This is a genomic window from Butyrivibrio sp. VCB2001 (assembly GCF_000423965.1).
In the GTDB taxonomy this organism is placed as follows: domain Bacteria; phylum Bacillota; class Clostridia; order Lachnospirales; family Lachnospiraceae; genus Butyrivibrio.
In genome coordinates, this window is sequence record NZ_AUIZ01000002.1 from 115,343 (window position 1) to 230,685 (window position 115,343).

The following is a 115,343-nucleotide window of genomic DNA, read 5'->3' on the forward strand; positions in this document are numbered from 1 at the left end:
GAGTCGCCGGAGTGGATTCCGCTTCGCTCTATATGCTCCATGATGCCCGGAATTACAATGTCTTCGCCGTCACATACGGCATCAACTTCTGTCTCGACACCCTGAAGGTACTTATCTACAAGTATAGGATGGTCCTGAGCATATCTGTTGATGATGCCCATGAACTCCTCGATCTCCTGATCTGAAAGAGCTATCTGCATGCCCTGTCCGCCAAGGACGTAGGAAGGACGCACCAGTACAGGATAACCCAGGCGGTTTGCAACCTCTTTGGCCTCTTCTGCTGTGTAAACGGTAGCTCCTGCAGCACGCTTGATCTGGGTCTCCTCAAGGATGCGGTCAAAGATCTCTCTGTCCTCAGCTGCATCAACATCTGCTGCATCGGTTCCGTAGATCTTAACACCCATCTTCATGAGGTCCTGAGTGAGCTTGATTGCAGTCTGACCACCAAACTGAACTACTGCTCCGTCGGGCTTTTCAAGTCTTACGATATTCTCAACATCCTCAGGTGTAAGAGGCTCAAAGTAGAGCTTGTCTGCTATATCAAAGTCGGTACTTACTGTCTCAGGGTTGTTGTTGATGATTATGGTCTCATATCCGGCCTTCTTAAACGCCCAGGTTGCATGTACTGAGCAGTAGTCGAACTCGATACCCTGACCGATTCTGATAGGGCCTGAACCCAGAACCAGAATTTTCTTTTTGTCAGAGGTCTTTAAAAGAGCTTCATCCTCTGAATCAGGGCCGTTGTAAACAGAGTAGTAGTAAGGCGTCTGAGCAGCAAACTCTGCAGCACAGGTATCAACAAGCTTGTAGGACGCCTTAATGTTATAGAAGTCCCTCAGCTCTTTTAACACTGAAACATCAAATCTTGTGAAGCGGGAAATTACGCTGTCAGGGTACTCAAGGCGCTTTGCCTCAAGGAGAAGATCATAGCTTATTGCCTTCTTGGCATCCTCGAGAGTGCCTGTCTTTCCTGCTGTGTTCCTCTCTCCTGCACGAAGGAGCCTGAGCTCCATCTTAACAAGGGTGTGGAGCTTATCAATAAACCAGAGGTCGATCATGGTTATCTCATGGATCACCTCATGACTGAATCCGCGGCGAAGAGCCTCTGCGATAACCCATATTCTCTGATCGTCAACTACAGTAAGGCGCTTCTTAAGATCATCATCATCAAGATCTGAGAAGTCGTAGCTTGTAAGGCAGTCAACATGCTGCTCAAGAGAGCGGATTGCCTTCATCATTGCACCCTCAAAGTTGGTGCAGATACTCATTACTTCGCCGGTGGCCTTCATCTGTGTTGTAAGGGTTCTCTTGGCGGTAATGAATTTATCAAAAGGAAGACGCGGGAACTTAACTACGCAGTAGTCAAGGGCAGGCTCAAAGCTTGCATAGGTCTTTCCTGTGATTGCGTTCTTGATCTCATCCAGGGTATATCCGAGAGCGATCTTGGCTGCAACCTTAGCGATAGGGTAACCTGTTGCCTTACTTGCAAGAGCAGATGAGCGGCTTACACGAGGGTTAACCTCGATTACGCAGTACTCAAAGCTTGTGGGATGAAGGGCGAACTGTACGTTACAGCCTCCTGTTATTCCCAGCTCATTGATGATATTAAGAGCAGAGCTTCTGAGCATCTGATATTCCTTGTCGGTAAGGGTCTGTGAAGGTGCAACAACTATTGAGTCACCGGTATGGACGCCGACAGGGTCGATGTTTTCCATGTTGCAGACGGTGATGCAGTTTCCTGCTCCGTCACGCATTACCTCGTACTCGATCTCTTTCCAGCCTGCGATGCATCTCTCAACAAGAACTTCATTAGCTCTTGAAAGTCTGAGTCCGTTCTTAAGGATCTCTTCACACTCTGCCTGGTTGTGAGCGATACCACCGCCTGATCCGCCAAGTGTGAAGGCGGGACGAAGAACTACCGGATAGCCAATCTCTCTTGCAAAAGCAACGCCGTCCTCAACGTTGTGAACAACGGTAGAAGCTGCACAGGGCTCTCCGATCTTCTCCATGGTATCCTTAAATTCCTGTCTGTCCTCAGCCTTTCTGATGGTCTCAGCTGTGGTTCCAAGGAGCTTTACATTATGACTCTTTAAAAATCCAGACTCATCCAGCTCCATACCAAGGTTAAGTCCTGCCTGGCCTCCGAGAGTTGGGAGAATTGAATCCGGCTTTTCCTTTTCAATGATCTGTTCAAGAACCTTGACGGTGAGAGGCTCAATGTAAACCTCATCGGCAATGTCCTTATCTGTCATGATGGTAGCGGGGTTTGAGTTTACAAGGACAACTTCAACCCCCTCTTCCTTTAAGGATCTGCAGGCCTGTGTTCCGGCGTAGTCAAACTCCGCAGCCTGTCCTATTACAATGGGTCCCGAACCGATTACAAGGACCTTTTTTACGTCTTTATTCTTTGGCATAACTAAATATCCTTCCTACTAAAGCTTAAGCGCGCATCATACTTATAAAACGGTCAAACAGATAACCTGTATCCTGAGGTCCGGGGCATGCTTCCGGATGGAACTGAACCGTGAAGATGTTCTTGCCCACATATTTAAGGCCCTCATTGGTGCCGTCGTTGACATTCATAAAGGCTGGCTCTGCCACTGTTTTATCCAGTTTGTCCATATCCACTACGTAGCCGTGGTTCTGTGATGAGATATAAACACGGCCTGTAGAGAGGTCTTTTACCGGATGGTTGCCGCCTCTGTGGCCATAATGCAGCTTGTAGGTATCGCTTCCTGTTGCCAGCGCCATGAGCTGATGTCCAAGGCAGATGGCAAAGATCGGAACATCTGAATTGTATAGCTTTTTGATCTCTTCGATGACTCCGGTGCACTCCTTGGGGTCTCCGGGGCCGTTTGAAAGCATGATTCCATCGGGCTTATCAGCAAGGATCTCCTCAGCTGTGGTGTTGTAAGGATAAATTGTAACCTCGCACCCTCTTGCCAGGAGCGCATCTGAAATATTCCTCTTGGCACCAACATCAAGAAGGGCAACCTTAAGTCCCTTGCCGTTCTCTTCCTTGGCAATCTTCGGAATCTTCTCGCCTCTTGGATTAGGTGCTGTGAGTCTTACCTTTTCCTTGCAGGAAACCTTGGATACCACGTCTCCTGTTGTATATGCATGGAGCTTGTCCTTGATGCTGTCGTAGGTCACATTCTCATTGGTTGTGATGTACCCGTTCATGGTACCCTTTTCCCTGAGGATCCTTACCAGCTTTCTGGTATCGATTCCCTCGATACCGGGAGTCTCATACTTCTCCAAAAACTCCTGCAGGCTCATATCACATCTGAAATTCGAAGGAACCCTTGCCATCTCCCTTACAATAACTGCATCCGGCCAAATCTTCTCGGACTCCATATCCTCCAGACATACACCATAATTACCAATCAATGGGTATGTCATACATACCGCCTGTCCGGCATATGACTGGTCAGTAAAAACCTCAGTATATCCGGTCATCGAAGTATTAAACACAATCTCACTGACAACATCCTTATCAGCTCCGATATGCTTTCCTTCAAAGACCGTACCGTCTTCTAAGATCAAAAAAGCTTTCATTAAAACAAAACCTCCAGTGAAACTAAAACTATCCGTAACTAACTGTTGCTATACGCATCAAAACGTAGATATATCCAATACGTAAGCAACGGCCGGGCCCACATAATTTATATGTGAGGCGATTTCATGCCACGGAGCTGAGACCAATCAATCGTAAGTGCCAAGCACGCAGCGATTGATGCCCTGGGCTCAGTGCAGTGCCCGGCATGCCGAGACTCACATATAAATTATGTGGGCCCGGCAGCTGCGTATTATTTGAAATACTTAACGCCTGATTCGAATATCTTCAGATCCTGCTCGCCGAAGATGTTAATAGCGACTCCATCGCCGCGACGCTCGGAGTGAGCCATCTTGCCGAAGCAGCGTCCGTCGGGTGAAAGGATACCTTCGACTGCCATATAGGAGCCGTTGATATTCCACTCGTCGTCCATTGTTACGTTGCCGTCGAGGTCGCAGTACTGTGTTGCAATCTGTCCCTTAGCAAAGAGATCCTTAAGTACATCATCAGGTGCAACAAATCTTCCTTCACCGTGAGAAGCAGGGTTTGTGTAAACTCCGCCGAGCTCTGCTCCAGAGAGCCATGGAGAATTGTTGGAAACAACCTTTATGTAAGCCATCTTGGAGATGTGTCTTCCGATGGTGTTGAATGTAAGTGTAGGTGAATTCTCAGTCTGTCCTGTTACATGACCGTAAGGTACAAGGCCGAGCTTGATCATAGCCTGGAATCCATTACAGATACCAAGTGCAAGTCCGTCTCTGTTATCAAGAAGGTCCTCAACTGCTGCCTTGATCTCCTCGTTCTGGAAGGCTGTAGCAAAGAACTTGGCACTTCCGTCAGGCTCATCACCTGCTGAGAATCCGCCGGGGAACATGATGATCTGTGCATTGTTTATTGCATTCTTAAACTCTGCAACTGACTCTCTGATGTCCTGTGCATCCCTGTTTCTGAAGATCTTAACATTTGTCTCAGCTCCTGCTCTTCTGAAGGCCTCTGCAGAATCGTACTCGCAGTTGCTTCCCGGGAATACAGGAATAAATACTGTAGGCTTAGCTACCTTGTTCTTGCAAACATAGATGTTATCTGCCTTAAAGAGGTCTGACTTAACCTCGCTCTTATCCTCTGAAACTGTTGAAGGGAATACCTTCTCAAGCTTCTCTTTCCAGTTTGAAAGAGCTTCTGAGAGCTCGATAACAGCTCCGCATGCCTCAAACTTAGCGTTATCTGTTACTTCACCAATCTCTCTTGCTCCGCTTACTGCAAGGGCATCAGCTGCAAACTCTGCAGGAACTTCGGCAATGATGTTACCCATATCGTTGGCAAAAAGCTCTTTTGCAGAAATATTATCTGAAATCTTAACTCCAAGACCGTTACCGAAGGCCATCTTACTTACTGCTGCTGCGATACCGTAAGCATCCTCTGCGTAAGCTGAAACAATCTTGCCGGCTGCCATAAGCTCTTTTACCTGACCAAAGAGTGCACAAACCTTGTCGTAATCAGGAAGGTCGAAGCTGTCCTTAGGAAGAACGAACTGAACAAGCTTATTGCCGCTCTTTTTAAGCTCAGGAGTGATGACATCCTTAAGGCTTGCAACGTCCACTGCAAAAGAAACTAAGGTAGGCGGAACGTTTATCTCGTTGAAGGAACCTGACATGGAGTCCTTACCACCGATGGATGCGATGCCGAACTTCAGCTGAGCCTCAAAAGCACCAAGAAGTGCTGTGAAAGGCTGGCTCCATCTTGTGGGATCCTCTGTCATTCTCTTGAAGTACTCCTGGAAGGTGAAATGGAGGTTCTTGTAGTCACCGCCGCTTGCAACGATCCTAGCCACAGACTCAGTTACAGCAAAAGCTGCGCCGTGGTATGGGCTCCAGCTTGAAAGATATGGATCAAAGCCGTAGCTCATCATGGTTACTGTATCTGTCTTACCTGCAAGAACAGGGAGCTTGGCGATCATGGTCTGGGTCTCTGTGAGCTGGTACTTACCACCGTAAGGCATAAGAACTGATCCGGCTCCGATGGAGGAGTCGAACATCTCAACAAGACCTTTCTGTGAACATACATTGAGGTCCTTCATCTCGGAGAGCCAGGCCTTCTTAACATCGCCCTCTGCAAGAGCAGCCTTGGCACCCTCACTTGCGATGGTCTCGAAGTAGTTATCTTCCTTGGAAGGAATCTCTACCTTAACCTTGGTCTCCTGGTGAGCTCCATTGGTATCAAGGAACTCTCTCTTTATATCTACGATCTTCTTGCCTCTCCAGTTAAGGACAAGTCTTGGCTCCTTGGTAACAACCGCAACTTCTACTGCCTCGAGGTTCTCCTCTGCAGCATAGGCAAGGAACTGCTCTGTATCTTTTTTGGCAACAACTACTGCCATTCTCTCCTGTGACTCTGAGATGGCAAGCTCTGTTCCGTCAAGGCCTGCATACTTCTTGGGTACAAGGTCGAGGTTAATATCAAGACCGGGAGCAAGTTCTCCGATGGCAACTGAAACTCCGCCGGCACCAAAGTCGTTACATTTCTTGATAAGTTCACTAACTTCAGGACGTCTGAAGAGCCTCTGAAGCTTTCTCTCTGTAGGAGCGTTACCTTTTTGAACCTCAGCTCCGCAACTTGTAAGTGATTTAGAATCATGAGCCTTGGAAGAACCTGTTGCTCCGCCGCAGCCGTCTCTTCCTGTGCGTCCGCCAAGGAGGATGATGATATCACCGGGGTCTGCGCTCTCTCTGATAACGTGCTCCTGAGGAGCAGCGCCCATTACAGCACCGATCTCCATACGCTTTGCAACATAGCCGGGATGGTAAACTTCCTTAACATAGCCGGTTGCAAGACCAATCTGGTTACCGTAGGATGAGTAGCCGGAAGCAGCTCCTCTTACGAGCTTCTTCTGTGAGAGCTTGCCCTTCATGGTCTCAGCAACGGGAACTGTAGGATCTGCAGCACCTGTTACACGCATAGCCTGATATACATAACCTCTTCCTGAGAGAGGATCTCTTATAGCACCGCCAAGACATGTGGCAGCACCACCGAAAGGCTCGATCTCTGTAGGATGATTGTGTGTCTCGTTCTTAAAGAATACCAGCCAGTTCTCTGTCTTTGGTCCCTGTCCGTAGTCAACTTCAACAGGTACAACTACTGTGCAGGCATTGTTCTCCTCAGATACTTCCATATCTGTGAGCTTTCCGTCTGCCTTTAATTTCTTCATTCCCATGAGCGCAATATCCATAAGGGAAATGAATTTCTCTTTCTTCTTGTCATCTGATTTATAGAGCTCATCTCTTGCTGCAAGGTAGTCTTTGTAAGCGCCTTCGATCGGCTCTTTGTAGAATCCATCGCCGAACTCCACATCAACAAGCTCTGTTCCAAAAGTGGTGTGACGGCAGTGGTCTGACCAGTATGTATCAAGAACCCTGATCTCTGTCATTGTAGGATCTCTGTGCTCGTCAGATACGAAATACTGCTGTATCCACTTAAAGTCGTTGAAGGTCATGGCAAGGCCAAGAGACTTATAGAGGTCCTCAAGCTCTTTTTCCGGCATATCCTTAAAGCCGTCAAGGATCTTTACATCCTCGGGCTCGTCGTAGTTCTCAACAAGTGTCTCGGGCTTAGTATCTGCTGCGATCCTTGAATCAACAGGGTTCATGGTGTAATCCTGGATCTTTTTAAGCTCCTCATCAGATACGTTGCCGATCAGCATGTAGGTTACAGCTGTCTTTATAACAGGCTTCTCGTCGCCCTTAATAAAGCGCACGCACTGCTCTGCGGAATCAGCTCTCTGGTCGAACTGACCGGGAAGTGCCTCAATGCTGAACACTTTGGCATTATCCGGGATCTCGATCTCCTCTCTGTAAAGAATGTCTACAGGGGGTTCTGAAAATACGGTTCTGCAGGCCTTTTCAAAGACTTCATCGGATATGTTCTCAACATCATATCTGATAAAGATCCTTACCTGTTCTACACTTCTTATTCCCAGGTAGCCTTTGATCTCAGACTTCAGTTCCCCAGCCTTTCCGGCGAAGGGGGCTTTCTTTTCCACATAAATTCGTCTTACTGCGCTCATAAAATCTCCTCTTTCCTGACTACTTATTTATTAAAAAAGTGCTTTAGAATCATCTAAGCACTTTTTAAACCAAATTAATTATTTAATTCATCGGGCACTAACCCCTCTAATACATACATCAGCTCTCTGTCAATGGCTTCTTCTGTAACGCCGATGGTCTTGGAAGCGATCTTGAGGCCTTCCACCACGTACATAAGATTGCGAGCACAGCCAACAGGGTTCTCGCAATAGAATTCGCCGCTATCAACGCCATTTTCTATGAGCTTTTCAACAATACGCACCGCTGTATCGAACTGGTTCTTCAGCGGATTATCTTTAGACTGTGCCTTATGAAGAGAGAAAAACTCATAAGTGGCAACAGTGAGATTATTCTTTTTTCTAAGGATTTCTTTTTTCTGTTCCTTGAGGAAAAGAGCAAGCATATCGCCGGCGGATGCATCACCGGAAAGTGCTGCAACCACTGCCTCTTCATCATCCTCTGAGGAATCGTCTGCAAGAACTGCAAGGAATATTTCTTCTGTGCTGGAGAAATAAAGATAAAGACCCCCACGACTGATTTCACAGGCGTCTACAATATCCTTCATAGTTACATTCTTGAAACCTTTTTCGGAAAAGACTGTTCTGGCCTTCTCAAGAATGTACTTTTTCTTCTGGACTGACTTCTCTCCCATCTCTCCTCCATAAACCTCAGTTAGCTTTCACAGACCAAAACTTTACAAGCTCATCCATCTTCTTGACCACGTTGTACAGAACACCGTTACGGACTCCCTCTGCCCAAACGGTACCCTTGGTCATACCGGTAAGGATGTACTTGGACAGGATACCTGCAAGATCATCGATATCAGTGATCTGCGCATCCTGAATGAATGAAAGCTCATCCTTAGCCGAATTTAAGCGATGTCTTGAATATACATAGACATAGTTGCGATCCATAAGGTTTGTATTCTGCGCTGCCTTTACAAATGAAAGCAGTGAAGAATCATAAATCGGAAATGGCATGGACTTGAGTTCAGAGTTATTATAGCTCTGAGCCACTTCATTGCTGGCATTGTCCTTAAGCCAATTCAGATACGGAACTATCTTATCAAGCTCCGGGCGATATCTTAAAACTATGTCCTCTACGCTGTTCTCATTGACACTTCCGTCATTTTCGAAACCCATTGAACACCGCTCCCCTTCTGGCTTTGCGCCGTTTCTCCAACTAAGTCCGTCAGAAATCATTATATCAATTACCACAAAAAAAGTACAGATGATTTTCCCTGAATATTATACGTACCCCGGATAGTCATCCTTTAGCATGAACATGAAAAATCCGGCGAGCTTACTTACAAAAATACAGGTAAAAATCTTAAATGCAAGTCCAAGAGGCTCTGCTCTGTCAAGCTTTTTCCATGCAACAACGGTCATGGGTACCATCCATAAAAGAGGTATCAGGTAAGCTGTTGCACCGGCTATACATGCAATTATAAGCATGACCTTGATAGCTGTGACATATCCTCTGTTCTGGTTTCTTGTCTTAATTGCCGCCTGGCGCTGCCACTCATCCATTGATTCCTGTGTAAGAACCGGCTGCGCTACAGGCTGGATCATAGGTTGCTGCGCTACAGGCTGCTGAACCATTGGCTGCTGCACTACAGGCTGCTGCACAGATTCAGGCCTGAAAAATACAGGTGCAGGCTCCATGTCCATCACAGTCTTGGGCGCCTGTATCCTGGGCTTACCCGTAGCTGCTCCGCAGTTAGGGCAAAAAGCGTCCTCATCTGAAAGAGGTACTCCGCATGAATTACAGTTAGTCATTCAAAAAACTCCTTAATCTAAATCAATATCTGACGCCAAGGCCGTGGAGCTCTTCCACCACCTGGTCATAAGTCTTATAGTCAATACCGTGCCATCCAAGTTCTCTTGCAGTCTTTATATTGGCTGGCGTATCATCGATAAACACTGTCTTCTCGGGAACAAGGTCATATCTCTCCATAAGGAGTTTATATATCGCCTGGTCAGGCTTAACCACATGATCTCTGTAGCTAAGGATCCCGCCATCAACATAGTCAAGGAAAGCCATGGCATCCTTGCAGCCCTCAAGAGCCTGTTTGCTGAAATTGGATAAAACCAGTACTCTGTAGCCTGCTGCCTTAAGCGCCTTTATCCATGGTATAGTCTCTTCTCTCTTTATTACGATATCTGTGATATCTGAAAAAGCACTCTTTAGCTCATCGCCTATCTCAGGATCATTGTCCGCAAATCTCTGGGCAATCTCCTGCGTAGTAAGGTTTCCTATATCAAACTGAACCCAGTCATCACTGTTTACAGATGCCCTGCCCATTCTCTCTACCATCTCTTTATCATATCCCTTGTTCTCAAGGAACTTGTCCCAGGCAAAGGTTGTGAGCACGTTTCCTATATCAAATACAACAGTATCGATCTCACCATCCGGCACTACATTTCCGTACTTGTCATGCTTTTTGTTGCTGGTCATGGCATCGAGAGAGGCCACGGTATGTCTTCCGGTAAATACTCCGATAGCCCAGATAAGGAGCCACAGAAGTATCGGCACAGCGATGGTGGCTGCAACGCACCCAATAAATACATTGTAGGTATCCGGTGAACCAGTGAGTGCTTCATATAAAAGAAGAAGGTACATGCCTACGAGCAGAACGATTCCAACCCAGGCAAGCACCCTCTTATATGTTTTTGTTTCCTTTTTCTCATTCATATAGTACATATTCCTCGCATAAATATAAATCCGTTAATGCCAGGGAATATAATACACTATAAATTATTTATTGCCAAGATATTTAAAACCAAGCATTGTGATGTCATCAAACTGCGGAGCATCGCCCACAAATTCATCGATTCCTTTGGCAACGATCTCGCACATACGCCTTGCATCCGCCTCGGGTTCACTGTTGAGAGCCCTAAGAAGCCCATCTGTTTTAAAGAGCTTATCCTCGGAATTGGTGGCTTCTGTGACACCATCTGTGTAAATAAAGAGGCTGTCTCCGGGCTCTAAGGTAAACTCGTTTTCTCTGAACTTAAGGCCCGGAAGCGTAGCAACCGCAGGTGAATGCTTGTATTTTACAAGTTCGAACTCTCCTCCGGCCTTTCTTACAGCCGGGTGCTCGTGGCCTGCATTTGCTTCCACAACTTTTCCTGTCGATATCTCCAGGATTCCCAGCCATACCGTTACAAACAGCTCTGCATCATTGCCCTCGCACAGCTGATTGTTGACATCATAGAGCACCTGTGAGGGAGAGAGCTTGCCTCCGTTAAGGCTCCTGTTCTTGATACTGGTCTTGGCATTTACCATGAAAAGAGCTGCCGGAATACCCTTACCGGATACATCGGCCATTACAATAACGAGATGGTCATCATCAAGGAAAAAGAAATCGTAGAAATCGCCTCCTACTATCTTGGCAGGATCCATGGTTGCATAGATATCAAACTCTTTCCTGTCGGGGAAAGGAGGGAAATCACTTGGCAGCATATCCGACTGTATCTTGGCTGCTACGTCCAGCTCTGCGCTGATTCTCTCCTTCTCAGCTGTGATGGTCTTGATACTGTCGATGTAATTCACAATATCTTTTTCCATGCTGCTGATCTCTTCGGCAAGATCCTGCATCTCATCTTTGGTCTTAATAGCTTCCAGAGTATTATCAGGCTGCGCATTGTTTTTGGCAAAGCTGCTGACGTTATTCTTTATGGTGAGCAGAGGCCCTATCAGATTCTGTTTCAGAGCAATATAGCTAAAGACAACATACAAAGCCAGAAGTATCAGAGCTATTACTATCATGTAAAAGATATAGCTGTATAGTGTTGAAAGAATAACTTCCATGTATGTGTCAACAAATAAAAGAGCCACCACATTTCCGCTGCTGTCCTTAACCGGCATACAGCTGGAAGTTAAATATCCGTATTTCTTGGACTTTCTGACAAGATAACTTTGGGGCCTTACTCCCTCTTTATAAGCCGTCCATATCTCATCAAAGGAAGCAGCTATGGGATCCGTATCCCCCATAAAGGTGTCAGGATCGTAGATATAGCGCATGGTGCCATCTTCATAGGGAACCATGATGTAAATATAAGCCGCGCCCGTATGCTGCTGCATACCTCTTAGGTAAGACGACATTTCTTTATAATAGTCATCACCTCTCCAGGTAGTGGTATATTCGGCTATCTTATCGTGATCTATCTCATCCAGAATTATATTCGCTATAACATATCCCTTGTCGTTATACTCTTTTTGTATTGCGCGATTAAATATATAAGATCCGCTGAGGCACATAAGAGCGCTGAGTATCAGCGCAAATATGCTTATGCTCAGGACACTCTTTTTAGTTACCGTCCACCTGGTCTTCATCGTTTATCCCCTCCCGGAGCTCTTTTCTGTGTCTTACTTCTCCGGCAAACTTTATTATCTTTTCCTTCCAGTCATCATCAGGGCCATCCAGCTGATAGGCTTCATACCCAAATGTTCTGCCCTGCGTGCAGATGATGGCTTCATCATCGACATGGAGCGATATTCTGTATCTGCTGGGAACCTTCTGAGGAAGGAGCTGAGAGCTGTTTTTCTGCACTTCCCTAAGATGCCTGTTCCCGTTGATTATACCATCAAATTTGACGCCATAGTGCTTAAACAGCCCCTTTATATATTTCTCACTTCGAAATGATGATGTGTATACCCACACTTCATACCCAAGCTCCTGCAGGGTATTGATCAGCTCCGGCGTTCCAAGGCGCAGTCTCTCTTTATAGTATTTATTGAACGGAAACTTAAGCTCCGGCTCTGTCTTATGGGTCTTTGGGTACACAAAAAGAACTTCATCAAGATCAAAGGATACCCTCATCTTTTCTTCATTATTCCTGCTTTTTTTCATCGAATTCTCCGACAATCTTCATAACCTGATCGGCCCAGTTCCCCTTTTCTTTGTCTATCTCAAAATCTTCGAATTCCTTTGTAACGGTATTGATCCTGACAACAGAATCATTGTCGATGTGCATGGTATATTTGTATTTCTCGGCAATCATCTTATCAAGATCGGTCTTACTCATCGAGCTGATGGATTTCTGCCTCTCAGTACCGGTCACAATACCGTTGACCTTCACATGGTAGCGCTTAAAGTAATTGCGGATGTAGTCCATGGAATAGTACTTGGCAGTAAATACCCAGATATCATAGCCATACTTGGACAGATAATGGAAAAGAGCCGGAATACCAAGCCTTATGTCTTCCTTAAAGAAACGATTAAAAGGAAACATCAGCTTTTTCTCAAGTTTGCCATCGTACCCTGTCGTAAATACAACTTCGTCCAGGTCAAAAGAAACTATCTTGTCATGGACTGCACCATTAAGCATTTCCTTGATATCGGCATCATGAGTAAGGTTTACCAGCTTAACCGGTGCTCTCCTCCTGCCCACGGTGTAGTATGCAGCCCATCTGTGATGGCCGTTTATTAGCATATATCCGTCGGGATGCATCTTCTCGATAATAAGAGGCTCTTCCTTATAAAAATCCACATTTCTTCTAAAGAACTGCTCATACTCCGAAATGATACGATCACTTGGTCCTACCTCAGGTTTTGTGAACTCATCATCGGGATTGGGATGAAGTTTCATCACGTCTGCCTTGGTTGTAAAAAAGCGCTCCAAAGGACTTGCCTTTATGGGAAATGCTATTCCCTGGTAGGTTTCAATCTGCTTTTTAAGATAGTCTTTAAATCTTTCTCTCATCAAGAATAATCTCCATCATTCTTTCTTTCGTGGTCATTCCCATCTTTTCATAGAAATGTTCTGCAGACTCATTGCCTTTCCATACATTTAGGGTGACTTCATAGCAGCCAAGCTTTTTAGCCTCATCTTTGACATATTCAAATATCTTTTCCCCAATACGCTGACCGCGGGCGTTTTCATCAACGCACAGATCATCTATGAAAAGAGATTTATGAGGAACCATGGTGCTGGTAAAAGCAGGGCTTTTCAGCTGACAGAACGCATAGCCCAAAACCGTATCGCTCTCGTCTGTTGCCACGAAAATAGGTTTCTCGTCATCAAGTATCATTTCTTTCAGATCATCTTCGCTATACTTGGTCGTACCAGAAACGAAGATGTCAGGTCTGATTTTTGCATGAATCTCAAGTACCTGCCCCAATAGCTCAAGGATTCTTTTTATATCTCTATTCTCTGCTCGTCTTATATTCATATCATTTTCTCCTCCAAAACTAATTATACACTCAGAGGCTTTCTATGATAAGACAAAACCCCTCGCGCAGGATCCGGGCCATACGCAAAGGGCTTTTTAGTGTCTTATAAAGGCTGACCTTGATCAGCCGTTTATTGTGAATTGTCCAATCAGGTTGTTCAGGGACTCTGACTGCTCCGAAAGCTCTAAGGATACGGCGCTGGATTCCTGTGCTGTGGCTGAATTGTTCTGCACAACATTGGATATCATCTCTATTCCCTTATCGATCTCATCCATGCTCTGAGCCTGCTGGCCTGCCAGATCTCCGGTCTCAACGATCATGGCTGTGATCTCTTCTACGCTGTCTCTCATGGCATCAAGAGCCTCTGTGGTCTCTGCCACAACCGAATTACCGTTATTGATCTCATCCATAGTGTCAGCAATGAGCTGATGTGTGTTCTTGGCAGCTTCACTACTCTGGTCTGCCAGCTTACCGATCTGATCCGCAACAACCGCAAAGCCTTTTCCTGTCTCGCCGGCTCTTGCAGCCTCAATAGAAGCATTGAGGGCAAGGAGTGATGTCTGCTTGGCGATGGCTTCGATGGAATTTGTTACCTGCTCGATCTCTGCGGAAGCCTCTGTTATTCTGGTCATGGCATCGGTAACCAGGTGCATCTTGCGGGCACTGAGCTCTGCGTTATCCATAACGGAGGTAGCCATGTTTTTACTCCTCTCGGCAACCTCAGCCAGCTGCTTGGTCTGCTCTGTAATGGAATTCACGGAAGCTGTAAGCTCCTCTACTGCAGCAGCCTGGTCCGTAGCACCCTCTGCAAGATCCGATGCGCCCTGAGACATATTGCTTGCTCCCTGGGAAACCTGGCTTGAAGAATTCTTAACCTCCGAAAGTGTACTGGAGAGATTCTCTGAAATATCGGAAAAAGCGTTTTTGATTGCCTCATAGTCTCCTATGTAGAGGTCTTCATTCCGTGAGCCTGTAGAGAAGTCTCCGCCTGACATTCTCCTTAATGTGTCCTCGATATCTGTCACGATATTGGCAATAATAGAAGTTGATTCCTGAAGATCATCTGCCATCTTTCCGAGCTCGTCCTTGGAATCAGTTTCAATATTTATCTCAAGCTTACCCTTTGCCATATCATCCGCAGCAGTAGAGATGGCTTCTATAGGTCCCAAAATGCTCTTTGTCAGAGCTGTTCTGGCATTTTTGGAGTAAATGATCGCATATACAACTATGAAAAGTGCGATAAGTGTCATAATACTTACCATTACTACCGATCCATAATAAGCAGTCCTGGCCTGAGCCTTGGCTGAAAGTCCTATCTCCTTAAAATCCTTTACAACTACCTTTATGGCTTCGTTTACCGTGCCGACATAGTATGAATATATTTCCTCCTGGGAGGCACCTGAGCTCATAAGGGTTTTAAGGGTCTCATCGGCATCGTCTATAGCTTTAACGTGCGCAAGAGCTGTGGAAAGATCACCCTTATATACCTTGCTGAGGGTTGTAAGGCCATCATTCATCTCATCAATCTTTTCCTGAGCACCGGCAAGCTGCTCCTGCCTGTCAGCCTCATCAATGGCGTTCATGGCCCACAGATAATACTTGGATAGAGCCTGGATCGTGATCCTTATTTCACCCTGCTGAGTGTTCTGCTCATAGTATACCGAATAAATATTTCTGAGGTTCATGACAGCTGTCAGATCGATTATAAGGACAACTGCAAAGATAATGACAAGGTTGTTCCTGAACTTGTTAAATACCTTCTTAAATTTGTCAGAAACAGGAAGCCTTTTAAACTCACTTCCGCCAAATTCCTTTGTTTTTGGATCAGTATTAGCCATAACACCCTCCTGGAAATTTAAGAATCGACATTGTAAACAATCTGTACCTTATATTTTAAACGATATTACGTCAAATGAATCTTAATATTGTATAAATATTTATAAAATAAAGAAAAAACATAAACATTTCAGTCACTTTTGCAACTTTCGTTTTACTTCTGCGCGTTAATAGGATATATTTATATGTGGTTTGAAACTTAGTTTCTATATAAGTAATGAGGAGGCTTTCTATTATGGTAAAAGCTGTTGTAGGTGCCAACTGGGGAGACGAGGGAAAAGGTAAGATCACAGATACCCTCGCGGACAAGGCGGACGTTGTTATCCGTTTCCAAGGTGGTGCCAATGCTGGACACACAATTGTAAACGACTATGGCAAATTTGCACTTCACACAATGCCCTCAGGCGTTTTCCACCAGCACATTATGAATATCATCGGTAACGGTGTTGCCTTTGATATCACAAAGTTCATGAAAGAGCTTAATGAGATCACATCAAAGGGCGTTCCGATGCCACAGATCATGATCTCTGACAGAGTACAGGTCATGATGCCCTATCACGTACTCTTCGATACACTTGAGGAGGCAAGACTTGCAGGTAAGAGCTTTGGCTCAACCAAGTCAGGTATCGCTCCCTTCTATTCAGATAAGTTTGCTAAGATCGGCTGGCAGATAAACGAGTTCTTCCAGGATGATGATGTAATCAAAGAGAAGATCGCAAGGATCGCTGAAATCAAGGATGTACTTCTTGTTAATCTCTACCACTCAGATCCTATCGATCAGGAAGCTCTTTTTAATCAGATCGTCGAGTGGAGAGATCAGGTTAAAGAGTATGTTGGAAACGTATCTCTTTATCTTGATGAGGCAATTAAGGAGGGAAAGACAATCCTCCTTGAGGGTCAGCTCGGAACCATGAAGGATCCCGACCACGGAATCTATCCTATGGTTACCAGTTCTTCACCTCTTGCAGCCTACGGTGCGATCGGCGCAGGTATTCCACCTTATGAGATCAAGCAGATCGTAACTGTATCCAAGGCTTATTCATCAGCTGTAGGAGCAGGTGCTTTCGTATCAGAGCTCTTTGGTGATGAAGCTGAAGAACTCAGAAGACGCGGTGGTGACGGCGGCGAGTATGGCGCAACAACCGGACGTCCCAGAAGAGTTGGCTGGTATGACTGCGTAGCAAGTAAGTACGGCTGCAGACTTCAGGGCACAACAGATGTTGCTTTCACAGTACTTGACGTTTTAGGATACCTTGATGAGATTCCTGTATGCGTTGGCTACGACATTGACGGCGAAGTTACAACAGAGTTCCCTGTAACTCATCTTCTTGACAAGGCCAAGCCCGTGTTTGAAACTCTTCCCGGATGGAAATGCGACATCAGAGGAATCAAGAACTATGAAGATCTCCCTGAGAACTGCAGAAAGTACATCGAGTTCATCGAAGAGCATATCGGCTATCCTATCACAATGGTAAGTAACGGCCCTGCAAGAACAGATATCATCTACAGAGAGAGCAAGCTTTCAAAATAAAATAGCAAAAATAAGGGAAGGTACCTTTTAAAGGTCCTTCCCGTTTTTATTCTGTATTCAGTTGTGCTCTTAAGGTTTATACTGCTCTTACCTTAACGTAAGCAACTGCTTTCTTTTCCTCAGCGTGTACAGTTTTGCGAACCAGTGTTGAGCTGTGTACTGCATACTCTGATGTCTCGTCTTCATCCACCATACTTCCGGCTCCAAGAAGGTCTAGCGCCTTGAACTTGCCGTATGAAAGGTTCTGCTCCTTTGCCTTGATTGCGTCTGCCATGATTGCGATGCTGCTCTGGCTAACTTTGTGTCTGCTCTTTGCGGAACGTCTCATATTCAATTCCTCCATCTCATAAGAAATATGATTTTAAATGAAATGACCGGTGAAATAAAAAGGCCCCTCAACCCTTTGCTTTTCACAATAAAATTTCATTTAATGGGTACATTATATCTCTTATACCCCTTAAAAGATAGAGAATAAGCCACACTTTTTTACGTTAAACCATTAAAAGTTTATAAAGTGGTTTAGACTTTTTTTATTATTTCTGCACCTTGATCCTGTCGTCTCCTGCCAGATACCGCAGCAGCGCTGCTCTGGCGTGTTCTTTATCGCTTGCTTCCACGCTAACGGTGAATCTGTAGGTGTGTTTCTTAACACCGTCTTCCTGCCTCTTTTGCTCCGCTTCGGCAAGGGACCTGTCCCTGGTATCCTCGCTTGTCATCTCCATGATATCTTCGATGGCAAACTTCCGAAATTCCTCCTTGTGCTTCTCATCATCAGCCAGATATTTGTCTATGAGAGAAAGAGTATTTCCAAGGTTCAGGTAATCCCCGTGGAGGAAGGACTCCATATCCAGGATTTCCTGCCTGTTATCATTTACATCCTCCTGCCAGTGAAGCTCTTTTTCAACAAGCTCTTTTGTATTGGATTTATATTCCAGCTGCCAATCCATGATGTACCATTTCCAGATCTGAAGCCTCTTTCTGTTTACATCATCATCAGAGAGTTCCGACATCTTCTGGCAGGCATGTCTTGTGCCTCTTGCCACAAGCTCTTTTGTCGTATCAGAGACTACATAGGTCCTGCTGGCAGTAACCTGGCTCTTCTTGGTATTCTCGGTCGTAAGTTCCAGTTCATCGTCGGATACTCTGCGAAGGAAGAGCGTATAGTCCCCGTTGCGCGCAATAACAACAGGCCTTTCAAGGAGCACGGAATTCTTGAACTCCTCAAAAGATTTAAGCACATCATCATCTTGTACGAAACGAAACAACTTGCTCATCTATTCCTCCGGGCTGAAGGACGCAGTTACTGTCCAAGCAGCTCAAGTTTCTTAAAATCTTCTATTCTGCAAGGTCTTCCATAGTAGTAGCCCATAAGCTCAGATACAGGGTACTGCCTTGCTATTGCATCCGTCGCCTGATCCTCTATGCCTGAAAAGCATGTTCTGATACCCAGTCTGTGGGTAAAAGAGGTGATGGCTTCGATCATGTATTTGACAGTAAGGTTGTCTGCAACCACTCCCGTCAGTGCCGGTGAGAGGTTCACGATATCAACAGGAAGGCTCTTTACCATATCAAGAGCAGCAAAGCTCGAACAATCAACTCCTATCTTGATACCACAGGACTTCATGAACTCAATCTGGCTCTTTAAGTGCTCCATGGAGAGCTGTCTGCTGCTGGACTGGCTCATCTCAAGGCAGATACCTGTAGCAGGGTAACCAGTCTTTCTTAAGATATCAAGGAGGGTTGTTCTGAACTCGGATCTCTCAAGCTGCATAAATGCAAGGTTTACACTGACATAGAAATCCTTGTTGTTCTTCCTGATCTCAAGGGCATCCGTGAGTGCCTTTTCTAAGATCCAGTTACCAAGAGAGTAAAATACCGGATCCTGCTCAAGCCAGGGCACAAATTCAGAAGGAAGCACCTCTCCGTAAGGTTCCTTGCTCCATCTTACAAAGACTTCCATTCCTACGAGTTTGCCGCCCACAGAGGACACTCTTGGCTGATACTCAAGATGGAACCCTTCAAAGTTATTTAAAACGCTGTTTCTGACTGCGTCTACAAGCTCAATGCTGCTCTTGTTGTTGTCCAGTGCATCGTTGTGGAAAATAATGAGATTTCCGTGCTTCTGCGTCTTGGAATAATCAAGAGCGTACTTGGCGCTGGTGTAGATGGAATGCTCATCTACGTTGTGATCTGTTGAGACGATAACGCCACCTGCAAGCTCTGCTCCCACTTTCTTTTCATCCACCATAAGAGATTCCCTGGCGTAGGTTCTCATGCGCCCGTAGAATTTCTTGATCTCATCTATATTCATGGAATCTGAAATGAAAGCAAGGGTAGTTCCATCGCCCCTGAAGGCTCTTCCGAGGTTCCCACCCTCATCAACAAGCCTCTGGGCTGTTGCTCTTAAAATGGTATTACCCATGGTATAGCCATATCTTCTGTTGATGCCACCAAAATCAATATAATTGATCATGAGGACCATATACTCTTTCATCTGAGCCTTAAGCTGCCTCATGTAGTTGAGCATCTCATACTGATTTGGCAAAAGAGTTATCGGATCGTTGTTATCAACGATACCTTTATTTATGATAGAGCATGCGTAAAAGACAGGTCTTCCGACATAGTCTTTTATCACAACGCCCCTTGCAGAGCAGATTACATATTCGCCGTTCTTGTTTCTGGCTCTGTACTCAAAGTTGGGATCAACTTTCTGGCCCGAAAAAGCGGCATTAATGTACTCCTTGTACTTGTCTATATCGTCGGGATGGATACGAATCTCCCATACCGAACTTGCATTGTATACATACTCCCCGGTTAAACCGAAATAATCAACAGCATTTGCAGACCACCTGGACACATTCTTTTCCATGTCATATACATAGACATAGCGGCTTCTTGAAGTTACCGCAAAGGTGTCAAAGATTCTGTTGATTGTGTCAAAATTTCCTCCCGCCATTTTACCTTTCTCCGCTTAATTATCTTCCTGATGGCGCATCCCCCGCTCTGCTGCCACCGTTTCTCTGAGCCTTGAAGGCTCTCTTGTTATGGTACATCGCGTCATCCGCCTTCTTTACAACGTCCTCGAACTTAGCTCCGTCCTCAGGACAACGTGCAAATCCGGCACTAATGGACACTTTAAGGATGATACCGTTGTTCAGGGTTACATCCCTTGCCACATTATGACGCATTCTTTCTATAACGCCCTCATAGAACTGCTTGTCATGAGTTCCGTGGATAACTACAACGAACTCATCACCGCCGATACGGAAAGCCTTATCCTTCTCTCTTATACTGTTCTGAAGTCTCTTGGCAACGATGTTAAGGAGCGTATCTCCGGCTTCATGGCCATAGGTATCATTGACCTGTTTAAAGTCATTGAGGTCCATAAATATAAGACCGTATGGAAGCTTCTTTTTGCTGAGCTCTTCCATGTGCTCCTGATAACTTCTGTTGTTGTTGATGTTAGTCAGAGCATCTCTGTAGGAGAGAACTTCAAGTTCCTTGGAATATGCCTTCATCGAAACGTAAGCTGCCGCTGCCAAAGCCGCAAGGACACTGATAACAACGGCTATTGCCAGAGCACCAATTATCTCGTAGAGATTCATCCAGCTGCTGGTCGGAGAAATAAGAAGTGTCCAGTAACTGCCACCCACCGTATTTATCATTGACGATACGGGAGATGCCAGCTCTTTTTCCGAATACTCCATTATCATACGATTCTCACCGGTGATAGGGTTATCACCGAGAAGCTTGTATTCATAGCCTCCGTCAACAAGGGCTCTTATATTTACATCGGACAAAAAGCTTGAGAGATTGAGTTTAACTGAAGCAAATCCCCAGAAGTTTTCTTCTGATACTTCGCCCAGATAAATAGGTCTTCTGAGTATGATGCCGTAGCTTCCGTCTGATAGTGTAACCGGCGCCATGATTATTCCAAGTCCGCTCATCTTGCTGTAGTCCGCATAGATACCGTCAACACCGTCGGAAAAGAGATCTTCCCTCTCCGCAATGCCGCCTTCCAGCGGATACTTGTAGCTGACTATACCACCCGGTGCCAAAGTGATGTCAACGATATCCATGTAGTCGTTGAACACTTCATCGGCAGTAATGGCAAACTTCTCAGGGGTGATTCCTTCCTTACTGCTGGAAACTTCAATCTCCAGCATTCGGGTTATGTAATCACGCCTCTGGATCTCAGCTTCTATTCTGTCTGCAACAGATTCCGCAATAAACTCAGCCCTTTCCCTTCTGTTGCCTGCTGCAGTTGTAATATATACAATTGCGATCACGGTTGTGATGGCCAGCGCTGCAATAAAGGTTATAAGACCTGCTGTGATGCTCTTTTTCATTTTCGCCCCTCAAAATAAGAAAAATACGCCCATACTCTATTAATTTTATCATATTTTTGTATTATTGTGGTATGACCCATCCAAATCTATGGTACAATTCATAAACAGAAAAGCAATTATGAGGTAAAAGAAAAATGGCAGATTCGAAGGTAGTTACAAGAGGCAAAGTCATCATCAGAACCAGCATCATCGGCATCGTGGTAAACATACTTCTGGCCGGTTTTAAAATGATAGTAGGCATGATATCCGGCTCCATCGCCATCGTTTTAGATGCAGTCAACAACTTAAGTGATGCCCTCTCATCGGTCATCACCATAATAGGAACCGCTCTTGCAGGCAAGGCTCCCGACAAAAAGCATCCTTATGGATATGGCAGGATCGAGTATTTAAGCGCCATGATCATATCCATCATCGTGCTCTATGCCGGTATCACATCACTGGTTGAGTCCTGCAAATCAATACTTCATCCCGAGCCTGCCCAGTACGGCACTGTTACTCTTATCATCGTAGCTGTGGCCGTTGTGGTCAAACTCCTTCTTGGTCAGTTCTTCATAAACACAGGCAAGAAGGTATCCTCAGAATCCCTGGTCGCATCAGGCACCGATGCAAGATTTGACTCCATCATTTCCGCAGCCACACTGCTGGCTGCTTTCATCTTTATATTCACACACCTCTCTGTTGAGGCATACCTCGGAGCCATCATCGCTATCATCATGATAAAGTCAGCTCTTGAAATGTTAAGAGACACCATAAGCGAAATCCTCGGAGAGCGTATTGATTCAGCGGTATCAACAGCAGTCAAGAAGACAATCGTCGATGTAGACGGTGTTCAGGGCGCCTACGATCTGATATTCTCCGACTATGGTCCCGACCGTGTAATGGCATCCGTTCACATCGAGATTCCCGACACCTTCACTGCTGACAAGATTGATGAGATAACAAGAGAAATCCAGGACAGAGTCTATGTGGAGCACAACGTATCCATTATTTCCATCGGTATCTACTCCGTAAATACCAAAGATGACAAGATCACCGAAGTAAGAAACAACGTAAGAAAGATCGTCTCCTCCTTTGACAACGTCCTTCAGATGCACGGATTCTTTGTTGATTTTGAAAAAAAGAACATCCGCTTTGATCTGGTAGTTGATTTCGTACCAAACAAAACGGATGTGTTTAAAAACGCTATAAATGCTGTAAAAGAAGCTTATCCCGATTTCGAAGTCATCGCAAACATGGACGTAAGCTACAGCGACTAAGCTTCTTCAAAGAGATAGAGTCTGGTATCGCCGGTCCTCATGATCCTGGTCTCAGGACTGTAGCCGGTTCCTGCAAAGGAGCCGTTAAGTGAGAGGCCACGGTTTTTAAGAGAAGCTCCTGTAGCTGTCTCCTTCTGCTCTTCTCCGGTGAAATTCGTAAACTTATCAATAAGGTGGTGAATGATACCATCCTGTTTAACATGTACGGGAGCCATGGTATTTACAAGGCTTCCGAAGTCCATTACGCTAAGAGGCACCACCCTGTTTGAAATATTGTAGATCTTTGAATCATCAAGGCCAAGAGTCCTTATGCACCTGTAATCACAGTTAGGAGTAGCTTTTTTCTCCACCGCAAAGGCAATGGCCTTTTTCTTATCCCTTGAAACGATCATGTATCCGTCGTCAGGGAGTCTGTAGTAATCGCCGAACTGGAAGAGTTTTCTCCACTTCTTGTAGAACTCCACCTGCTCTGAAATTATCTTTTTATCAGAGTCATTCATGTCGCAGAGATTGAGTTCATAGCCAAAGCATCCTGCTGCAGCGATCTCAAACCTGGTCTCAAGAGTTGCATTTCCAAGAGTCTGATGGTTAGGGCAGGCTGAAACATGCGCTCCCACAGTACTTGCAGGATATCCATAGCTGTAGCCTCTCTGGATATCAAGCCTGCAAAAGGCATCTGTATCATCACTTCCCCAGGTCTGTGGGAAGTAAGAAAGGATACCAAGGTCAAACCTGTTTCCGCCGGCAGAACATCCCTCAAAGAGAATATCAGGGAAGCTCTCTGTCAGCTCTTTCATGATCCTGTACAGTCCGATGTAATACCTGTGCTGGAACTCGCCCTGTCTGTCCGCAGCAAGTCCTGTCGAGAAGCGGTCTGAGAATATCCTGTTCATGTCCCACTTGACGTAAGATATCTTTCCTGAGGAAAAGACCTTTTTCATGGAATCTATGATGTAGTCCTGAACTTCAGTCTTTGTAAGATCAAGGTTTAACTGGAATCTTCCCTTGGTGTGGGCATGCCCCGGAACCATTACAGCCCAGTCGGGATGTGCTTTGTACAGATCTGAATCCTCGTTTACCATCTCCGGCTCAACCCAGATTCCAAAGAGCATTCCAAGATCCGAGATCTTATCTGCCAGCTCTTTTACGCCGCCGGGGAGCTTTTTCTTGTTTTCTTCCCAGTCGCCCAGTGATCTGTGATCATCGTTTCTTTCGCCAAACCAGCCATCGTCCATTACAAAGAGCTCAATTCCGCACTTCTTTGCTTCTTTTGCAAGATTCAAAAGAGAGCCCTGGTTGAAGTTAAAGTAGTTGGCTTCCCAGCTGTTGATGAGGATCGGGCGCTCCTTGTCGCGCCATGAGCCCCTTACCACATGCTTTCTTACAAACTCATGCATGCCCATGCTCATTCCGTTAAAGCCCTTGCCGGAATAAGCCATTACAGCTTCGGGAGACTCTAGCTTTTCTCCCTTTGAAAGCAACCAGGAAAATCCTGTTGGCTGAATACCCGTAACAAATCTGCTTATGCTGCAACCGTTTGATGAAAGAGCCTCGTAGTGATTTCCGCTGTAAATAAGGTTAAAGCCGTAGCAATCTCCCTTGTTTTCATCTGCATCCGGGCTGCTGACAATAACAAAGGGATTGGATCTTGAACCGGATTCTCCGGCAGCAAGCTCTTCCGATACGACCTTGCCTGCCTTGCATAAAGACTCAGATTTACCCATTTCATAGGCCCATCTGCCGTGGAAGGAGGTAAATTTAAGTCCTGTCTCATAGAAGTCAACAGAGGTACTAAGAAGTCTCTCAACCCTTATATCGCCCTCTCCGTCGTTTGTAAGGACTGCACTTCTTGTGATCACGTCACAGTCAGGAAATACGGTATAGATAAGGTCAAGCTTTGCGCCATATCCTTTGTCGGAGAGCTTTACGATAAGCTGCTGAGCACTGTCTGTATCATCGTAGGAAGATGGAAGGATCTCTAAAGCTCTTTTACCCTTTCTGATCTCATAATCATCAAAGAGCATATCTACCGTGGTGTTTCCATCGGGATAGTATAGCTCTATCATAGGCTCTCTTATGTCACCCTTTCCAAAGGATGAAAACTCAAGGCCCATCATTTCAAGGCAGAGCTTTTCATGCTCATCATCATAATAGTTCATGTTGCCGCCGCCGTTGAAATGCTTGGGTGCCATGGCCTGAACTGTTTTTTCAAGGAGCTCTTTATCCCTACTCTCAAGCTCTATCTCTGTCTTGAGGCGCGCGTAGGTCTCCGAAGAAAAGATGGAGCCTCCGAAGTGAATGTGCTCAAGATGACCTGTCTCAGTCTTTCTGAAGATGTAGGATGTGTTTTTGGTCTGTAAAAGAAATATCTGTCCATCAGCGTAGATCATTGTTTTCCTCCAAATGGCGCTTAGGCGCGAAGTCCGTTCATAATAATATCTATCATACTGTTGAGGGATTGCTCGTAAGTAACCTGAGTTCCTGCAAGTTCCTGTGTGCTGAGGAACTTCTCGATGGCGCCCTCGATGGTAAGCTTGATAACGGGAATAGGCACGTTCTTGATGTAGCCCTTATCCATGGCCTCTGAGAGGAGCTTCTCGGTCTCTTCCCAGTCAGTCTCGATCTTGCCGGCAATTCTGCTGTAGACTACAGGGTATTTCTCCCTGAGCTGATAAACCTGTCTGAAGTCGATATTTCTGTAGTTGTCGGGAAGACATACAATGACCTTGGCAATCTTATCAATAAGATCTAAGGAATCATCCGCAATGATCTCTGCTTCCTTCTGTTTAATGGCAGCAAAGCCATAGTCAACAGTTGCGTAAAAGAGCTCGTCCTTATCATCAAACTCCTTGTATATGGTCTTTTTACTAATATGGAGCTTCTTGGATATGTCATCCATGGTGAACTTCATGCCCTTTTCGTTGAAAAGATCAACAACAGCATCCATTATGCTTTTTCTGATGGTATTCATGTAACGCCTCCTTTTCGACTGCCCTGTTTATCACTTCAAGACTTCTTTTAAAAATTCCCAGACATTTGCTGTAGATTTAACTGAGAGCCTCTCCTTGGGTGAATGGATATCATCCATGTCAGGTCCGATTGAGATACAGTCAAGTCCACTTATCTTGTCACTTAAGATTCCGCACTCGAGACCTGCGTGGATAGCTTCAATCCTTGGCTCAGTGCCATACATCTTTTTGTATACGGAAACCATGTGCTCTCTGAGGTCAGAGTTTGGATTATATTTCCATCCGGGATAACGGCTGTTGATAACGGTCTCTGCTCCGTAGCCACCTGATATGAGTTCAAGCTTTCTAAGAAGATTTTCCTTGGCAGTCTCAACGCTGCTTCTTACTGACTGCTCGAGTATTACACGGTTTTCGTCTGTGCTCAGGACTCCGAGATTAAGTGATGTCTCAACAAGTCCCTCTACAGAAGCACTCATGGCCTGTACTCCATCCGGCATTACAGCGATGAGTGAGATTGCCTTCAAGGAATCTTCTACAGTTATGGCCATCTCCTCGGTCTCAGGAAGGCTCTTTATCTCATCGATTGCAGCTGCATCTTCAGCCTTCTTGTCCTGAACACTGATCATGACATCAGGGTCTTTGATTTCGAGTTCTCCCTTGAGGTCAGCAAGAGTTCCTGCGAGGCTCTTTACAAATGCTGATGCATCTTCTGCTGCTACAACGATGTCGGCTACTGCTGATGCAGAAATTGCATTGTCGGCAACACCACCGCGCATGTCGATAATTGCAAATTTTGATACGTCACTTGCTTCCAAAAGAGTTCGTGCGAGGATCACGTTGGCATTTCCTCTTCCGCACTTTATCATCTCTCCTGAGTGACCGCCCTTAAGACCGTCGATTGTTACCTTGAGCTTTATTCCCTTAAAAGCCTGCCTCTTAACAGGAAGGTATGAGTAAAATCTTGCTCCGCCTGCACAGCTGGTGATGAACTGACCCTCAACCTCATTGTCGATGTTGATCATCTTTCTGCCCTTAAGGCCGGAGAGGTCAATCGCATTAGCGCCTTCCATTCCGGTCTCTTCATTGGTTGTTATAACAACCTCAAGTGGTGGATGAGGAATGGTTTTTGAATCAAGAAGAGCAAGGCAGTATGCAACTGCGATACCGTCATCTCCTCCAAGGCTGGTGCCCTCTGCCCAGACATATTCTCCGTCTGTTGTGACCTTAAGGCCCTCAGTCTTCATATCAATATCTGCTTTGTCATCCTTAACTGCCACCATGTCCATGTGACCCTGAAGGATAACAGGCTCTTTATCCTCGTATCCTGCGCTGCCGGGAGCCTTGATGATAACGTTTAACTCTTTGTCCTGAATAACCTCAAGATTTCTCTCCTTTGCAAAAGATACGAGATAGTCGCTGATCTTCTGTACGTTATATGAGCCGTGTGGAATGCTGCACAGCTTCTCAAAAAATGTAAATACTTCCTTTGGCTGTAAATTCTCAAGTGCCATAGTATCGCCTCCGTTTATCAATTGATCAAATAAAAAAGGAATCTGAATTTATATCTTCAGACTCCTTAATTTTACTATTAAAAAACTATTTATTCAATAAAAGTTTCCAATAATATTATGCGATCTTCTCTTTTGCAAGCTCTGCAAGTGTCTTGAATCCATCAGGATCGTTAACTGCAAGCTCAGCAAGCATCTTTCTGTTGATGTCAACACCTGCAAGCTTGAGGCCGTGCATCATGTTGCTGTATGAAAGGCCGTTGATTCTTGCTGCAGCGTTGATACGTGTGATCCAAAGAGATCTCATATCTCTCTTCTTCTGCTTACGTCCAGCGAATGCTGAAGTAAGTGCTCTCATAACAGACTGCTTAGCAACTCTGTACTGCTTTGATCTTGCTCCTCTATAGCCCTTAGCGAGCTTAAGTACTCTATTGTGCTTCTTCTTGGCATTTAATGCGCCTTTAACTCTTGCCATCTTTAAATCCTCCTATAAATAATCAAAAATATACCTGACTTAAGTTTCTTCCTGCAAAGATTATGCGTAAGGAAGAATCTGCTTCATTGTCTTTACATTTGTAGCGTCAACAAGTCCGGCATGTCTAAGATTTCTCTTTCTCTTTGTGGACTTCTTTGTTAAGATGTGGCGCTTATACGCTTTGTTTCTCATGAGCTTTCCTGTGCCTGTAACTTTGAATCTCTTGGCAGCTGCTCTCTTTGTCTTCATCTTCAGCATTGCTATTTCCTCCTATACTCTACGCTTAGTTATGATATACGGATTTCTCTGTATTAACCTATATCATATTTATCTTTAACCAAATATTTCTGGCTAATGATCAGTTCTTTTTCTCGGCAAGGAACATGGTCATTGAACGTCCCTCAACCTTAGGCTGCTTCTCTACAACCGCAACATCAGAAAGTGCCTCTGCAAAATCTGTGAGAATGTGAACGCTGGCTCCCATGTGTGCCATCTCACGTCCGCGGAAACGAAGTGTGATCTTAACTCTGTTTCCTTTCTCAAGGAACTTCTTGGCTGCATTAACTTTAGTGTTCAGATCGTTGGTATCAATGTTGGGAGAAAGTCTGATCTCCTTGATCTCAACAGTCTTCTGTTTCTTACGAGCTTCCTTCTCTTTACGAAGCTGCTCATACTTGAACTTACCATAGTCAACTACTCTGCAAACAGGTGGCTTAGCAGTTGGAGCTATCATGACAAGGTCAACACCCTCGTCTTCTGCGATCTTCCTGGCATCCTGAATTGACATAACACCAAGCTGATCTCCCTCAATACCAATTACACGGACCTCTTTAGCTCTGATCTGTTCGTTAATAAATAACTCGCTAATGGCTTTACCCTCCAAAAATGAATAAAAAAATGGATACATTCGCAAATGTATCCACTGATGATCAATTACAGAATCCTCGCGCCGGGCTTGGATTTGAAAAGATATTAACCGCTACTGGCCAAGCCGCAGGGTGAGAGTGGATACTCTGCTTTGTTTTCAAACACTGATATAATTTAACACAACCGCAAGGTCATGTCAACACTTTTTTCTTTTTTTCGATTACATTAAACTTCAGCGCACTCTTCGGGCAGGCCTTTACACACTCGCCACACCTGATGCACTCTGTGCTGTTTGGGCTCTTTATAGGATTCACATTCATCTTGCAGATTCTGGCACATGTTCCGCAATTCACACACGCATTTTCGTCAAAAGACATCTTGAGAAGGCTTATCTTTTGAAACAGTGAGTAAAATGCTCCCAGCGGGCATACATACTTGCAGAAGGGTCTGTAAATAAAGATTGAAGCAAGAATGCAGGCAATAAGTATAGTCAGCTTCCAGTTAAAGAGTGCTCCCAGTGCAGATCTTATGGATTTGTCCAGAATAACCAAGGGAATTCCTGCTTCCAGCGTTCCCACAGGGCATATATATTTGCAGAAGAATGGATCTCCTGTACCAAGACTTGTCCTGTAAAAGAACGGAAGTGCAAATACAAACAGGAAGAGGAATACATACTTAAGGTATCTTAAGGGTCTGTCTACTTTCTCCGGAATTCTGATCTTCGGTGTAGGGATCATGTAGAGAAGCTCTTCTATCAGGCCAAAGAGACAAAGCCATCCGCAGATGAGACGTCCGACCAGTAGTCCTATTGCAGCGAGATAACCAACTACATAAAAGGCAAATTTTCTTTTCCTGCCATCGAAGATGGATTGCATGGCTCCGATGGGGCATGCTCCCAAAGCCCCCGGACAGGAATAGCAGTTCATTCCTGGAACACAGAAGTGCTTAAGTGGGCCTCTATAGATTGAAGCGGTAAGAAAGCCTTTGAAATAGCTATTTGTAAGGATTCCCCAACCGGCCTGGATGCCTTTTCTTATTATTTTGTGCTTCTTTAAGCCATTGTCAGCCAATTCCAATACACTCCATGCAGATGGTGGTTGCTTTTTTACCTACGGTACTTGCTTCTCCCCTGCTGATGCCAAATATGCAGGAGGCAATGGCAAGTATCAGGAGTATCAGCGTCACATAGGTAGGCAGAGTCTTTTTCATAATGACCTCTCTTATTATTCCTGTGAAAGATACATGTTGATAACATCTTCCCATTCAACGCTGGTCTTGCTTCCTATCTCAGCGTTTCCCAGGACATTGCCCTCTGAGTCCAGGAAATATGTTGTGGGAACATACTGAAGTCCAATATCCAACATAAGCTGTGTCGGAGCAATAAGAACAGGATAGGTGATTCCTGTATCTTCTATAATTGCTCTGGCGTCGGCAATGACGCTTTCATCATAGTTTCCGTGCAGATCATATACATCACAGGTCAGACCCACGATTTCAAAGCCTTTGTCCTTGTACCTTCTCTCAATCTCGCCCAGCGCCGGCATCTCTGAAATACACGGTCCGCAGAAGGTTCCCCAGATGTTGATCATGGTGAGCTTGTTACCCTTTACGTAATCTGCAAGCGCCACGTCATTAAGCTCCAGGTCCTTGACCGTATAGTTTATTAGGTCATCCTCGGGAGAAATAATCTCCGTGGTCTGCGCAGTAGCCTGAATCTCAACATTCCGAGTATCTGCCGTCTGCTGATCTTCGGATGGCTGTTCGCTCTTTCCGCATCCTGCCAATATGCTGATTGAAAGTGTTGCTGTAAGTAGCATAGCAGCTGCTTTCTTCATATATCCCGCCCTCCATGGTTTTGAATAATTATACCATGTTCCACTGTGGGATTCTATGAGACACTGGGGACGTTTCACTTTGACTCATTTTTTACGTCCTCCGTAATCGGATCAGAAGAACATTTTTCTTCATGTGTTTTACCTGTCAATTCGCCAAGAATGTACCTTCCTGCCATAAACTATGGCTTGGAAAAAGATCTTGTGCAAGCTTTTTACCTGTCAATCTGCCAAGAAAGTTCCTTCCTGCCATAAATCCCGGCTTGGAAAAAGATCTTGTACAAGCTTTTTACCTGTCAATCTACCAAGAAAGTTCCTTCCTGCCAAAAAATCCAGGCTTGGAAAAGATCTTATGCCTACTTTTTACCTGTCAATCCACCTAAAAAGCACCTCTCTGCCACAATCCAAAGCAGGGGTTTGGCTAAAGTGTCTACTTGCCTAAATCTGTGGCAAAAGCGTACTCTATCGCCTCCGGGACATGAGAAAAGCTTGCACAAGATGTTTCATCTGGCCTATATCTGTGGCAAATGTGCACTCTATCGCCTCCGGGACATGAGAAAAGCTTGCACAAGATGTTTCATCTGGCCTAAATCTGTTGCAAATGTGTACTCTATCGTCTCCGGGACATGAGAAAAGCTTGCACAAGAGGCTTCATCTAGCCTATATCTGTGGCAAATGTGCACTCTATCGCATCCGGGACATGAAAACACCGGCTGCGCCTGGATGCATCTTCTATCCAGCCCCTTTTAATCGGCCCGCCTTAGTGACTGATCGTTCACATAGATACCGGAGTCAAGGGACAGTACGCTGGGCGCTGCCCTTTGGCGCCCGGGCAGCACTTGACTCCGGTATTTATGTGAACTACAATCTCGTGGCGGCGGGCAGATAAAACAAAAAGATGTGGCAAAAGCACTCTTTTACCACATCTTCTGCAATTATGAGTCAAAATGATACGTCCCCAGTGTCTCTTTTTTTCGATTACACTAAGTGAGTCAAAGTGAAACGTCCCCGGTGACTCACATTAGTATTCTCTTTCAACTTTGTAGGTCTTGTCGTCTACAACGATGGCGTCCACGCCGGGAACTGAACTAAAGAGCATCTCGTCGACGTAGTTGAATTTCTCTGGAGTCTCTCCGATCTTGAGCACTTCAATAAGGGCTCTGACTCTTGGTCCGTGGAGAGGGTTACACTCTGCGATGCAGGAGATCTTGCCCTGCCTTGCATAGTCGAGGGCTGTCTTATTGACGCCGTCAAAGGATACAACCATGATCTCACCATTTTGAATGTTGGGACCGGCTGTTCTTCCAACGCTCTCGATGGCGTCAATGGCGCCGATGGCCATGTTGTCGTTCTCACAGTAGACTACGTTTATATTATCGAACCTCTTAAGAAGAGCAGCCATCACTTCTCTTCCTCTGTTCTCGGTAAAGTCTCCGCTGACCTCAGCCATGAGATCCCAGCCATTGTCTCTTGCTGCGTTTGCAAGGCCTCTGGTCCTTCCGATCTGGGCTGTTGAGCCGATGTTACCCTGAATGTTTACTATATGAAGATCCTCGGGTGCAATTCCCTTGCTCTCGGTGTAGGCCTTGATCCAGGCTGCCATCTTCCTGCCCTCAAGCTCAAAGTCAGAACCGACCCAGCAGGAATAGAGATTTTTATCAGCTGTGTTTACTCTTCTGTCAACAAGAATAACGGGAATGCCGGCTTCTCTGGCTTCTCCCAGCACGGTCTCCCAGCCGTCCTCCGTAGAAGGTGCAAGAACTATGTAGTCCACCTCCTGCTGGATAAACATCCTTATGGCAGTGATCTGGTTTGCCTGCTTCTGCTGACCGTTTTTGTAGATCAGGTTGTATCCGGCTTCTTCTGTGAAGGCACTAAGCATTGAGTCTGTGTTTGCACTTCGCCAGTCCGATTCTGCCCCCAACTGAGAGAAGCCGACGGTAACGAGATCGTCGGCTTTTGGGGTTTCTAATATTTCTTCCGCATTTTCGGAAGGAACGCTACTCCCGCAACCGGCCAGAATAGCCGGTATCAGGAGTAGCAAAGGTATCAGTTTAAAAAATCTTTTCATGTTCCCTTAATTATCCTCAGGCCTTGATAGCTTTCTTTTTCTGAGCCATAACTACGCTCTGGATAAGAAGGAAGATGCAGAGCATTGCTGCAATGGTGATACCTGTCCACCACGCTTCGTCAAGTCCTGCAGAGGCAACTATGTTCTGAATGGTGCTAAGTGAAAGCACTCCAAAGAATGTTCCGATAATGTTGCCGACACCACCGGTTAGGAGTGTTCCACCGATGATGGATGAAGCAATTGCGTTCATCTCCATACCCATGGCATGGCTTGCAGATCCTGAACCTACATGAAGGAAGTATACATATCCTCCGATACCTGCCAGTGTAGAGCAGATAAGGTGTGACAGGAACTTGGTCCTTCTTACGTTTATACCCATCATTAGAGCGCTCTGCTTGTTTCCGCCAACTGCATAAAAGCTCCTTCCAAGCTTGGTCCATCTGAGCACTACAAATAATAATATCACAAGTACAAGAGCCACAATAACACCAATTTCAATATATGCGGGAACATATATGCCTTTTTTGTTGTAAGAACCAAGGAAAGGTACATTTACACGTGTGTCCTTAAGTGCCATGAAGGCCTGGTTCTCTACGTTGAAAGGTGCTGTGTTAACTATGGTTGTCATACCTCTTGCAAAAAACATTCCGGCGAGAGATACGATGAATGGCTGAATATCAAGTACAGCAACCAAAAAGCCCTGCACAAGTCCGTAAGCAACTCCGATACCAATTGCTATAAGCACTGAAACCAGAAGGCTTGGAGAATCTGTTTTGTCCAGATATACTGCGCAGCACATTGATACAAGAGCAACAACACCGCCCACGGAAATATCGATTCCGCCTGAGATCATTACAATACTCATACCACAGGCTGTAATGATAAGTGCTGCATTGGCATTTAAGATGTTAAAGAACATCTGAGGCTTTGAGAATCCACCTCCCTGAAACAGCACTGCTCCGATGTACATCAGGAAGAAAATAACAATGGTGATGGTAAGAAGCAGGCTCGTATCATTCATCTTGTTAAAGATGCTAACTTTATTTTTCTCTTTCATATCAAGCTGCCTCCTTTCTTGCAGGATTCAGCTTTTTTACAAGCATTTCCATGTACTCTCTTGCCTTGGGAGCTGAGAATACAACAAGGATGATAACTACAACGGCCTTGTATGCTGCAAGCGCATCGGAAGGAACGTTGAACTTGTAAAGAGTTGTTGTAAGGAACTGGATTACGTATGCTCCAAGGATTGAAGCCCAGATGTTGAACTTACCGCCTGAAAGGGCATTACCTCCAAGGGCAACGGCAAGAATGGCATCCATCTCAATGTCTTTTGCAATAACCGAGTAGTTGATTGTTGAAAGACGGCTAACCTTGATGAGAGCTGCTACTGCTACGCAGAGTCCCAAAATTACAAATGAAAGGAACTTGATAAATGTGGGGTTGATACCGTTGAGTCTTGATGAACTCTCGTTGATACCAACTGCCTGTGTGTAAAGACCAAGGTTTGTGAACTTAAGCACAAGAGCGATGATCACGATACAGATCGCTGCTATGAAAACCGTGGTCGGGATCGGTATTCCGGGGATAAATCCGCCGAAGTACGCGAACTTGGGATCCGGAACGATAGGAAGCTCGTTGTTGTTGATCCATGCTGCAATTGATCTTCCTGCAGTAAACAGGATCAGTGTTGCGATCATGGGCTGGATCTTGAATATTGAAACCAGCATTCCGTTGAAAGCTCCGCAGAGCATACCTACGATACAAGCCACAAGGAAAGCAACGATGATAGGAGCCTGAATGGTATCAGGTCTTGAATTGCCTCCGCAGAGGACTCTCAGCATTGCTGAACCTGCGATCGCAATGGTTGCACCTACGGAAATATCCTGTCCGCCTGAAGCTGCAGTTACCAGCGTCATACCGATAGCAAGGATTGCAAGCTCTGAGCCGTAATCCAGAATTGTGATAAGAGCTCCGGACTTAACGATATAGCCTGCGTTGTTAGTTACGTTTTTTATCTCGAAAAATGTCGGGTCGTTTATCAGGTTTACCACCGCCAGAAGGACAAGTGCAAGAAGCGGTATAAACAGCTGATTGGACGCTATCGTCTTTATCACGCCCAAAGCATTTCCTTTTTTATCTTTTGTCATACCTTACTCCCCTCCTGCGATAGTAGCCATGATCTTGTTCTGTGTAAGATCATCACCGGTAAGTTCTCCGACTACTTTTCTATCGCGCATTACTACAAGTCTTGAGCATGTTCTGAGCATCTCGTCGGTCTCAGATGAAATGAAGGTCACGCTCATACCTTCAGATGCCAGCTCCAGCACCAGCTTCTGGATGGCAACCTTGGTTCCTACGTCGATACCTCTTGTAGGCTCGTCGAGGATCAGGTACTCAGGATGCATAAGAAGCCATCTTGCAAGGATAACCTTCTGCTGATTTCCGCCTGAGAGTGCCTTGATTGGCTTATCAGCTGATGGTGTCTTGATATTGAGCTTCTCTATGAATTCATCTGCAAAAGCATTGGCCTGAGCTTTTGAAAACGGCTTAAAGAATCCCGTCAATACCTGAAGCGCAAGGATTATGTTCTCCCTTACGGAAAGGTCTCCTATTATTCCATCTATCTTTCTGTCTTCAGGCAGGTAAGCAATACCGTTTCTCATGGCATCAATAGGCTTATTTATCTTGACATCCTTGCCATGAACCTTGACCTTACCTCCAAGGATCCTGTCAGCTCCGAAGATTGCCCTTACGCACTCGCTTCGGCCTGAACCAAGAAGTCCCGTAAAGCCGTTGACTTCACCCTTTTTGATAAAGAAATCAAAGGGCTTTATTCCGGCATCGGACTGAAGGTCCTTAGCTTCGAACACGATCTCTCCAGCGTCATTTCCTTTGTATTCATTCGTCTCTCCTTTTATATCTGAAAGATCATCCATTTCTTTACCAAGCATCTTGGCAACAAGCTGAACTCTCGGAAGATCTTTGATCTCATATTCACCTACAAGCTGTCCGTCTCTAAGAACAGTGATCTTGTCACACACCTCATATACCTGGTCAAGGAAGTGTGTTACAAAGATGATTCCTACTCCCATCTCCTTAAGATCTCTCATGAGGCCAAAGAGCTTTTCAACCTCCTGCTCATCAAGAGATGATGTGGGCTCATCCAATATAAGAACTTTACAATCCATATCCACTGCTCTTGCGATCGCCACCATCTGCTGAACTGCGATGGAGCAATTGGAGAGCTGCTGAGTTGCCCTGGCCGGAATGTCCAGTGACTGAAGGAGTTTATCCGCATCAGCATTTATCTGCTTCCAGTTTGTAAGAACTCCATCGCCTCTTCCGATGAACATATTCTCAGCAACAGTGAGATTAGGACAAAGAGTGATTTCCTGATAAACAGTGCTTATTCCAAGATTCTGTGCATCCTGAGGTGAATGGATCGCTACTGCCTTCCCCTCAAGCTCTATATTCCCCGCATCCTTGGGATAAACACCTGTAAGTACTTTTATAAGCGTTGATTTTCCTGCACCGTTTTCCCCCATCAGCGCATGTATCTCTCCCTTGTTAAGGGTGAAATCCACATTCTGAAGCGCACGGACGCCAGGGAATGATTTAACAATGCCACGCATTTTTAGTAATGTGGTTTCATTCATTGGCTGCTCCTCATTTCTTTAAAAAAGACGCAGCAGACAACGCCGCTGCGCCTTTCATTACTAATTTATTAGATGCCGTAATTATCAACATCGTCCTGTGTAATTGTTGTAGCATCGAAGCCCTTCTCGTCCATGATGATGGTCTTCTGTGAAAGTGTCTCACCTGCCTCAAGCTTCTTGATGATGTCATCGATGTAGCTTGACTGGAAAGGATTGCACTGTCCGTCGTAGTTCCAGTTCTGAGCAAGGAGCTCTTCAAGTGCCCACTTGTTGCAGTCAAATCCCATAACAACTACGTCCTTGCCAACACCATGAGAGATACCTGCTGCGTCAAGAGCTGCAACAGCGCCCTTAGCCATATCGTCGTTCTCTGCATAGATTACGTTGAAAGGTGTTCCTGCGTCGATAACTGACTGAACGATCTGCTGAGCCTTCTCTGCGTTCCACTCAGCTGTCTGCTGCTTAACGATGTTCCAATTGGACTCTGCAGCAACCTTAGCATCAAGAGCGCCTGATCTTCCCTGCTGAGCAGCTGATCCCATAACACCCTGAATGTGGATTACGTTGTACTCTGAAAGGTTCTGTCCAGCGAGCCAGTCAACAGCTGTCTGTCCCTCTTTAGCCATATCGGAAACGATAGAAGCCTCATAGAGTGAAGGATCAGCATCGATTGTACGGTCGAAAAGGATAACCTTTACGCCTGCTGCCTGTGCATCTTTAAGAACTGAATCCCAGCCTGCTGTATCAGCTGCTGAAAGAAGAAGGTAATCAACTTCGTCCTGGATAAAGTTCTGAGCGTACTGGATCTGCTCGTCGTTCTTTAAGCTGTAAGCAAATGATGCTTCGTAGCCGTTAGCCTCTGTAAATTTAGCCTTAAGGTCAGCGTCGTTAGCTGTACGATAACCTGACTCGTTAGGATCGTTGTTGATGATACCAACTTTGATCTTTCCGCCTGATGCTGCAGGAGCTGAGCCTGAGCTTGCAGGTGCTGCGCCGCCACATGCTACAAGACCTAAGGTCATTGCAGATGCCATAAGAACTGCCAATACTTTCTTCATCATAATTTTTCCTCCTAGAATGGATGTATGTGTAAGGACCATTCCTTACTAACTACAATTCTAGAGAAAAACCATAAAATTCCCATTAAATAAACAAAGAAAAAGAGTTGAATATTTTATTTATTTTTTATTCAGTTTCAATTTTCTACGATTTCGGTTGATTTTTTCGGCAGACGGATTACAACTCTGGTACCCTTGTCATATTCCGACTCGATACTGATACCGTATTCTTCCCCGTAAAAGAGCTTTATGCGCTCATTTACGTTATACAGTCCGTAATTTTTGACATCCCCGGGATTCTTGCCGGATAAGCCTTCCGTTATCTGGGCAAGGCGCTCACTATCCATGCCGATTCCGTCGTCGGTGACAATGATCCTGTAATCATTATCGCCTTCCTCACCGTTTATGGTAATCTTACCTCCGCCCCTTCTGTTCTTGATGCCGTGATAAAGAGCGTTCTCGACAATGGGCTGAACGGTAATCTTGGGGATTTCATACTCAAACAGTTCCTCAGGAACCTCAATCTCATAGCTTAAGATATCCTGATACCTTATCTGCTGGATCTCAAGATAGCTCCTGGCGTGGGATAATTCCTCACGCACTCTTACAAGCTCTTTTCCCTTATTAAGAGAAGACCTGAAGAACTCGGAAAGAGAGCCGACCATCTTAACAACCTGTTTCTGATTTCCGGCCTCAGCAGACCATACAATGGCATCCAAGGTATTGTACAAAAAGTGAGGATTTATCTGGGCCTGAAGAAGTTCAAACTCAGCCTTACGAAGCTGCTTCTGCTCCCTTGTAACCTGCTCCTCGATGGGGCGCGTGATCCACAGCGGTCCTACGATGGAAACGACGATGATAGCCACTGCAATAAAGGCAAATATACCTATAGAAACCTTGATGGTATTTAAGTAGAACTGACGGTTCTGAGCCTGCGCGATCTGGATCTGGCGGTTCTCGTAGTAAATGTACTCATTGATGGTCTCCTGTAAAAGAGCTGTCACTATCTGAACGTCGTTCTCCCAGATCAGCATGTTTGCCTCATACCGGTCGTCATAATTTAGGTTCTCTGTGATGTTGTCAATGTAGCCCTGAAGGTTGTTGAGATACTTATCCGCACTCTGAAGTCTCTTTCTGTTATCCGGCGTATCCGTAACATCCTTCAAGCTGTCAACGACGCCGCGGGCATCAGAAAGAAGCTGCGGAATCTTGGAATCCGCAGGGGCAACGTTACCCACTATCAAAAGATATGTCTCATAGTCGAAGTCATTTTTGAAATCCAGGGAAAACTCCGACGCCACCACAACGGAATTGAGCATGTCGTCGTAGCGCACACTCAGCTTCCAGAGGTTGTAGAAGGCAAAGACCATGAACACGATATTGGGCAAAAGAAGTATCAGATATGATATTCGGATCTGAGTGGCCAGACGGGATTTATTCCGCTTTCGGCCTTCTTTGGAAGCCGTACTCATTCTTCATCCTCCGCACGTCCTTTTCCCCTGTACTGGGTTGTGGTCATGCCCGTAGTCTTTTTGAACAGATAGGAGAAATAATGCGGATCCTTATAACCCACCATAGCCCCTATCTCGTTGCTCTTTCTTGAGGTGGAAAGAAGCAGCTCTTTTGCCTTATCAAGACGGTAATCCGTGAGGTACTTGATGAAGGTCTGGCCCATCTCCTGCCTGAATACCGCGCTCAAATGATTGGGCGAGAAATTAACGTGAGCTGCCAGCGTGTTAAGAGAAAGTTCCTCGTCGCTGTAGTGCTGGTCAATATAAGAAATAACCTCGCCAATGACCTCGCGGTAGTGGCTCTGTGAACTGCGCTTTCTGAGAGCGATGGCTTTTTTGAGAATGCCGACAAGGTAATCGTAGGTTGTCTTTTCATCCGAAAGCATGTCTGACTGCGGAACCTGGGCATCCACTTCTTCCTTTGAAAGTCCCAGTTCGTTCATGACAAAGTCAGACACCGTGAAATAGATGTCCATGGAAATGTACTGTCTTAGCATGGTTGAGCGGATTGCATTCTTGCCCATGCCCTTGAAAAACTCATCCAAAAAGAACTCGGTCTCGGATTCATCTCCCATCCTGAGAAACTCCTTAACAAGCCTTCTGTCGATGTGTCTTGGGTCTATCTCCGAGAGGATGACGTCGTCCCTCTGGGAGTGAAGTCCCTCTTCTGAGCCGAAAAGGAAGTCGCTTTCGCTTGTCAGGTACTGGTGAGCGTAGGCTCTGTTTGCCCAGGTAAAAGAGCTTGGGATGTCCGAAATTCTCTCGACTACCTGACCCACACCTCCGAAATATCTGATGTGCGGATAGGAGGAAAAGAGCTCTTTCATCTGCGCAATAGCGTTGTCGATGTTCTGAGTTATCTCTTCGTCGGAATCGCCCTTAAAGAGAATTGCCTTGCCATCAAGGTTAAGATCAAATAAAAGAGCCTTGTTGGCTGATACTATATCAACCAGCTTGTCGGACACGCCAACTACACTGCCTGAATACTCATCTGTCCCGTGCTTGATGGAACGGATCCTTAAGATGAGTACATTGTATCTGAGAGCTGTGATGTTCAGCGATAGCTCTTTTGCCCTGTTAAGAAGATACGGAAGGTCCTTCTCGCCCGTTACAAGGTTTTCGAAAAACTCATGCTTATCGAGCTCTGTGCGCTCCTTCATGTCTTCTTCGTAGCGCTTTGCGATCTCGCGTTCTTTTGTTTTTTCTTCGATCTTAGCTGCTACTGCATCAATCTCTTTTAACAGATTCTCACCACTAATAGGCTTGGAGAGATAAGAGCATACGCCGATCTTGATGGCTTCCTTGGCGTACTCGAAATCCTCATAGCCTGTTAGCAGTACTATTTCTATGTTTGGGAAAGCGGCCCGGACCATCTTACTGAGTGTGAGGCCGTCCATGAATGGCATCTTGATATCCGTGATGAGAATATCAGGCCTTAGAGTCTGGATCATGGAATAAGCAAGCTCCCCATCGCCTGCTTCTCCGCAGAATTCGTAACCGTGGGCCTTCCAGTCCACATTGTTTTTAATCCCCTCGCGGACAACGAACTCGTCCTCCGCCAAAAATACCTTTAACATAACCCCGTATCACCCTTTTTCATTTTTATGGTTTGAAAGCGGCCTGAAAATGGTCATCCTGCCGGTCCAACCGATTATTCTCGTAACTATTATCCCAAAGAAAACGCCCATGCTGTCGATGAAAATATCACGCTTTCCGGGGCTCCTTCCCGCCACAAAGGATTGGTGATATTCATCAAGACAGGCATAGCCCACGCAGAAGATTCCTGCCGAAAACAAAAGCCACAATCCCCTGACCCCATATACATAAAGGGGAAATGCAACCGATACAGCCAGTAGAAAATACTCCGTAAAGTGCGCTGTTTTTCTTATATAGAACTGTCCCTTTTCAGACATCTGCTCGATGCGTTCCTGACTCCAGCCCTTGTCCAGAGTCTCATTTGCGATCGTCAAGACCCTCACTCCCACTTCGTAACTAAGCTGTGAGCTCTGATCCCCTTCCTGCGCCGAGAAGCTGTATATCACCAGCATCATTATGATGGCAGGTACAAAGGACAGCGGCTTTAAAACAAACCTCAGGGTCTGCTTAATATACAACAAAAAGTACTTCATAATATCTTACTAAAATCCCCGTCTGTGACCAGGATACTCTCCATTCCCATATCGTCGGCAATCTTTATATCACTGCCGATTTCGTTTCCTATCATAACACATTTTGCCTTATCGAGGTTGTGTTTATCAAGGAGCATCTGCATGTATTTTGTATCCGGCTTCATGATGAGTTTGTCCGAGGACATAAACAGGTCGTCAAAGAGTTCCGCTATGCCCAGCTCAAGGATTTCCTCCCTGGTGAAAATGCGCTGTGCGTTGGAGAGAAGGAATATCTTCTTACCTTTGCGCTTTAGGGATTGCAACATTTTCAGGGTATCCGGGTAGAGTCTGAAGACATCTCTGGACGTGCGGCGAAAGAAATTGCCAAGTCTTACCAGATGCATCGGAGCTACGGTTTCATCCGCATCTTCAAACTCGTAGATGGGAAGCGGCACATGCTCTGCCTTTGGTCTTACCCTGTCTTCAGGCTTGTCTGAAAGCAGTCTCTCCCATACCCACTCGATACGGATCTCAGGGTGCTCCGTGCCAAGGCGCTTACTTAGTGCTACGCGCTCCTGTCTGTCCATTTCGAAAAAGACCTCTTTGAGTTTTGCAGGGTCTGTGAGTATAGCTTTGTTTGATGCTGTTATGTACTGCGAAAGCTCTTTTGCAATATGATCACACACTGCCTCCCAGAGCTCAGGTGCCTGTTCGTCGGTGTGTATATCTATCAGCGTGCCGTATAGGTCAAAGATGTAATTATCTGTTATCATTTTACTTCCTCTATATTCTTACTATGTTACAATATATTTGTTAAAAAACTTTGCAGGAGGATATGCGAATGAAGAAAATCATACAGCTTGTTAGCGACGATTTCGAAGACCTTGAGTTGTGGTGTCCTGTCATGAGACTTAGGGAAGAAGGCTGCATCGTGGATCTTGTTGCGGAAAAGCCCGGAATGTACCACGGAAAATACGGTGTACCCTGCGAAGTCACAATGTCTTTTAACGATATAAACGATGCGGATTATGACGGAGTATTGGTTCCCGGAGGCTGGGCTCCCGATAAGCTTCGCCGTTTCCCCAAAGTGCTTGAAATTGTAAGGAACATGAACCGCGATAACAAACTCATAGGTCAGATCTGTCATGCCGGCTGGGTTCTGGCATCTGCCGAGGTTCTTCAGGGCAGAAAAGTTACCAGTACTCCAGGCATTAAGGATGACCTGACTCATGCTGGTGCAATCTGGCTTGACCAGCCTGTTGTCGTCGATGATAACATGGTGTCTGCCAGAAGGCCGCCGGATATCCCGGAATATATGAGCGCTTTGGTTGAGGTACTTAACAGGTCTTGAAGTGAGTCACCGGGGACGTTTCACTTTGACTCAAAATGAGTCAAAGTGAAACGTCCTTATTAGCCGTACAAAAACCTTTCATATTCATGTACAGCCTGCTCAGTGTTAAGCTCTTTGAATATTGCTATCTCCTCCTCTTCTGAGAAGAATTCCCTGACATACACATTAAGATTCAAAGACGGATATAAAGCATATTCCGGAGACTGCTTAACTTTCAGCAAAACTCTTTTGCATATCTCGATGATTCCTTTTACATGATCATCATATGTCTTTTCCCACAGATCATCATCATCCGATGTCCACTGCTTCAAAGCATTGTAATAATCAACAAGCTCTTTTGACAGACCTTTGAACTCTTCGCCTATTGCCCATTCTTCCTCGCAGTATTTGTAATACATGTATTCGGACTCATCCTTCGAAGGCATGCTCTTAAGATTCGAATTCGTATTTAATGCGACACCGATAAACGTGGTAAATTCGGGCCAATAGCTGATAGAGACAGCATAAATATCCTTATTATCGCCATGATTTCTCAAGCATTTGCAAACCTCATCATACAGATCTTTTTCAAAAGAATCATATGGAAATATCGGCTCTACTCCGTCTGCATATGGGCTCTCCTCTTCATCCGGATCAGGCTCTTTTACCATGTCAAGCTTACCCATAATATCTTTTAAATATTCTGCTATTTCTGTTTTTCCATACATTCTGGCATATTCGTAGGCATCACACTCGTCTATGTTTGCAATTGGATATGTTGCTGTAAGGTCGATTCCATTTTCCACCAGGAATTTAGCAACCTCGGTGTGTCCATTATATATGGCTCCAAACAGAGGATTTGTGGAAAAAGAGCTGACATCCAATATTGCACCATGTTCAAATAAATATCTGACGACATCGAGACGCCCATCAAACGCTGCAACAGTCAAAGGCCCACTTTCGTGATAGCCTCCTATTTTATTTATATCAGCTCCTGCTTCTACCAAAAACCTGACAGACTCTATTGGGCCGGTACTTGCTGCATCAGCTAAAAAAGTACCGAAGATTGTTACCTCATCCAGTATCCCTGCATGCTTATCTATCATTTCTCTGATATGATCCAGATCGGCTGCCTTAATGGCTGCTCGCATCTCCTTGACTATCTCTTTATCCATTATCCATACCTTTCAGTATTCAAAATTTCTCTTCATCTTTATAACACATAGCAATAGAAAAATGTTGCAATAAATGAGTCACTGGGGACGTTTCACTTTGACTCATTTTGAGTCAAAGTGAAACGTCCCCAGTGACTCATAAATCTAACGTCTGTTTTTATGAGTTTCAATACTCAATGATTGCAATGCCGTAAGCAGGCAGCACAATCATATCATTCTCAATAGAGCACCAATCCTCCCCGGTTGTAAGCTGATAAGCGATGCCGGGTAGCGAAGCTGCCCCAACAGCATCTTTGAGAGCTGCAGACATCGACAGATCCACAGTTCTCTCCTCATCAGAAGAGTTGATGACCACAAGCAGATTCTGATCTTCCCATCTGCCTTCAGCATCTGCCTCAAGAGTCCTTAAGAACGCACAGATGTCACTATCGGAAATCTCAGACAAAGTAGTGGTCTCTCCCCTTGCGATTGCCGGGAAGGTGTTGCGCGCCTTGATGGCTGCCTTAACGTAGTTATAGATAGAAGCAGGATCATCATACTGCTCATCTGCTGCCGGATATTTCATCTTAAAGTAGTCCATGGCCTTGGGACCCTTGCACATGCCCTCTGCGCCGGAGTCTTCAGTCCAGTACATGGGCGCCCTCTTATTCTCATCTTTGCCGGAGCCCTTCATTCCAAGCTCCTCGCCATAGTATATGAACGCATTTCCTGGCATCAGAAGGTTAAGTCCCCAGGAGAGCTTTAGCTTGTCCTCGGAGCCTTTTCCCGTGAAGTAACCGGCACTTCTTGCCATGTCATGATTTACAAAGAAAGGTGCATCAATGGCTGTTCCCGGGCCGTTTGCTTCAAGTGCTTTCTGGGTGATCTCAAGAGCTTCTCCGTACCTCGAAGCCGGAGCTGTACCCCTTGCCACACCTGCGATAACGCCTTCACTTCCCGCATAGTCAAAGTCAAAGAAGCTGTCGATTCCGCTGGCATAATACTTGTGATATGTTGCAGAATTGGTCCATGCCTCAGCAACGATGTAGGCATCGGGATTTACAGACTTCACCGTATCATTGAGCCATGCCATAAAATCTATATTTGCAGAATCATTTCCCGTGTAGTAGTAGGTCACAGCATCAAGCCTGAAGCCGTCCACACCATGCTCCAGCCAGAATCCCGTGATATCTGCGATTTCTCTTCTAACAGCATCACTATCCAGATTAAGATCCGGCATTCCCGACCAGAATCTTGCCTCATAGAAATACTCCGTTCCCGGAAGTGGCTCATAGCCTGCAAGCTGCTCGTTTGCAAAGTTGTAGTAGGACAGCTTTGGGCAGTCTATGTAAAACGAAGCACTATAATTGCCATTCTCAAACGTGATTCCGGGGTGATCTTTCAAAAACTCCGCTGCGTCTTTAAACCAGGGATGCTCAACAGATGAATGGTTATAAACCTGATCGATGATAACCCGGATTCCCCTGTCGTGGCAGGCCTTTATAAGCTCATCAAAGTCCTCCATGGTGCCATACTCCGGGTCGATATCCTTATAATCGGTCACATCATACTTGTGATATGTAGGCGATGGCGAAATTGGCATGAGCCATATCTCGTTGCACCCAAGGTCCGTATCTGTGGCCGGGTCTCCATCACTAATATAGTCCAGCTTATTTATGAGTCCCTGCAGGTCTCCGACGCCGTCCCCGTCGCTGTCGCTAAAGGAATACACAAAAACCTCATAAGTGGTCCTGAACTTATCGTCAATCACATTTACAGGCAGCACATTCGCAGTCCCCTCTGCGCTCTGCGCTATGCTCTCAGTGCTCTGCACATCTGCGTGTTCCTCGGCATTTTTCAAACCGATTTTTCCGCCCCTAATTCCTGCAGCCACAACCGCCGCAGCAAGAACCACGGCAACTCCCAGGGATATCACTTTTTTGTTAAAAGACATCTCAAACTCCTCCTACTGTCACTATTTATCCAAAGCATCTTTCCAATATGCGTCAATCTCTTTTATCTCATAACCGGCAAGTCTTACCCCATCATAGCAGTGCTCAATTGTAAAAAGAGCTTCCGCCCCGGTTTTAGTGTCCTCGCTAAATGCCTGACCCGCTCTGAAATTGCCAAGGCTGTAGTAAACAAGCATGTTTCCGCCGTCAGGTCTTTTCACTGTCTCTACAGGCTGCACCACGTGGGGATGAGAACCCACCACCACATCGACGCCGCCCTCAGCCATGAGCTGTGCCATGTGCTTCTGATAGTCATTTGGCTCCTTTTCATACTCCTGTCCCCAATGGGCAAATACAATGACGAAATCCGCTTCGTCTCTGGCACTCTTAAGTTCTTCCACAAACTCTTTTTCCTGCTCCTCTCCCTCCGGAAAGTTATTGAGTAGGAAAGAGAAATCATTCTCATTCCCCTGCTCGTTGATACCATAAGTATATCCGAACAGCGCAATATTCATGCCGTTCCTGGTGATGATCTTATAAGCCCTGTTATCGGAATCATAGGCGCTGTGCAGCCCAACGCAGGTAATGTTATTTTGCTGCAAAAAACCTGTCGTCACATCGATACCATACAGCCCACGGTCCATGCTGTGGTTGTTTGCGCAGGTTGCCACATCAAAGCCCGCATCGGCTATGGCTCTTCCGACACCAATAGGAGTCCCGAAGGAAGGGTACCCTCCAACAGCAGATGCCTTGTCCACCAGCATGGTTTCAAGCTGGATCACAGAAACATCAGCCTCCTTAATGTCTTTTTCAAAAGGCTTGTACAAAAAGTCGTAATTGCCGCCTGCTACGCTCTCGCCGTAAAGATAGATATCCTCATGGATTATATTATCACCAAAGCAGGCAAAGCTCACCGTGTTATCCATGTTCTTAAGGCCAAAGGACTGCCAGTTCCAAAGGCAGGCTTTGTCGTTAACATCCTCCGTCAGGAGAAAAGCGCTGTTCTTCTCCATGACCTTCATCCTGACAACCAGAGGGCCAATGTCAGATGCGCACCACTTCTGGGTAACGCTCCCGTCTTTATTTATATCATAGATGAAGATGTGCTGGCTGTAGTTCTTTACATCGGATGTGATCCAGTAGGGTCTTGCAGGGCCGAATCTGCCTCTTTTCCACAAAAGAGCTATCAGCTCCTCATCACCGTCTCCGTCAAGGTCAGTTACAAAGGCGTCCTGGACTTTGTAGCCATCATCGGACTTATAGAGGGTTCTGCCATCTGCTGATGTCAGAGTCAGCTCTTTTCCCGAGAGCAGAAGGGTCTTTTGGTCTGCGAGCTCTAACCTCTTCTCCTGCCAGGTAAAGCCGCCCGGGATATAGTTTAGAGCAAATAAACAGCAAAAGGCCGCCACTGCTCCGATGAGCAGTAGCAGCCACAATATCTTTTTCCGGTTTTTAATAGATGCCGGCCTCTCCATTATTCTCCTACTCTGTAGCTCTGAGTCCACTCAGGCTGGTCCGGTGCAGGCTCTGTTTCAACCCAATCCCAGTTATCATCGACATATCCGCCCTTTAAGATCTGACGCCACTCAGTGTCGGTCATTCTGTCGGACATAGGTGCTTCAAACTGGTAGAAGCTGTAAACACTTCCGCTTCCAACGTGGAGTTCGCCATCGATAGGGAATACCACGTACATGGTCTGAGCGTAGCCTGTTCCGACTTCAAGGATGCTTCCGTTGGGGTCAGTTGCAATATCAGCAATAACAGGACATGGCACGTTCTCCGGGTAAACCTGCTCCTGAGTATCATCAGGGTTATTTACCTCATTCCAGAAGTGCTCGATATATCCGCCGTAGTTTCTAATCCACTCGTAGTCATCATCTGTGAGGGCCTCAGCCTTTAGCTCTTTTTCTGAAATCTCAAGGAGCCTCTGGGCAATCTCTGAGAGACGGTTAAGATTATCCTCATCTCTCTCGCTGAGCATTCCAAGGTTTGCAAGGCCTTTTAAGGTATTGTTTGAAAGGAAGATGAATCTGCTGTAGATTTTGGGCTCAGGATCAACATATCCTCTGTCATCCGGTGGAGTGTCGTATCCGCCGCCCATCTCAGCCATTACTGACTTTGAGTAGAGGATGGTGTCGTGCTTGAGCTCTGCAAATGAACCAGCAAAGCACTCGAGATTTCTTTTATCCCACTCAGCACTCTGCATGAACATAGGATAGCCCTCGCCCTTAGACTCAAACAGAGGTCTTAAGGTATTCAGCCAGCCTGCATAGAGACTGTTGTTCCAGATCTTGGGATCTTCGTTGTTAAAGTGCTCTGTGGCAGCGTTCATGTTCTTCTCGTAATTCTCAAATTCATATGCGCCCTGCTCTTTTAAGATTGCAACAGCCTGGTCGGAGCCGAGTGCTGCAGCGGTATCCAGGGTATCGGGCAGATATCTTCTATCGCCGTTTGAGTTTTCTTTTACCGCGCTGAAGATTAGCTTTTGCATGATCGCTGCATCCACAGTAAATCTCTGGCCCATGAAACGGAAAGATGGGATCACGGGATCATCACCTTCCATGACGGGAACGGAATTCACTGCTGGAGGATCAAGCTCTTTTGCTGCCAAAAAGACCTTTGCAAAAGCCGCATCGTCTGAAGAAAGGGTCGCAGCATCAGGCACTGAGCCGTAGCACTGCTCGATTACTGCTGAAAACTGGTCGTATCCGGGATCGTCTGATGCGCCGGCAAAGAAGGATGTAACTGAGTAAATGCTCTTCCAGGCCTCATCATCGCTTGCAAGGGCGCTGCTTATAAGGCATGCGCTTCTGACCATATCCTCGTCATCAAGTGCCATAGGGATGCGACCGTACCACATCATGGCCTTAAAGTATTTCTCAAGTTGCTCATCGCCTTCGTAGTAGCCCCTTGGCTTGTACTGGGTGTAGTCCTCCTTAAGACCCGAAACAACGCAGTCATCAATAGCCTCGGCGCCATTGATCTTGTCAATCTCAGCTTTGACCGCTGCTGCGAAATCCGCGTCATCTACAGGAGCAGCTACAGTCTCATCCTGAAGGTATGCTCCTACGTAAAAGAGCTCTAAGTTCCTAAGTGCTGCATTCTCCCACTTTGTGCCCTTTAAGGCATTGTACTGCTCTGTGCTCTTTGCAAGCATCTGGGCGCTGAGCTCTTTGAGCTTGTCAGCAAGATAGTCTTTCTCCGTGTTCTTCATCAGATGTGCAAAGTACAGGTGATAAGTATGCATCAGAGAATCTACAGTTACAAAGTTTGGGAAAAAGAAATAACGATTGTCCTCATAAATCTCGTAGAATTCATCAGCTCCGCTCTGATTTTTTATAGCAAAGCCGTTCTTTACAAGCGCATCCCTAAGGAGCGTCGGATCATTCCACTCAGATTTGTACTGAGGTTCAAACAGATATGCATAATCCGGATGATAGGTTACATTTGAAAAATCCGGAGCGATCGTATATGGCTCCACGCTTGGAACCAAAGCCTCATCGTAATATATCTCCTCCTCATCTCCAAGAAGGGATGGAAGTTTACCGATTGCTGCAGTGCTTGAAGAATCGCTCTGCTGGGTATCAGCAGATGTGTCAGCCTGTGCTGCGCTGTTTGCATCCTCACTTGCTTCCTGCGCCGCCTGATCCTGTCCCCCGGGCTGCTCATTTGCGCTGTTCCCTGCTGCTCCGCATGCAGTGCACAGCATGGTCATAGATAATAGCATCGAAAGTACACGTCTTTTCATAATACACTTTCCTCCTCTACCACATTATAACCAAAAAAACTCCCCGGTAAAACCCGGGGAGTTCTGGAATAATTATCTTTGTTTTATACTTCTGCGCTTACGCTCTCAGAAGCCATCTCTTTCTTCTTGGCAAGGTACTTCTTGATTGCCTTGTACTCAAGGAAGGCGATCAGAGCAAGAAGAAGTGCATCTACAGCATAGAGGATCTTAACCCATGTAGGAAGTCCTGTGCTGATGTTCTTGTCATAAGCGCGGCTGTTAACAACAGTGTAGAGAATGTTCTTGGAAGCCTGTCTCATGGCAATAACTGATGTAGCAGAAGTCTGATCTGTAACTGTTGACTGAGGTGTCTCGTATGTAGCAAGCATCAGGTCACAGCCGTTTCTGATCATTCTGTCTGAATCCTGGTAACCGTAGCCACCGAAGTAGTCAGTCTCTGCAAGACCTCTGAAGCCCCACTCGCCACGAAGTACTGTGTTAAGGAGCTCTGAGCAAGCCTCAGCGGGAACTGTTCCGATGTTGTTGAAAGCTACCATGGTTGCTGCAGGGTTTGCCTTCTTGAATGCGATCTCGAAGGACTTAAGGTAAACTTCACGAAGTGACTGCTCGTTGAGCCATGTGCAAAGGAAGCCTGTTCTGTTGGTCTCCTGATCGTTGGTTGCAAAGTGCTTAACGTATGAGTAAACACCGTGAGCTCTTGCTCCGTCTACTGCCTTAGCGCACATCCAGCCTGCAAGAACGCCGTCCTCTGAGTAGTACTCGAAGTTACGTCCTGCAAAAGCGCTTCTGTGTGTGTTGGTAGCAGGTGCATACCAACCGGAAACATCCATTTCGTCAGCCATCTGTCCGATTGAATCACCGAATGCATAAGCAAGATCCTTATTCCATGTGCAAGCGATCATTACTGCTGCAGGGAATCCGATTGAACCCTGGCTTGTGAAGTTGTTGTTGATGGAAGCAGGTCCATCACAGTCATAAGTCATGACTTTGTCTATAGAATCAACTGCTGATGTCTCATATCCGCCGAGTGCGATAAGGGTGTTCATCTCTGATACGGTGAGCTCATCAAGCAGTGAATCCCACTTAGGATCATCATAATCTACGCCGCGGAGGTCTTTAAGCTTAACTCCGTTCTTAGCGCCTGTTGTAGGCATTACATCTGCATCGTTGTTGTATGCAGTAGGATCATAGTTTGTCTCGTTAAAGTATGTAGCCTTGTAAGCATCTGACATCTCAGTTGTTGCAGGTGCTGCAGTTGCCTCATCATAGTTTGCAAATCCGTCTGCTCTTGAGAGATATGTAAATGAATCTCCCTCAGCAAATCCGAACTGGTTTGTTGCTGCAACGAAGTCAGATTCACGCTTGTTTGACTCGTCGTAAACAACCTTTGTATCTACTGTTACGTTCTCACTTGCGATCTTGTTGTGAGCATCTGTGTTGATTGAGATCTCGTAGTCTCCTGCCTCAAGTACGTAGCATCCCTCACCGTATGTGTCATAGGAAGCCATATCTTCAAGGGCAAAAGAGATATTTACAGTCTGAGAAGCTCCTGCCTCAAGAAGGTCTGTCTTCTCAAATGCAATAAGGTTTGCTGCTGACTTCTCAATTCCGCCGTTTGTATAAGGAGGATTGTAGTAAACTTCAACTACGTCCTTACCTGCAACGCTGCCTGTGTTTGTAACTGTTACGTCAAAAGAAACTGTCTTGCCGTCGTTGTTTACAGGACCCATCTCCTGAGTGAAGGTTGTGTATGAAAGGCCGTATCCGAAAGGATATACAACAGCGCTGTCATAATCAAACTCCATGTTGCCTGCCTCTGCCTCAGCAAAAGCTGTCTCGTAGAATCTGTATCCAACATAGATACCCTCTACGTAGTTAACGAATGTAGGATAAGCCATTCCGCCCTCAGCGAACATGTTCTCATATCCGAATTCTGTCATGTTTGTGTAATCAAAGTCGCCAAAGTTGTTGGCTGTAGGTGTTGCATGAAGGTCAGCAACGAATGTATCTGCTGTCTTACCTGAAGGATTTACCTGACCTGCAAGGATCTCTCCAAGTCCGTCAAAACCTGTCTGACCTGTACCCGGGCAGTAGATAACTGACTTGATCTGTGAGTAGTCATTTACAAAGCCAAGCTCCATAGCGTTAGCTGAATTTACGATAACAATAACCTTGCTGTAATCTGATGTAACCTTGTCAAGAAGAGCCTTCTCTCTGTTTGAGAGTTCAAGGTATGACTTGTTTGCATCAAGGTCATCAGCTTGCTCTGAGTAACGTGTTCCTGTTCCTCCGAACCAGCTGTTTGGATCATAGTTATATGTGTCAACGCCGTCGTAGTTTACAGGAAGATCGGCGCCCTCACCACCTGAACGGGCGATGAAGAAGATTGCTGTGTCAGAATAGTCTTTTGCTGATGTAAAGAGGTCCCCATACTCATCAATTGTAGGTTCCGGAATTGTCCAGTCCTGACCCATCATTCCAACTGAAGGTCTTGAATCTCTCCAGCCCTTGTAGAAATCTACGAGTTCCTGGTTGTACTCGATTCCTGCATCTGTAAGTCCCTGAAGGAAATCAACTGTAGGATATGCTGCTGAGAGCGCTCCTGAACCAGTTCCGCCGTAGATAGGATTGGTTGAAGACCATCCGAATACATTTACCTTTGTTCCTGATGCAAGAGGAAGTGCTGCGGAATCATTCTTTAAAAGAACTATTCCCTCCTCTGCGATCTGTGTGCAGAGCTCTTTTGCCTGCTCAGAGGACTCCTCGGAAATCTTTCCGCCGCCCATTGCCATGTTTACCATGGAATACATAGGTACAAGTAAGATATTGGTAACAACAAGTACCAGTGTCAAAAGAAATACAAGCCATGCCTGCTTTCTTACGAAGCCCTTCAAAGGCTTCTTGATCTTGATTGCTGCGATCGTGCAGATGATTGCTGCGACAAGTACCACACCGATAATCACCAGCTGTGGGATCATTGTGTTAAGTACTGCAATGACGTCCGCAATGTTGATTTGTAACATATTCTTTTTCTCCTTCCCATTAAAAAAAGCTTGTTATTTTACTCGGCGCTCTTTGGTGTCTCAGGGAATATTATCTTGTTAACAAAGAAGAATACCACCATCGACACTCCGCCGTTTAAAACCGTAGTTCCGATATTGTAAACCCATGCAGGAACGAACTTTCCTGCAACAGCTACCCAGATGCAGTTGATGGAATTTACTATGCAGGTTATAACGATAAATGCCAGCACATACCATGCAATCTGCTTTCCCGGCTTGTCGTGATTTCTAAACACGAAGAGCTTCTGGATAGGGAAATTTATACACTCTCCGATGATCATTGCGATCATGTAAGCTGTGAAGTAAGCAAGTCCGCCATGAGCCTGGTCGTATCCCAGGATATTCCACTGGAAAGTCTCTCCGAAGAGTGTCAGCGGAATTCCCGGCCAGCCAAAGCTGCGATTCCCAAGAAAAGCAAATGCAGCCGGCAGGAACGTGAGCAGCAGGTACTTAAATACCGTGATGGCGTTACTTACGATAACGAAGAGTCCGCCCTCTCTTACCCACTTGGCTACGGCAGGATGCTTTGTAGCAAAATCATTCCAAAATTTCATTTCTTTAATCCCCTTACTTTTTCATCTTTGCCTCATAGGCTTTGTTCTTCTTGCTGTTTCTAAAGTATCCGCCTATTACGGCTCCAAGTCCCTTAAAGAAGTGTCCGTTCACAAGATTTACGATTCCGTCCACCATCTCCATGCTAACGGCTCCGCCTGTCATCTTGGCCATTGCCCTGAAAGGCATGTTATAGATGAAAAGAGTGTTCAGATCAGGGATACCTTTTTCGTCAGCCTTTTTCTTCATGGCTGTCAGGCGCCCATAAGCAAATCTCGCAAGTCCGCTCTTTGCGTAATACATCTGGCACAGAGCATCGTTCCTTGTGAGCTCTCCGCTCCACTTTCCATCAGGTATCGGTCTACCAAGAAGCTCCTCAAATTCGGAGTCCTTAACATTCTCGATCTTTCCTGAGTAGTAGGCAGCCATCTTCTCTTTATCGTAAGGGTAATCCAGCGTTGTTCCCTTGATCTCGACATCAGCGCATGCTCTTATGTCTGCACTGCTGCTTCCTATCATCACCCTGTACTTTCCGCCTTCAACTTCCCATTTACCGGTCTTTACGTTGTAATAGCGGAATGATTTATCGTCAAAAGAGATTGTGACCTTCTGACTTTCACCGGCTTTCAAATAAACTTTCTTAAAACCCTTTAGCTCTTTTGCAGGTCTGAAGACCTTTCCGTCCGGAAGGGATACATAGAGCTGTGCTACTTCTGCTCCGTCCTTATCACCTGTGTTTGTCAAGGTAAAAGACACTCCGCTTTCATCTGCTGTAATGTCTGTATATAAGAAGCTCGTGTATGAGAGTCCGAAGCCAAAAGGATAAAGCACAGGAACATCAGCTGTGTCATAGTATCTGTAGCCTACGTAAAGACTCTCTCTGTACTCTGAGTTCCTCTCCTGGCTTGGATAGTAGCGGTAAGCAGGTGTATCCTCATGTCTTCTCGGTATTGTCTCTGAGAGCTTGCCGGAGGGATTGACCGCTCCTGTAAGGATATCCAGAGTAGCTCCCGCTCCAGCCTGTCCGTTTAAGTAACAGTGGAGAAGCGCCTTGAAGTAGTGGTGCCAGGGCATCTCGATTGCTGAGCCTGCACTGATAACACCTACGAGGTTTGAATTGACCTGTCCAAGTTCCTGAAGAAGATTTATCTGATTCTGAGGAATTCTCATATGAGTTCTGTCCATTCCCTCAGATTCTGAGTTTTCATTAAGTCCAAAGAAGAAAAGAACTATGTCAGCTCTTGAAGCAAGATCAAGAGCTTCTTTTTTGGTCTGTGCATCCTCTTCTCCGCTCCTTGAATATCCGCGGCTCATGCCCACAACCTGGAGATCATAGCCTTTAACCATCTCTGAAATGGTCTCAACCCTGGTTGGATTAACAAGTGAAGATCCGGCTCCCTGATATCTTGGAACAAAGGCGAAGTCACCTATTATTGCAACCTTGGCTCCCTTCTTAAGAGGAAGAATACTGTCTTCGTTCTTTAACAGGATTGCGCTCTCAGCTGCTGCCCTTCTGGCGATATTGTGATGTGCATTCTTATCAAAATCTTCTTTTCTGCCCTTTGCATTTGCAGATAGAGTAATAACTGCATCCAGGAGTTCATCTACTCTCTCATCAAGGTCTTTTTCCGAAATCTTGCCGGAACTTACTGCTGCAACAAGCTCTCTTGCTGAATCAAGACCCGGATTTGGCATCTCGAGGTTTGAACCTGCTGCAACTCCGAGTGCGTGGTCATTACTTGCACCCCAGTCGGTAATTACGATTCCGTCAAATCCCCACTCATCTCTGAGGATCTCTTTTAACAGATGCTTATTCTCATTGGCGTAGGTGCCGTTGACCTCGTTGTAAGCCGACATGATTGTCTTAGCGCCGCCCTCTTTAACTGCTATTTCAAAGCCTGTGAGGTATATCTCTCTTAAGGTTCTTTCATCCACAACGGAGTTCATTGCCATTCGGCGAAGCTCCTGTGAATTTACCGCAAAGTGCTTGGGGCAGGCATATACGCCTTGTGACTGGATTCCTCTCACATAGGAAGCTGCCATCTTGCCTGCAAGGTACGGATCCTCTGAGAAATATTCGAAGTTCCTTCCGCAGAGAGGACTTCTCTTTATATTAAGACCGGGTCCCAAAAGAACGTTCACGCCCAGTGCCATAGCCTCTTCTCCCAGTGCATCACCAAGGGTTTCGCCCAAGTCCTCGTCCCAGCTGTTTGCAATTGTGGCTGCTGTAGGGAAGCATGTGGCAGGAAGTGACTCGTTAAGTCCAAGATGGTCTCCCGCTCCGGCCTGCTTTCTGATACCGTGAGGTCCGTCTGAACAAAAGATTGAAGGAATTCCTACTCTTTCAAAATCTCTTGTCTCCCACTCGCCCTTTCCGCTAAGGAAAGCTGCCTTCTCTTCTATTGTCATTTTTGAGATAATGTCCTGATGTTTCACGATCTTACTCCTTTCTCATGACTTTATCCTAGCACGCAAAAAAAATCGTGCCGTTTTTGTCACAAACGGTACGATTTTTGTCATGAACGGTAATTAAATTATCTGGAATGTTTTTCCTTCTTTTCCTCATACATGGCGTCATCCATGCGCTTTAGGAAGTTATCGATGGAGTCGTGAGCCGGCTCATAAATGCTGCCCCCAAGAGATAATGAGAGCTTATATCTTCTCTCCTCAGTTTCATTGAAAAGTTTTAACTCGTCCCTGATGCTGGTGATAATGCTCTGAAGCTGTTTCTCCGAGACTCCCTTGATAAGAATTATAAACTCATCTCCGGCAAATCGCAGAGCAACTGCCTTGTCAGGCTTTCCGAAAGTAATGATTCTTGCCACATCTATAAGTGCCTCATCACCATAGGAATGTCCGTAGGTATCATTGATCTGTTTAAAATAGTCCACATCGATCATGATTCCGCCAAGGTTGTTTTTCTCCCTTGTGCTGGTCTCAAGCAAATAATCAAGATAAGCTCTGTTGTAAAGACCTGTAAGCTTATCAAGATATGAAAACTCGTTCTGAATGGACATATAGATTGCTGTAAGTCCGACAGCTGTGGATATCCACATCAGTGATACCCCGTAAATAACCACCTGAATGGCACAGCCCAAAACTATTGGACCGATCATAAGATAAAGAGGGAAAAACCTGATCTTTCCGTATCTTCTCTCATAGCCCTTATAAATAAAGATACTGAAAAGAACATATCCGATATCTACAATATAGTACACATAACTAAAGGGAAGCCTGCTGTAAACATTCTGCTCATCAATCCTGAAGATGATCGGCACGAACATGTTGACAATTGCTATAAGTACCATAATTACTGCCGGAATAAAGGCGTAGGTATAAATCTTTTTTACCCTGGTCATGGAACGGTATAGCTTAAGATCCTCATAAAGGCACCAGGAAGCAACAAAAAGAGGATTCGCCGCAAAACAAAACGTATTGGTCAGAATATTGACCAGCCTCATGCCGGGTTTATTTATCCCATCCACATAAAATGAAATAAAGTCAACGACACAGGCCACCATGGTAAGAATAGCTATTACGGTATATAGCTTGAATTCCGGGTGTTTGTCATCGGTCCTTCTGATCTTGCTGCTGATAAGAAGAGCAATGAGCAGTATAAAGCCCATAAAATCAGATGTTGCTACAGCTCCTATATTCATAAAGTGCCTCCGCGAGGTATTAGTATTTTAAGCTCAAACCAATTCTTGTTTACGTCAAAAGTTACAGTTCCATGATATTTATCGACAGTATAACGTATACTCTTTAACCCAAAACCGTGACTTGTTTTATCGGCTTTTGTTGTCACAGGGTAACCATTCTTGATCTTTATCTGATTTTCGCAATAGTTATTTATCTGTATTATAACAAAATTCTTCTTCGTAGACACTGACAAATGAATGAGTCTCTTTTCCGGATCCTCTATGAGCGATACGCTCTCAATGGCGTTATCAAGGGCATTTCCGAATATCGTACATATATCTGCCACGTGCATGAAATCCAGGATATTGCCATCCGCAACACAGGTCACCTTGATGTTGTTAGCCCTGCAGTTCATCATCTTACCTGCAATCAGCGTATCCAGAACGCTGTTTCCTGTCTCAAGCTCAGGGCTGTAGGACTCAAGCTCCTGCTCCATGTCATCAATCCACTTCTGGCGCTGTTCATCGCTCATCTCCGCACGCAGTCCCGCGATCTGGTGCTTAAGGTCGTGGTACTTGACGTTGATCATGTCAAAGGTGGTCTGGTAGTTTCTGTACTTATCGTACTGGGCCTTTAACATTGAGTGGATGTTACTCAGCTCTTTTTCCGCAAGGAGCTCACAGATACGGCTCTGATAAACGTAGAGGATCATGATTCCCGCAACATCAACCAGCGTCCTTATGTAGAATACATCCGCAGCTACACCTGCAGAAAACGGAGTATTTGAGAAAATGAAGCTGAGGTTACTGAATGCAAAGATAGCCGCAGCGATGACCACTGCTGCTAACAGTTCGTGGGTGTTTATCTCCAGCTGGAAGATTCCCCTCGTAATGCTCTTCTCCATGTGAAGTGCCCAGATAAATACAAAGGCATACACAGCAACGAGGATGATGATCTGAAGTATCTGCGAGTCATTGATCCTTGCAAAAAAGCATGCCAGCTGCCATTCAAGGGACGCAGCAAGCTCTGCCAGAAGGAAAGCTCTTGCGCAGTAATAACCAATGACATTTACCGTGTCCTCGCAGACGCTGTACATGAATACGAACATAAAAAACACAGCCATCAGCATGCAGGGGACCCACATGAACAGCGGAAGGTCTTTTGTAAACACGAGAAAAAGAGACTGCACAACAAGTGCAATTACTGAGATCAATATAAATTTGTTCCTGCTCACCTTGCGTTTAAGGACAAGGCAATATATAAAACAGGCCAGCCACTCTGCTATGGCTGTGTATAGTCTTGGTATATCCTGATAATAATTTTCCATATTATGATCCTGCCATGTAATCCGTCAGCGCCGCCATGAAGTCGTTTTTCCTGGCGCGGCTGATAAGAAGCTGCTTACCTGCTATGATGCACGCACCCTTCTCAACGCCGTCCACATACTTTAGGTTCACCAGATACCCCTTGTTGCTCCTGAAGAAATTGTAGGGTGCAAGCTGCTGCTCAAAGTCCGAGAGCTTGGCTCTTATGGTAAACTCTCCTGCCCCGGTGTAGAAATTTAAGTTATGTCCCTGGCTCTCTATATAAAAGATATTGTCGATATCAAGCTTTTTTACGCCGGAGGACATCTCTATTGAAATGATGTTGGAATCCTCTTTTTTGACTCTGCCTAGCGCTCTGTCGAGTTTCTGCGAAAAAGCAAAGTAACTCACGGGCTTAAGGACATAGTCAAGGGCGTCAACCTGATACCCTCTTATGGCATAGTTAGTCATGTTGGTGATAAACATGATGACCACGTTCTGATCAAGCTTTCTGATCTCCTCCGCCGCCGTCATGCCATCCATGAGCTTCATCTCTATGTCCATGAGAATGATATCAAACTGACCCTTATAGCCGTTTGTTATCTCATCTCCGTCCTTAAACCTGGTGATCTTGAAATAATTACCGCTCTCCTGCTGATACTTATTCACAAACTCGATAAGCTGCTCAGCATAGGAATCCTCGTCCTCTACGATTGCAAGATTTATCATCTGTAATCTCTCCTGTCTCTGTTACGAATTATTATACACTATTTTTGCATTCTTCATTTCTATTGCTATAATGTGTGTATTATGAAGATAGAAAACACATTATACATTATGAATATAGATATACTTGAGGATCAGGCGCAGTTTGATCTCTGGTATGATAAGATGCCTGATTTCAGGAAGAGAAAAATAGATGCCATCAAACCTCATAGATCTAAGCTGTTATCTCTTGGGGCTGGAATTTTACTGGATACAGCCATGACAGATGCAGGCATCAGCAGCTATGAAATAGAGCTATTAGAGAATGAGAAGCCACGAATTAAAGGGATGAGAGATGTCTTTTTCAACATATCCCACTCTGGTGAGGTGGTCTGCCTTGGCATTTCTGATAAGGAGATTGGCGTGGATATCGAGAAGGTCAAGCACTTTAAGGAAAGCCTTGTCAATTACGTATTTATGCCACAGGATCAGGATCTGGCAAAAGAGCTGATGGAGAGCGAAAGTGATAAAGACAAAGTCTACACGAGGCTCTGGACCGTCAAAGAGAGCATCATGAAACACTGCGGAAAGGGAATCTCCCTAAGTCCAAAGAACATTCTTTTGAGGCTTGAAAACGGCAAAATAAAGGCCTCATCAGCCGCGTGCGACTGTGAGGCGCTTAATCTAATGCCGTATGAAATCAATGATTATCAGATAACTATCTGTTCAGAGTACGAAGATTTTACTCTCCTGAAGCCATTTTGAGTTCTTCTTCGTGAAGTTCCTGAATCTCATCTACTGCGGAAAGCATGGGTTTAACGTGCTTTCCTTTTATTTTTCTGTCAACATAGTTCTGTGTTATCTTCATTACTGTTCCCGAAAGAGCAAGAACACCTATAAGGTTTGGAATTGCCATCATTCCATTGAAGGTATCTGAAAGATCCCAGGCAAGTGTAAGGTCCATGGTTGCACCAACCATGATGAAGATTACGAATATCAGCTGATAGATCTTGGCTGACCTGGTACCAAAGAGATACTCAAAAGCCTTGCTTCCGTACTGGCTCCAGCCAAGTACAGTTGAGAAAGCAAAGAACAGGATCGCAATGGCAATAAATGCTGCTCCGGCACGACCGTATACTGTTGAGAATGCCTCTGCAACAAGTGCTGTTGATACTGCATCGGAAATAACTTCACCTGTATCGAGATTAACAAGTCCGCTGGAAAGAACCGCGAAAGCTGTAAGTGAACATACGATGATGGTGTCTGCAAACACCTCGAAGATGCCCCACATTCCCTGAACTACAGGCTCTCTTACGTTTGAAGAGGAGTGAACCATAACGGAAGATCCAAGACCTGCTTCGTTTGAGAATACGCCACGCTTCATTCCCCACTGCATAGCATAAGCAACTCCGCTTCCTACGATTCCGCCGCCAACTGCTCTCATGCCGAAGGCGCCTTTTATAATTGATGCAAATACAGCACCTGCCTTATCAAAGTTGAGAACAATGATAACGATTGTGCAGACCAGATAAATAACTGCCATGAAAGGCACCAGTCTCTCGGTTACGGATGCGATTCTTTTAAGACCGCCTACGATAACGAGGCCTGCCAGTGCCATAAGGAGTGCACCTGTGAAGACGTGCGGAATTCCAAAGGCAGAATTCATGTTGACCGCAATTGAGTTGATCTGGCTCATGTTGCCGATACCAAAGGAAGCAATCACACAGAACAAGCTAAACATAACTGCCAACGCAGCACCGATATGGCCAAAGCCTTTCTTGGAGCCAAGGCCGTACTTAAGGTAGTACATGGCGCCTCCGCACCACTCATTGCGCTCGTTCCTTCTTCTATAGTAAATACCAAGGACATTTTCAGAGAAGTTGGTCATCATTCCGAAGAATGCTACGATCCACATCCAGAAGATCGCTCCGGGACCACCTGAAAGAATAGCCGCTGCAACACCGGCGATATTACCTGTTCCGATGGTTGCTGCAAGCGCGGTACAAAGACTCTGGAACTGAGAGATCTGCGTGTCATCTTTGCCTGTGTGGGCTGTGACATGCTTATCCTTGAAGATTCCACCGATAGTACTCCTGATCCAGTGCTTAAAATGTGAGATCTGGAATACCTTTGTAAGAATTGTCATAAGGATGCCGGTTCCTACAAGCAGAATCAGCATGGGAAGTCCCCAGACAAAACCGTTTACAGCATTGTTGACGTTCTCAACGTTACTTAGTAAATTGCCCATATACATCTCCTCCTAAAGCCACGATAAAGCAAAAAGGCGCACGAAATGAATCGAAACGCCTTTGTTTTGAGATAGTATATCATACTGCACTGCATTAAAGCAATAAAGATTTTTAATTAATCATCAAATAGTGGTGTGGAGAAATATCTTTCTGCCGTATCTGGTAACACGGTCACTACTGTCTTGCCGGGGCCAAGCTTTTTAGCAAGTTTCATGGCTGCTGCCACATTGGTTCCGCTGGATATTCCGCACATAAATCCCTCAAGCCTTGCCAGGTCCTTGGATGTATTGATGGCTTCATCATCAGTCACAACACAGATGTGGTCAATAATAGACTGATTTAAGATATCGGGAATAATGCCGTCTCCGATGCCCATCTGCATGTGGGTTCCAATGTTGCCACCTGCAAGGATCGCAGCGTTTTCAGGCTCGGCAGCCCAGATCTCGATATCCGGGTATTTGTCTTTTAACACTTCACCGATACCTGTGAGGGTTCCACCGGTGCCGATTCCTGAGCAGAAGCCGTGGATAGGTCTATCTGCCTGCTCAAGGATCTCAAGAGCTGTACCGTTCTTGTGTGCAAGGGTATTGTTGGGATTTTCAAACTGCTGAGGTACAAAGACCTTTGGATTCTCATCGCGCATCTTAAGAGCAGTCTTAAGGCACTCGTCTATGCATTTGCCTATATCTCCGTCGTCATGGATAAGAACAACCTCAGCGCCGTAATGCTTAATGAGCTTTCTTCTCTCCTCGCTGACAGAGTCGGGCATGATGATTATGGTCTTATAGCCTCTAACCGTTCCAACCAGCGCAAGGCCGATTCCCTGATTGCCACTGGTAGGCTCAATAATTATCGTATCCTTATGTATAAGGCCCTGTTTCTCAGCCTCTAATATCATGTTAAGAGCAGTTCTGGTCTTGATGGATCCGCCGATATTGGTTCCCTCAAACTTAACCAGTATCTCGGCGCTGTCCTCTCCTGCCATTCTTCCAAGCTTAACCAGCGGAGTATTCCCGACTGCATCAAGTACGTTCTCATAAACCATTTGAGCGCTTCTCCTTCCAACAAATACCTATAAAAAAGCTGACGCCATAGATTCTTTAACCAAAATCAATAGTTTGTAATAAATCCATTATTTTTACAAAACACATTAAGAACAGAAATTTACACTTTTATAAGTCTACTGTCTTACCGTGTAAAAATCAATGTATAAAATGATTCTATTGAGTTATTAAATAACCAGTTGATAATTGCTACCTATAAAAAATAAGTTTATCAATGCTGTAATTTACGAACATTTCAAAATAGAGAATATATTGGGTATATGTCCTTGTAATATGATAATGCCATTTATATATAGCATTTATAAACACTTCAATCAGCGTACAGTACAGCATATATTAACGTGTAATTAGTTGATATAATATTTCTAAGAAAGATAGCAAGAGGTATATGTATGAGAGAACGTCTATTTCAAATAATTGAAATCGGTGAAGAAAATGATAAACTCAGTCGCGCGTATGACTTTTTTATGATGGCTACAATCATTATTAGCATCATACCTTTGTGGTCACATGAAGAAACTAGAGTATTCTTCATCATTGATAAAATAACAGTTATAGTTTTCATAGCGGATTACATTTTGCGATTGCTGACAGCCGACCTAAAGATTAAAAGAGGTGCAATTTCATTCCTACTCTATCCGTTTACAGTTATGGCATTAATTGATTTATTGTCTATATTACCTTCTGTTACTGTACTAAGAAGAGGTTTCCGCTTACTAAAGATTTTTAGATTGATGAGAACATTTAAAGTCTTTAGAATATTTAAAGCATTTAGATATTCAAAGAACATTACAATGATAGTGAACGTCTTTAAAAAGCAGAAAGACAGCCTTATTGTTGTATGCGGATTTGCCATCGCATATGTCTTGATTTCCGCATTAGTTATCTTCAATGCAGAACCAGAGACGTTTCCTACTATGTATGATGCCATATACTGGGCTACGATTTCATTAACGACAGTTGGATATGGTGACGTTTATGCCACAAGCTCTGTTGGCAAATTTATAACTATGATTTCTGCTGTACTCGGAATCGCTATAGTGGCATTACCAGCAGGAATAATAATTGCTGGATACCAGAATGAACTCGAAGAATTCAGAAAAAAGAATCCTTGAAACAACACACTATCAATAAACTTTTAATAGGTGAATGAATGGATAAAAATTTACTTTCAGAGTTTTCAGAATTGTGTAAAGAATGGGATTATAATAAAAATCCCGACTCACCTGAAAACTATGCTCCTCATTCCAACAAAAAAGCATGGTGGATTTGTCCCAAAGGTCACAGTTATCAATCTGTAATTGCAAACAGATCTTTTTCCGGAAATGGATGTCCTTACTGTGCTGGCAAAAAAATACTTAGTGGCTATAATGATTTAGCTACACATTTCCCCAAATTATTATACGAATGGAATTACAGCAAAAATATCATCAAGCCTTCCGAAGTTGCTTGTTATAGCAGTAAAAAAGTGTGGTGGGTCTGTTCAAATGGTCATGAATGGGAAACAAAAATAAGTGATCGCACCCGGCAAGGTCATGGTTGCCCCTATTGTGCTGGGCAAAAAACTATTATTGGTGAAACTGACCTATCTACAACACATCCATCATTTGCCAGCGAATGGAATTATGTAAAGAATGGCTCGTTAACCCCACATGATGTAAGCTATGGCAGCAATAAATGTGTTTGGTGGAAATGCGCCAACAATCATGAATGGAAAGCCACAATTAAACTTAGAACATACACTAATTCCAAATGCCCATATTGCAATAGCAATAATACTATAGTATCTAATACAGGGAAAAAGGACTTGGCCTCTGTCTATCCTGATTTGGTGCAATTTTGGCATCCCACCAAGAATACTCACGCTACTCCCGAAACAACGCCCTATGGATCAGGAAAGAGAATATGGTGGATTTGTAAGAACGGTCACGAGTATCAAATGGCAGTTTACAACATGACAAAAGGAAAAGGTTGCCCCATTTGTTCAAGAAGAAGACGAACATCTTTCCCTGAGCAAGCTTTTTACTACTATTTAAAACAGGTTTTTCCCGATGCAATCAACAGTTATAAAGGCGACTTTTCTAGGGGAATGGAACTCGATATTTACATACCATCCCAAAGAACAGGGATAGAATATGATGGAAAGATATATCACAGAAGTCACCAAAACTTACTCCGTGATGCAAAAAAGTACCAACTTTGCAAAGAGAAAGGAATACAATTAATTAGGATAATCGATATTGAAAATGATTCTCCAATTATCAGATACGACCATGCAATTAAGCTACTGAATCAGTCCGATATGGTATTGGAAAACACAATATGTGAGTTGCTTTATCACTTAGGAAAACTTAGCGAGGTAAATGTCAATATTACACGAGACAAATTCAAAATTCTAGAGTATTTAGGGGCATTAGACAAGTCTCTTGAATCAGAATTTCCTGAAATAGCATCTGAGTTTAGCAGAACCAAAAACGGTAATCTAAGAGCATCTTTTTTTCATCCCGGTTCAAACGAAAAAGTGTGGTGGACATGTTCCAAATGCGGGCATGAATGGAAAGCTGCAATTAGTGATCGAACCGGTGAGGATAAAAACGGGTGTCCAGTTTGCTCTAAGCAGATTTGTGGAGCCAAGCATCATGATTATGTATTAAAAAGCAAAGGTTCATTCGCTGATAATCATCCTGAATTATTGGAAAAATGGAATTATAAAAAGAACACTGTACTACCAACAGAAGTAGTGTCGGGAAGTTCTCAAAAAATATGGTGGACATGTGAAAAAGGACATGAATGGGCATCATCTATCGGCCATGTATCAGAGCGAGGCTGTAACTGTCCATTCTGCACAAACAAGAGAGTTCTTGCTGGATATAACGACTTAGCATCAACTAATCCAGATTTGGTTAGTGAATGGGACTTTAAAAAGAATGGCGATCTAACACCTACTAATGTTAGCGCTGGAAGCAGCAAAAAGGCCTGGTGGATATGCCGTACATGTGGAAATAGTTGGCAATCAGTCATCCACACCAGAAACAAAGGTGTAGGTTGCCCTAAATGCGCAGAAGAAAAGAAAGTCGAAAGAGTCAAGAATTATGCAAAACTAAATTCAAAGCCAATCGTCTGTATTGAAACAGGCGATGTTTTTAATTCTATTTCCGAGGCAGCTAGAGCATATAATCTCAACATCGGTTCATTAGCACAATGCGCCAAAGGTAAAGCAGAAAGATGTGGCGGATATCATTGGAAATATGTTAACCCATAGTAAATCCGGAGAGTATATACCTCTCCGGATTAAAATTATTCAGAGCATTGAAAATGCCATGCTTATCTTAATGAAAACTCACCATTATGGCTTGCACTTTTTACACGGAACATATCCCTGATTAACAACATCATCTCTATCACAAGTAAATTCAACATAGTTTTCTTGACTTATCTGTGAAGCACTATAGCAAGAAGACTTATGGAATTTCTTTGTATTTGCATTACCTACATATGTGACTTCTGACTGTACAGCAGCACTGTTTGTAGTAATCTGACTTGCATTTTTAGTAACAGTTTCAGCCGCACTACTAGCATCCAGAACTGGAGGTTTACATTTTGAACAAGCTCTGTAGCCTCTGTCGATAGCACTCTGAAGCGTAGTTTCTATTTTGCTCTTTTTCAAACTACTACATCCTAAAGAATGATAGCATTCACCAGTCTTAGTAATGTATACTACAGCATCTCCGCTCGCAGCATAAGTAACTTTTGCCGGAACGCATATATTTACAAGAATTGCAAATGAAGCAATTATGGCTATAAGTCTTCTATTCATATTTTTCATGACTACACCTCTTTCATTTTAATAAAAAAGCACTGCCCTGCCAGCAATGCCCATAAACAATTTTGCAACTGGCTAACTTTGATAAAGTCCCTATAGTTTTGTGTCGCCGAATCACTTCGGTTTTACCCTGTACAAATATTCAAATAACTGCTTATCATTTTAGTTACATAAATTATACCTAACCCACCGTCTAAAGCAATAAACAGCATATAAATAATTTATAAATCCCCCTCACTGCAAATCATTTAGCATTATGGGGCAGCGTAAGAACTGCCCCATAATACATTTTGCCATCAACTATCAAAAGTCTTAGTAGTAATCTCTGTTGCTTCTTGTGCACTTAAATCATCAATATTGGATATTGCAGTTAATGTGTAGTCATCTTTTTGAAATGCTATAGAAAAATATTGTATTCCTAAATTCAATTCCTTTACCTGAGTTCCTAGATCAACGGCTATACTTTGTAAATCAGCATTTTCAAATGTATCCGAAACCAGTGTAAGATTACACTCCATTTGACCTTCCATACCAGCAACATCGACCATATACATATCACTGTTTTTATACTCATCTGGAATTATTGAATCTACTTGCTTTTTAATAGGCTCAATCACAGATTCATCAGCCATTGTAATCTGAACAGTTAATGTTCCATCATCATTCACCGTATATATTGTTGATCCCGCATCATCACCGATTGCATAAGTACCATCAGTTTCTTTCGTCATAGCAATATCTTTCTGAATAAATCCCGTTCCACCAGTATATACTCCTTTATCAGCCACATCGTCGTAAACGATAACATGGAAATTTGAATCGCTATGTTTCATCACATAATTTGTATACCAATCTGAAAGTGCTTCTTCAGTACAGTCAGTTTTATTTGCATGACAAAGTGTCATAGTGCCAATTTTATTATTACCACTACCACTCATAAGATCGACAACGTCTGCATTATCGTATATATGCGCTTCTTTAGGCTCTTCTATCTGAGTATTGGTAGTTGTAGTTTGCGTATTTGTAGTATTATTATTGTTTACTGAGCCTAAAACAAATATCAATATCCAAAATGCTGCAGTGACAGCTATTTTAATTTTAATATCCCAAGTATTCTTTTTTCTCCATATCAGTACCATTACTGGTGCCGGGAAGAAGAATATCCAACCAAGAACCCACCATATCATGTTGTTTTTCTTAGGGGCAGCATCGCTTTCATTTGGATACCATGTGTAACCACAGTCTTTGCAATATCCAACTGTAATATGAACTATTCGCTTAGAATTCTTTCCTCGTATTTCTCCTTGGTTTTCTCTTTTGAATTCTATGTTTGTACTACCACATTTAGGACAACCTCTCTTGTTAAGCTGCTCTTGTTCTTTCAGCATATCCGCAGAAATAGTAGCACCACAGTATTCACAGGTCTTACTTGTACCAATCTCAGCTCCACAACTTGGACACTTCATAGCATATATCCTCCTAAAATTATGATTACTTTTATTATATCCCATAAAGAATAATATAGCGTATAGATTGCATAAACAGTAGTTTGAAGTGTTGTGTTGAAATATGAAAATATGCTTTTATACTTGAAGACAAAGAAAGAGCCTGAAAACCATTTGTTTTCAGGCTCTTCATATTTAGCAGGGGAAGCAGGATTCGAACCCGCATGAACGGTTTTGGAGACCGTGATACTAGCCATTGTATGATTCCCCTATTCCGTATCAGCGCATGAGCGCGTCAACGAAAATTAGTATAGCATGCCATGTCATGTTTGTAAATAAGAAAAATGCATTAAATAATTAGCAGATTTACGCACATAAAACCCAATATTCCACTCGAATTTAGATTGTACACAAGATGTTTACATGTCCCGGAGGCCTTTACCCCCTCTTTTGCCACAAATTCTGCTCAAAATTTAGATTGTGCGCAAGTCTTTTACATGTCCCGGAGGCCTTTGCCCCCTCTCCTGCCACAAAATCTGTCTAAAATTTAGATTGTACGCAAGCCATTTACATGTCCCAGAGGCCTTTACCCCCTCTCCTGCCACAAAATTTGCCTAAAACCAAGCTTCTGTGCAAGACATTTGCATGTCCCGGAGGCTTATTCCCCTCTTCTGCCACAAATTCTGCTTGGAGTCTAGAGATCACTGCATCACAGCCTTGTTCCCCTATCAAAGACTCTTAACACTGTCTGTCTTGAAGATGAACTTAACGCTGCTGTTCTCCTCTTCGCTTGATCCGCCGAAGCTATTGTAATTGCTGCCGGCTTCCTGGATTGCGCTCATTCTGTCAGCGAAATCTGAAAGGTCACCGTCGAATGCTTCGTAAAGTCTCTTGATTCCTTCTTCATCAAGCTTGATCACGCCATCGAGAAGCTGCTGCATACCGTCCTCAAGTGTAACAACACCGTCATCGAGCTGCTTAGCGCCGTCATTAAGCTCTTTTGCACCGTCATTGAGGTCGCCTGCGCCTTTTAAAAGCTCCTTGGCTCCACTGTCAAGCTGACCTGCGCCATCCTTGAGTTCTGCAGTTCCATCGCTAAGCTTGTTTGCTCCTTCAGCAAGCTTGTTTGCACCATCGTTAAGTTCACCGTTCTTTGAAACAAGAGTACCTGTTCCTGCTGCAAGCTTATCAGCACCTGCGCCGATCTCCTTAAGTCCTCCATCGAGCTGAGCAACTCCGCCGTATACCTGGTTAGCACCATCTGCAAGAGCTTTAGTTCCATCCATAAGTTCTACGGCCTTTGAGTCAATTGTTGTCATGATGCCTGCAAGTTCCTCAGGATTAAGACCGATATTTCCAAGACTTGCAAGTGTCTCATCAATTGCCTTAATTGCAGCATCTGTAGCACCTACAAGCTGCTCATACTGTGAAACTGCTCCAACGCCAGCCTTAAGGGTAACAACACCATCTCTGTACTGCCTAGCTGCATCATAGTATAACTGCATTCCATCTGCTGCTGCCTTAGCCTTAGCTCCGTACTCCTCAGCCGCTGCCTGTGCTGTCTTAGCAGCCTGTACTGCCTGCTGAAGCTGTCCCTGGAGCTCAGCGATAAGTGCTTCGTACTCAGCTGCGCTCTTTTCACCGTCTGACTCCGAAGCAAGAGATGTTGTAACTACTGTATCATCACCTACAGGTTCTACATTTGTAAGATCAAGAGTTGTTGTTGCAGGTGTGTCAGCCTTAGGTGCCTCTTCCTCAACAATGGTAACAGGCTCTGTTACAACCGGCTCTGTTACCTCAGGCTCTTTGTCATCCTCAGTAATTGTCTCTGTCTCAACTTCCTGTACAAGTTCATCGAAGTTATCCGGTGTATCTACACTGCCTGTTTCAGTAGTCTCAGTAGTATTTGTAGTATCTGTGCTTGCCCCTGTCTGAGCAGCATTTCCACCCTGGCTAGCCTGTCCTGCCTGAGCTGCCTGTGCTGCCTGTGCTGCTGCAGCTGCAGCTTCTTTCGGAGTAGGAAGATATGGTGTATCCTCAGCAGCTGCTGCCAGAGTATCCTGTGCGCCTTTTACAAGCTTTATAGCATCTGCTTTAGATACCTCATGGCCTGCCATCAGAGCCATCATCTCAGCAACGTCTGAGTCCCAGTCCGTTCCAGTTGCAAGGAAGTTCTGTGTCTTAACAAGCTTAGCTCTCTTTGCTGTAAGAGCTGTAACATTAGCATTCATTGCCTGTGTAAGTCCGTTGATCTTGGTCTTATAAGCAGGAAGAAGCTGTCCAATACCGCCTACCTTTTCATTCATCTTTGTAGCGCCTTCTGCAAGCTGCCCTGCACCGGCCTTAAGTGCCTCTGATCCCTGTTTTGCTGTATTAACACCCTTTGAAAGAGCTACAGCACCGTCATTAACCTGTGAAACACCGTTTGTATAAGCAGAGATACCATCTCTGAGTGTAGCTGTTCCGCTGGCAAGTGTACCTGCTCCGTCGCGAAGTGTAACTGTTCCGCTATAGAGCTTACCTGTGCCGTCAGAAAGAGTTCCTGCTCCGTCGTAGAGCTTGCCTGTTCCATCATAGAGCTGTGTTGTTCCATCATAGAGCTTGCCTGTTCCATCCTTAAGCTCTACTGCGCCGTCCATAAGAGCCTGTGCGCCGTCAACCAGCTTGTTTCCACCGTCATTAAGGTCTCCCATATCGCTCTTTAAATCAGCGATCTTATCAGAACCTGTAATATCAGTGAGGCCGAAATCCGAGAGAATATCTGAGCTTGCCATAGTGATGGTCATACCAAGCTCGAAATCTGATGTATCTGCTGTGATTTCAAAAGAGTTTGAGAGCTTCTCTTTTATCTCATCGGCATCATCAAGCTTGTCCCACTTATCATCAGAGATATCAAGGCTCTCCTTAAGTCCGGGAAGTGCGACACCCATAACAACGTAGTTACCGCCTTCTGATATAACCTTACCGTTTGAGATCTCCACATTTGTAAACTTATCGGCATCCAGCATCATACCGGATACCATGGCAAAGGGTGTGTAAACCTCAATGTCTTTTCCGTCAACATTTACCGTCTGTCTGGCGTTGTTCTCATACTCGAAACGGATTGTTACTCTTCCGCTCTTTCCTGCAAGTTCCTCGGGAGAAATCTCTTTTCCGTTAAGGGTATATGTGATCTTCATGTTTACAGGAAGCTCTTTGTCAGTAGTTCCCTGATAGAAAATGTCTGACCCTTCTGCATCCCAGGTAAGGGTTCCATCTCCGTTATCCTTGTAGGTCTCATCGCCCTTGACGTTGACGATGTCCTTAAGCTGTGTTGTGTCTGCGATCTCAGATGAAGCTGTGGCGTTTTTGAGCCACTCGCTTACGATCACGTCATTTACTGCGCCGTTGGCATCGGCTGTAACATAAACTGTCTCAACCTTGCTGGCATCCGACTCAGTACCTGTAACATGGGAATTCTTTACCATGCTCTCTTCAAGGGCCGCTTCCTCTGCAGTCTCTGATACTGCTTCCTGAATCTGTGTATCTGTCTCAGCGTGGCCACAGGCAACTGTCATAACTGCCAGCATTGTAGCCATTACTAATGATAATGATTTGATTAAATTCTTTCTGATCATTGTTTTCTCCTCCTATTTCACTTTTATGCTACTTTATGTCTATGGAGCATATCTGCGATGTGATGATGCTCCTTCTCTTCTACATTAAGTCCAAAGGTTGTCTTCATGATGAGTCCGTCGAATAACATGTACATAGCCGGCAGAACCAGAAGTACGGTAAACATACTGATAATGGCGCCTCTTGCCATAAGCATACACAGAGATCCGATCATATCGATACTGGAGATAAGTCCAACACCGAAGGTTGCTGCAAAGAAGCTCAGTGCACTTACTATGACTGACTTCATGCTGGTTGAAAGAGCTATCAGAGTAGCTTCCTTCTTATCATGGCCCGAGTTTCTCTCATTTAAGTACCTTGTTGTCATCAGGATTGCATAATCAACGGTTGCACCCAGCTGGATGGTTCCGATAACAACTGATGAGATGAAAGGTATCGTGGTATTTGTGTAATATGGAAGACCCATGTTTACAAAAATCGCGAACTCAATGACAGCAACCAGGATAAAGGGTAGTGATGCCGACTTCAGTACAAAGGCTATTATCAGGAATACCAGCCCTATGGAAACTGCATTTACAACCTGAAAGTCGTGGTCGGTTATGCTTATCAGGTCCTTGGTGCAAGGGGCCTCGCCCACAACCATGGCCTTCGGGTCATAGCTCTTTACAATATTGTTTACTTCCGTGATCTGAGCATTGATCTCATCGGAAGCAATCTTGTAATCAGTTGTTAAAAGAATCATCTTCCACTCGTCACTCTGAAGATCATCCAGAAGATCTTCAGGAATGAACTCTCTTGGGAAAGCAGGTCCCACAACAGAATCTTCACCGAGAACGGAAAGAATTCCGTCTGTATTTTCAAGCTCGGATATCATCTCATTCATGGATGCTGTATCCAGGTTCTTATCAACAAGAAGCATATATGCGGAGTTCATATCAAAGTTCTCATCGACCTTGTTTGCTCCCTGAACACTCTCAAGGCTGTCAGGAAGTGTCTGAGTCAGGTCGTAGTAAACCTTTGTATGGTTGTTTCCGTAAAGTGCCGGGAAGATCAGTGCCAGGAAGATTGCAAAGAATGCAAGATAATGCTTTGCAATAAACTTGGGCAGCTTTTCAAACTCAGGCATCAAAGGTTTATGTCTTGTCTTCTCAATAAGGCCGTCAAATATAAGGATCATACTAGGCAGGATTGTTACGCATCCGATTACACCAAAGACAACGCCCTTAGCCATTACAACGCCCAGGTCAATTCCCAGTGTGAAGCTCATAAAGCACAGAGCAACGAAACCTGCGACTGTTGTTATTGAACTGCCGATAACTGACTGGAAGGTGGCTGAAATTGCTGCTGCCATGGCTTCTTTCTTGTCAGATGTCTTTTCCAGTTCTTCCTGATAGCTGTGCCAGAGGAAGATTGAATAATCAAGGGTAACTCCCAGCTGAAGTACTGCACTAAGTGACTGGGTGATAAAAGAAATCTCTCCCTTAAATATATTCGTTCCCATGTTGTAGACGATTGCCATTCCTATACTAAGAAGGAAGAACAGCGGAATCAGGTAGGAATCCATTGTCAGTGAAAGAACTATGACTGCCAGAAGAACTGCGATGCCCACATAAATAGGTGTTTCCTTCATGGCCAGGTTCTTGGTATCTGTAACGATGGCGCTCATTCCGCTCATGAAGCACTGCTTGTCGGAAATCCTTCTGATCTCCTCAATGGCATCCATGGTGCAGTCCTCAGATGTTCCGGAATCAAATATTACAAACATCATCGTTGCTGTGTCTGAGTTGAAGGCTTCATAGACCTTACTTGGAAGCATCTCCATTGGTACGCTCAGATCCATGAAGGAATCGTACCAGAGTACATTGGCTACATGGTCCACATTCTCTATTTTAGTTTTCAGAGCTGCAACATCTTTCTCCTCCATGCCCTCAGCTACAAATAAGACAAAAGAGCCTGTTCCGAACTGGTCAAGAAGAATATCCTGGCCCTTCATGGTCTCGATATCCTCAGGCAGATATGTCAGGATATCGTAATTGACTCTTGTGTTAAAGTAACCGATTGCTGATGGAATCAGAAGTGCTACAGCTGCGATCAGGATTACATATCTCAGCTTTACTATCAGCTTTGAAAGTTTATTCATAACACTCACTCCTCTTTTGAAATAAATTATTGACTAATGGTCACTTTCTGTATTATGGTATATCACATAAATGACCACTGGTCAATATTTTTTTGACCGTTAGTCATAATTTTATTTCATTTTAATAATTTACATTTGAAATAAATGGAAACGAGCGCTTTGACGCTATGCTATAATATGTTTAAAAGGGAAGTGAACAAATGGGAAAAGCAGATCTAAACAAGAAACTGAAGATGGAAAACCTTCTAAATGCCTCCTTTGAGCTCTTTACATCTCAGGGCATCAACAAGACTTCTATCTCCGACATAGTGAATAAGGCAGAGGTTGCCAAGGGAACCTTCTATCTTTATTTTAAAGACAAATATGATATAAGGAACAGGCTCATCGCCCACAAGTCCTCGCAGCTCTTTATGCAGGCCTACAATGCTCTGCAGGAATCGGGCATAACAGACTTTGAAGAGCGTATCATCTTTATAATGGACCATGTCCTTGATGAACTTGCTGCCAACAAGGGACTTTTATCCTTCATCTACAAGGATTTGTCCTGGGCAGTTTTTAAAAGAGCTCTCACCACCCCTATGAGTGATGAAGACGTGGACTTTACCAAGGTTTACGAGAATATGATCGCAGAGTCGGGACTAAGCCTTAAGGACCCTGAGGTAATGCTCTTTATGATAATTGAGCTGGTTGGTTCAACCGGCTACAGCTCCATAATGTACAGTGATCCCGTAAGCCTCGAAGAACTTAAGCCCCACCTTGCAGAAACCGTTAGGGGCATAATAAGAGCCCACACAGATAAGCCCAAAAAAGAATAAAGCAAAATAAAAAAAGCCCTACAGACTGCCTTGAGTCTGTAGGGTTTTATTATATGCCTGTTATTAAATTACTGAAGAACGAATCCACCGTTAGGTGAGATAACCTGTCCTGTTACGTAAGGTGCTGTAAGGAGATATCCAAGAGCACCTGCGATATCTGAAACATCACCGATGAATCCTTCAGGAATAGTTGCTGCAAGAGCATTGAGCTCATCCTGGTTAACGCCGCGGAGCATATCTGTCATGATCATTCCGGGAGCGATAGCATTTACTCTAACGCCTCTTCCTGCGAACTCAAGAGCAAGAGCTCTTGTAAGACCGATGATACCTGACTTGGATGCGCAGTAGTCTGCCTGATTGATAACACCTGTAAGTCCTCCGACTGAAGATGTGTTAACGATGCAGCACTGGTTGTCCTTGCTTGAGTGGTTGATCATGTGAGGAAGAACAAGGTGTGTCATGTGAAGGAAGCTCATAAGGTTTGTATTGATAACGTTCTCATACTGCTCTCTCTTGATGTCGATCCAGTTACAGTTGTTTGTGATACCTGCGTTGTTTACAAGAACGTCGATATTCTCACCGAACTTATCTACTGCAGCCTTTACAAGTGCTTCGCAATCCTCATACTTACTAACGTCAGCTCTAACTACCAAAGTCTCTACTCCATACTGCTCAGAAATCTTAGCTGCAAGATTGTCTGAAAGAGCCTTTGAAGACTCACTTCTGTAGTTGATAACTACGTTGTACCCAAGCTCTCCAAGCTTAAGTGCCATTCCTTCTCCAATTCCCCTGGAGCCGCCTGTGATAATTGCTGTTTTTGCCATTTTTTACATACCCTCCTGAAAAATTTTGTAATCCCCGTGCCCGTTTACGGACACTAGTATATGATAACATATTGATATTTTTTTGTCAATTAAACGAACACAAAAAGCCATGCAGTTTTGCATGGCTTATACATCATCTTGTGGATAAGAATATATTTTCTCTTATAGCTTCCTGATCATCAGGATACTTGGCAAGATAGGTTTCCATCATGCTCTGCGCCACATCAAAATCACCGCTGTACTCATAGGCAGTGATCTCATTGAGCATAAGCGCCTGATTGAGATTCTTGTCATCAAGGGCTAGTCCGGCTTCAAAGGAAGAAACAGCAGACGAATAATCCCCCTGTCTGATCTGGCACATACCCAGCTGATTGTAAACAAGAGCGCTGTCAGGCTCTTCGCTTAAGTAGTTCCTGTAAACACTGATGGCATAGTTATAGTCGCCCTGTTTTTCTCCGGTCTGACCAAGAAGAATGACAACAGGCTCTTTTTCCTGGTTCCTCTCATTGTTGGCAGCCTCCAAATAGCTCTGAGCCTCTGCATTGTTACCCAGGTAGTAGGAAATCTGTCCCTTTTCAAAATTGGACATAAACTCCCTGCCGTTGTCGATGGCAGTCTGAAGAATAGCTGTAGCCTCATCGGTATAGCCATACTCATCAAGTGCCTTATAAATCATTATGATCATTGAATAATCTCGGGAATTAAGTGCTATAGCCTTGGTAAAATCCGAGTATCCGGCATCGTGGTTGCCTGAAGCCAGTTCTGCTGTGCCCCTTAGGTAATAGGCGTTGCTGTCATTACTTCTAAGGGACAAAATGGCGTCATACACCTCTTTTGCCTTGTTATAGTCCTTGGTGTTTAAATAGGCTTCTGCCAGGTAATAGTTGGTGTCAAAGTCCATATCATCAACTATTCCCTCATCTGCAGCAAGAGAAGCAAGAAGATTCTCAATAGCTTTGTCGTACTCTCCCCTGTTAAGGTATGCAATGCCTCTTCCCCTGTAAATAAGGCATTTATCCTCCTCACCCTTCTCAGCCGCATCAAAGCTCTCCAGAGCGCTCTGATACTCATGGCTCTCGATATAGCTAAATCCCGAATCAATATTGTGTCTGCCGTTTAGGCTTCCGCATCCGGTTAAAAGTACCGCTGCAAGCGCCGTGCAGGCAATAATATGATATCTCAAATTGATTCCCCCATGTATATCGCAGGTTATTACTTAAGGTACGCTACAACCTCAACTTCGCAAAGAACGTTTCTTGGAAGCTGTTTAACTGCTACGCAGCTTCTTGCAGGCTTTCCTGTAAAGTATCTCTCGTAAACAGCGTTGAATGCTGCAAAATCGCTCATCTCAGCAAGGAAGCAGGTTGTCTTTACAACGTGCTCATAGTCTGTGCCTGCTGCGTGAAGGATCTCACCGATATTTCTGCAGACTCTGTCAGCCTGATCAGCAATAGTTGTTGTATCGATTTCTCCGTCCTCGGGATTGATCGGAATCTGTCCTGATGCATAGAGAAAATCTCCTGCCTTGATGGCCTGTGAATAAGGGCCGATTGCCTGTGGTGCCTTGTCTGTTGAAATGTATTCCATGATTTCTCCTCCTTTTTAGGCCTTGGATTCATCCTCACTGCTAAAAACAGCTGTAACATAGAACCCTCTGGCGTTTTCTTCTACCTTTGTCACTACGCCTTTTCTCTCAAGCATCCTCTCGCGGAACGGGAAATTGCCGCTCATTGCAAGGGATGGGTCGATGGTATAGTAATAGTTACTTGGAAGCACTCCCTCCGTTACCGTTACGTGGTCTCCCTCTTTAAGCAGTCCCGGTCGCTCCATTTTAAAAACCATCTCTCTAGCCATTTTATCACCTCACTATAGCATTATGAAGTAAAAACTCATGCCATCTTTCATAAGATGATGCTTTTAGGTGAACATCATCTGAAGAAAGCGTTGAATCAAGGTTTCCTTCCCCATCATCCACGGACTCGTTCATATCTATGAAGAAGATGGTCTTATTGTCCGCAAGTTCCGCAAGTGATGCGTTTCTTGAATTGATCTTCTCATTGTTGAAGTTCTTGTCGACGTTACTCTTAGCCGCCGTAACGTGCATAATGCCCTGAATATAGATTATTGCATCCGGCTGAAGCTCTCTGATCTTGTTTATAACCTCCGCATAGGCATTCTTGAAATACTCGTTGTCACCGGTACCTATCTCGTTAAGTCCCAGCATTATGTATACCTTGCCATACTGATTCTCTGTAAGCGCCTGTTCAAGGCCCATCTTGCCATCATCAGTCTTGATGTACTCCTTTTTGAACACATCATAGATGGTCAGGGATACTTTGGCATAGAAGGTTGCACGGGTATCAAGGGGCTCACAGTACTCAGAGAGTCCAACGGTCCTGGAATCGCCTATAAATACTGCATCTGTGAAGTAATCATCGTCAACCTCTGTAAACTCATAGGTAATATCCTCAGAATTTCCCGAAACATCGTTACCTGAAATATCATTTCCTGAGATGTCATTTCCGGAGATATCAACAACCTCTAAAGGTTCTTCGCTTCCTTCCGGTTCACTCTCCTCTTCAGTAAGCTCTTTTCCCTCATCAGGATCCTGTGTATCCTCAGGTAAAAGAGATTCCTCCTGCGCGCTACTCCACGGGAAAATCTCGTCTGTCGCACCCTTAAGCGCCAGAGCCATAAGAGGTATATCACCGGACTCGTACTTATCGGCATATCCGGCATATATAGTGTCCTTGAAAATCAGCGACACTATCGATAATGCAATTGTAATGACCACAATCCCCACAAGGATCGGGCATTTCTTCAGGATCTTCAAATCATTTGCCTTTCACTTAAGTAGATATGGGGATTACTCCCCCATACCCCTCTTCAGAACCGTACGTGCGCTATTAACGCATACGGCTCCTCGCATTTTCTTCCTCCACATTACCGATAATACAGACTCACACAAGTGCGTGGTTCGGCAAGTGGAAATGTTCTCAGTAAGCCATTGAAGAAAGTCTCATGATTATAGCTTCTCTTTTGGCTACGTCTGTTCAGATATTTAAATAGATACCATATAGTTTGTCTGAGAAACCTTTTGCATTCAACAATGTTGTCACTAACACCATAGTACTGGTAGTGCCCGCGAAGTTTCTCATTGATTTTACCAAACAACCATTCCAAGGGCATGTGATTATGGCAACGTATCCATTCCTTCATCGCCCTTATCTTACCGCGAAGCTTCTTCCTGCAGGTTTTCACTTTACACCGAAAGAAGGTTCTCTGCGTGTTCATGCTGCAATAGAAAGTAAATCCAAGAAAGTCGAATGTCTCTGGCTTTCCCATTCCACGCTCTGCCCGCTTTCTTGCCGCATATCTGCCAAATTCAAGAATCTTTGTCTTTTCTTCTGCAAGCGACAATCCATACTTTTCAAAGCGCTTCCTTAGTGCCTTAACAAACCATTCAGCATCATTTGGATACTGAAAACAGCATATGAAGTCATCAGCATATCTTACCATATAGCATTCTCCATGGCTCTGCCTCCGCATTACCACGTCAAACCAGTTATCAAGCACATAGTGTAGGAAGATATTCGCAAGCACAGGACTTGCTCCATTACCCTGCGGGGTTCCTTCAATCGTGTCAGAGTAGATACCGTCATCCATGAAACCTGCGTCAAGAAATCTCTTTATTATATCAAGAAATCTCTTATCAGCTATATCATGTTCCAGCATCTTCATCAGCCACTCATGGGAAACATGGTCAAAGAAACCTTTTATATCAGCTTCCACAATCCAACTTGTCTTATGAAGCTGTATATCCTTCACTACCTCTCTGACTGCCATATGACAGCTTCTGTTTGGTCTGAATCCATAGCTGGAATCATAAAACTTCGGTTCATAGACCATAGTAAGTATTTCAGCAATAACTGCTTCCACAAGCTTGTCTTCATAGCTTGATATGCCAAGCGGTCTCATTTTGCCTTTGCCATCCTTGGGGATGTAAACCCTTTTGGATGGTTGCGGTTTGTACGCACCTCTTTTCATGCGGTCAACAAGACTTGTCAGGTTCTGTTCCAGATTTGCACCATATTCGTCCTTAGTAACTTTATCGACTCCTACTGCTTTCTTACCATTCATTCTTTTGTGAACTGCTCTAAGAGTGTCCACGTTGATGTATGAGGCAAGATTCTGAACTCGTCTGTCCGTCCTGTCTGCCTTATCGATATTGCGTTGTATCTCAGCTAATTCAGCCATCATGTTGTTCAGCTCTCCATTGTCTGCATGAGTGCCTCCTTAACTGAGGCGAAATGCGTGTGTTCCTTCCCTCTGACCGCTTTCACAGTCCTCAACGGTACTATGAACACATCGGACTTCCTACCATCCGTTGAAACGTCTTGAGCTCTTTCTGCTCTTGATTTTGTCTACCCCTCCACCTTCCGATGTGAGGAGATGGTAGGATCTCAACTGTTCCGCTTATATACTTATCATTGACCTCGCCAACTCCTAATGACCGGGGGATGCCATCTTTCACTTGCTAGTATCGCTCAGATGATGTTGCCTGCTACCTTCTAAAAGGCATCGGCCATTTCCGACACATTAATTTCTATTTCCCGGCTCAATAAGTTCACTTGCGTTTCGGCTCTGTCACTCCCTGCATTACGCTTAGTCCTTATGTTACCAGTTCAGACCCAAATGCTCGGTACGGGTGGATAGCCAGTCCTTACCCGATAGGCTTAACCTACTGTATATAAAGCAGCTTCTCAACAAGCACGGCGCCCCGTGCTCGCTGAGGAAAATCATCCGCTGCGCGGCTGATTTTCTCAGCTCGCACTCAGAACTTAAAATACATAAACGGATTGCCTGCTGCCCCTGCGAGGCTGTAAACACATGCCCAAAACAGGATTATCCACACGATGTTAAATATCCATCTGTTCCTGCGATTTACCCAAAAGTCATAGACCTTCGGAATCAGAAGAAGGAGTGATGGAAGCAGAACAGTCCAGTAAATACCGATATTTTTCATAAAGTCGCCCTGGTTTACCGCTATTCCCGAACCAGTAAAGGGAAACAGCCTTGAAAAGTATATTCCAAGCATCTCGAAATCAGATATGGCGAACACTACCCAGGTAAGCGGAATGAGAATAAGCACATTCACTCTGCCAACAAACTTTGAAAGAGGCGCAGGAAATTTCTTAAGCACAAAGAGCCTCTCGCAGATGATAAGAAAGCACAGTGAAAGTCCCCAAATGATAAAGTTTAAGGTTATTCCGTGCCAAAAGCCTGTAACGAGCCAGACAACCAGAAGATTAAAGATTGTCCTTACTTCTCCCTTTCTGCTGCCGCCCAGAGGAATGTAGATATAATCCCTGAACCAGGAGCCAAGGGTTGCATGCCATCTTCTGTAGAATTCTGATACACTGCCGCTTCCGTAAGGATGGTCAAAGTTTGTGATAAAGGGAAATCCGATCATGACACCGATTCCGGCTGCCATCAGGGAATATCCCCAGAAGTCAAAGTAGAGCTCAAGTGAATAGGTAACGGCTCCAAGCCAGGCAAGAGGCGTTGAAATACTCTCATAGCCTATGGTTCCGATATCCTTCCAGAGCATGGCCAGGTGGTCGGCCAGAAGAACCTTCATTGCAAGACCTGCCACAAAGAAGCGAAGTCCGTCCTCTATGGACTCTGCTATCTGACTTAAGGATGTCTTTTCCCTAAGGGCAGTATTCTCCAGATACTTGTCAAACCTCATGATGGGGCCCGATACCACCTGCGGGAACATGCAAAAATAAGCCGCAACATCGACAAATGATGCGTCTTTTTCTACTTTGCCCCTATATACATCCATCTGATAGCTGATCATTTTGAAGATGTAGAAACTGATGCCAATCGGCAAAAGAGACTTGTCCACATACTGACCAAGAATCTTGAATTCTATGAGCATTCCTGCGTCTATTGCAAGGACGAAGAATAAAAGAGACTTACTCTTTTCTCCAAACTGTGCCTTGGCAAAGAGGAAGTTTACTACTACTGCCGCTAAAAGGGCAGGGAACATCCTTAGGTCTCCCACCGCATAAAACAAAAGACTCCCAAAAAGAAGAGTCCATGTTCTAAATCTAACCGGTGTAAGATAAAAAGCCACCAAAAATACAGGTAAAAACCTGAATATAAAATTAAGGTCAGAAAAATTAACCATTTGAGTTGTTTATCTCCGCAAGCTTAGTTTCAGCTGCTGCAGCGCTCTTTGTGTCCGGGAAATTGGTAACCACAGCATCAAAGACCTCTTTGGCCTTATCAATATCACCACTGTCATTGTAAGCATTTCCCAGATAATACAATGTGTTGACGTTAGTATTGTCGTACTGATAAGCCTTTGAAAGGTTGGCAATTGCCGTCTCGTAGTCCTCACTCTTGTAGGCTTCATAGCCGGTATTGTAATAGGACTTGGCAAGCTGAGGTCCAACCTGTGACATCAGATAATCGTAAAGTGAAGTAAATTCCGAAGACACATCTGAACTGATGACATCAAGGTCAATGCTGGCAAGAGCTTCTGCCATGCCCTCGTAGTCCTGTGAGTCCTCCATGTAGATGTTTACTGCCTTCATAAGTGAATTCATGGCTGCAGATGTTGAATCCACACCTTCATATTCTGTAACGGTAGCTCCGAGCTTGTCGATCTCTTCCTGAAGAGATGCGATCTGCTGCTCATAAGCTACTATCTGTGCCGATTTTGAATCTGACTCCTCGCTGATCTGAGCAATCTTTTCCTGATTCTTGGTATTGATGCTCTGGATACGCTGAGGAAGTATGAGGAAGCATGCAACTGCAACTCCCAGTACTATTCCAAGAAGGATTCCCCAGATGGAATTACTTCTTGCGATAGCAGACTTCTTGACAGGCTGAATGATCATCTCATTGCCGCTGTTGTATCTGATCACTTCATCATTCTCAGAGGAAGCAACGTCAGATACGAGCTTGCCACTCTCACCCGGAAGCAGCATTGAATCAGCTTCCTTGAGGTAACGCTTGGCCATGAGATTGCCTGTATCGAGCTTAAGTGCTTTTTGAGACTCGATCTTGGCTCTGTCAAAATTGCCGTTCTTTAGGTATAAAAGCGCAAGCAAAAGATGCGCTTTAATAAATCCGGGATTTAATGAAAGCACCTTCTTAAGCTGGATCACTGCAAGATCAAGGCTGCCCTGATTGCAGTAGTTGAGCGCTATATTAAATTTCTTGATGGTCTGATTGATATTATCGAACTGACCGGGATTACTTCTGACCATGTCCATGTAGCTGTCGGCCAGGTTATCCTCAGGCTGAAGGTTCTTGCTGATTACCCACTCGGAAAGGGCAGGTACAGCCTCACCGGTCTCATAGTAGACAAGACCTAAAAGGTTTCTTGCATCAATGTTGTTCTTATTGAGCTTAAGACTCTGGCGAAGTGACTCCACAGCTCCTGTCATATCTCTTACTGTGGCCTTTTCAAGTCCCTCGTTGTAATATCGGTTAGACAAGCTTTCGAGCTTTTTCTTGGTGGTTGCCATTATTGCTTAGACCTCTTTGCAGTATCTGCTTCTACTTTTGCCTCTTTCAGGAGCTTGACCAAAACATCGGACATATCATCAATATCCTGGTTGTAGATTATCTCCTCTGCATCCTCAATCTCGAGGCTGGGTCTGAACTTTTTAAGCTCTTCGTCAAAATTTAGCATTCCTTTTCCCTCTAAAAATACAAAATCAAATGACTGACTTTATCTGCCCTGCCAGGTAAAGTGAACCTGCGGCAAATACATAGTCACCGGATTTTCTCATAGCTATTACATCCGTTACAGCATCCCTCACGTTGCTGTAATACTTGATGGGCAGGCCGATTATGCCAAGCTCATCCTTGCAGTCCTCAAAGGCTATCTTGAGGTCCGATGTGGATACCGTCCTGCTAGTTTCAAGTGTTGCCACATATATGGAATCAAAAAGACCTCTTTTTAGGATCTCGTATATGATATCCTTGTACTGTTTGTCGCCTACGATGCCAAAAAGCAGCATCTTGCGGCCGTCACAGCCAATATCCTCAACGCTGTCGAGGAAAGCCTCGATTCCGTCAAGATTGTGAGCTCCGTCCACATATATACCGGGTCTCATCTCTTCCATCCTGCAATCCCACTTGGAAGTAAGAAGCCCCTCCCTGATGTCCAGTTCGGAAATATTTGCTCCCTTATCTCTTAGCACCTCTAAGCAGGTAACAGCTACAGCTGCGTTCTGAGCCTGATATTTAGCCTCTGTGGAGAGCTTTAAATCAGCATATTTATCATAAAGGGAATTATATGAAAAAGCAATGTATTTGTTACCGCTCTCATCCCTTGTGATATCTATGTTTTCAATGTTTTTTGCTTCTACTGCGATAGCTCTTGAATCAAGTTCTAAGGCTTTACTTTTGATTACGCCGGTGCTCTCAGGTCTTTTGTCAAAAAAGACTACGGGAACTCCGCGCTTTATGATACCTGCCTTCTCAGCAGCGATCTCCTCGATGGTTGTGCCCAGATACTGCATGTGATCGTATCCTATCTCGGTTATGACTGTAAGAATAGGATTCTCCACAGCATTTGTGGCATCAAGCCTTCCCCCAAGTCCCGTCTCAAGTATGAGATAGTCAACGGGGTAAACGTCATAAAGTATCACTGCCATAAAGAAAAGGAATTCAAAGTAGGTGGGGAAATACCCATCCTTGTCAAACTCCATGATCCTTCGCAGAGTTTCAATAAAGACTTCCACAAAGACACCCTCTGAAATGGGCTTACCATCAATGGCAAAACGCTCATTGACAGCCACCAGGTGGGGAGAAGTAAACATTCCGACGGTATAATCCGCTTTGGTCAGCACGGAAGAGAGGTAATTACATACCGATCCCTTTCCGTTGGTTCCCGCAACGTGGATGATCTGAATGTTCTTCTCCGGATTTCCCAAATACTCAAGGAAACTCTTGGTGTCTTCTATGGTGTGCTTATCGCTAAAGCTCGGAATCTGATTTAAAAATCTGTCACACTCTGAAATTGTAATCTTGGCGTTGTTATCGGCTCTCTCAAGGAGCTCTCCGACCTGCGCCAGTAGCAAATCGTCCATATGTAACCTACTTGCCGCCAATCACTTTGAAAGCTGAGCAAGTCTTTCTGTTATCTGATCGTATGTCTGCTGATATTTCTGCTGTTTCTCTTTCTCCTCAGCGATTTTCTCAGCAGGAGCCTTAGAGAGGAACTTCTCATTGCTGAGCATATTCTGGGATCTCTTAAGCTCACCTTCGAGCTTTTTCTGCTCCTTGGTAAGGCGCTCTATTTCTGCAGAGATATCTACAAGATCCGAGAAAGGAATATATACAGTAGCATCTGCAAGTACTACAGATACTGCGTCATCAGCGATTCCATCCTTGCCGGACTGGCAAACAGACTCTGATGCATAGGCAAGTGCCTCGAAGAACAGCTTACCTGTTGTAAAGATATCAAGAACTTCCTTGTTATCACTAACAACAAATACCTTGGCCTTTCTTGAAGGAGCTACGTTCATCTGTGTACGTACGTTACGGATTCCGCGAACTGCCTCCTTTATGGTCTCGATAGCCTTCTCATCAGCAGCAAAATTCCACTCATCCTTATATACAGGCCAGTCTGAAACCATGATGGACTCTTCCTCGTCCTGAAGAGTACAGAAGATTTCCTCTGTAACGAATGGCATGTATGGGTGAAGAAGTTTAAGTGCATTTATAAGTACGGTCTGAAGTGTCCAAAGAGCTGCTTCATGAGACGCCTCGTTGTCTGAGTTGTAAAGACGAGGCTTAACCATCTCAATGTACCAGTCGCAGAACTCATCCCAGATAAAGTCATAAACCTTCTGAACTGCGATACCCAGCTCGAACTTCTCCATGTTCTCGGTAACCTCTTTTACAGCCTTGTTGAGCTTAGAGAGAATCCAGTGATCAACAGGTTCAAGACCTGCAGGCATTGGCTGGTGAATAGCAGAAGGAGCATCTTCCTTCATGTTCATCATGATAAATCTGGAAGCATTCCAAACCTTGTTTGCAAAGTTACGACTGTTCTCTACTCTCTCGTTATAGAAACGCATGTCGTTACCCGGTGCATTACCTGTAACGATGGTAAGACGGAGTGCATCTGCGCCGTAGTTATCAATAACCTCAAGAGGATCAATACCGTTTCCAAGGGATTTACTCATCTTTCTTCCCTGGGAATCCCTGATAAGACCGTGGAAAAGAACTGTCTTAAATGGGTAGGTTCCCATATGCTCGTAGCTTGAGAAGATCATTCTGATAACCCAGAAGAAAATGATATCGTAGCCTGTTACAAGTACGTCTGTAGGGAAGAAGTACTTAAGGTCCTCAGTCTCATGAGGCCATCCAAGAGTCTCGAAAGGCCAGAGTGCTGATGAGAACCATGTATCAAGAGTATCGGGATCCTGGGTAAAGTGCTCGCATCCGCACTTAGGACAAACCTTAGGTGCCTCTTTTGATACAATAACTTCTCCGCACTTATCGCAGTAGTATGCAGGGATTCTGTGTCCCCACCAGAGCTGTCTTGAAATACACCAGTCTCTGATATTATCTGTCCAGTTGTAGTAGATCTTGTCCATTCTCGGAGGAATAAGCTTGATCTCGCCCTCTTTAACTGCCTTTACAGCAGGCTTAATAAGCTCATCCATCTTTACGAACCACTGAGCCTTGATCATAGGCTCTACTGTGGTGTGGCAACGATCGTGAGTTCCAACGTTGTGAGAATAGTCCTCGATTTTAACAAGAAGGCCCATCTCATCAAGCTCTTTTACAATTGCATCTCTGCACTCATAACGGTCCATGCCCTCAAACTTGCCACCGTTTGCATTGATCGTGGCATCGTCGTTAAGGACGTTGATCTCAGGAAGGTTATGGCGCTTTCCAACCTCAAAGTCGTTAGGGTCGTGAGCAGGAGTGATCTTAACTACACCTGTTCCGAACTCCATATCTACATAAGAGTCCTCAACAATAGGAAGCTCTCTGTTAACTATAGGAAGAAGAACCTTCTTACCCTTGAAATCTTTGTATCTGTCATCCTCGGGATTAACTGCAACAGCAGTATCACCAAGCATTGTCTCAGGTCTTGTGGTTGCAAACTCGATAAACTTGGTTGTGGAAACTGATCCGTCATCCTCGATAAGAGGGTACTTGATGTGCCAAAGATGTCCGGCCTGCTCTTCGTACTCAACCTCTGCATCGGAAATTGAAGTCTTACATATAGGACACCAGTTTACGATTCTGCTTCCTTTATATATGTAGCCTTTCTCATGCATCTTAACGAAGACTTCGGTAACTGCCTCATTGCAGCCCTCGTCCATGGTAAAGCGCTCTCTGTCCCAGTCGCAGGAAGAGCCGAGCTTTTTGAGCTGTGATACGATGGTTCCGCCGTACTCTTTCTTCCACTCCCATGCCTTCTCAAGGAATTTCTCTCTGCCGAGCTCTCTCTTGTCGATGCCCTGCTTCTTGAGCTCGTTAGTGATACGAACCTCAGTAGCAATGCTGGCATGGTCTGTTCCCGGCTGCCAGAGTGCGTTGTAGCCCTGCATTCTCTTCCATCTTATAAGAATGTCCTGCAAAGTCTGGTCGAAGGCGTGGCCCATGTGGAGCTTACCTGTGATATTTGGCGGTGGAATTACGATGGTAAAAGGCTTTTTAGTCTTATCTACCTCAGCGTGGAAATATTTCTTTTCCTCCCATTTCTGATAGAGGCGATCCTCTATTTCCCTGGGATTATAGGTTTTTTCGAGTTCTTTCTTCATTATATTCTCCTCATCTATGGTAAAAAATAATAATAATCAGCTGTGCTGTGCTTCGTCAAGTGACTTCTGAGAAATTATTGCCTTATGGAGCAGCACTACCTCTCCCTTCTTGTGTTCCTTGACATCATACAGCGCGTTGTCGGCAGCATACATGTAATCCCAAAGCTTGTTGGTCTCGCTAGGTACCGAGTTCCTTATGCCTTGGGAGATGGTGACGACAGGTCCGGACGGATAGCGTCTGCTGTCAAACTTAAGAGATGCCACCTGGTCACGAAGGGATGTGGCACATTCCATTATCTCTTCGTCATTCATATTTTCATATATCAAAACAAACTCATCGCCGCCGTATCTGTAAGCATGTACAGACTTTCTCACGGTGCAGAGGTTGCTTATGACCTCGGATATCTTCTTAAGACACAGATCACCCACCTGATGACCATAGGTATCATTGTATAGCTTGAAGTTGTCCACGTCCAGAATTTCCACAGCCAGTGAATACTGACCTGCGTAGGCTTCCTCAAATGCCTTATCTGCGTACTTGTTAAGTCCGTATCTGTTGCCAAGGCCTGTAAGCGGATCGGTTTCAGCCTGCTTGATCAGCATGATATTTTCTTTTTCTATGGAAGAGAGTCTGTTCCTTATATTCATAAAGAACTTGTAGTTGACGATACTCTCTTTTTCCTGCTCGAGGGATGCGTTGTAATAGTCCAAAAGAGCCTGATTCTTCTCTTTAGTCTCTTTCATCTTCTCGTAAAACTCTATTCTGAGCTTGGCATGCCCTTTTGCAAGGTTTGGAATATTGAGCTCTTTAAGGCTTCGCTCCGAGTTTTTTATTATCCTCTTGACCTCTCCGTATCTGCCCACTTTCATAAAGAATCTGCAGACCACGTAAATGTCTTCCATGCTGTCAAGCGGGAACTTGTTGTTCTGGAGCTGGTAAGAGAGCATATCTGAGTACTTCTCGTAGAGTTCCATCTCACCAAGATAGTGATATCCGCGCATCTTGATATCAAGTACCGGAAGATCCTGAAACAGATCAAGGTTCACGCCATCGGCCTGTTCAAGCTGTTCTATGCCCTGGAGGCACTTTTCAACAGAGTCTTTCTTGTCCAGAATGATGTAACAGTCTGCCTGGAAGCAGTAACAGTAAAGAAGGTTTCTGTAATAGAGACTGTCCTTCTTGTTCTTGCGAATATCTCTGTAAGCAGAGCGGATATAACCAAGCGCCTGCTTGATCTCTCCGTTGTCGTAATAGATCTGTCCAATGTTGAACTTAAGAAAGCCGGGAATACTGCTGTTCTTGTCGATGGCCTCACAATACTTAAGACCGCTCAGGAAGAAATCAAGAGCAAGCTCAGGATTTCCGTGATTGAGCGCATCAATACCAAGGAGGTTGTAGCATCTTGCCAGATGCTCATTGTCTCCGCAGGTCTGAAGGTATTCGATTGCCTTGAGAAGATTGGTATTGAACTTACGATAGTCAGTACTTAAAAGATAATAGGCGTCAGCCACATAATAGTAGCTGTAGCCCAGAAGATTTATATTATCAATTTCCTTGGCACGTTTGAGAAGCTTGTTGCATGCACCTATAAGGTTACCTGACATTTTGGCTCTTTCGGAAAGCATCTCTTCATTAAGAAGAACTACATCCTGACCATAGTCCTGTATCTTCATACCCTGCTCCTCCTTCTTACGACATATTAGAATTTATTTTACAACAACTCTTTAGCACTATCAAGAAAGTTATTTTCATTACGAAAGTGCCCATAAATACTGGGTTTCAGCGCTTTTATTGACACCTATGTCATTATTTTGATTGGTTTACATATATGCATTGACTATATTAGTCATACACCTGATTTATGCCCCAGGTCGGGGTTATTTTATCAGCCGATTTAGAATGCCTATTTATGCGGTATTTTGAAAACTATTCTCACAATAATCCCCAATTTCCACAGAGTTATCCACATGACCCTAGTGTCATTTATCTATGTCTTTTGTATCATTTATCTGATAATTTAGTGTATTTTCTCACACTTTGAAACAAAAGGGCCAAAATTATGGTTTACATAAATTTATTGATTTCTGATTTATGTAAACTTAATTTCCGATTTTTTATGATTTTGGAGTTTTTTGAGGGCCCAAATCGCCTTCAAACCCGCTCCAGAAGCGGGAAATCTCATTATTGACTGAAGTGGTCGAAACCATCTTATATCCTCTCCATTCTCTTGGAAAAAGAGCCTTATAAGTAGCCTGAAGGAACCTGTCATCAAGCAGTGCAACAACGCCAACGTCCTCGCTGGTCCTTATTACTCTTCCAGCTGCCTGAAGGACCTTATTCATTCCCGGATATTTGTAGGCGTAGTCAAAGCCATCAAGGCCTTTCTGATCAAAGTAATTTCTTATGACTTCTCTCTCATTGCATACCATGGGGATTCCCGTGCCCACAACTATAACGCCTATGAGGCTGTCATACTTAAGATCGATCCCCTCACTGAAGATTCCGCCCATCACACAAAAGCCAAGGACGTTTTTATCCTCTACGATCTCCATGTCCATGTGGATTATCTCTGACAGATCAAGGCTGTTGCCCTCAGAAAACCTTCCCAGGAAGTCTTCTCTTGCTTCCTCGGTCATATAGCTCTTTTGCACAAGGAGATCAGTCGAATCGGGATCATAGAAATTATCCTCGTAAGCGATATAAACCTCCTCAAGGAACTGATGCGAGGGGAAGAATATCAGATAGTTTCCGCTTCTGGCACTGACAACGCTGTGGATGTAATTAGCAACTTTGTAATACATATCGTCGCTTCTCTTGGAATATCTGCTTGTCACATCTGAGCCGATGAATATTCCAAGTCTTGCAGGGTCAAAGATGGACTTGGCATATATCTCAAAGTCCTTGTCATCCCCGCCAAGAAGCCCCTTGTAATACTGAATGGGCAGAAGTGTTGCGGAAAAGAGTATCGAGGATACGCCTCTGCTCATGCAGGCAGAGAGATTCCTTGACGGATCTATGCACGCAAGTCTAAGCAGAAAGCTTCCGTCCTCTGCGTATTCTCCGTAGATTGTATAGTGGTCGTCCAAAAGGTCATATATGGTAAGAAATCTCGATATGTCAAAGTAAAACTGCAGTATTTCATCCCTGAAGGGCCCTTCCGAGTGGTCTTCAAGGTATTCGTTCATTACTGCGGAGAGTCTGTCCAAAGGCTGAATAAATCTTTCGATTGAACCATATACCTTCATCTCGTCGCACTCTCTTTTCAGTTCCAAAAGAGCGCTGTTACACTTGGTCAGGGCTGATACGATTCTTGGATGATAGTCCTTTATCGCATTCTTGAGTTCCAAAAAGCTCTCTTTTCGAAGAACAGCGCTGTACATCTCCCTGCCCCTCTCAAGGAGATTGTGGGTCTCATCCACCAAAAAGACATAGTCGTGCCTTATTCCGTCAGCAAAAAAGCGCCTTAAGTATACAAAAGGATCGAAGACGTAGTTGTAGTCGCAGATTATGGCATCGCTCCAAAGACTCATGTCCAGAGACATCTCAAAGGGACATACTTCATGCTTTTTGGCATACTCTGTGACGGTGTCTCTGTCGAAGTTATCCTCATGTGTTAGCATATCAAATATGGCGTCGTTGATGCGGTCATAGTGCCCTTTGGCATAGGGGCATGCCACGGGATTACAATTCCTTGTAGTTTCATCGATAAAGCAGATCTTATCTCTTGCTGTTATAGTCACGGTCTTGAACTTAAGCCCCTGAGATGAGCGCATGATGTTAAAGGCCTCTTCGGCCACAGTTCTTGTTATGGTCTTGGCTGTAAGGTAAAAGATCTTGGAGACCTTCCCCTCCCCCATGGCCTTTACCGTGGGAAATACGGTGGAAATGGTCTTACCTGTGCCTGTAGGCGCCTCCAAAAACAGCTTTTTCTTGTGGACAATGGTTCTGTATACCGCTGCTGCAAGGTCTTTTTGCCCTTCTCTGTAAGTAAACGGGAAGTTTACAGCCTTTATGGACATGGTGCGATCATATCCCCAATCACACTCAAAATCTGCCCATTTCCTGTACATCTCGATAAGATCAAAGAACCACTGCGTTATCTCGGCATAGGTAAAGGTGAAGTCAAAGAACTTTTTCTCCTCTGTGTCCATGTTGCAATAAGTCATCCTGACGTCAACTTCCGGATAGTGACGGTCAAGAAGATACATGGCTGCATAGCACTTGGCCTGAGCCAAATGCACCGATACAGGCTCTTTCATCTTGGCAAGTTCCCTGTAGGTACCCTTTATCTCGTCGATCATCGGCGCATAGCGCTCTGTAGGCAAAAAAGAACTCTGCCCCATCTCCAGTGCGCTTACAGGCTGATCCATATATCTGTCCAGGATTCCGTCAGCACGACCTTCCACGATCAGATCATACTTTTCATAGCTCTTTTTATATAAAAGAGGTTCCTCGGCGTGGTAATCAGGTCCCATGCTCTTCTGGATCATACGGTGGATCCTTCCGCCTTCCTGCATGGCATCTGCACTTGCCTGATGTATTCTATTGTCTATGTCACCGGACCTCAGGATAAATTCCACGAGGCCTCTGACTGATATTCTGATTTCCATAAAAAAGCTCCCTATGGTATTTCACTCAAAGATTATACCATAGAGAGCCTCCTCCTATTTCCCTATTTAACTAATGCAAGCCTTATCAAACAGCCATGGCGTTAAGAAATGTCTCGAAGTTCTTGTTGTAACCTCTGTACTCCACTGTAAGAGGCTGTGTAAGATCAAGACCAAATACGCCCAGGATTGACTTAGCGTCAACAACATATCTGTTGTAGTAGATGTCCACATCAAAATCACACTTCGTTGCAGCATCCACAAAATCCTTAACCTGTGCAGGCTTAAGCATAATGTGCTTTTTAATCAATTCTCCTAACATAAAACATCACTCCTTACTACCATAAAACATAAAACAATCTCTAAGCTTCGGAATCGTTTTCGAGCTTCATCATATATTATATTTTTGAGATTGTTTTGTAAATAGATGTCTGTGACCATTCTGTGAATTGTTTTTGAAAAAAATGTTGTTGAAAAACAGAACCCCGAATTCAACTTTTTCTTGCATTAATACGCTAAAAGTTATTAAATTGTAGGAAGAAATTAAAATTTGAAGAGGAATAATAAGATGGAAAACCTTAAGATCCCAAAGAACTACAAATCAGCTCTTGATCTTCACGACACACAGGTTGGAATCAAGACCGTCAAGGACTTTTTTCAGGGAATGCTTGCAACAAGGCTCAATCTTCAGCGTGTAACAGCGCCCCTGTTCGTAACTCCCGAGTCAGGACTTAACGACAATCTTAATGGCGTTGAGCGCCCTGTAGCCTTTGATATTCTCAATGAGAATGAGCGTCCGGCTGAGATCGTGCACTCTCTTGCAAAATGGAAGAGATATGCTCTCAAGAAATACGGATTTAATGTTGGCGAAGGTCTCTACACAGATATGAACGCTGTAAGACGCGATGAGATCCCTGACAATATCCACTCAATCTTCGTTGACCAGTGGGACTGGGAAAAGGTTATAAATAAAGAGGACAGAAACCTTGATTTCCTCAAGGAAACAGTCAAGAACGTTTACAAGGTTCTCAGAAAGACCGAGAAGTTCATGTCCATTCAGTATGACTACATCGAGGAGATTCTTCCTGAGGATATCTTCTTTATCACAACCCAGGAGCTTGAGGACATGTTCCCTGACAACACACCCAAGGAGCGTGAGTACTTCATTTCCAAAGCCAAGGGTGCTGTATGCATAATGCAGATCGGTGATGAGCTTGCTTCAGGTGAGAAGCACGACGGAAGAGCTCCGGACTATGACGACTGGGCACTTAATGCCGACATCATCGTTTACTACCCTGTTCTTGACATTGCTCTTGAGCTTTCAAGTATGGGAATCAGAGTTGACGAGGAGTCACTTAAGAGCCAGCTTGAGAAGGCAGGATGCACCGAGAGAGCACAGCTTCCTTTCCAGAAAGCCATTTTGGACAAAGAGCTGCCTTACACCATCGGCGGTGGAATCGGCCAGTCAAGAATTTGTATGTTCTTCTTAAGAAAAGCTCATATCGGAGAGGTTCAGTGCTCTATCTGGCCTGAGGATATGGTTGAAGAAGCTACCAGGAACGGAATTCAGATACTGTAAGATAATAAAAGCCCGGCACTTTCGATGTGCCGGGCTTTTTTATGTCAGGGAGTGAGTCAGTGGGGAGTCAGTGGGGACGGTTCTCTTTGACTCCCTTTTGCTTAGGTGTTCTATACCTTTTGATTATCAAAAAAAGGGAGTCAAAGAGAACCGTCCCCACTGACTCCCCACTGAATTCCTTATACTGCCTGAGCAGTTTTTACTACGCCCTTCTCAAGAGCCTCATTTTTAATTCTGTTAAGAGCAACTCTTACTGCAGGAATAAAGAGAACTACTATTGTGAGAACTGCCTCGGCTGCAAGGTAGCTTCCGTTGTAAGCTACTGAATAGCCAATCGGTGACATCCCCTCAGGTGTATAGTCTGCAAAGAATACAACTCCTGAGAGCACTGCAAATACGAATCTTCCAAATACACCAACCAGATATCCCTTGTACATTCCAAACTTAGTGTTGTGGAAGAATCCTGCAAGACCGAGAGCTGTGAAAGCAAGCACATAGTCGCACAGAAGCTGTGGAACACTGATGATGTAAGGATCAACGATCATCTGAAGAAGTCCGTAAGCAAATGCTGAAGCAAGGCTTACCCTGGGTCCGTAGAGATATCCGATATATGTGATAAAGAACATGCTGAATACTGTAACTGATCCGCCCATAGGAAGCTTAAAGAGCTTAACGTTTGACAATACAAATGCAAGGGCAAGGCAAAGAGCTGATACTGTAAGCTGCTTAACGCTGAGCTTTCCTTTACCATCGGCATTTACAAAGTAGCTGATACCCAAAAACGCAAGGATTGCAAGAACCACTACCAGGACATATCCGCCTGATGTGATGTTGTAAGATGTGTAGCCGTCTTCAACGACCTTTTCAAGAAATAAACTCATAAAAAAATCCTCCCTTTATATGACCGTTATCTTGGGAGGTTTCCTGACGTTGATATTCCATAAACACTAAAAGCACAGTATAATGTACTCTGACGTCTATGAGTTATCGTTGCTTCCCTACGCCGGTATTATCCGGGTCAGGTGATAAGGGTTAGTCGTGCATTACACGAGCACTCTCAGCATAGCTCCCCTAGCGGTTTATTTTTAATTCAAGTCAATTAAACTATTATGCCCAAGGATTGTCAATAGCTTTTTATGAATAACAGAGCATTTACTTTAAATCAAATAAAACTCCATGCCATATGGGCTCTTATCGGAGCTCTGTCAGCCCTTGTGCTGACTCTTATATTTAATGCCACAGGTCTGACAAGCCTTGAATCCTTTCAGGGGCCTGAAAGCCGCCTTTACAGCATATCAAACGAGACTGCCATACTAATCATGGTGTACTGCTTTGCCACACCATTGGTGGAAGAGATACTGTTCAGATTCTTTCTCTTTAACTTCCTGAACAGACACATAAAAAGAGCTGCCATCGCAATCATCCTGACAGCAGCCCTGTTTGGTATTTATCATCTTCACCCCGTACAGGCCTTATACGGCTTTTTGATGGGGCTTATTATCACGTACAGCTATTACAGGCATAGGACTTTGAGCATCCCTCTGGTGGTGCACATTACAGCCAATGCTTTTGCCTTGGTCTATACTCTGCTTTAATCCAGCCTTATGACGCTTTCAAGGGTAAAGGAGTAGATATATACTTCCTTTACCTTTTTTCTTGTGGCAGCTTCCAGCGCCCTCTTGTAGAGCTCAAGCTGCACAGCATATCTGTCCACCAGTGCCTTGCCGTCTCTGACCTTATCGGTCTTGTAGTCAAGAAGCACTATCTCGCCGTCCTCTATAAACCAGGCATCTACAATTCCCTGAACCAGTACCATCTCATCCTCCGGAAATCCCGGATCAAGCTCTTTTGCCGAAATTCCCATCATGAAAGGTTTCTCGCGCATGAGTTCGCCTCTGCCAAATGCTGCTCCCATGCGGGTTCCAAGGTCCGTTAAAAGATATGTCCTTATATCCTCCGGTCTTACCACCTCCCGGTACTCATCAGGTATCAGGCCTTTCTGAGCCGCTTTCGCAATCCAGCCTCTAAGGCCCTCTGCAGATGTATCCGCAAATGCATCGCCATCCAGAAGTTCCATAACCCTGTGGTAGGCACTTCCTCGCTCTGCGCCGGTAAGAGTTCCCTTAGGCTCCTCATCTGCAGCATATGGAGCAGGAACCACCCCAAACTCATCCTCATCCACCATGGCCTTCTTCTTGAGTTCTGATACTGTAGTCTTGGTGAAAAGACCTTTCAGATCGGCGTGAGGGTACTTTGCAAAGAATTTCGCCTTAAGGCTCTCAAGGAGCTCCTCATCAATGTTTCCGCCATTTTCCAAAGTCTGTCTGCGCATAGTTGCCTTAAAAGCACCGGCTCTGATGCCGTCAAGAAGATCCTTATCCCCCACAGAGCTTATCTTAAGCACCGGCGCTTCACCCACGCCTTCCAAAAGCGCATCATAGTCCTGCCTTGGCAGCTCATACTTATCAAGAAGTCCTCCCATGGAAGGATGAAGCATCAGCGATGGAAGTACCATGGAGAGATAATTTCCCGCGCCTACTCTCATGGAATATGGAAGTGCCTCATCTGCTGCTCCCAGCACAGATAAGTCTTTTAGCTGAGATTCCAGAGTTCCTGCAAGATTCTTGACATAGGAGGTCATGATGAGCTTCTCCTTGGCTCTTGTAAGGGCGACGTAAAGTACTCTTATCTCCTCGCCAAGGTTATCGGTTGCTATCTTGCCGGCTATGATTCTGCGTTTCAATGTGTCGTACTTAACACGAAGGTCAGTATTTATGCTCTTTACACCTATGCCCAGATCCATGTCGATTATGAGATCGCCATAGGTATCTCTTTTGTCAAAGTCCTTACTAAGGCCTGCCACAAATACAACCGGGAACTCCAAGCCCTTACTCTTGTGTATGCTCATGATGCGCACGACATCCGAGTTCTCGTCAATGGTTCCCGCCTCGCCGTAGTCCACCTGAACAACCTTGATGTGCTCTATGTAGCGGACAAAGTGGAAGAGTCCCCTAAAGCTTGTCTTCTCAAAGTCTGCTGCCTTGTTAAGAAGCATCTCAATGTTGGCTCTTCTCTGGGTTCCGCCGGGCATTGCCGTAACTATCTGTTCGTAATCCGTATCATCAATTATGATCTGCAAAAGCTCATGAACAGGCGTGTAAGTGGACATACGCCTGTACTCTTCAAGAGTATCAGTAAACGCCTTAATCTTGGCCGAGAGGTCATCTGAAAGCTCAAGGTCACTGATAAGGCCATCATATATCGTTTCTCCCCTTAACTGCTCTTCGCTTTTATTCATAGCTATGCGAATAAGAGCAAGCTCCTCATCACTAAAACCGCCAATGGATGAGTGCATGACAGCCGTCAGTGGCACATCCTGCCTGGGGTTGTCGATAACGCTGAGAAAGTCCAGCAAAATAGCCACTTCCGAGGCATCAAGATATCCGCTCTTGGATTCGATATATGTGGGAATCCCCTGGCTTTCCAAAACATCTTTAAAGGTTTCATCCCAACCTGATGGAGCTCGTAAAAGGATAACTATGTCCTTGAACATAAGAGCTCTGTTCTCTTCTCTTAGCTTATTGATTCTCTCGGCTATGAAAAGAGCTTCCTTCTCCTTGGAAGACATATCCCTGATGCCCTCGTCGTCTGCTGCATCGTCATCAAGGGTGTCTGCTCCGTCGATAAAGATCATCTCAGGTGATACGTCAAAGTCAGGTTCCTCAAAATCCCTTCCGCGAACCAGTCTGGCATCTTCATCATACTCAACGCCGCCGAGGTCTTCTGCCATCAGCCTCTTAAAGATATAGTTGGTTATATCAAGAACTTCGCTTCTGCTTCTGAAGTTCTTGTGAAGATCAATCCTCCTGTCAGAGGCTTTTTCATCGCGGTCGTAGCTTCTGAATTTCTCCATGAAGATCTCAGGTCTTGCAAGTCTGAACTTGTAGATGCTCTGCTTGACATCTCCAACCATGAACCTCTCGCTATCTCCTGCCTCTTCTCCGGAAATTGCCTTAAGGATCATCTCCTGAACATTATTTGAGTCCTGATACTCATCGATAAGGACCTCTTTGTAGTAGTCCCTGTACTCAAGCGCAACCAAAGTGGGCTCTTTGGTATCCGGATCCACCAAAATCTGCAGGGCAAAGTGCTCCATGTCGGAGAAATCTATGATCTGTCTCTCTCTTTTGAGTTCATCAAATCTGGATTTAAATTCCAGGGTAAGTCTGCACAGTTCCTTGACTGCCCTGTCACACAGCTGCATGTTAGCAAGAACTGCCTCAGATGGAAGGGCAAAGTAATCTGAAATGAGCTTCCCTATTCTTTCCTTAACATCTCCTCGAAGGTCCTTGGCTAACTCCCTCTTATCCGCATTGACCGAAGGGTCCCTTTTTGTGGAGAGTCTGTCGAACGTAATCCCGCGAAGGCCGTCAAACAGGGCATCGTAGGTATCATATCGCAAAGCCGCATGAATACTGTCTTTTTCAGCTTCAAGCTGATCTCCGTACATGTATGGTCCGTCGGGCTCAAGGCAAAACCTGTAGGCTCTGTCTATCTTATCGGCACACTCCTTAAGGGAACTCTTTGCATAGCGCATGCACTCTTTTACCCAGGGAAGTTCATCGAAGGCTTCACCGGAAAGTTCATAGTCCGATGCCCTCTCCATAATCCACTCCTCAGGCCATGCGCAACTGACAGAAAACTTAAAGAGATCATTAATAAACTCCACGGCCCTTTCATCTCTGCTGCCCTGACTGAAATAATCCATGAAAAATATGAAGTCACTGTCCTCATCCTGTTTGGCAGCCTCATATTCCTCCTCTATCATGCTGCTCATGACTTCTTCCTGTAAGAGCTTAAGCTCTCCCTCATCCGCAACTCTAAAGGACGGATCAAGTCCAATGGTGTTAAAATTGTTCCTTATAACGTATTGGCAGAAAGAGTCAATTGTTGTTATCTGGGCGTTATGTATCAGTGTCTCCTGCTTCTGAAGATGCTCATTGTCAGGGTCATCTGCCAGCTTCTCCTGTATGGCTGCGGTGATCTTCTCCTTCATCTGGGCAGCTGCTGCCTTGGTGAAGGTAACCACCAGAAGATGATCGACATCAAGGCCTGCCAGAACCATGCCGATGATGCGCTCAACAAGTACAGCCGTCTTACCCGATCCGGCTGCTGCTGATACAAGTATATTGCAGTCTCTTGCGTCAATGACTGCCTGTTGTTCTTTTGTAAATTCCACTCCCATATATCTTAATTCCCATTCATTATGCGCATCATTGCTTCGTCTGAAGTTATATCAAGCTTTCTCTTCCTATAACCGCTTATGCGCTCATCAAATCCGCAGATATGTTTGTAAGCGCAGTAAGTACAGGATTGCATTCTGGTATCTCCATAAGGATTGACGGAAATATCACCGTTTAAGATATTCCTTCCAAACTCCTTAACCTTCTTGTTAACAAAGCCCGAGATAGCTTCATACTCATCTGAACTTGCTGTCTGAGACCTTGCACTTGGAGTTCCGTCCTTTTTAAGTTCCACCGGAATGATGTCAGACTTAGTTGAAAAGCCTGTATCCAGCTTCCTGATAATGTCCGTATTATCATTAACCAGTCCGGTCATTTTCAGCTCTGAAATTATCTCTTTATTGATATCATCTGTTACTGTATCCGCTTTTCCCTCAATCATGGGGTCTTCTACGTGATAGTACAAGATTGCAGCAGGAATCACTTCCTTGTCCGGATGTTTTTTCTTCTCACTGGAGACTGCAACATTCATATACATAACAAGCTGAAGCTGAAGGCCGTAGTACAGGTAAGCCAGATTAAACTTGTGCTCGCTGGACTTAAAGTCCATTACCTTCACATAGATCTGATCACCTTCATTGCATAGATCAACTCGGTCAATCTTTCCCTTGAGTTTCATTTTCTCTGTTATGTTTTTCTTTTCATCTTCTGAGAGAGCTACATTAATTTCATCAAGGCTTCCTGCCTCCTGAAAACTCATCTCAACATATGCAGGATTGAACAAGCTGCTTGTAATCTGGTATTTAAGCGTATCTACGGTTCTTGTGAGGATCTTCCTTATGCGCTCTATCATGTGCTGATTCTTGGCGCTGCTCCTTAAAATGGTATCTCCGTATGCATCTACACATTCTGTTAAAGCTCGATTTAATATTTCGTCAGATTTTTCCTTGGAGAGCTCTCTCCAATCAATACCTTTTGTTATTATTTCACCGGTATACTTCTCAAGAACCTGATGGTACACGTTTCCAAGGTCAGAAGCCTCGAAACTGTACTCCTGCCTGTCATTTAAAGTAAGTCCGTACTGCAAAAAGTGTGCGTAGGCGCAGCTCGCATACTTCTCAAGCCTGCTGACACTGTTCTCCAGGGTTGCACCATAGAGTGCCAGAGCCACAGCCTTGGCAATAGGCACAGACTCATAGTGAATAAACGCTGCCTCAGTCAGCTTCTCAACGAGTTTGTTGTCCTTGTTCTCAGACAGCACCTTCCTCAGGGTAAACATCTCCCTCTCCTGCAGGCTTGATAGCCTTCCTGAAGCATATTCCCTGACAAGCTCGGAATAGGCATCCATTCCGTCATCTATGCTCACCATCTGAGCTTCAAAACCATTCTCCATTGGTCTTTCTATTTCAAGATTCTCAAACATCTGTCTGAGCTTAGGAATAAGATATGCCTGTCTCAAGCTCTTTCCATCATTACCAAGCTCAGCAAAGGACAAAAACAGCTTATCCGTAGGCTTAGTCAGGTTCATATACAGGTAGAGCCTTTGAATATACATCTGCTGCCTTGGAGATGGTGCAAATTCAATATCCGTGCCAAGATCCTGCAAAAACTGCCTGTCTATGTCAGACAGGATTCCGCCGCTTCCTGCATTTGACGGGATATTTCCGTCGTTGACTCCCACGAAGAACAGGATGCGAACCTCTTTAAGCCTTGTCCTCTCAATATCTCCGACTATGATCCTGTCAACGTCCTGTGGTATCGTACCAACTGATATCTCACCAAAGCCTGCGCTTAGCACATCCTTGTACTCAGCCATGTCAAGCTTCTCATCACCTATAAGTGCATTCATCAGCTCCAGAAGCAGCATTACCCTTGTATATATCTGATCGTATTCTTTGGCCTTTTTCAGGTCTCCATTTTCCTCAAAGGTATTTCTGTACTCCTCAAGCTTTTCTTTTAAATTTCCGGCCTCTACGACGCTTATAAGGGCATCAGTGATCTCCTTTACCGTTCCGCCCTTTGCATCAAATAACGGCTTTAGGTCGCTGCTTATCTTCTCCCTCATTAAGTCGAGCTTCTCAAGAAGCATCTGATCCTTCTGCTCAAGGTCCGGCTTTCTGGATTTAAACTTCCTTGGCATTCTGCGAAGGAACCTGTCTTCCCACTGCTTCCTGCCCTTAATTCCGAGGGCACGTACATAGTTCTCCAGAAGATCCGTATCCCCGGCATCAAATCCGGTCATACCACTTCTCATGTAATGGAAAACGTCCTCGTACCTGTATCCTGAAATGACAATATTCAGGGCACTGGTTATATATTCAATAAAGGGATTGAGCATCAGAGAGACATTTGTATCCACATAAACCGGTATTCCAAACTTCTGGGCCTGTCTTGTGATAATATCCCCGTAAGTATCAAGCGATCCGCACACAAGTGCAATGTCCCTGTATGCATAGCCCTCATCCCTCACAAGATCCGCAATCTTGATCATGGTCTGACGTATTTCTTCGGAAGGAGTCGTGGTCTGATACATGAATATAGAGTTGTTATCCCCCGCAAACTTCTCAGGATTATAGCGGAAAAGAGCTTTCTCAAGAAATGCCAGTGGGGCATTATTCTTAAGTCTGGCTACGGGCTCCTCACGGTAAAAGATATCTGCCATCTCGCTATGTCTTAGCTTCCTGAAGGTCTCAAAGTCAGGCACATTGGAGCCCTTCTCCTTCTGTACCTCAAATTCAAGCCTCTCGAGGTCACGAACGGTCTTTTTGCTCAGCATAAAGAGCTCCTGCTCCTTATAATCATCAGCATAAGGGTCCTCGTCCGGACTTATGGTCACTGAAAAGACCACTTCCCTGCACAGGGACAAAAGCTCTCTTATCACTCTGTACTGAATAGGTGTAAAGCCGGTAAAGCCGTCAAAGACAATTACGCTGCCTCTTATAAGAGCAGATTCAGGAAGTGCCCTGCACAGGATATCAAGGGTTTCCTCTGCAGTGATAAACCTTCCGTCTATGTACTCAAGAAAGCTCTTATAGAGGAGCCTGAGATCCTTAAGCTTGGCATTTAACGCGCCCTTTCTAAGGCTCTTTTCCTCAAGGACGGAAAGTGCCTTATCATCAATTCCGTACATCATAAACTCGGAAATCGTGGACTTGACCTCGTCCAGATATCCGCTCTTATGCATATTCCTGCCGATTACAGGGAGCTTGTCGCCAAGCATGTCCGAAACATGCCTCAGCACCAGGCTCTTACCCACATCATCGAGCACAGAAAAAGAGCCATGGCCCGTCTCCTCAAAAACTCTGTGGGAGAGTCTGCCAAAGCTCAGTACATCTATGTTCATGATGGCCCTGTCAGGATGCTGTTTAACAACATCCTTCTGGGTCTGCATCGTGAACTGGTCCGGCACAATGATAAGAAAATCAGTGCCCGGCTCCTTATTGCTTCTTTCTATTATTTCTCTGTATAATCCGGTGCTCTTCCCCGCGCCGGAAGCCCCAAAACAAAACCTTAACATAAACTATCATCCAATCATTTTAAAGCATCATCCCTAATCTCATCCGCATATCTGCAGAGAGAAATAAACTTCCATTTGCCATTATAATAAAACGGAAGTATCATGTACATCTGCATTCTTCCGTTATCTCCCGGAGTTGCAGAACGATAATAATCAACAACATATGCACTTTTTGTGTTTTCTATCCTGTCACGGACTGTAGTAATATCGTAAAATTTCTTGAAACGTTCCTTGTCCTCAGGATATATATACATTTCAGAGTACAGTCTTACTGCCTCTTTCGTATCTCTTGTATAATCAGAAACCGACTTCTGATCCGCATTGAGGAAGATATTGTCAACAGTGCCGTCCTCATCAAAAAAGTCAACTCTGAAGTACTGGTTAAATACGTGTGCCATGGCAACACGAAGACTCTCTGCCGTGTCACTTTCCTCATGAATAGAGGTGTTTCTTGACACAACTGCAAAAGCCTGACGATCACCGCTGTCGAACAGGAATCTTACTTTGTGACTTGCTGTGTTGCCATTAGTTACTATATCAGAATATGACCTGTGGTCCGGACTTGCCTGTGCACGCTTTAAACATGCTGTAAACTCAACAATATCAGGGTGATTTGTAGTTCCGTATATGCTGTTGGCTTCTGATAAAGACGCAAAACCTAGCGAACTCAGGTAATCAAGATACGCTCTGTTGGCATAGATACACTGTGCTATATCATCCTGAAGCTCAATAATTGCAAGAGGCAGGTTATTAAATACCTCAAAGCTCTTGTCTCTAAGTGGCGTATTTCCAAGGAAATTGACCTCTCCGATCCTGTCATAGTAGGACGCAAGAGAAAAGTCCTCGCACACATCTAAGCTGCAGTCCACCGCTCTGTTAAAATCATCTACAGGCATAGGCTTACCGAATAAGTACCCCTGGAGCTTCTCACAGCCTATTCTGCGAAGGAACTCATACTGCTCCTTAGTCTCAACGCCCTCAGCCAGTGTGTGGATTCCAAGCTCCTTGGCCATATTTACGATCATGGCCAGGATAACCTGTGTCTTTTTATTGGTATCAAAGGTGCGCAGAAAATCCATATCGATCTTGAGCACATCTATATCAAAGGTCTTAAGGTTGTTCAAAGAGCTGTAGCCTGAGCCAAAGTCATCCATCCAGATCTCATATCCGGCCTGCCTGAACTTCTTGATCTGCTGATCAAGGAAATCTGCTCCGGTGGTAAGGGCACTCTCAGTAACCTCAATATGCAGAAGCTCAACCGGAATGTCATACCTGTCCCTGCACTTATCAATCTCTGCCATGATGTCACACAGCTCAAAGTCAAGCTGTGAGAGGTTTACAGAAACAGGCTCAACGGCATATCCGCTGTTGATATCATCTCTTAAATCCTTACAAACCATGTCAATGATGCACAGATCAAGCTTATGTATCAGATGGACGTCCTCTAAGACCTCAATGAAGATCAGGGGAGAGATTATTCCCATAACAGGGTCCTGCCATCTGGCCAGGGCTTCATAGCCGCAGACCTTGCCTGTTAATGCTCTGACTTCCTTCTGGTAATAAACCTTGAAATATCTGTTCTTAAATGCATTCTCAAAGTTCTCTATAACGTAGTGCCTCAGCTCATTCTTCTTGCTAAGAGCATCATCATAGAAGTTTATGCTCTTGTCATAGACCCTGATGATATCGTCACAGGCAGTCTTAGCTCTGTCGATCATTATAACCGGGTCGGTCTCATCTCCTGTCTGCTGATAGATTCCGGCCTTGATATGAAGGCGAAGCCCCTTGTCATGCCTTGCAGAAGCTTCTGAAAGCATGGTAAGCCTGTCCGTTATTTCTTTTTCATCAAGGGAATTTGCAAGAATAATAAACTGATCACCTGCCGTTCTGGCAATCAGTTCCTTGGGGAAAAGACCTTTTATCTCCTCAGCAAGACCTCTTAGAAATTCATTACCTCCAACAAATCCGTATCTCTGGTTGAAGGACTTGAAATTCATCACATTCAAATAAATGATAACAATGCTGCCCTCAGCATCTCTTGTTTCATGGCTCTGCAAGTGATTTAAGATTCCGTTCAGATTATAGAGCCCGGTGAGCTCATCGATATTATCGTACTTTTCCATTGATCACCTTCGGCATGTGTATGCGACTTGTTATTTAATTATAGCATATTTCTGTACTTCAAATCATTTATTACGGTTATATCTCCTCACTTTGTTAATGTGCCTTTCAAAGTCTCCGCTGTCGATCAGACTGGCAATTACAAGTTGGTCAAGTGTCGGCACAGGACACTCGTAGAATCCGGTCTTGTCTGCAAACTCATCGATCAGATTCTCCGGAAGCACCATATATGCACATCTTGCGTAGCTTCCGATGGTCCTTGTAAAGGTGTTAACGTAGATAACTCTCCCCTCCTCATCCAGGGAAAATATGGTCTCTTCAGGTTTACGGCTGGGAGTAAACTCTGACTCAAAGTCATCTTCTATGATGTATCCTCCATTCTTCCTGCTCCATCTGAGGTACTCTCTCTTCTTGGAAGCAGATGCCGTAACTCCGCTTGGAAAGCTCCTGTAGGGGGTTATGTGAAGTATCTGAACATTGCTGTTCCAGAGCTCGTCGCTCTCTATTCCGTCGTTTCCAAGCCGCAGCATCTTAAGCCTTGCTCCGCCTGCCGAGTAAACCTTGGCAATCTTCTGATAGGACGGACTCTCGACGCCATAGAGAACATCCCTTCCGAAGGTCTGGACAATGAGGCCGTAGAGATACTCTGCCCCTGCGCCTATTATTATCTGGTCGGGAGAGACCTTAAGCCTTCTGGATCGCAGGAGATACCAGGTAATGGCACTTCTTAGCTCAAACATCCCGTTCTTGGGAGATTTCTGCATCAGATACTCCTCAAACTCTGTGAGAACCTTCCTTACTGTTTTAGCATAAATTGAGTACGAAAAAACGGGCTCATTGCCCTCGCTTTGTTCCGAAACCGGTTCTCGTCGTCTTGGCATCAATGGCGCAGCACTTTCCACTCCGGTGTATATGTCGCTGTCGTCAAAAGAGACATAGTATCCGCTCTTCTGCTTCGGAACAATGTACCCTTCATCCGAAAGAAGCTCATAGGCATGTTCAACGGTAATGACGCTCATGCCCATGGCATCGGCCATTACGCGCTTTGAGGGGAGCTTCGTACCCACTGGATACGTGCCTTTTATTATGTCTTCCTTAACCTGTTCGTAGATTCTCAGATAGCGTTTTTCCTTTTCCATAATTTCTCCTGAAATCTGGTTATATAAAATAATCTGCTTTTGATATTTTTAATACTATCAGTTTGATGATATATTGATTGAAGTTTGTTAGTCAAGACGAAAAAATACTACTATCCAGGAGGAAAAATCATCATGGGGAAAACAGTTTCAGAAAGAGTAACGCTAAAAGAGGTAAATAAGGTCAGATGGCTGACCGTGACCGCCATATTTATGGCACTTAACATTGCAATGTCAAGCTTTGGCATCACAGTTCCGGGAGGGCATCTGTATCTGTGCGATCTTATCATATGCACAGCATCCATCCTTCTTGATCCTCTGGCAGCTTTCATTGTCGGCGGCGTCGGATCGTTTCTTGGGGATATGATCTTCTATCCGCTTCCGATGTTTGTTTCACTGGTTGTACACGGACTTCAGGCAGCTACCATTTCCTATATGGTCCATAAGGGAAAAGAGTCTTTTGCCAAATCCCTTGTTGCTACTCTTGTGGGTGCTGTTATAATGGTAGTTGGGTATACGCTAGGCAAGACCTTTGTTTACAGCACATTTGAATACGCTATGATGAAGCTCCCTTACGAGATCGCTCAGGCCCTCATCGGCGTTATCGGTTCACTTCTTCTGTGCTACAAGGCAGGTCTTCTTAAGATCTTTAAGAAGATGGAACTTGCTTAACTATAGAACATGATCAAAGGCAGGCGATTTAAATGAATTATTCAGAAGTAAAGGCCCAGGCAAGACAGGCAATAACAGAGATCTTAGAGAGTGCCAGGTTACGGGAGGGTTCCATTTTCGTGATCGGCTGTTCCTCCAGCGAGATCCTCGGAGATCAGATCGGCACAGCCACAAACCTCGATTCCGCAAATGCAGTATTTGACGGTATCATACCTGTTCTCAAGGAAAGAGGCATATTTGCAGCCGCTCAGTGCTGTGAGCACTTAAACAGAGCCCTTGTTGTAGAAAGAGCCTGTATGGACAAATACGGATTTGAGCAGGTAAATGCAATACCACAGCCCAATCACGCAGGCGGAGCCTTCGGGACCGTATGCTATGAAAGATTCGATGATCCGGTACTTGTAGAGGACATCGGTGGCAGAGCCGATGCAGGAATAGACATAGGCGGAACCATGATAGGAATGCATATGCACGCAGTTGCTGTTCCCATGAGAATATCACTTCGCAAGATCGGTGAAGCACCTATAATATGCGCACGCCACAGGCCCAAATACGTAGGCGGTCAAAGAGCCATCTACGACCAGAACTTAATATAACAAATAAAAAGCTCCCATCGGAATCACTCCAATGAGAGCTTTTATGTTTCTTCTGCAGGTTAAAGCGTTACGAATTTCTGCGTAGTATCGCTAAGCTGCTCTGTAACCTCATTATTCTTATCAATAGCTTCTGTAATCTTCTTGATACCACCTACAATTTCCTGAGAGCTTTCAGCCGACTGCGAAATTGCTTGCGAACTCTCCACAACGGAAGTACTGATGAGCTGAACAGACTCAACCATCTCAGTCATTATATCATTAAGGTTTTCAGCCTTGTTATTGAAGCTTCCAAGCATTTCTTCCATAATATCCGCTGTATGCTCGTACTTTTCTCCTGTAGCAACAAACTCATCATAGTCACTTATAACCTGACCGTTGATGTAATCAAGTACAGCCTGAGCATTCTTGGCCAGATTATTAACCGCTTCGGTAACTTCGTTACTGATAACCTGGATATTTCCGGCTGTCTGCCTGCTGTTATCGGCAAGAGCACTGATTTCGGTTGCCACTACCGAGAATCCCTTTCCTGCCTCCCCGGCTCTTGCAGCCTCAATTGAAGCATTGAGTGCAAGTAGATTTGTCTGACCCGCAATATCAAGGATAACCTTTGTAAGCTCATTGATCTGCGCAACCTTTTCGGACTCATGCACCGATTCCATAAGCGTTGCGGAGAGGTTTTCCACCTGTTCTCCTGCTTCTGCCTTTTTCTTGATCACTCTGGCCTTAAGTTCATCGGCCTCAGCCTTGATATCTCCCGCTGTCCTGGTACCTTCCGTTGCCTGATCAGCAATATCCTGTGCAGCATTCTTAACGCTCTCAACTGATTCATTGATATGCGAAACGTTACCTGATACGGTTTCCATGCTTGCGGAAAGCTCTTCGAGAGCAGCTGAAGTATTGGTCACGTTATCATCTGCGACACGAAGCTGTGACACCACTTCCTCCGAAGATTCTGTCAGAACTATCGATCCGTCCTTTACATCTTTCATGATTCCTTGGAGAGTCTCTATAAAGTGGTTGACACCCGTAGTTATATACAAAAGCTCTGATTTGGCTTTAGTCCTTATCCTGGCTGTAAGATCACCTCTGCCTTCTTCAATGTTTGAAATAATGACATTAACTTCATCCGAGATGCTTCTGATCTTTTTAACAATATTCCTGTAGCTGATAAGGAAGCTGAAAATGATCAGCGCTATAATTACAATAATGCCAATGGTAGCCGTCAACTGTCCGGAATTAAACAGTGCCTGCATATTCTGAGTCGTAGCTGATGCAGACTCATTTATTGCCTCATCAAGAATATTTGTGGAGTGGAAAATAGCAACCTTTTGAATCTCGGCTTTATCAAAAAGAATGGAATAAGCAGAATCCTTGTCTCCCGAATCACACTTAGTCATGGAAGAATCTATAAACTTACTCATTCTCTGATATTGCCCTCTGATCTCACTCATCTGGGCAATTGCCTTTTCATTCCCAATTGCCTGGAAGTCATTTTCCAGTGCAGATATATCTTCTTCAATGGTAGCCTTAACAGCATTTATCTGCGGCAGTAATGCCTGTTTGGTCTCATCAGCAGAGGCAGCCACATAACCGGTTGTCTGGTCATACAAAGACATGACGTCGTTCTTAAGCATAGCTTCATGCTGTGTAAGTGTCATCATTGTTTTAAACATTGAGATACTGCTGCTTGTAGAGGTATCCATCGATGACATGACAAAGGACATTACAATGACAAAAGCGATCAAAATGGCCACATTTGCAACTGCTATCTGGAACATAATAGAATTGATTTTTTTCACTTTGATTTTTTCTTCTCTCATGCTCCCCTCCTTATAATTTCGAATACCATTCTGTGGCAACTTTCTTGAACTCTTTTACAAAGCCGGATACATCAAGTTCACCCTTTGCAAATTTCTGATACACAAACGACAATCCCTTCTGCCCCAGACCCTCAGTCATTTCCATCCAATGCCAGCTGGAGGTCTTTCCCGATGAAATGTAACTTGAAATTACAGGAGCAAACGGATCGGAAGCCACATATTTACAGTCTACAAAGGGACTTACGAAACCGGCTTGTTCAACCAGTATCTGCTGTGCGCTATCCTCAGAGCACCACTGAAGGAACGCCAAAGCCGCATCAACATTGCCTTCCTTTGGTACCGCCCACCAGTTGGGTGCGCTTGTAAGAATTGTATCCATCCCATCTTCAAATGCATATGGCGCCATACCCACTTCAAAGCTTCCTGCCTTAGCATAGTCATCTGAACCTGAAAGAGTTGCTCCTATCCAGGAACCCTGAGTAACAAATGCATATTTACCAGCAGCAAACCCAGCCACCTGATCATCATATGTTCCGCTTACAAGAAGATCCGGATCTGAGTACTCATTGAAAAGACCTATCATCTCTGCGTAGTGCGTAAGACGATTTTCATCCACACCGCCGCCATTAGACATCAGGTCAATATAGGTAGTATCCGATCTTGAAAGGCCCGAATCTATATAAGCTCCTGTCAGGTGGTTACCTGCTGACCATCCAAGATTTTCCGGCTCAGCAGAATAGCCGATCACTGCCTTAAGACCAAGCTGTTCTTTTTTAGCATCGATAGTCTCAAAGGCTTTTTTCATGGCGTCAGGACCTGTTATTGAAGCCGGATCTACACCGGCTTTTGTAAGAATGTCTTTATTATAAGCAAGTCCAATAGCCTCTGTTGTATATGGAAATCCTAAAGTTCCGTATGTCGAATCTTTATAAGCAGCATCGGTTCTTGATGCCCACGCCTGATCGCTCATATCTACGAGAAGGCCTTCCCAGTTTCCAAATCCCGAAGACTCGCAAGCTATGATATCAGGCATCTGATCTGACAAATAATATCCTTTGAGGGTAGCCTGCGCATCAACACCACTCTGCACAGTCATTATATTGACCTTTACCCCCGTATCCTTCTCATATTGCTGAGCAAGGGCCTCCAATTGGCTTGCGACCTCACTCTTGATATTTAATAAAGAGATAGAGCTGACACTTTCAGTGGTATCTGCTTCTATCTCTTTATTTTGTCCGCAGCCTGACAATATGCAAGTGAGCATGATCACCAGCGCCAGCGATAAACTATAAAGTTTTTTCATAGCGCGCATCCTTTCTTTTCACAAAACAAACCAAGGGGTGTACATATAAATTGTACGTTATTGCGCGCATATAATCATGTTTTTTAAGTTTATTTAATCCATTTTTAACACATGTATAAATATCAGTGATGGAAAAGACGAAGGCCTGTGAATGCCATAACCATGTCGTGGCTGTTAGCAGCTTCTATTACATTGTCGTCTCTTACTGAACCTCCGGGCTGAGCAACATATTTAACACCGCTTCTGAATGCTCTCTCGATGTTATCTCCAAATGGGAAAAACGCATCTGAGCCAAGAGCTACATCTGTATTTTTATTCAGCCAGGCTCTCTTTTCCTCAGCTGTGAATACAGGTGGCTGCTCCTTGAAGATGTTCTGCCACTTGCCGTCTGCAAGTACGTCCATGTAGTCCTCGCCGATGTAGAGATCGATGGCATTGTCTCTGTCAGGGCGCTTTATGGAATCAAGGAAAGGAAGGTTCAGAACCTGAGGTGCCTGACGAAGGAACCAGTTATCTGCCTTGTTTCCTGCAAGTCTTGTGCAGTGGATTCTGGACTGCTGTCCTGCTCCGATACCGATGGCAGCTCCGCCCTTTACGTAGCAAACAGAGTTTGACTGTGTGTACTTAAGAGTGATAAGAGCGATCTTGAGGTCGATGAGTGCTGCCTCAGGAAGGTCCTTGTTATCTGTAACGATGTTCTCAAACATCTTGTTGTCTATCTCAATGAAGTTGTGACCCTGCTCGAAGGTGATACCGAAAACCTGCTTCTTCTCAATATCCTCGGGGACATAACTTGGATCAACCTTGATAACTGCGTAGTTTCCGCCCTTCTTAGCCTTTAAGATCTCAAGAGCCTCGTCTGTATAGCCGGGAGCAATGATACCGTCGGAAACCTCTCTTTTAACAAGACGAGCTGTATCAGCATCGCACTCATCTGAAAGAGAGATGAAATCACCAAAGGATGACATTCTGTCTGCGCCACGTGCTCTTGCATAAGCGTTTGCAAGAGGGCTGAGCTCACCAAGATCCTCTACCCAGTAGATCTTCTTCTCGATATCTGTAAGAGGTGTTCCTACTGCTGCGCCGGCTGGTGATACATGCTTGAAAGATGTAGCTGCAGGAAGTCCTGTTGCCTTCTTAAGCTCAGAAACAAGCTGCCAGCCATTTAATGCATCAAGAAGGTTGATGTATCCGGGACGGCCGTTAAGTACCTCGATTGGAAGGTCTGCGCCGTTTTCCATATATACACGTGAAGGCTTCTGGTTAGGGTTACATCCGTATTTTAACTGAATCTCGTTCATCTTATTTCTCCTCCTTCTTGAAGTTCTTGTTGTAGATCCTTGTCTCTTTTGCTCCTGTTGCGATATCGATATATCTTGTGAAAAGAGATACCTTGTTATCTGCGTTAAGTGCTGTCCAAACATCATCTGTGAACTTGTTGATATCGCCTGAGATATTCACCTGTGTAGGTTCTCCATCAAAGCTTGGAAGCGGATTGCCATCGCCCTGGTAGGTGTGGATGAAGTATCCCTCTCCGGCCTTGGGATTCTCGTATGTGTAGGTAAATCTCTGGCATGATGACGGATCGCCGTGGTTGCTCTTAAGGATTGAGAGAGCAAAGTCATATTTTCCGCCCTTAACGTTCATGATGCCTGAAATTCTGGGTGTGTAGTTAGGCGCATCGGGCTCGAACTCTCTTGTTCTTAAGGACTCCTCAAAGCTCTGTCCAGCCTGCATAAGCTCGTAAATTGTATCTGTCTGATCACCGTTTGTAACGATGGTGGATGTTCCGCGAACACGAACAGGTGCATAGATGATAAGGCTTGGGTCCTCCATCTTGGACTCATCGAAAGCCTGGGTGCGGATTCCGTCTCCATCCTCTACGAATACTCTGTTTCTTGAGTTCTCGCTCCTTCCCATGATGAAGTATGCGCAAACTGCGTACTTGCCATCCTCAGATGTTCCAAGGATGATGCCTCTTCCGGGATAGGTAGTGCTGCTGATTTCTTTCTTAAGGTCTGTCATATCATTCCCTCCAAATAGAAAGACCGCCTGAGCATAGCGCTAAAAGCGGTTGCCCAGGCGGTCGACTGTTCAAAATTATTATCTGTACTCCCATGTGGTTACCCACTTATCCGCCAGTTGTACAGACACATATAACATACACTTTTGAGGCCAAAATTTCAAGTCAATTTTTGGGAATTCTGATCTCAATTTTAGTTCCTTTGCCAACTTCAGAGTTTATGAGCATGTCGGCATTTTCCATGATCTTTATCCTGTCTCTAACGTTGCGAAGACCAATGTGTTCACCGGGAAGCTTGTCCATTTTGTTGTATTCATCTACATCAAAACCTGCTCCGTTGTCCTCTATGCAAACCCTGAAATAATCTCCGCAATCATCGGAAGATATGGTAAGGAGTCCTTTTTCTCCGTTCTTCTTTTTGCAAAGTCCGTGCTTTATGGCATTTTCAGCCATGGGCTGAACGGTAAGTGCCGGTATGGTGAAGTTTGTGGCATTTATCCTGTATTCCACATCAAACCTTCCATCGAATCTGACCTTTTCGATGTCGAGATAAACCCTGGTGTGCTCAAGCTCTTTTTCAAAAGGAATAGGCTCTTTACTCTCGATGGAACCTATACTCTGGCGAAGGTAGTCGGCAAGATGGTTGACAACGAACTTAGCCTTCTCCTTATCGACATCGCACAGAACATAGATAGAATTTAGCGTATTGTAGAGGAAATGAGGCTTTATCTGGGAAAGCGCTATTCTCTGTCTCATATCTTCCAGCTCGTCGTCCTGTCTTTTGATCTTCTCTCTCTGCTCGATCATGGTCAGAACGTTATCCTGCAGAGCCTGCATGAACATGATCAACACACAGACACAGATTGCATAGTTTGAAAGAGACATTCCTATAAAAAGATTTACTATGGCCGTAAGTGTCGGAATGGCGGCAAAGATGACTATTACTGTAAATCTTCTTTTGTTGAAAAGATGTCTGTGAGTAATAACATACACCACAGAAATAAGGACCGGTATGAAAAACAGAACTGACCAGATCGTAAAGCCGGGGCCTCTGGAATACAGATTTGTCATAGGATCTATCCAATAAATAAATTTGTTAAAGTAGGAGAAAAGATGAAACAAGAGCGTTGCTGTTGAAATAGCAACAATCCCGCGCAAAAGTCCCTTACCTCTTCCCTCATCACTCATGGACTGAACAATATAGACGCAGTACAGGACAGGAAGGATTGCTATCAGAGAAAAGGTCATAAAATTACTAAAAATATTTAAATAATAAGCACTCCTTCCTGGGGTTCCGTTGAAATACCATGCAACACCATCACAAAGCAGAAGAATACCAACCAAAAGCTCAATGGACCCGAGAGCTCTGTATTGTTTTTTGATGTAAGAACTGGTTAAAAACAGATAAACAGCAGCGACAAAAGAAAGCACTGCGCTAAGAAGTTCAGTACTGGCATAGATATATTTTGCAACCATAGCAGAATCTCCCCGCATTTTTCGGAAACGTTTCCGAATATTCTGGCAAGAAAAACTTTTATGTGTTATTGTTAATAATAATATATCAAAATTTAGAATATTTGGGGAGGTATTCCAATGCCCGGCTGGTTAAAAGATGCAATATTTTATGAGATTTATCCTCAGTCCTTTAAGGATACAAATGGAGACGGAATCGGTGATTTTAACGGTATCATTGAAAAGCTTGACTATGTAAAAGACCTCGGCTGCAATGCCCTTTGGATCAACCCCTGCTACGATTCTCCCTTTAAGGATGCAGGCTATGATGTTCGCGACTATAAGAAGGTTGCAGAGAGATACGGAAGCAATGAGGATCTTTACAATCTCTTTAAGATAGCCCATGAAAAGGGCATACACGTGCTGCTTGACCTTGTTCCCGGACACACTTCCGAGGAGCATGAATGGTTTTTGGAGAGCAAAAAGGCTGAAAGAAACGAATTCTCTGACAGATACATCTGGACAAACGGCTGGATCGAAGGAATCGCAGGACACCCATATATAGGCGGAGAGGCTGACAGGAACGGCTGCTATATGCTCAACTTCTTTAAGTGCCAGCCTGCCCTTAACTACGGCTTTGCTAAAAGAACTGAAAGCTGGCAGAAGGCTCCCGATGATCCGGCATGTATTGCCACAAGAGAAGCCATGAAGGATGTTATGCGCTTCTGGCTTGATAAGGGATGCGATGGCTTCAGAGTTGATATGGCTGATTCTCTGGTTAAAGACGATGACGAAAACAAGTCCGCAACCGGCGCTATCTGGAAGAACATTAGAGAAATGCTGGATAACGAGTATCCCGAGGCAGCCATCATCTCCGAGTGGAGTAATCCCAAGCAGGCCCTTAAGTACGGCTTCCATGCAGACTTTTACCTTGATCACCGCGGAAACGGCTACAACACTCTTCTTCGCGACTATGAGACCGAGGGCGGCGATAAGAGCTTCCTTAAAAAGGACGGCCACGGCGATATAATGAGGTTCTTAAATGACTATCTGCCCAAGTATGATGCCACCAGAAAGGACGGCTATATCAGCTTTATCACCTGCAACCACGACACTCCAAGGCCACGCAGAACTCTTGGCATGGACGAGCTTAAGATTGCCTATGCGATGTTCCTGACTCTTCCCGGTGTTCCGTTCATCTACTACGGCGATGAAATTGGTATGAGATATTTTGAGCTTCCAACCAAGGAGGGCGGCTATACCAGAACAGGTACCAGAACTCCCATGCAGTGGAGCGAAGGCAAGAACAAGGGCTTCTCTACTGCCCCTGCCGACAAGCTCTATCTCCCGGTTGACCCATCAGATGATGCTCCAACAGTAGAAGCTCAGGAAAAAGACCCTTCATCACTCCTGAACACAGTGAAGGCTCTTACAAAGCTTCGCCACGAGTATAAAGACCTTCAGGCGGATTCAGAGTTTGAGATCATCTATGCGGAAGCTGATGAGTTCCCGTTTGTGTATAAGAGAGGTGATCTGATAGTTGCTATAAATCCTTCAGATAAAAAGACCTCAGCTACTCTTCCCAAGAATACCACTAAGGTATTCGAGATTGGAGAAACTGAGATTAAGGATGCTTCGCTCCATATGCAGCCACAGAGTTTTGTGGTATTAAAGTAAAAAAAGAGTCAATGGGGACGGTTCTCTCTGACTCCTCTGAGAGGAGTCAAGGAGAACCGTCCCCATTTGACTCTTTTTTATTCTACAGTTACACTCTTTGCCAGATTCCTTGGCTTATCAACATCAAGTCCCTTAGCAACGCTGGTGTAGTAACCAAGCAGCTGCAAAGGAATGATTGCCAAACTTCCCACAAAGTGTTCATCAACCTTAGGAATATAAACAGTAAAGTCTACCTGATCCTCAATGTTGTATCTTCCATAGGTTGTAAGTCCCATAAGGTATGCGCCACGGCTCTTGCACTCAGCCATGTTTGAGATTGTCTTCTCAAGGAGTGCCGGCTGTGTGAGAACGCCGATAACAAGAGTTCCGTCCTCGATAAGAGAGATGGTTCCGTGCTTAAGCTCTCCTGCTGCGTATGCCTCTGAATGGATATAGCTGATCTCTTTCATCTTAAGGCTTCCCTCAAGTGAAATCGCATAGTCTATACCTCTTCCGATAAAGAAGATATCATGAGCATTTGCGTACTTTGCAGAGAACCACTGGATACGCTCTTTCTCGTCAAGGATCTTCTCAATCTTGGCAGGGATGCTCTGGATCTCTTTTATGTAATATGCAAGCTTATCATCGCCCTCCAAAGTCTCTCTTACTTCAGCGAGCTTTAATGTAAGGAGATATCCGCAGATAAGCTGACAGCTGTATGCCTTGGTTGTGGCAACTGAGATCTCAGGGCCTGCAAGGGTGTACATTACATGGTCTGCTTCTCTTGCAATGGATGATCCGACTACATTTACAATAGCAAGAGTCTTAATTCCACTCTCCTTGGCAAGACGAAGGGCTGCCAGTGAATCGGCTGTCTCTCCTGACTGGGAGATAACAACTGCCAGAGCGTTCTTGTCAAGAGGCATCTTACGATATCTGAACTCTGAAGCGAGCTCAACTCTTACAGGAATTCCTGCAAGCTCCTCGATGATATACTGCATCTCCATGCCAACGTGCCATGCGGATCCGCAAGCAATGACATATATCTGAGAAATCTCTTTTGCCTCTTCATCGGTAATTCCAACCTCGGAGAGATCGATCTTGCCGTCTGTTACGTACTTGCCGATGGTATCAGCAACTGCCTTGGGCTGCTCGTGGATCTCCTTCATCATGAAGTGCTCAAATCCACCTTTTTCAGCAGCTTCTGCAGAGAAGGTTACTGTTGTAACTTCCTTCTCAACCTCATCACCGTCAAGGTTAAAGAATGTAACCTCACCGGCTCTGATACGTGCCATCTCCATGTTGTCGATGTAATAAACATCTCTTGTATACTTAAGGATGGCCGGTACGTCGGAAGCGATAAAGGACTCATCGTCCTTAACACCGATGATCATAGGTGACTGCTGTCTTGCGACATAGATCTCACCCGGATAATCCTTGAACATAACTTCAAGGGCGTAGGAACCACGTACTCTCACCAAAGTCTTAGCGATAGCATCGATGGGGCCTACCTTGTATTTCTTGTAGTAGTAGTCCACAAGCTTGA

Annotated in this window: 87 protein-coding genes, 1 tRNA gene and 3 riboswitches (2 of these 91 running past the window's edge); of the genes, 12 read left to right on the forward strand and 76 right to left on the reverse strand. The window is 44.6% G+C overall.

Annotation, left to right across the window (positions count from 1 at the left end):
• The 12 genes from carB to G589_RS18730 form a co-directional block, all read right to left on the reverse strand.
• Positions 1-2,414, reverse strand: the 5' portion of a protein-coding gene (carB, locus tag G589_RS0103300) for a carbamoyl-phosphate synthase large subunit (RefSeq protein ID WP_026521098.1). 850 nt of this gene lie to the left of the window's left edge; 2,414 of the gene's 3,264 nt are visible here — the first part of the coding sequence; the start codon lies at positions 2,412-2,414; its stop codon lies beyond the left edge, outside the window.
• Between the two features lie 25 nt (positions 2,415-2,439).
• Positions 2,440-3,558, reverse strand: a complete 1,119-nt coding sequence (locus G589_RS0103305) for a carbamoyl phosphate synthase small subunit (RefSeq protein WP_026521099.1) — start codon at positions 3,556-3,558, stop codon at positions 2,440-2,442.
• A gap of 251 nt (positions 3,559-3,809) precedes the next feature.
• Positions 3,810-7,616: a phosphoribosylformylglycinamidine synthase gene (locus G589_RS0103310; RefSeq protein ID WP_026521100.1), complete on the reverse strand. Its 3,807-nt coding sequence runs from the start codon at positions 7,614-7,616 to the stop codon at positions 3,810-3,812.
• A gap of 74 nt (positions 7,617-7,690) precedes the next feature.
• Positions 7,691-8,287: a TetR/AcrR family transcriptional regulator gene (locus G589_RS0103315; RefSeq protein WP_026521101.1), complete on the reverse strand. Its 597-nt coding sequence runs from the start codon at positions 8,285-8,287 to the stop codon at positions 7,691-7,693.
• A 16-nt stretch (positions 8,288-8,303) separates the two neighbouring features.
• Positions 8,304-8,777 carry a hypothetical protein gene (locus G589_RS0103320; protein ID WP_051192148.1) on the reverse strand — a complete coding sequence of 158 codons (474 nt, stop codon included), beginning with the start codon at positions 8,775-8,777 and terminating at the stop codon, positions 8,304-8,306.
• 105 nt (positions 8,778-8,882) lie between these two features.
• Positions 8,883-9,413 carry a zinc ribbon domain-containing protein gene (locus tag G589_RS0103325; protein ID WP_026521103.1) on the reverse strand — a complete coding sequence of 177 codons (531 nt, stop codon included), beginning with the start codon at positions 9,411-9,413 and terminating at the stop codon, positions 8,883-8,885.
• A 22-nt stretch (positions 9,414-9,435) separates the two neighbouring features.
• Positions 9,436-10,329: an HAD family hydrolase gene (locus G589_RS0103330; RefSeq protein ID WP_242826409.1), complete on the reverse strand. Its 894-nt coding sequence runs from the start codon at positions 10,327-10,329 to the stop codon at positions 9,436-9,438.
• A 63-nt stretch (positions 10,330-10,392) separates the two neighbouring features.
• A complete protein-coding gene (locus tag G589_RS20890; protein WP_051192149.1) occupies positions 10,393-11,973 on the reverse strand; it encodes a SpoIIE family protein phosphatase in 1,581 nt (526 codons plus the stop codon).
• Positions 11,948-12,490, reverse strand: coding sequence for an HAD family hydrolase (locus G589_RS0103340; protein ID WP_155832492.1), 543 nt, complete (start codon positions 12,488-12,490; stop codon positions 11,948-11,950). Before G589_RS0103340 ends, G589_RS20890 begins: the two co-directional genes overlap by 26 nt.
• Positions 12,471-13,343, reverse strand: coding sequence for a ParB/RepB/Spo0J family partition protein (locus G589_RS18725; RefSeq protein ID WP_051192150.1), 873 nt, complete (start codon positions 13,341-13,343; stop codon positions 12,471-12,473). The genes G589_RS0103340 and G589_RS18725 overlap by 20 nt, the downstream gene beginning before the upstream one ends.
• Entirely contained in the window at positions 13,327-13,812 is a 486-nt protein-coding gene (locus tag G589_RS0103350; RefSeq protein WP_026521106.1) for a GNAT family N-acetyltransferase, read from the reverse strand. Before G589_RS0103350 ends, G589_RS18725 begins: the two co-directional genes overlap by 17 nt.
• Before the next feature lie 123 nt (positions 13,813-13,935).
• On the reverse strand, positions 13,936-15,651 hold the full coding sequence (locus tag G589_RS18730) for a methyl-accepting chemotaxis protein (protein WP_051192151.1): 1,716 nt from the start codon (positions 15,649-15,651) through the stop codon (positions 13,936-13,938).
• A 233-nt stretch (positions 15,652-15,884) separates the two neighbouring features.
• Between G589_RS18730 and G589_RS0103360 the strand changes: the two genes are divergently transcribed.
• Positions 15,885-17,180 carry an adenylosuccinate synthase gene (locus tag G589_RS0103360; protein ID WP_026521107.1) on the forward strand — a complete coding sequence of 432 codons (1,296 nt, stop codon included), beginning with the start codon at positions 15,885-15,887 and terminating at the stop codon, positions 17,178-17,180.
• Positions 17,181-17,256: 76 nt separating this feature from the next.
• Here the strand turns inward: G589_RS0103360 and G589_RS0103365 are convergent, their stop codons facing one another.
• From G589_RS0103365 to G589_RS0103380, 4 genes are all read right to left on the reverse strand, one after another.
• On the reverse strand, positions 17,257-17,508 hold the full coding sequence (locus G589_RS0103365; protein WP_022769464.1) for a hypothetical protein: 252 nt from the start codon (positions 17,506-17,508) through the stop codon (positions 17,257-17,259).
• Between the two features lie 205 nt (positions 17,509-17,713).
• Positions 17,714-18,454 carry a hypothetical protein gene (locus tag G589_RS0103370; protein WP_026521108.1) on the reverse strand — a complete coding sequence of 247 codons (741 nt, stop codon included), beginning with the start codon at positions 18,452-18,454 and terminating at the stop codon, positions 17,714-17,716.
• Positions 18,455-18,480: 26 nt separating this feature from the next.
• Positions 18,481-20,136: a sensor domain-containing phosphodiesterase gene (locus G589_RS0103375; RefSeq protein WP_026521109.1), complete on the reverse strand. Its 1,656-nt coding sequence runs from the start codon at positions 20,134-20,136 to the stop codon at positions 18,481-18,483.
• Positions 20,137-20,155: 19 nt separating this feature from the next.
• Positions 20,156-21,529: a sensor domain-containing diguanylate cyclase gene (locus G589_RS0103380; protein WP_026521110.1), complete on the reverse strand. Its 1,374-nt coding sequence runs from the start codon at positions 21,527-21,529 to the stop codon at positions 20,156-20,158.
• A 134-nt stretch (positions 21,530-21,663) separates the two neighbouring features.
• On the opposite strand from G589_RS0103380, the gene G589_RS0103385 reads away from it, so the two are divergent.
• Positions 21,664-22,785: a cation diffusion facilitator family transporter gene (locus G589_RS0103385; RefSeq protein ID WP_026521111.1), complete on the forward strand. Its 1,122-nt coding sequence runs from the start codon at positions 21,664-21,666 to the stop codon at positions 22,783-22,785.
• On the opposite strand, the gene G589_RS0103390 is transcribed toward G589_RS0103385, so the two are convergent.
• The 18 genes from G589_RS0103390 to G589_RS18745 form a co-directional block, all read right to left on the reverse strand.
• Positions 22,782-25,175: an alpha-galactosidase gene (locus G589_RS0103390; RefSeq protein WP_026521112.1), complete on the reverse strand. Its 2,394-nt coding sequence runs from the start codon at positions 25,173-25,175 to the stop codon at positions 22,782-22,784. The genes G589_RS0103385 and G589_RS0103390 overlap by 4 nt on opposite strands.
• Positions 25,176-25,195: 20 nt before the next feature.
• On the reverse strand, positions 25,196-25,756 hold the full coding sequence (locus tag G589_RS0103395; protein ID WP_026521113.1) for a TetR/AcrR family transcriptional regulator: 561 nt from the start codon (positions 25,754-25,756) through the stop codon (positions 25,196-25,198).
• 30 nt (positions 25,757-25,786) lie between these two features.
• On the reverse strand, positions 25,787-27,265 hold the full coding sequence (locus G589_RS0103400) for an aminoacyl-histidine dipeptidase (RefSeq protein WP_035775259.1): 1,479 nt from the start codon (positions 27,263-27,265) through the stop codon (positions 25,787-25,789).
• 115 nt (positions 27,266-27,380) lie between these two features.
• On the reverse strand, positions 27,381-27,737 hold the full coding sequence (gene rplT / locus G589_RS0103405) for a 50S ribosomal protein L20 (RefSeq protein WP_013280184.1): 357 nt from the start codon (positions 27,735-27,737) through the stop codon (positions 27,381-27,383).
• Between the two features lie 60 nt (positions 27,738-27,797).
• Positions 27,798-27,995, reverse strand: coding sequence for a 50S ribosomal protein L35 (gene rpmI / locus G589_RS0103410; RefSeq protein ID WP_022764511.1), 198 nt, complete (start codon positions 27,993-27,995; stop codon positions 27,798-27,800).
• A gap of 100 nt (positions 27,996-28,095) precedes the next feature.
• Positions 28,096-28,644, reverse strand: coding sequence for a translation initiation factor IF-3 (gene infC / locus G589_RS0103415; protein ID WP_051192152.1), 549 nt, complete (start codon positions 28,642-28,644; stop codon positions 28,096-28,098).
• Positions 28,645-28,795: 151 nt separating this feature from the next.
• Positions 28,796-29,674, reverse strand: coding sequence for a 4Fe-4S binding protein (locus tag G589_RS0103420; protein WP_051192153.1), 879 nt, complete (start codon positions 29,672-29,674; stop codon positions 28,796-28,798).
• A complete protein-coding gene (locus tag G589_RS22065; RefSeq protein WP_196811841.1) occupies positions 29,667-29,813 on the reverse strand; it encodes a CD1871A family CXXC motif-containing protein in 147 nt (48 codons plus the stop codon). Before G589_RS22065 ends, G589_RS0103420 begins: the two co-directional genes overlap by 8 nt.
• 14 nt (positions 29,814-29,827) lie before the next feature.
• Entirely contained in the window at positions 29,828-30,439 is a 612-nt protein-coding gene (locus tag G589_RS18735) for a TlpA disulfide reductase family protein (RefSeq protein ID WP_051192154.1), read from the reverse strand.
• A 1,018-nt stretch (positions 30,440-31,457) separates the two neighbouring features.
• Positions 31,458-32,507, reverse strand: a complete 1,050-nt coding sequence (locus G589_RS0103435) for an ABC transporter substrate-binding protein (protein WP_026521117.1) — start codon at positions 32,505-32,507, stop codon at positions 31,458-31,460.
• 16 nt (positions 32,508-32,523) lie between these two features.
• Entirely contained in the window at positions 32,524-33,564 is a 1,041-nt protein-coding gene (locus G589_RS0103440; protein ID WP_026521118.1) for an ABC transporter permease subunit, read from the reverse strand.
• A gap of 1 nt (position 33,565) precedes the next feature.
• Positions 33,566-34,654: an ABC transporter permease gene (locus G589_RS0103445; RefSeq protein WP_026521119.1), complete on the reverse strand. Its 1,089-nt coding sequence runs from the start codon at positions 34,652-34,654 to the stop codon at positions 33,566-33,568.
• A 3-nt stretch (positions 34,655-34,657) separates the two neighbouring features.
• Positions 34,658-36,163, reverse strand: a complete 1,506-nt coding sequence (locus G589_RS0103450) for a sugar ABC transporter ATP-binding protein (protein ID WP_026521120.1) — start codon at positions 36,161-36,163, stop codon at positions 34,658-34,660.
• A 68-nt stretch (positions 36,164-36,231) separates the two neighbouring features.
• Positions 36,232-37,224, reverse strand: a complete 993-nt coding sequence (locus G589_RS0103455) for an ABC transporter substrate-binding protein (protein ID WP_026519645.1) — start codon at positions 37,222-37,224, stop codon at positions 36,232-36,234.
• A gap of 134 nt (positions 37,225-37,358) precedes the next feature.
• Positions 37,359-38,693, reverse strand: coding sequence for a sensor histidine kinase (locus G589_RS0103460; protein WP_026521121.1), 1,335 nt, complete (start codon positions 38,691-38,693; stop codon positions 37,359-37,361).
• Positions 38,690-40,309: a response regulator transcription factor gene (locus G589_RS18740; protein ID WP_035775260.1), complete on the reverse strand. Its 1,620-nt coding sequence runs from the start codon at positions 40,307-40,309 to the stop codon at positions 38,690-38,692. The genes G589_RS0103460 and G589_RS18740 overlap by 4 nt, the downstream gene beginning before the upstream one ends.
• 9 nt (positions 40,310-40,318) lie before the next feature.
• Entirely contained in the window at positions 40,319-40,861 is a 543-nt protein-coding gene (locus G589_RS0103470; protein WP_026521122.1) for a VanZ family protein, read from the reverse strand.
• Positions 40,858-41,613 (reverse strand): HAD family hydrolase, encoded by a 756-nt coding sequence (locus tag G589_RS18745; protein WP_051192155.1) that lies wholly within the window; start codon positions 41,611-41,613, stop codon positions 40,858-40,860. The genes G589_RS0103470 and G589_RS18745 overlap by 4 nt, the downstream gene beginning before the upstream one ends.
• 68 nt (positions 41,614-41,681) lie before the next feature.
• Here G589_RS18745 and G589_RS0103480 point away from each other — a divergent pair, with 68 nt between their 5' ends.
• Positions 41,682-42,191: a type 1 glutamine amidotransferase domain-containing protein gene (locus G589_RS0103480; RefSeq protein WP_196811842.1), complete on the forward strand. Its 510-nt coding sequence runs from the start codon at positions 41,682-41,684 to the stop codon at positions 42,189-42,191.
• Between the two features lie 59 nt (positions 42,192-42,250).
• Here the strand turns inward: G589_RS0103480 and G589_RS20895 are convergent, their stop codons facing one another.
• The 10 genes from G589_RS20895 to G589_RS0103530 form a co-directional block, all read right to left on the reverse strand.
• Positions 42,251-43,345 carry an ankyrin repeat domain-containing protein gene (locus G589_RS20895; protein ID WP_051192156.1) on the reverse strand — a complete coding sequence of 365 codons (1,095 nt, stop codon included), beginning with the start codon at positions 43,343-43,345 and terminating at the stop codon, positions 42,251-42,253.
• A 166-nt stretch (positions 43,346-43,511) separates the two neighbouring features.
• Positions 43,512-45,278, reverse strand: coding sequence for an alpha-amylase family glycosyl hydrolase (locus G589_RS18755; protein ID WP_051192157.1), 1,767 nt, complete (start codon positions 45,276-45,278; stop codon positions 43,512-43,514).
• Between the two features lie 21 nt (positions 45,279-45,299).
• The gene (locus G589_RS20900) at positions 45,300-46,751 is read right to left on the reverse strand and encodes a CapA family protein (protein WP_051192158.1); all 1,452 of its coding nucleotides are present in this window, start codon (positions 46,749-46,751) and stop codon (positions 45,300-45,302) included.
• Positions 46,751-49,024 carry a DUF3160 domain-containing protein gene (locus tag G589_RS18765; RefSeq protein WP_051192159.1) on the reverse strand — a complete coding sequence of 758 codons (2,274 nt, stop codon included), beginning with the start codon at positions 49,022-49,024 and terminating at the stop codon, positions 46,751-46,753. Before G589_RS18765 ends, G589_RS20900 begins: the two co-directional genes overlap by 1 nt.
• An 83-nt stretch (positions 49,025-49,107) precedes the next feature.
• Positions 49,108-52,047, reverse strand: coding sequence for a glycoside hydrolase family 3 protein (locus G589_RS0103505; protein ID WP_026521124.1), 2,940 nt, complete (start codon positions 52,045-52,047; stop codon positions 49,108-49,110).
• A gap of 38 nt (positions 52,048-52,085) precedes the next feature.
• Positions 52,086-52,640 (reverse strand): GtrA family protein, encoded by a 555-nt coding sequence (locus G589_RS0103510; protein ID WP_026521125.1) that lies wholly within the window; start codon positions 52,638-52,640, stop codon positions 52,086-52,088.
• Positions 52,641-52,653: 13 nt separating this feature from the next.
• A complete protein-coding gene (locus G589_RS0103515; RefSeq protein ID WP_026521126.1) occupies positions 52,654-55,074 on the reverse strand; it encodes a glycoside hydrolase family 3 C-terminal domain-containing protein in 2,421 nt (806 codons plus the stop codon).
• A gap of 98 nt (positions 55,075-55,172) precedes the next feature.
• Positions 55,173-56,297 carry a GGDEF domain-containing protein gene (locus tag G589_RS0103520; RefSeq protein ID WP_026521127.1) on the reverse strand — a complete coding sequence of 375 codons (1,125 nt, stop codon included), beginning with the start codon at positions 56,295-56,297 and terminating at the stop codon, positions 55,173-55,175.
• Complete coding sequence (locus G589_RS0103525) at positions 56,294-57,604, reverse strand: ATP-binding protein (RefSeq protein ID WP_026521128.1); 1,311 nt, start codon at positions 57,602-57,604, stop codon at positions 56,294-56,296. Before G589_RS0103525 ends, G589_RS0103520 begins: the two co-directional genes overlap by 4 nt.
• Position 57,605: 1 nt before the next feature.
• Complete coding sequence (locus G589_RS0103530) at positions 57,606-58,310, reverse strand: LytR/AlgR family response regulator transcription factor (protein WP_026521129.1); 705 nt, start codon at positions 58,308-58,310, stop codon at positions 57,606-57,608.
• Between the two features lie 81 nt (positions 58,311-58,391).
• On the opposite strand from G589_RS0103530, the gene G589_RS0103535 reads away from it, so the two are divergent.
• Entirely contained in the window at positions 58,392-59,051 is a 660-nt protein-coding gene (locus tag G589_RS0103535; protein ID WP_026521130.1) for a 4'-phosphopantetheinyl transferase family protein, read from the forward strand.
• Here G589_RS0103535 and G589_RS18770 read toward each other — a convergent pair.
• Both G589_RS18770 and cysK read right to left on the reverse strand, forming a co-directional pair.
• Positions 59,029-60,534 (reverse strand): alanine/glycine:cation symporter family protein, encoded by a 1,506-nt coding sequence (locus G589_RS18770; RefSeq protein ID WP_022769709.1) that lies wholly within the window; start codon positions 60,532-60,534, stop codon positions 59,029-59,031. The two genes, G589_RS0103535 and G589_RS18770, sit on opposite strands and share 23 nt — an antisense overlap.
• Before the next feature lie 116 nt (positions 60,535-60,650).
• A complete protein-coding gene (gene cysK, locus G589_RS0103545) occupies positions 60,651-61,580 on the reverse strand; it encodes a cysteine synthase A (RefSeq protein ID WP_026521131.1) in 930 nt (309 codons plus the stop codon).
• 411 nt (positions 61,581-61,991) lie between these two features.
• On the opposite strand from cysK, the gene G589_RS0103550 reads away from it, so the two are divergent.
• Together G589_RS0103550 and G589_RS0103555 are read left to right on the forward strand one after the other, a co-directional pair.
• Positions 61,992-62,714 carry an ion transporter gene (locus G589_RS0103550; RefSeq protein WP_026521132.1) on the forward strand — a complete coding sequence of 241 codons (723 nt, stop codon included), beginning with the start codon at positions 61,992-61,994 and terminating at the stop codon, positions 62,712-62,714.
• 38 nt (positions 62,715-62,752) lie between these two features.
• Positions 62,753-64,861, forward strand: a complete 2,109-nt coding sequence (locus tag G589_RS0103555) for a zinc-ribbon domain-containing protein (RefSeq protein ID WP_026521133.1) — start codon at positions 62,753-62,755, stop codon at positions 64,859-64,861.
• An 84-nt stretch (positions 64,862-64,945) separates the two neighbouring features.
• On the opposite strand, the gene G589_RS21835 is transcribed toward G589_RS0103555, so the two are convergent.
• The 5 genes from G589_RS21835 to G589_RS18785 form a co-directional block, all read right to left on the reverse strand.
• Positions 64,946-65,425 carry an Ada metal-binding domain-containing protein gene (locus G589_RS21835; protein WP_051192160.1) on the reverse strand — a complete coding sequence of 160 codons (480 nt, stop codon included), beginning with the start codon at positions 65,423-65,425 and terminating at the stop codon, positions 64,946-64,948.
• A gap of 60 nt (positions 65,426-65,485) precedes the next feature.
• A riboswitch (cyclic di-GMP riboswitch) is annotated at positions 65,486-65,562 on the reverse strand.
• Positions 65,563-65,718: 156 nt separating this feature from the next.
• Positions 65,719-66,888: a hypothetical protein gene (locus tag G589_RS0103565; protein WP_026521134.1), complete on the reverse strand. Its 1,170-nt coding sequence runs from the start codon at positions 66,886-66,888 to the stop codon at positions 65,719-65,721.
• Positions 66,889-67,066: 178 nt separating this feature from the next.
• Positions 67,067-67,138: transfer RNA gene (locus G589_RS0103570), tRNA-Trp, on the reverse strand.
• A 457-nt stretch (positions 67,139-67,595) separates the two neighbouring features.
• A complete protein-coding gene (locus G589_RS0103575; protein WP_026521135.1) occupies positions 67,596-70,484 on the reverse strand; it encodes a hypothetical protein in 2,889 nt (962 codons plus the stop codon).
• 23 nt (positions 70,485-70,507) lie between these two features.
• Positions 70,508-72,622: an efflux RND transporter permease subunit gene (locus G589_RS18785; RefSeq protein ID WP_035775265.1), complete on the reverse strand. Its 2,115-nt coding sequence runs from the start codon at positions 72,620-72,622 to the stop codon at positions 70,508-70,510.
• Positions 72,623-72,822: 200 nt separating this feature from the next.
• Between G589_RS18785 and G589_RS0103585 the strand changes: the two genes are divergently transcribed.
• On the forward strand, positions 72,823-73,437 hold the full coding sequence (locus tag G589_RS0103585) for a TetR/AcrR family transcriptional regulator (protein ID WP_026521136.1): 615 nt from the start codon (positions 72,823-72,825) through the stop codon (positions 73,435-73,437).
• Positions 73,438-73,505: 68 nt separating this feature from the next.
• Here the strand turns inward: G589_RS0103585 and G589_RS0103590 are convergent, their stop codons facing one another.
• From G589_RS0103590 to G589_RS0103655, 14 genes are all read right to left on the reverse strand, one after another.
• Positions 73,506-74,261, reverse strand: coding sequence for an SDR family NAD(P)-dependent oxidoreductase (locus tag G589_RS0103590; RefSeq protein ID WP_026521137.1), 756 nt, complete (start codon positions 74,259-74,261; stop codon positions 73,506-73,508).
• A gap of 133 nt (positions 74,262-74,394) precedes the next feature.
• Positions 74,395-75,444, reverse strand: a complete 1,050-nt coding sequence (locus G589_RS0103595) for a tetratricopeptide repeat protein (protein ID WP_022769719.1) — start codon at positions 75,442-75,444, stop codon at positions 74,395-74,397.
• Positions 75,445-75,473: 29 nt separating this feature from the next.
• On the reverse strand, positions 75,474-75,848 hold the full coding sequence (locus G589_RS0103600; RefSeq protein ID WP_022769720.1) for a RidA family protein: 375 nt from the start codon (positions 75,846-75,848) through the stop codon (positions 75,474-75,476).
• Positions 75,849-75,863: 15 nt separating this feature from the next.
• A complete protein-coding gene (locus G589_RS0103605; protein ID WP_026521138.1) occupies positions 75,864-76,115 on the reverse strand; it encodes a hypothetical protein in 252 nt (83 codons plus the stop codon).
• Between the two features lie 4 nt (positions 76,116-76,119).
• Positions 76,120-77,094 carry a GDSL-type esterase/lipase family protein gene (locus tag G589_RS0103610; RefSeq protein ID WP_026521139.1) on the reverse strand — a complete coding sequence of 325 codons (975 nt, stop codon included), beginning with the start codon at positions 77,092-77,094 and terminating at the stop codon, positions 76,120-76,122.
• 110 nt (positions 77,095-77,204) lie between these two features.
• Positions 77,205-78,521, reverse strand: coding sequence for a group II intron reverse transcriptase/maturase (gene ltrA, locus G589_RS0103615; RefSeq protein ID WP_035775267.1), 1,317 nt, complete (start codon positions 78,519-78,521; stop codon positions 77,205-77,207).
• Positions 78,522-79,095: 574 nt separating this feature from the next.
• Positions 79,096-80,457, reverse strand: coding sequence for an MBOAT family O-acyltransferase (locus tag G589_RS0103620; protein ID WP_026521141.1), 1,362 nt, complete (start codon positions 80,455-80,457; stop codon positions 79,096-79,098).
• On the reverse strand, positions 80,450-81,805 hold the full coding sequence (locus tag G589_RS18790; RefSeq protein ID WP_051192161.1) for a tetratricopeptide repeat protein: 1,356 nt from the start codon (positions 81,803-81,805) through the stop codon (positions 80,450-80,452). Before G589_RS18790 ends, G589_RS0103620 begins: the two co-directional genes overlap by 8 nt.
• Positions 81,805-81,972 carry a hypothetical protein gene (locus tag G589_RS22070; RefSeq protein ID WP_035775269.1) on the reverse strand — a complete coding sequence of 56 codons (168 nt, stop codon included), beginning with the start codon at positions 81,970-81,972 and terminating at the stop codon, positions 81,805-81,807. The genes G589_RS18790 and G589_RS22070 overlap by 1 nt, the downstream gene beginning before the upstream one ends.
• Before the next feature lie 25 nt (positions 81,973-81,997).
• A complete protein-coding gene (locus G589_RS0103635; RefSeq protein ID WP_081668920.1) occupies positions 81,998-83,377 on the reverse strand; it encodes a bifunctional folylpolyglutamate synthase/dihydrofolate synthase in 1,380 nt (459 codons plus the stop codon).
• 21 nt (positions 83,378-83,398) lie between these two features.
• Positions 83,399-86,071 carry a valine--tRNA ligase gene (locus G589_RS0103640; RefSeq protein ID WP_026521143.1) on the reverse strand — a complete coding sequence of 891 codons (2,673 nt, stop codon included), beginning with the start codon at positions 86,069-86,071 and terminating at the stop codon, positions 83,399-83,401.
• Positions 86,072-86,107: 36 nt separating this feature from the next.
• The gene (locus G589_RS0103645; RefSeq protein WP_026521144.1) at positions 86,108-87,745 is read right to left on the reverse strand and encodes a tetratricopeptide repeat-containing diguanylate cyclase; all 1,638 of its coding nucleotides are present in this window, start codon (positions 87,743-87,745) and stop codon (positions 86,108-86,110) included.
• Between the two features lie 441 nt (positions 87,746-88,186).
• Positions 88,187-90,682 (reverse strand): ATP-dependent DNA helicase, encoded by a 2,496-nt coding sequence (locus G589_RS0103650; protein WP_026521145.1) that lies wholly within the window; start codon positions 90,680-90,682, stop codon positions 88,187-88,189.
• An 85-nt stretch (positions 90,683-90,767) separates the two neighbouring features.
• A complete protein-coding gene (locus G589_RS0103655; protein ID WP_022769733.1) occupies positions 90,768-91,001 on the reverse strand; it encodes an HPr family phosphocarrier protein in 234 nt (77 codons plus the stop codon).
• A gap of 246 nt (positions 91,002-91,247) precedes the next feature.
• Between G589_RS0103655 and asnA the strand changes: the two genes are divergently transcribed.
• Positions 91,248-92,258, forward strand: coding sequence for an aspartate--ammonia ligase (gene asnA / locus G589_RS0103660; protein ID WP_026521146.1), 1,011 nt, complete (start codon positions 91,248-91,250; stop codon positions 92,256-92,258).
• A 179-nt stretch (positions 92,259-92,437) separates the two neighbouring features.
• Here the strand turns inward: asnA and thiT are convergent, their stop codons facing one another.
• A complete protein-coding gene (gene thiT, locus G589_RS0103665; protein WP_026521147.1) occupies positions 92,438-93,139 on the reverse strand; it encodes an energy-coupled thiamine transporter ThiT in 702 nt (233 codons plus the stop codon).
• A gap of 97 nt (positions 93,140-93,236) precedes the next feature.
• A riboswitch (TPP riboswitch) is annotated at positions 93,237-93,341 on the reverse strand.
• Positions 93,342-93,394: 53 nt separating this feature from the next.
• Between thiT and G589_RS0103670 the strand changes: the two genes are divergently transcribed.
• Positions 93,395-93,853, forward strand: coding sequence for a CPBP family intramembrane glutamic endopeptidase (locus G589_RS0103670; protein WP_026521148.1), 459 nt, complete (start codon positions 93,395-93,397; stop codon positions 93,851-93,853).
• On the opposite strand, the gene addA is transcribed toward G589_RS0103670, so the two are convergent.
• From addA to pdxR, 4 genes are all read right to left on the reverse strand, one after another.
• Entirely contained in the window at positions 93,850-97,503 is a 3,654-nt protein-coding gene (gene addA, locus G589_RS0103675) for a helicase-exonuclease AddAB subunit AddA (RefSeq protein WP_026521149.1), read from the reverse strand. The genes G589_RS0103670 and addA overlap by 4 nt on opposite strands.
• Positions 97,504-97,508: 5 nt before the next feature.
• The gene (locus G589_RS0103680; RefSeq protein ID WP_026521150.1) at positions 97,509-101,018 is read right to left on the reverse strand and encodes a PD-(D/E)XK nuclease family protein; all 3,510 of its coding nucleotides are present in this window, start codon (positions 101,016-101,018) and stop codon (positions 97,509-97,511) included.
• Positions 101,019-101,032: 14 nt separating this feature from the next.
• A complete protein-coding gene (locus G589_RS20910; RefSeq protein WP_051192162.1) occupies positions 101,033-103,141 on the reverse strand; it encodes a bifunctional diguanylate cyclase/phosphodiesterase in 2,109 nt (702 codons plus the stop codon).
• Between the two features lie 63 nt (positions 103,142-103,204).
• Complete coding sequence (pdxR, locus tag G589_RS0103690) at positions 103,205-104,278, reverse strand: MocR-like pyridoxine biosynthesis transcription factor PdxR (protein ID WP_026521151.1); 1,074 nt, start codon at positions 104,276-104,278, stop codon at positions 103,205-103,207.
• A 132-nt stretch (positions 104,279-104,410) separates the two neighbouring features.
• Between pdxR and G589_RS0103695 the strand changes: the two genes are divergently transcribed.
• Positions 104,411-104,947, forward strand: a complete 537-nt coding sequence (locus G589_RS0103695; RefSeq protein WP_051192163.1) for an ECF transporter S component — start codon at positions 104,411-104,413, stop codon at positions 104,945-104,947.
• Positions 104,948-104,979: 32 nt separating this feature from the next.
• Complete coding sequence (locus G589_RS0103700; protein WP_026521153.1) at positions 104,980-105,543, forward strand: TIGR01440 family protein; 564 nt, start codon at positions 104,980-104,982, stop codon at positions 105,541-105,543.
• Between the two features lie 59 nt (positions 105,544-105,602).
• On the opposite strand, the gene G589_RS0103705 is transcribed toward G589_RS0103700, so the two are convergent.
• From G589_RS0103705 to G589_RS20915, 5 genes are all read right to left on the reverse strand, one after another.
• Positions 105,603-107,363, reverse strand: coding sequence for a methyl-accepting chemotaxis protein (locus G589_RS0103705; protein WP_026521154.1), 1,761 nt, complete (start codon positions 107,361-107,363; stop codon positions 105,603-105,605).
• 10 nt (positions 107,364-107,373) lie between these two features.
• Positions 107,374-108,666 (reverse strand): ABC transporter substrate-binding protein, encoded by a 1,293-nt coding sequence (locus tag G589_RS0103710; RefSeq protein ID WP_026521155.1) that lies wholly within the window; start codon positions 108,664-108,666, stop codon positions 107,374-107,376.
• 122 nt (positions 108,667-108,788) lie between these two features.
• Positions 108,789-110,066, reverse strand: coding sequence for a phosphoribosylaminoimidazolecarboxamide formyltransferase (locus G589_RS0103715; RefSeq protein ID WP_242826417.1), 1,278 nt, complete (start codon positions 110,064-110,066; stop codon positions 108,789-108,791).
• Positions 109,969-110,691: an IMP cyclohydrolase gene (locus G589_RS0103720; RefSeq protein WP_026521156.1), complete on the reverse strand. Its 723-nt coding sequence runs from the start codon at positions 110,689-110,691 to the stop codon at positions 109,969-109,971. The genes G589_RS0103715 and G589_RS0103720 overlap by 98 nt, the downstream gene beginning before the upstream one ends.
• Before the next feature lie 44 nt (positions 110,692-110,735).
• Positions 110,736-110,822: riboswitch (ZMP/ZTP riboswitch) on the reverse strand.
• A gap of 32 nt (positions 110,823-110,854) precedes the next feature.
• Positions 110,855-112,165, reverse strand: coding sequence for a histidine kinase (locus G589_RS20915; protein ID WP_051192164.1), 1,311 nt, complete (start codon positions 112,163-112,165; stop codon positions 110,855-110,857).
• A gap of 117 nt (positions 112,166-112,282) precedes the next feature.
• On the opposite strand from G589_RS20915, the gene G589_RS0103730 reads away from it, so the two are divergent.
• The gene (locus G589_RS0103730; protein WP_026521157.1) at positions 112,283-113,818 is read left to right on the forward strand and encodes an alpha-amylase family glycosyl hydrolase; all 1,536 of its coding nucleotides are present in this window, start codon (positions 112,283-112,285) and stop codon (positions 113,816-113,818) included.
• A 77-nt stretch (positions 113,819-113,895) separates the two neighbouring features.
• On the opposite strand, the gene glmS is transcribed toward G589_RS0103730, so the two are convergent.
• A protein-coding gene (gene glmS, locus G589_RS0103735) for a glutamine--fructose-6-phosphate transaminase (isomerizing) (protein ID WP_026521158.1) crosses the window boundary here: on the reverse strand, positions 113,896-115,343 show its 3' portion. Its footprint extends 424 nt past the window's final position; 1,448 of the gene's 1,872 nt are visible here — the last part of the coding sequence; its start codon lies off the right edge, out of view; the stop codon is at positions 113,896-113,898.

Coding starts and splice junctions, on each gene's coding strand:
- infC (WP_051192152.1), bottom strand. CDS start 28,644: ATGTATCCATTTTTTTATTCATTTTTGGAGGGTAAAGCCATTAGCGAG.
- G589_RS0103455 (WP_026519645.1), bottom strand. CDS start 37,224: ATGATGAAGAAAGTATTGGCAGTTCTTATGGCATCTGCAATGACCTTA.
- G589_RS0103670 (WP_026521148.1), top strand. CDS start 93,395: ATGAATAACAGAGCATTTACTTTAAATCAAATAAAACTCCATGCCATA.
- G589_RS0103390 (WP_026521112.1), bottom strand. CDS start 25,175: ATGATCTACGCTGATGGACAGATATTTCTTTTACAGACCAAAAACACA.
- G589_RS0103620 (WP_026521141.1), bottom strand. CDS start 80,457: ATGGTTAATTTTTCTGACCTTAATTTTATATTCAGGTTTTTACCTGTA.
- G589_RS0103445 (WP_026521119.1), bottom strand. CDS start 34,654: ATGACAAAAGATAAAAAAGGAAATGCTTTGGGCGTGATAAAGACGATA.
- G589_RS20895 (WP_051192156.1), bottom strand. CDS start 43,345: ATGGATAAAGAGATAGTCAAGGAGATGCGAGCAGCCATTAAGGCAGCC.
- G589_RS0103695 (WP_051192163.1), top strand. CDS start 104,411: ATGGGGAAAACAGTTTCAGAAAGAGTAACGCTAAAAGAGGTAAATAAG.
- G589_RS0103650 (WP_026521145.1), bottom strand. CDS start 90,682: ATGGAAATCAGAATATCAGTCAGAGGCCTCGTGGAATTTATCCTGAGG.
- G589_RS0103635 (WP_081668920.1), bottom strand. CDS start 83,377: ATGGACGATTTGCTACTGGCGCAGGTCGGAGAGCTCCTTGAGAGAGCC.
- G589_RS0103325 (WP_026521103.1), bottom strand. CDS start 9,413: ATGACTAACTGTAATTCATGCGGAGTACCTCTTTCAGATGAGGACGCT.
- G589_RS21835 (WP_051192160.1), bottom strand. CDS start 65,425: ATGAAAAATATGAATAGAAGACTTATAGCCATAATTGCTTCATTTGCA.
- thiT (WP_026521147.1), bottom strand. CDS start 93,139: ATGAGTTTATTTCTTGAAAAGGTCGTTGAAGACGGCTACACATCTTAC.
- G589_RS0103315 (WP_026521101.1), bottom strand. CDS start 8,287: ATGGGAGAGAAGTCAGTCCAGAAGAAAAAGTACATTCTTGAGAAGGCC.
- G589_RS0103565 (WP_026521134.1), bottom strand. CDS start 66,888: ATGAAGTGTCCAAGTTGTGGAGCTGAGATTGGTACAAGTAAGACCTGT.
- G589_RS0103450 (WP_026521120.1), bottom strand. CDS start 36,163: ATGAATGAAACCACATTACTAAAAATGCGTGGCATTGTTAAATCATTC.
- G589_RS0103585 (WP_026521136.1), top strand. CDS start 72,823: ATGGGAAAAGCAGATCTAAACAAGAAACTGAAGATGGAAAACCTTCTA.
- G589_RS18790 (WP_051192161.1), bottom strand. CDS start 81,805: ATGGCAACCACCAAGAAAAAGCTCGAAAGCTTGTCTAACCGATATTAC.
- G589_RS0103550 (WP_026521132.1), top strand. CDS start 61,992: ATGAGAGAACGTCTATTTCAAATAATTGAAATCGGTGAAGAAAATGAT.
- G589_RS18725 (WP_051192150.1), bottom strand. CDS start 13,343: ATGAGAGAAAGATTTAAAGACTATCTTAAAAAGCAGATTGAAACCTAC.
- G589_RS0103720 (WP_026521156.1), bottom strand. CDS start 110,691: ATGACAGACCTTAAGAAAGAAATCAGCAGCACTACCTATCCCGGAAGA.
- G589_RS18755 (WP_051192157.1), bottom strand. CDS start 45,278: ATGTCTTTTAACAAAAAAGTGATATCCCTGGGAGTTGCCGTGGTTCTT.
- asnA (WP_026521146.1), top strand. CDS start 91,248: ATGGAAAACCTTAAGATCCCAAAGAACTACAAATCAGCTCTTGATCTT.
- G589_RS22065 (WP_196811841.1), bottom strand. CDS start 29,813: ATGAAAAAGACTCTGCCTACCTATGTGACGCTGATACTCCTGATACTT.
- G589_RS0103640 (WP_026521143.1), bottom strand. CDS start 86,071: ATGAAGAAAGAACTCGAAAAAACCTATAATCCCAGGGAAATAGAGGAT.
- G589_RS0103365 (WP_022769464.1), bottom strand. CDS start 17,508: ATGAGACGTTCCGCAAAGAGCAGACACAAAGTTAGCCAGAGCAGCATC.
- G589_RS18765 (WP_051192159.1), bottom strand. CDS start 49,024: ATGAAAAGACGTGTACTTTCGATGCTATTATCTATGACCATGCTGTGC.
- G589_RS0103385 (WP_026521111.1), top strand. CDS start 21,664: ATGGCAGATTCGAAGGTAGTTACAAGAGGCAAAGTCATCATCAGAACC.
- G589_RS0103700 (WP_026521153.1), top strand. CDS start 104,980: ATGAATTATTCAGAAGTAAAGGCCCAGGCAAGACAGGCAATAACAGAG.
- cysK (WP_026521131.1), bottom strand. CDS start 61,580: ATGGTTTATGAGAACGTACTTGATGCAGTCGGGAATACTCCGCTGGTT.
- G589_RS0103480 (WP_196811842.1), top strand. CDS start 41,682: ATGAAGAAAATCATACAGCTTGTTAGCGACGATTTCGAAGACCTTGAG.
- G589_RS20915 (WP_051192164.1), bottom strand. CDS start 112,165: ATGGTTGCAAAATATATCTATGCCAGTACTGAACTTCTTAGCGCAGTG.
- G589_RS18785 (WP_035775265.1), bottom strand. CDS start 72,622: ATGAATAAACTTTCAAAGCTGATAGTAAAGCTGAGATATGTAATCCTG.
- G589_RS0103710 (WP_026521155.1), bottom strand. CDS start 108,666: ATGAAAAAACTTTATAGTTTATCGCTGGCGCTGGTGATCATGCTCACT.
- G589_RS0103730 (WP_026521157.1), top strand. CDS start 112,283: ATGCCCGGCTGGTTAAAAGATGCAATATTTTATGAGATTTATCCTCAG.
- G589_RS0103400 (WP_035775259.1), bottom strand. CDS start 27,265: ATGGCACTTGAGAATTTACAGCCAAAGGAAGTATTTACATTTTTTGAG.
- G589_RS0103305 (WP_026521099.1), bottom strand. CDS start 3,558: ATGAAAGCTTTTTTGATCTTAGAAGACGGTACGGTCTTTGAAGGAAAG.
- G589_RS18740 (WP_035775260.1), bottom strand. CDS start 40,309: ATGTTAAAGGTATTTTTGGCGGAGGACGAGTTCGTTGTCCGCGAGGGG.
- G589_RS0103460 (WP_026521121.1), bottom strand. CDS start 38,693: ATGAGTACGGCTTCCAAAGAAGGCCGAAAGCGGAATAAATCCCGTCTG.
- G589_RS0103505 (WP_026521124.1), bottom strand. CDS start 52,047: ATGTTACAAATCAACATTGCGGACGTCATTGCAGTACTTAACACAATG.
- pdxR (WP_026521151.1), bottom strand. CDS start 104,278: ATGGAAAAGGAAAAACGCTATCTGAGAATCTACGAACAGGTTAAGGAA.
- G589_RS0103655 (WP_022769733.1), bottom strand. CDS start 91,001: ATGTTAGGAGAATTGATTAAAAAGCACATTATGCTTAAGCCTGCACAG.
- addA (WP_026521149.1), bottom strand. CDS start 97,503: ATGGGAGTGGAATTTACAAAAGAACAACAGGCAGTCATTGACGCAAGA.
- G589_RS0103330 (WP_242826409.1), bottom strand. CDS start 10,329: ATGAATGAGAAAAAGGAAACAAAAACATATAAGAGGGTGCTTGCCTGG.
- G589_RS0103510 (WP_026521125.1), bottom strand. CDS start 52,640: ATGAAATTTTGGAATGATTTTGCTACAAAGCATCCTGCCGTAGCCAAG.
- G589_RS0103535 (WP_026521130.1), top strand. CDS start 58,392: ATGAAGATAGAAAACACATTATACATTATGAATATAGATATACTTGAG.
- G589_RS0103435 (WP_026521117.1), bottom strand. CDS start 32,507: ATGAAAAGATTTTTTAAACTGATACCTTTGCTACTCCTGATACCGGCT.
- ltrA (WP_035775267.1), bottom strand. CDS start 78,521: ATGATGGCTGAATTAGCTGAGATACAACGCAATATCGATAAGGCAGAC.
- G589_RS18735 (WP_051192154.1), bottom strand. CDS start 30,439: ATGAAGAAAGCAGCTGCTATGCTACTTACAGCAACACTTTCAATCAGC.
- G589_RS0103520 (WP_026521127.1), bottom strand. CDS start 56,297: ATGAATATAGGAGCTGTAGCAACATCTGATTTTATGGGCTTTATACTG.
- G589_RS0103380 (WP_026521110.1), bottom strand. CDS start 21,529: ATGAAAAAGAGCATCACAGCAGGTCTTATAACCTTTATTGCAGCGCTG.
- G589_RS0103340 (WP_155832492.1), bottom strand. CDS start 12,490: ATGAAAAAAAGCAGGAATAATGAAGAAAAGATGAGGGTATCCTTTGAT.
- rpmI (WP_022764511.1), bottom strand. CDS start 27,995: ATGCTGAAGATGAAGACAAAGAGAGCAGCTGCCAAGAGATTCAAAGTT.
- G589_RS0103575 (WP_026521135.1), bottom strand. CDS start 70,484: ATGATCAGAAAGAATTTAATCAAATCATTATCATTAGTAATGGCTACA.
- G589_RS20890 (WP_051192149.1), bottom strand. CDS start 11,973: ATGAAGACCAGGTGGACGGTAACTAAAAAGAGTGTCCTGAGCATAAGC.
- G589_RS0103525 (WP_026521128.1), bottom strand. CDS start 57,604: ATGGAAAATTATTATCAGGATATACCAAGACTATACACAGCCATAGCA.
- G589_RS0103360 (WP_026521107.1), top strand. CDS start 15,885: ATGGTAAAAGCTGTTGTAGGTGCCAACTGGGGAGACGAGGGAAAAGGT.
- G589_RS20910 (WP_051192162.1), bottom strand. CDS start 103,141: ATGGAAAAGTACGATAATATCGATGAGCTCACCGGGCTCTATAATCTG.
- G589_RS0103440 (WP_026521118.1), bottom strand. CDS start 33,564: ATGAAAGAGAAAAATAAAGTTAGCATCTTTAACAAGATGAATGATACG.
- G589_RS0103705 (WP_026521154.1), bottom strand. CDS start 107,363: ATGAGAGAAGAAAAAATCAAAGTGAAAAAAATCAATTCTATTATGTTC.
- G589_RS0103320 (WP_051192148.1), bottom strand. CDS start 8,777: ATGGGTTTCGAAAATGACGGAAGTGTCAATGAGAACAGCGTAGAGGAC.
- G589_RS0103470 (WP_026521122.1), bottom strand. CDS start 40,861: ATGAAGTACTTTTTGTTGTATATTAAGCAGACCCTGAGGTTTGTTTTA.
- G589_RS0103590 (WP_026521137.1), bottom strand. CDS start 74,261: ATGGCAAAAACAGCAATTATCACAGGCGGCTCCAGGGGAATTGGAGAA.
- G589_RS22070 (WP_035775269.1), bottom strand. CDS start 81,972: ATGCTAAATTTTGACGAAGAGCTTAAAAAGTTCAGACCCAGCCTCGAG.
- G589_RS0103555 (WP_026521133.1), top strand. CDS start 62,753: ATGGATAAAAATTTACTTTCAGAGTTTTCAGAATTGTGTAAAGAATGG.
- G589_RS0103530 (WP_026521129.1), bottom strand. CDS start 58,310: ATGATAAATCTTGCAATCGTAGAGGACGAGGATTCCTATGCTGAGCAG.
- G589_RS0103600 (WP_022769720.1), bottom strand. CDS start 75,848: ATGGAATACATTTCAACAGACAAGGCACCACAGGCAATCGGCCCTTAT.
- G589_RS0103350 (WP_026521106.1), bottom strand. CDS start 13,812: ATGAATATAAGACGAGCAGAGAATAGAGATATAAAAAGAATCCTTGAG.
- G589_RS0103680 (WP_026521150.1), bottom strand. CDS start 101,018: ATGTTAAGGTTTTGTTTTGGGGCTTCCGGCGCGGGGAAGAGCACCGGA.
- G589_RS18730 (WP_051192151.1), bottom strand. CDS start 15,651: ATGGCTAATACTGATCCAAAAACAAAGGAATTTGGCGGAAGTGAGTTT.
- G589_RS0103310 (WP_026521100.1), bottom strand. CDS start 7,616: ATGAGCGCAGTAAGACGAATTTATGTGGAAAAGAAAGCCCCCTTCGCC.
- G589_RS0103645 (WP_026521144.1), bottom strand. CDS start 87,745: ATGAAGATACAGGACTATGGTCAGGATGTAGTTCTTCTTAATGAAGAG.
- G589_RS18770 (WP_022769709.1), bottom strand. CDS start 60,534: ATGGGCAATTTACTAAGTAACGTTGAGAACGTCAACAATGCTGTAAAC.
- G589_RS0103605 (WP_026521138.1), bottom strand. CDS start 76,115: ATGGCTAGAGAGATGGTTTTTAAAATGGAGCGACCGGGACTGCTTAAA.
- G589_RS20900 (WP_051192158.1), bottom strand. CDS start 46,751: ATGGAGAGGCCGGCATCTATTAAAAACCGGAAAAAGATATTGTGGCTG.
- rplT (WP_013280184.1), bottom strand. CDS start 27,737: ATGGCAAGAGTTAAAGGCGCATTAAATGCCAAGAAGAAGCACAATAGA.
- G589_RS0103375 (WP_026521109.1), bottom strand. CDS start 20,136: ATGGCGGGAGGAAATTTTGACACAATCAACAGAATCTTTGACACCTTT.
- G589_RS0103370 (WP_026521108.1), bottom strand. CDS start 18,454: ATGAGCAAGTTGTTTCGTTTCGTACAAGATGATGATGTGCTTAAATCT.
- G589_RS18745 (WP_051192155.1), bottom strand. CDS start 41,613: ATGATAACAGATAATTACATCTTTGACCTATACGGCACGCTGATAGAT.
- G589_RS0103395 (WP_026521113.1), bottom strand. CDS start 25,756: ATGAATACCATCAGAAAAAGCATAATGGATGCTGTTGTTGATCTTTTC.